Below are 115343 nucleotides of genomic sequence, written 5' to 3' on the forward strand. Positions count from 1 at the left end.
TGATGTTAGACATTGTTAAATCACGCAATCGTTTGAAAATGGACATTATGTTATTCCTCCTAGTCGATAATACATCGTATATAAACATACATACGTAACAAGCTACAACTCGTTTCAATTTTAGCAAATAAAATCAAAACTTGCGATTGTTCTTCATGTTAGGAAGATCCTTTATCCTTGTTCAGATGATCCTCCATTAGCCTCTCTGCAGTCTGCACGATTTCGTCGATCTGCATCCGTGTAATGGAATCAAAATGGATACCCATGATCACCGTAACAGTTACTTTCAGCTGCAGGGCGGCCTTTCGGGCAAGCCGCTCACACAGCTCTTGTTCCTTATGACCCGGAATATGTACCGTCGTCCCGCTTACGCGCTCATGATCCACGTAGAACGTGGCTACAGCACCAATATGCGCCTTTCCTCCGGTAACGAGAAAAACCTTATCATCTCCTGCCTCAATCACTTGTAAACGTATCGATTTCAAATCATATGTACTCATAACCATCCACCTATCCTTCTCTATATGTTATATATGGAGGAATTATGGCTTTCACAAGATAAATCCGCAATGAAAATTCTCACACTACGCATATTTTATGGACACCTCGGACATACCAAGGAGAACATCATTTTCGGAAAAGGAGGCCGTTATTATGCGCGTACGCCTCATTATGCTGATGGTTATCGTTATTTTTTTTGGAGGATATCATGCTCCAGTTTCATCGGGGGATGCTTCAAGCCCGCCAAGTGAATCAGTATCAGTTTCAGATTCCGCGGAAGAAGAACAACTGACATTGGGACAATTACGTCAAAAATATGCGGATACGTTCAAAACGAATGGTCCTTCAACGAAGCAGGTTGCCCTGACTTTTGATGACGTGCCCGATCCACGATTTACTCCACAGGTATTAGATGTATTGAAGAAATATAAAGTCAGAGCTACATTCTTTATCGTTGGTAGTCGTGCTGAGAAACATCCGGATCTGGTGAAACGTATCGTTAAGGAAGGGCATATTGTTGGCAATCACAGCTACAATCATCCGGAATTCAGTAAGCTGTCGATGAATGCCTTTCGCAAACAAATTTTACATACTGGGGATATCATTCATCACCTAGCAGGATATACGCCCAAGATGATCCGACCACCTTACGGAGATATTAATGAAGAACAGCTGCAATGGGCTGCCAGACAACACTATAGCATTGTGAACTGGAACGTTGACTCACTGGACTGGAAAGGCCTCTCCAAGGAAGAGGTGAAGGATAACATCCTATCTGCCGTAAAACCCGGTTCCATCGTTCTGCAACATGCAGGGGGCGGTGTGGGTTCGAACCTGAATGGCACGATTGAGGCTTTACCTGAAATTATTGAGGAACTGCGTAATCGGGGGTATGAATTAGTCACCTTGGACGAGATGTTGGGGTTGCCAAAAGCCAAGGATTAGGATGTCCATGTAGGAAATGATGACGATGTTAAAAGGGTGCCTGTTCAATCGCAAAGTAGCGACTGGCAGACACCCTGTTTGAATTCGTTAGATGTAATTCACTTTCTACTTCAGAATATAGAGCTCGATATCCTGGAAACCAAATGTGCTTACGGACTGCTTGCTACCAGGGATAAAGATATCAATCCGGTGACCCTTGATTGCACCGCCCACATCACGTGCTGTAGCTACAAAAGCCTGTTTTGGCAATCCCGGATGGCTGTGACCGGTTACCAGTACTTTGGTTCCAAGTGGAATCACACTTGGATCAACTGCGATCGTACCCAGTTCAAGATCATTGCCGAAGTAATCCACAGCACCCCATCCTCCATTTTCGGACGGATCTGCAGAGTATGCCGTTGCTTTCACGTTCACTGCTTTACTGTAATCGAACGTTTTTCCCCAGGCTTGAACAACTTTGTTATCTGCGTTAACGTCCAAGCTTGCTGTAGTAACAGTCTTCGCTTGAGTCTTGCTCTCTGTAGCCGCAGCAGCTGCTACATTGTTTGCCTTACCGGGAATCGTAATTTTCAAACCACCATAAATATTGTAAGGCGAAATGTCGTTGTTTGCTTTAACCAACGTGTTGAGTGCTACTCCATACTGTTTCGATAAGGTGTAGAAGGTATCCCCTTCTTTGGCCACATGAACTGAATCTGCGTGAGCCGGAACGGCTTGAATAAGCATTGCTGTTGTCAATAATGCTACTGCTGTTTTGGCTATACGTTTCTTGTTAATCATGGTCTTCCTCCCTCATTATGCCTGCGAAGTTAGTTGTCGGATTCGGATGAGGAGCCACCCTATAGGTCCTTCGTTACATGTGAAACGTTATGTACCCCTAATTCACCCCAAGCAGTGTGCCATAGATCTTCCCCCTGCACGATCTGCATCGTTACATCCCCCGCACTCCCTGTCCGGAAGTTTCGGCAGAGTTCAATATATCACAATTTTGTAACCTGAACTTGTAGTAATTCTTACCAAAAGGTTTTGAACATGTCATCAACTGTAAGAATACTGGATAATTCAGAATAGTTGGGCAACCCGATTTCTTTATATAAGGTAACAGAAAAGTTACTTTTCAAATCTAGAAATGATTATTACGCACAAAAAAATAGCGTTACCGACTCGATGTCAGTAACGCTATTAAATCATTTCATTTAGAGTACTTTAGCAAGAAAATCACGTGTACGTGAATTTTTTGGTGCTCCAAACACCTCATCAGGTGTTCCTTCTTCTACAATGACCCCGCCATCCATGAACAGGATTCGGTCTCCCACTTCACGTGCAAAACCCATCTCATGTGTTACGATGACCATCGTCATCCCGCCTTCTGCAAGACGTTTCATGACATCCAGCACTTCACCGACCATCTCGGGGTCCAGTGCCGAAGTAGGCTCGTCAAACAGCATTACATGCGGCTGCATGGCCAATGCTCTTGCAATGGCGATCCGCTGCTTCTGTCCACCGGACAGCTGGTTCGGGAAAGTATCTTTTTTATCATACAAGCCCACAGTGTTTAGCAGATCAGCAGCGATTTTCTCCGCTTCCTGCGTGGATTGCTTCTTCACTTTAATCGGGGCAATCGTAATGTTTTGCTGTACCGTTTTGTGTGGGAACAGGTTGAAATGCTGGAACACCATACCCATCTTCTCACGAGTCGCATTGATGTTGTGCTTCGGATCGGTGATTGATACGCCTTCAAAATCAATCTCTCCCGAGGTAGGCTGTTCCAACAAGTTCAGACAACGCAAGAATGTACTTTTACCTGAACCGGAAGGACCGATAACCACGACAACCTCACCTTTGCCAATCGTCACGTTAATGCCTTTAAGTACATCGTTATTACCATAAGATTTGTGTAATTGTCTAACGTCTATCACTTGCACTCAACTTCCTTTCCAGTCGTCCCAGCAGCTTGGACAAAATGAACGTCATTACAAAGTAGATGGCTGCTGCAATCAAAAATGGACTCAAACCTTGGTACGTAATGTTTTTGACTACACTTGCCTGATACATAATATCCACCATACCGATAACGGAGATAATAGAGGATTCTTTGATAATAGTTATAAATTCATTACCGATCGCTGGTAATACAGCTTTGAAGGCTTGTGGCAATATAATGTAACGCATTGCTGCACCTCTGCCCATTCCGAGGGAACGCGCTGCCTCCAACTGACCACGATCCACACCTTGGATACCTGCACGGAAAATCTCCGCCAGATAGGCACCACTATTGATTGAAAGTGTAATGATACCTGCCTGAAGTGCAGTGAAGTTAATGCCAAAGCTCAGGGAAAAACCATAATAAATAATCATCAATTGTACCAGCATCGGTGTGCCACGGATCACTTCAACGTAAGCCGTACCGATCCAGCGCAAGATTGCAGCGTCATGTAGACGGAACAAACAGATGATCAATCCAATAATTACCCCGAAGATAACGCCAAGTGCAGACAACAGAAGTGTGTATCCTACACCTGTAGCATAGAAACTTTTGTACTCCCAGAATACTTGGAAAATATTTTGTGATTTGTTCACTTTATCCGCCATCAAGAGGCTGGCGTCCGTCACCATCTGATTGATTTTATCTTCACTTTTCAATCGTTCCAGTGTTCCATTTACTGCAGCTAGCAGCTCGGTATTTCCTTTACGAATCCCGATTGCCGCTTCTGCTTGCTCTTCGTCCGGAACAGCAGCAGCAAGTCCAATGATATCGTCCAGATAACCTGCAGCAACAGTATCTTCAACGATTGCCGCGTCAATGCGTTTTGTTTGCAGTTGAAGCACGATATCCGAGATTTTATCCAGCGCAGTAAGTTTCGCTCCTGGAATACTCTGTCCGATCGTTTCCTGAATGGAGCCTTTCTGAACGCCAATTTTCGCATTTTCAAGTTCTGCCATGGTTGGATATTTGTCTTTATCCGCATTGCGAACCATAATCACTTGTTTTGATTTATAATAGGTGTCGGAAAAATCGATACTTTTCTTCCGCTCATCCGTCGGCGTCATACCTGAAATTACCAGATCAACACGCCCGCTCTGCAATGAAGGCAGAAGACCGTCGAAGCCCATATCCTCAATCACAAGCTCAGCGCCAAGATCTTTGGCAATCTCTTTGGCGATCTCAATATCGAAACCGACGATTTCATCTTTGCCATTAATCACTTTATGGAATTCATATGGTGCAAAATCGGCACTTGTACCGAGCACCAGCTTTTTACTGCTTGAATTATCTGTAGTTCCACTTGCAAGTGCCACAGGAACGGCAGTCGTCAGCAGAACAACAAAGGTCAACAGCATCATGGTGTAACGACTTATCAATTTCAACCTTTTTCTCTCCCCTTACAATACATTGTATGCTTCTCATGTTGATGACTGAGTCATTATAAAGTACAATGCATGATTATGCAATGCATTTTGACATTACAAATCTTGACTTGTTTCTGAAAAAATGAAGCAAACGTGATATAATCAATGAATTATTTTCATTTTTGCATAAGGAGTTTACAAATGACATCTAACAAATCACAGATCCTGACGGTTATTGATCAATATGCTTCCCGTTTTAAAGCCATTTCATCATATATTGGCGCCAACCCCGAACTGGGAAATGAAGAGTATCTCGCTTCTGCCCGTTTGAAAGAAGAGCTGGTCTTCCACGGTTTCACGGTAGAGGCTCCCATTCTCGGACTGGACACAGCTTTTATCGGAACCTATTCGGCCGCCAAACCCGGCCCTACTATCGCATTACTGTGTGAGTATGACGCTTTGCCGGAGATCGGTCACGCCTGTGGTCACCATCTAATCTGCATGATGAGTCTTGGAGCTGCTGTTGGGCTGAAATCCATTCTGGATGAAGTAGGTGGAACCCTTAAAGTGTTCGGTACCCCCGCTGAAGAGACACGTGGTGCTAAAGTTCCGATGGCGGAAGCAGGTTTGTTCGATGACTGCGATGTCGCTCTCATGGCGCATCCGTATTATGCCTACGAAAAGTCCGGCAGCTCACTGGCTATTGATGCTGTTCAATTTGAATTCCATGGCCGCTCTTCACATGCTGCTGCAAGCCCGCACGAAGGCATTAATGCACTTGATGCTGTCATTCAAACATTCAACGGGATCAACGCATTCCGACAACAAGTGAAAAGCACCGTTCGTATTCATGGTGTGATTAACAACGGCGGTCAGGCGGCAAACATCATTCCTGACTACGCTTCAGCCCAATTTTATGTACGTGCAGCAACCCGAAAAGAACTGAATATCCTCACAGAGCGTGTGATTCAGATTGCTGAAGGATCTGCTCTACAGACAGGTTGCAAGCTGGTGACGTCCAACTATGAAACGTCTTACGACGAGATGGTGACCAATGAAGCATTTTCAGCTGCGTTTAGTCAAAATCTGATGGAACTCGGCATCCCGCAAGAAGAAATTGTGAGTGGTAACGATCATGGCTCGATGGACATCGGTAACGTTTCTCTAAAATGTCCTGCCATCCATCCCTACATCCGTGTTGTGGATGAGGTGCACACACTGCACTCCATAGCTTTCCGTGATCTTGCACTACAAGAACGTGCGCTGGACGGCATGATTCTGGGAGCCAAGGCACTCGCTACAACAGCCTACGACGTTCTGAGCCAGCCGGAGCTGCTTCAATCCATCCGTACAGAGTTTGAGCAAGCGATTCGCTAAGATTTGCTTTAACATGCTATATAGGGGTGCCTGGAACAAACTTGAAATCCAAGCTTGTTCCAGGCACCCTTTTCTTGATTTAGCAGTAAGTATATTCAGCAAGAAGCTGGAGATGCTGTGAAAGAAACCCTTGAAAATACTGAAAATAATACATTTTATTACAGGAATTGTGGTTCATTTGCTGGCTAACTTGGTTATTTATTGCTATAAGTGCATGTTCAAAAAGACCGATTTTCAGTACCGAGAAGATTGGATGAAGCTAGAAATGGAGTAGCGGAGCGTAGGCAAAACTACGTGAGCAACTACAATGTTTCCGTAGGAAACATACTTCGTAAGCATATGCTTATTTCGGCTGAATTCCATATTCGATGCCGATGATGCCGATAGGCATCCTTTGTAATCAAAAGTGGGCTTTTGAATAACCTCTATAACTTATCCTATATTCAGGAGGTGCTGTCATGCTACTCGAAGCCATGTATCATGTTCCTCGTGACAAGTGGGCCTATGCTTATGATTCGTCTACCATACATCTACGCGTTCGAACCAAGCGAAATGATGTTCAATACGTGACTGCACTGACCGGAGATAAGTACAATTGGAATGGAACTTACAAGGAAATTCAACTGGAGAAGGCTGCTGCCGATAGCATGTTTGATTATTGGGAGGCTGCGGTCAAACCTCAATTCAAACGTCTCACTTATATATTTCGGATAACCGCCGGTTCGGAAGATGTTTTCCTCGCGGATAACGGCATTCATTATGAGGCCCCCTATCCAACCGGAGGATATTATGAGTTCTCTTATATACATGAGATCGATGTGTTTAAGGTGCCCGAGTGGGCCAAAGAAGCTGTCTTTTATCAGATCATGACCGAACGGTTTGCCAATGGAGATCCCAAGCTGAATCCGCAAGGAACCCATGACTGGGGTGGCAAACCTGAGCTGGACAATTATTTTGGTGGAGATCTGCAAGGTGTGCTGGATCATCTGCATGACTTGACTGAACTTGGCGTGAACGCCATTTACTTTACCCCGTTATTTCAGGCCAATTCCTACCACAAGTACGACACCATTGACTATGAAAAAGTCGACCCCCATTTCGGTGATAACGCCATGCTCAAACAAGTGACAGAAGAATGCCATCGCCTGGGTATCCGTGTCATGTTGGACGCGGTGTTTAACCACTGCAGCGAAGACTTCCCTCCTTTTCAAGACGTACTCAGACATGGAAAAAACTCAACGTATGCCGATTGGTTCCACATCAATGAATATCCGGTTCAGATCAAGGACGGTATACCTACCTACGATACATTTGGTTTCTATGGCAACATGCCCAAGTTCAATACAGCCAACCCAGAGGTTAAGGCATATCTACTCGATGTGGCTGAGTATTGGATCAAGGAAATCAAGCTGGACGGCTGGCGGCTGGATGTAGCGAATGAAGTGGACAACCATTTCTGGCGTGATTTTCGCAAGGTTGTGAAGGCAGCGAATCCCGAAGCCTATATTGTTGGTGAAGTATGGAGCGATTCCTTGACCTGGCTTATGGGGGATCAATTTGATTCCGTCATGAATTATCCTTTTGCCGACAAAGTACTTCAGTTCTTCTGTGGATCAATGGATGGTTATCATTTTGCCAATGAGATGGGTTCATTGGTTATGCGATACCCACAACAAACGAATGAGGTCATCTTCAATATGCTGTGCAGCCATGATACCCCTCGCCTGCTCACCCGGTTAGGGGAAGACAAACGCCGATTAAAGTTATCGGTTGTATTTCTTTTCACCTATATCGGTACACCTTGTATCTTCTACGGCGACGAAGTTGGGATTAGTGGTGATGCTGACCCCGATTGTCGAAAATGCATGGAATGGGACCAGGACAAGCAAGACAGAGAACTTTATGATTTTTATCGTCTGATGATTGATTTACGCAAAAGCAATGAAGCCCTGCGCAAAGGACGCTTCCGTTTCCTCAAGGCTGATCACAATGACCCCTGTATCGTGTACGAGCGTGTGGATGACAACCTTCACTTTACCGTATGGATGAACAATACACCTCAAGATCGTACGCTCTCACATCCCATGGAAACGAAAGACTGGAAGGATGCATTAACTGAAGAGCCTGTATCCCCAACCAATGGATTAATGAATATTAAGCTCGACCCCTATGGGTACCGCATTTTGTACAGACAGCTTGATCCAGCAACGATCCATTTTAATCATTCAGTCCAAGCATAATCATGGCTAAAGAAAAACACTTCTACCACTTTCAGATAAACGGAGCACGTTCATTCTGAAGTATCGAAGTGTTCTTTGCGTAAAAGCCACAGCATCATATGCTGTGGCTCATTCACGACTGCATTAATTTATTAATTTATAGGTTCAAGTGTAATCCGGCGATAGATATCCATATATTCCTCAGCTGAGACGTTCCAGCTATATTCTCCGCCCATTGCATTCTTCACAATTTTCTTCCAGTGTTCTGGCTGTTTGTAGATTTCCTCCGCACGCCGAATGGTATTCATCATGTCATGTGCGTTAAAACTCGTGAATGAGAAGCCATTCCCTTCTCCGGTAAACTCGTTATAAGCCTGTACGGTATCATTCAGACCACCTGTTTCCCTTACGAGAGGCACACTGCCATAACGCAGAGCCAGTAGCTGACTAATACCACATGGCTCGAACCTGGATGGCATCAGGAAGATATCACTGCCTGCATAGAAACGGCGGGATAACCCATCGTTAAATTTAATCTGAGCAGACATTTTAAGCGGATAACGATTCGCAGCTTCACGGAACCAGTGTTCATATGCCTGCTCCCCTGTTCCCAGTACCGCAAATTGAATGTCATCATAGTACAACAATTCATCCAGGATGCGGCAGACCAGATCAAGCCCCTTGGAGTCCACAAGCCTTGTGACCATGACCATGAGAGGTACATCCGGTCGAACAGGAAGCCCAAGTTCTTTTTGCAGCTCAATTTTATTCTCCGTTTTCTTGGACAGACTTGTTCTGTATTTCACAGGGATTTTGGTGTCTGTCGCCGGGTTGTAGCTCTTGGTATCAATTCCGTTCACAATTCCGCTGAATCGATCTCCAAGAGAACTGAGCAGTCCGTCCAGGCCATATCCGTAATAAGACGTTTGCACTTCCTGTGCGTATGTTGGGCTCACCGTTGTCACATGATCAGCATACACAATACCAGCTTTCAGGAAATTGACATTACCATAATATTCGGCTCCATCCACGGTGAAATATCGATCGTCCAATTCAAGGATTTCACTGAATAACTCATGCGGGAATACCCCTTGGTACAACAAGTTATGTATGGTGAACACCGTACGAATATCACTGTAGAATGGATCGTGTCTGTAATGGGCTTCAAGCACCAAAGGAATCATTCCTGCATGCCAGTCATGACTGTGCAGCACGTCAGGCTTGAACTCAATCTGTGGTAATACTTCAAGAACTGCACGGTTGAAGAAGGCGAAGCGCTCGCCATCATCCATATACCCGTACACCCCGTCACGCCCAAAATAATACTCATTATCCACAAAATAAACTGGAATTCCATCATGAACCAGCATTTCTATCCCGCAATAAGGTCTGCGCCAGCCAAGGGGCACATCCGTTGTGATGACTGGCTGCAATGCGTCTTTATATTCATCGGGGATTCCCTTGTATTTAGGCATAATCACCCGCACATCTGCTCCGCTCTTCTTCAATGCGAAAGGGAGAGCACCGATTACGTCAGCGAGGCCTCCTGTTTTGATAAATGGATGTACTTCAGCAGCAGCAAATAGAATATTCATGCCTTCGTCCTCCTCTTCGGTTTCAGCGTGTTGTTTTCATTCTTATTTTTCGTTTTTGAACTGACGGAAGTAATACTCGCAGGCGATTCATCCGTTTTCCGGCGCGTGTTCTTTTTTAGTATCACGATGCTCAGTGGAGGCAAAATCAATTCGAGACTATGCGGATGCCCATGAAAAGGAATCTTTTCGGTAGGCAGTTGCATATCATTAATTATGCCTGAACCGCCGTAAACGGAATGGTCACTGTTCAGAACTTCGGTATACATACCGGGACGCATGACACCAATCCGGTAACGCTCCCGCTTGACCGGCTGAAAGTTAATGAGCACAAGGAGTGTATCCGCAGGTTTTTTTCCTTTGCGTACATATGAAATGACACTCTGGTCCTGATCATCCGGAGTGATCCATTCATAACCGTCCAAGGAATGATCAAGCTCCCACAAAGCTTTTTCGCTCAAGTACAGGTTAGACAGCTCACGCTCAAACTTATGCAAATTGCGGTGACTGTCATAATCCAGCAAGAACCAATCCAGTTGATCCTCATCTTTCCATTCGATGAACTGGCCAAAGTCTCCCCCCATAAACAACAGCTTTTTTCCTGGGAAAGTCATAAAATAGCCCAGAAAAGCACGCATGCCGGCAAATTTCTGCTCATAGGTTCCTGGCATCTTGTCGAGGAGCGACTTTTTGCCATGAACAACCTCGTCATGAGACAGAGGTAGCACATAATTTTCAGCAAAGGAGTATACGACCGGGAAAGTCAGCAAATGATGTTTGGAAGGACGCTCATGAAAATCAGATTCCATGTAATCAAGCGTATCGTTCATCCAGCCCATGTTCCATTTGTAGTTGAAACCCAGACCACCCTCATCTACAGGTAACGTCACCATTGGCCATGCACTGGATTCTTCAGCCATCATCAATGCATAAGGGAAATACTTGAATACCGTCTCATTCAGCTGCTGCAAAAAGGCTACAGCTTCCTTGTTCTCAAGACCCCCTTCATCATTGGTACGGTATTGTCCTGGTTGCTTTTCAAAATCAAGCCGAAGCATACTCGTAACCGCATCAACACGCAGTCCGTCAAAATGATACATCTCCATCCAATACAATGCATTGGAGATCAGAAAGGAACGAATCTCAGGTTTCGAGTAATCAAAGCTGAGTGTACCCCAGCCTGGTTTCTCCGCTAACATCGGGTCTGCATACTCATATAAAGGTGTTCCATCGAACATACGCAACCCATGAGCATCTTTGGCAAAATGTGCAGGCACCCAATCCAGGAGTACGCCTATTCCAGCCTGATGCAGTGTATCCACAAGATACATCAGATCTTTCGGTTGCCCGTAACGGCTCGTTGGCGCGTAGAATCCTGTGTTCTGGTATCCCCACGAAAGGTCATAGGGATGCTCACTGAGAGGCATCATCTCAACATGTGTATATTTCATTTCTAATAAGTAAGGAACGAGCAAGTCCGCCATCTCGCGATAACTGTAGAGGCTACCATCTTCTTTGCGCTTCCAGGTTCCCATATGCATTTCGTAAATATGTAGAGGTTTGTTATACATGGCACGTTGTTTACGTCTCCAGGCTCCATCATTCCATTTGTAACCTTCGATTGAACTGGTGACAGAGGCTGTCTGAGGTCTAACCTCCGCTTGAAACGCATAAGGGTCCGCTTTGAGCAATTCTGTTCCATCTTCCGTTAATATACGGAACTTGTATAAAGTTCCTTCACTGATTTCCGGAAAAAAACGACTCCAAAATCCTGATTCGGGTATCTTATATAAAGGTTCCTGTTCGCCTTTCCAATCATTACGGTCCAGAGCTAGTCCCACTTCTGCGGCATTTGGTGCCCATACGGTAAAGCGATACCCCTGATGGCCGTCGCAAGTCTCAGGCTGTGCGCCTAACATTCGATAACTGTGATGAAGGTTACCTTCATGAAATAAATAAATATGCTCCGGCAATATGTCCGGGTGTGCTAACGGTTGAATGGCCAAGAGATCACCTTCTTCTCAAGAAAATAGATATAACAGTAACCATTACCCCATTCTAGCCAAGTTGAAAAGAAAAATGCGGTGCATTAGAAAATGTTGTATTTTTTCTGAATTTTTACAGTAACAACAGTTTCATTTGCTCTACTTTGCGTTAATGATGTACTACATTGCACAATATTTTGGGAGGGAAACGATTATGTTTAATAAAGATTGCATCGCTATGCTGTTGGCGGGAGGAGAAGGGAAACGATTAGCCCCTTTAACCTCAAGTATCGCAAAACCCGCTGTACCGTTTGGCGGGCACTACCGAATCATCGATTTTCCTCTCAGTAACTGCGTTAACTCAGGGATCGACACTGTAGGTGTACTAACGCAGTATCAAGCGGAATCATTACATGATCATATCGGTGGAGGAGAACCATGGGGACATGGTCAGTCAAGTGAGGCAGGAATCTCCTTGCTTCCATCTTATCATACAGGAAATGACGAATACTTGGGAACGGCGGATGCTATTTATAAAAATATCGACTATATTGACCAACAAAACCCCGAAAATGTTCTAATTTTGTCGGGTGACCATATTTATCATATGAATTATCGCGAAATGTTGGAGGCTCATCAAGCCAATAATGCCGCAGCAACGATCTCGGTGATGGAAGTTCCATGGGATGAAGCACATCGCTTTGGGATCATGGCTGCGGATGCTGATCTGCGTGTAACCGAGTTTGCCGAAAAACCGGCAGAACCAAAAAGTAATCTGGCTTCAATGGGTATTTACATGTTCAAATGGGAGTATCTGAAGCGCCATCTCTTGGAAGATGCTGCTAATCCTGAATCCAGCCATGACTTCGGTAAAGATGTGATTCCTCAGATGTTGAACGAGAACAATCCCCTCTTTGTCTATAACTTTAATGGTTATTGGAAAGATGTAGGCACGGTTAAGAGCCTTTGGGATGCACATATGGATCTGTTGCACAACGATGAAGACTGGAGTCTTCAAAAAGAAAACTGGCCAATGTTTACTCGCGACTGGCGTTCCAAGCCAAGTGCCTACAAGGCAAGACATACGAAGATTGAACATGTGACTTCCATGATTCATGACTCTTGTGCCATTGAAGGTCATGCCGAACGTTCTGTAATCTTCTGCGGTGCTGAAGTGGGTAAAGGCTCTGAGGTTATAGACAGTGTCGTTATGCCTAACGCACGTGTAGGCCGTGGCGTTCACATCGAACGCGCCATCATTGGTGAAGGTGCGATTATCAAAGACGGTGCAATTGTGAAGGGTACAGCGGATGAAATTGTTGTCGTTGGGCCTAACGAGATTGTTTCTGCCAAGCCGGCTGTCCGCACACAACCTGTTCGTATCTTGAAAGAAGTATATGAAAAAAGTGGGCGCCTGCGTGCTGGTGAACTTTCTTCATAAATAAACATAAACATAACACACAAAAAAGGTGAGCCTTGGATGGCTCACCTTTTTTGTGTGGATTTTGTAAAAACCTTTTACAACCGAATCCGTTTCATAAGTCACTAAAAATGGATTTAGGTAATATGAAATGCATTCAATCTTAAGAATTTTTCAGATCATCTAATTTCACATCGCTTGCTATTCGCTCTTCTGTAACTTCAGCATCACCAGACTGTGTGACAGATTCCTCTGTCCCCATCTCCTCAGCCACAGCGGGTAACGTAACCGTAACGGTTGTCCCCGATCCGAGTTCACTTTGCATCGTGATGGTTCCCTCATGCAGTTCCACCAGTTCCTGCGTAATCGCAAGCCCCAGTCCCGTTCCCCCATTTTGATGATTGACCTGGAAGAAGCGGTCCCGCACTTTAATAAGGTGTTCCTCACTGATTCCGATGCCTGTGTCCTGAACAGCTGCAATAATCTGACCATTCTCCTCTTTGACGGACAAAAAGATCCAGGAATTTTCATGTGAAAATTTGATTGCATTATCCACAACGTTCAGGAAGACTTGTTTTAGTCTGTTGCCGTCTCCATGGACATTATAAGCACGAGTCTCATCCGTTTCCAACTTAAGATGAACCTGTTTTTGTTCCGCTTTGGCCCAGACATTCAACATCGTTTCCTGTACAATTTCACGAATGTTGACGGTTCCTTTGACCAGCTTCATCTGGTTCTGCTGCAATTTGGAGAAATCCAGCATCTCTTCAACAAGTCCAATCAGTCGTTCGGTTTCCTTGGAAATGATACCCATCCCAATTCGGGTTTCTTCCGGATCATAACCGCCTGAGTCAAGTGTCTCACTCCAGCCCTTAATACTGGTCAGGGGTGTTCTTAATTCATGTGAGATCGAAGAGATAAAATCATCCTTGATCTGATTACTGCGCACAATTTCATGTGCCATGAAGTTAAGCGTCGATGCCAGTTCGCCCAGTTCGTGCTTATAGTTTCCCTTAACCCTGACATCGAGCCGTCCCCTAGCCATTTGAGCGGATACTGCAGTGATGTTGTTGATTGGACGCACAATGGAATTCGCCATACCAATACTGATAATTAACACAATCGCAAGCACGGCAACACCGACCGCAGCGGCTAGCAATCCCATATTTAGCAGCTTGGAGTTTACATCCTCGAGTGATGTCAGATATCGAATTACATAAGTATTTTCGCCGCCCAGATCAAACTTGTGTGAAACGGCCATGACGGATTCCCCAGTACCTGGTTGTCTTCCAATCCAGCGTCCCATATCCCCGTTCAAAGCCTGCATAATATCACTGGTTTGCAACACAGCACGGTCAGATTCAAAAGCAGTCGAACTCGCCAATACGCGCCCGTTCAGATCCAAAATTTCCAATTCAGTATTGGACAATGCCAAATTCACAATCAGTCTGGACAGGTTATTTCCGTCCTCCGTGTTATTCTCACGAGCGATTGGCTCGAAAAAGTCCTTTGAATTGGAGATATGGGTACTAATCGTATTGTAGATACTTTCATAATAATACCTTTGTACTGCCAACATAAATACGAATTCGACCAACAGCAGAGCAAGAAAAACTACAAAGAAATAGTGTAGTACGATCTGCCGTGTAATGCCTTTTTTAATCATTGCTCCCGGCCCTTCCATTTGTACCCGTGACCCCATACAGTCTGCAGGTATTCGGGCTCGGAAGGATTGTTCTCAATTTTTTGACGGAGACGACGAATGTTCACATCCACAATTTTGGGATCACCCATGTACTCTTTGCCCCATACGTGATCTAACAACACATCGCGGCTGAGCGGTGTATTTTCTTTTTCCAGGAAAAACTGAATCAAGGAAAACTCCGTTGGAGTTAACTCAATGGCTTCATTCTGTTTTTTGAACTGTTTCGAGATCAGATCCAGTGAAAATGGTCCGGACTGGAACGTAACCTTAGCCGCAGTTTCCCGGTGCACGTTCACACGACGTAACAAAGACTGAATACGCGCAATCAGCTCTGTTGGGCTGAAAGGCTTGCTTACGTGATCATCTGCACCAACGGAGAGTGCATATACTTTATCCTGTTCCTGAACTTTCGCTGTTAAGAAAATAATACCCAGACGTTCATTGGTTTCACGGATTCGGCGACACACTTCGAATCCATCGATACCTGGTACCATGACATCCAGCAGAGCCAGATCAATATCCGGTACCGTTTGCAGTATACGAAGCGCTTCGTGGCCGTCACCCGCTTCAAGCACTTCGAATCCGTTTCTCTTTAGATTAATCACTATAAAACTGCGGATGGATTCTTCATCCTCAAGAATAAGTACTTTACTCATTAAGCTCTCCCTTTCTATTCAGCTGAGAAGTATTACTCAGTGCATCTTTACCCGCCTCTGATTGTGCTACTCGTGAAGCAATAACCCGATCTTTGGTTCGTGTAATTTCCTTCCAGCTTTTACCCTTCTCCTGTTCCCACTTGGAAAGGGTGAAATATTTGATCTCTGCCACGGTTTCGTCCGTATCAATCATTTTAAATCGAATATATTTTTCCTTTTCCGATTTGGTATCAATAGTGATTTTACCGTACCACTCTGGCTTGAGGTTTAGATGAAATAAATCGGCATCATCCCGGAATTGGAATGAGACAAATTTCTTGCCGTCTTTGCCATCCCATTGATAATAGGTATAGAACCACAACCGAGAGTCAAAAACGTAATGCTCCCAACCCTTTGGAGTCTCTTTGAGTCCAAACTCAATAATACCATCATTATCAACATCACCGCTTAAAATTTTGTCATCTCTATACGTTTGATCCGGTGATTTGAAAGCATTGACTAACTTGTTATCCTTAACATACATAATTTGTGAGAAAGAACTCCGATCATCAAGCTCTGCATCCAGTACAATGCCCATTTGTCCTTCTGCGATCTCTCCGCCTAGAGCATTATAAACTTCTTTAACGGTATAATCGGTCTGCACCCGATCAACTTCCTTGAAGCTTCCATCTTCGTACTGGTATAAAGCAATGGTTGCAAAGCCGCTGTTGTTCAGAGAAATGATAACAAAATCACTCTTGCCATCTCCACTCAAATCCAGCGTATTTCCCTGTGCATCATCAATAATATATTGATTATACGGAACTCCACCTAGAACCTGTTCCAGTGCCCCGCCCTTGTACGAATAGGCAGTCAAAGCTTTTTGCTCCTGTAAACTAACCCCAAGGATAATATCGGGATTACCATCATTCGTAATATCCAATACTTTAAAGGATTGCAGCTCATTTCCCGGCACATCAAATGTAAGCTTTTTAACCCATGTGCCCCCCTGCTCTTCCAAAATCATGCCATGGATTCGCACATTTTCATTCGGCGTCTCGTAAAAAACAATCGCTTCCCGAGTGCCATCCCCATTCAGGTCTTCAACTCGAATCATACTGGTATTATTCATGTCCTTGGGACGAATCAATGTGCTCTCTGGTGGCAGTTTTACCTGAACCACGTTGTACAGTTTTTCCTTATCTGTGGACATCATTGGTTTTCTCATCAAACCCTTGGGGTCACTTATGACTGTACATCCGCTTAGAACAGAACCAAGCACAATCGCCATCGTTCCTGCTGCAATGAAGCGTCCCCATCGTGAATTAAACAATCTCATCACTCTTTTCAATAGTTTAAATCTGGTTTTTTTCTTGCTGTGTCAGTCTACGTCCACGAATATCAAAAGCAATCTTGCCATCTGCCAATCCCCAGATCCGTGTGGCATGTTTCTCAGCAAGTTCAATAGGCAGTACTGCAATAACTGTTGCACGTTCTTCTTCACATAATTTACGCAGCGTTTCCAGCACGGAATCCGCTGTGTGAGGATCCAGACCAATCACAGGTTCATCAGCCAAAACCACTTTGGCACCATGAGCAAGCGCTCTTGCAATGGCAACACGTTGCTTCTCACCGCCACTCAGCTTCTCTGCAATCTGATGTGCTTTATCGAGTAATCCCAAGTTTTCGAGATAATCCATCGCACCCATATAATCATCGGAACGTACCATACCGGTTACCATTCTCCATACGGGAGTCTGACCTGATCGTCCGATTAATACATTTTTAAGAGCTGTACGTCTAGGAAATAATTCTGGATTTTGTTCCAAGTATGCCCATTCCCGTTTGATTTTCCGTTTTCCGGACCAGCCTTCTTTCAAAATCTCGGCACCATCCACCGTAAACCGGCCGGAATCCCATTTTTCCATCATGGCCAAACATTTGAGCAACATGCTTTTCCCACTACCGCTTGAGCCAACTACAGCAATCATCTCACCTTGTTGCATATCAAATCGAATATCCCGTAGAACGGGAACGCGGTCCACGCCAACGGATTTACTCAAGTTCTCTACTCTGATCATCGCGATGTCTCCTCTTGTCCATGTTTTTCCCTACCACTAGTGTACTCGGAAATGGACATCAATTTCCATGCGAACACCAGCTTCTATTTTAACACAGATTCGAACTCAGGTTTACGACGAAATAATATACCGGCCGCTCCGAAAAGAAGGTACATGATTCCCAGCAACGTGAACATGCTTCCGGGTGAAATCCAGTTGATCATCTGACCACCCAGATTCGGTCCAATAATGCTTCCAATCGTGAAATGAAAGGACGCCACGACGTTGGCTGCAGGCAGCAACACTTTAGGCAGGATATCTGCGGCATAAGCAAGCCCCAGTGAGAAAAATGAACCGACCAGGCCACCTGCGATCGTCAACAATACAAGCGTCCACCAAAAATGCGTACCTGCGACTGGAACCAGCATGAAGATAATTCCCCCGCTGATCCCCGCAAACATTAAAACTTTCTTTCGCCCATATCGGTCACTCAACATACCCAGAGGTAATTGAAGGAACAAACCTCCAATTCCGATAAAAGGAAGCAACGAGGAAATCTGATTGGTGTCGAATCCAATACGCAAGCCGTATACGGGGAAGTTACTATTCATACCGGCCTCCATATATCCGTATAAAAGTGCAGGTAACAGTGCATACCAAGCCCATGCCAGACTACGACGGAAGCGACGTTCGGGCAGATGGCCATGTTCTGCTTTTTCCGGCTTCGTATCCGGAAGCTTCATTAATACTAGTAAAAGAACTGCGGCAATACATACGAACAACACCCAGAAAGGCACAGCATCGCCGAATCCAAGCAGCTTGATGCCCAGTGGACCAATGCTGAATCCCAGACCATAAGACATGCCATATAGCGATATGTAGCGTCCACGCTTTTCAGGTGCAGTGACAAGCAGCACCCAGAGCTGAGCCGCATAATGAAGTGCGCTGTCTCCTATTCCAACGACCAGACGCAAAATGAACCATATTTTAATATCTGGTAAGTACGGAAACAATATTAAAGGGACCATGACCAATATCAGGCCACCCACAATTAGCTTTTTGAACCCTAGTGCTCCCAATAGTCGCTCCGCAACTAGAGTCATGGCAAAAGAGCCAATGTACAACGCGGCGGCGTTTAATCCGTTTAAACCTGGTGAAACCCCTTTTTGCTCCAAAAAAATCGAAAGCACAGGCAGCAGAAGCCCCTGACTAATTCCCGCTACCACAATAACCGTAATCAAAATAAGATAATTGGCTGTCGAGTGTGATAGTTTGGGACGAGTAATCGATGACACGAATTCATTCCTCCTGCGAGCACACAAAGAAAAATCGCCATCGCTGACGACTTTCGTATGGTATACATATAGTTTTAAACTGCTATTCATGGATCGGGGCTTTGCCCCGGACTTGAACATTATAGTGGACAACGCCCTGCAAAACAAGCCATAATAGTACTTAAGTCGCTGCGTACATTTAGATGTGACGGGAGGATTCTGCAACATTATGGCTTATCATGTTAAAATTGATGTTTCACCGATATATGAAATGCTCAACAGCTTTCTAGTTTATGTCACGAAAAAATGGATTCAGCATCTGGATATTGGTCCTGAATGGATTCTGGAAGTGGAAGGCAAACTAAGCTCCAATGTTCGAGCTGCGCTCGCACCTGCTGCCACTTGGCCTTTTGATGATTTTGATGTCTTGTTTGCATGGGCAGCCTATCAAAATGATACATCGGAGAATCGTGATTTTCTGGACATGCTTGCCGGAATGACAGCGGAAGACCTGTATGCAAGGGTCTCTCCCCTTTTGCCCGCTCTTACAATAGAAGAATCTACGCGCATTCGGAACAGTTATGTCCCATTATTGCGACTATGGGATGAACACTACTGTCAGAATATGAGTGAAGATCAGCGCGTATGGCTGGAAGAAGATGCCGAAGAAAAACGCATTTTGCTTGATAAAATGGGCCCTGAACTTCTTATTGAATACGCTACAGCCGGCGTTCTTGTTGAACCGATGCCTGGACTGAACGAAGTCATCCTCTTCCCAACGGTGCACAATCGTCCTATTAATATGTACTGCTTCTATGAGGGTATGATGATTATGCAGTATCCCGTAGATGCACCTGAAGAGAATGAAGACCAGCCGCCAACATGTCTTTTACGTTTCACCCATGCACTGGCTGATCCCGAAAGACTTCGCCTGCTTCGTTACGTATCGGATGAACCCAAATCCCTCGCTGAGATGTGTGAAGCATTGAGTAAAGACGAAGACACGGTCAAAGATCAGGTGATGGCGCTTCGTATCGCAGGCCTGCTACGCACTCATCTGCTCGGAAGTAACCGTAAAGAGAAATACAGTATTCGGCCAGATGGCGTATCTGAATTGAATATGTTCCTGGAATCCTATATTCGCATATAATTTAGTTGAACCATTGTGGAGTTGCTGGCTACAAGGAGTGAGTTAGAACATGAAAATAATGAAACAACATATTTTGTTTGACCTTGATGATACACTCGTATATTGCAACAAGTATTTCAACCTGATTTTGGGGGAATTCTTCGAAAATATGCAGGAGTGGTTTGATGGACATTCTCTGACAACGCAAGAGATCCGCGAAAAACAGCTGGAGATCGATGTCACAGGAGTGAACAAACTTGGCTTTGCAAGTCATCATTTCCCGCAATCCCTGATTGATACCTATCGGTATTTCTCAGGTAAGTTCTCCAGATTAACTTCTCCCAGAGAAGAGTCCTATCTGAGCAAGTTGGGCATGAGTGTGTACGATCAGGAGGTTGAACCCTACCCTCATATGGTTGAAACGCTTGAGAACCTCAAAGGTGCTGGACATTCCCTCTACTTATATACGGGCGGCGAAACCGTGATTCAACAGCGCAAGATTGATCAGATGAAACTCTCGGCTTATTTTGATGATCGGATCTATATCCGCCAACACAAAAACATCGAGGCACTGGAAGGCATTTTGTCTAACGGTCCATTTGATCGCCGTGCAACATGGATGATTGGCAACTCATTACGGACAGATATTATGCCTGCCGTAAAAGCCGGAATTCATAGCATATATATCAAACAGCCAAATGAATGGCAGTACAACATCGTAGAACTTCAACCTAATCCGGAAACGTCGATGTATACCATCACTGCACTGGAAGAGGTTCCGAAAGTTATACACGAAAATATACAACAGCAGCAACAGAAAAGGACCCTTGGTTAAGGGTCCTTTTCTGTATGTTAACTAAGTTCAAGCATCATGCTTCTCACCAGATAATTTGCCTGTTACTACGTCCTGCAAAATAATACGTGCTTTCACAGTACTCCCGTCTTTTCGTTTGAAAGACAGTACTTGGGTACTCCCCTTCTCAATCAGCGATTTTAACATCGTACTGGTGATTTTCTTGCCCGCATACTCTTTCCAGACCACAAATGAGCAGCCTTCCTTGAAACGTGAGCATCCATAGCCTTTCTTGCCCTCTATAATCTGGCCTGTACAGCCTGGAGAAGGACAAGGTGCAAGTAACTCTCTCACTCCGGATGCGCTCGAAGTTGAAGATGGCGCCTTGGTGGTCGTGCTTTTCCCACTACCAGCTCTGGAAGAAGATGCCGAAGCCTGACGGGACGTTTTAACAGCTGAACCGCCACTAGCTGTCTTGACAGATGTCCTCGTATTGCCAGCCTGGGCTCTGCCTCCTTTGCCTTTCCCCCTGCCTGCACGCGAATCTTCTCCAAAAGCATCTGCTGGAGCTGGAGCTTGAACACGCACTTTCTCAATGATAGACAAGGTGAATTTCTTGACGTTCTCCATGAACTTGTCCTGACCCGCCTCACCTTTGGAAATCTGATATAACCTTCTTTCCCATTGCCCGGTCATCTCAGGTGAAGTTAACAGATCTACGCCCGCCCGGCGAATCAATTCAATCGCCGTTCTGCCTTTGAGCGTCAACTGCATTTTCTTCCCTTGCAGCGTAATATAACCTACGTTTTTAAGCCGTTCAATCGTAGCCGCTCGTGTGGCCGGAGTACCCAGACCACTATCTTTCATCGCATCTCGTAGCTCTTCATTCTCGATCTGTTTGCCTGCACTTTCCATCGCTTTCAGCAATGTTCCCTCGGTATAACTTTTGGGAGGTTGCGTCGCCTTCTCCTTGAACTCACTCTTTGTACATTGAACAGGCAAGTCAGGTTGTACAGCAAAAGCCTTGTCCGTCCACTCCTCGGCTTCCTCTTCTTCATTGCCGTTTTTCTTAGTCTTCTTCTTGCCTGCGCCACCCTGTTCCTGATCTCCAGAACCGAGAACGACTTTCCATCCGAGTGACAGCAGCTCTTTGACAGATGTCTTAAACTGATGTTTCTCCACTTCGGTGAGCACTGTATGTTGCTTATACTCCGCCGGAGGATAAAAGTGAGACAAGAAACGCCTTACAATCAAATCATAGATGTTCTGTTCATCCTTGGATAAGGTACCTGGTCGCTTTAATGTAGGTAAGATCGCATGGTGATCTTCAACCCTGCTCGGATTACATACCCCTTTATTATTCTTATGAACAAGCTCTGGCTTGGCCCCTTGCGCAAGCTCACTATAGGTACCATTTTTAAGCAGGTTTAGCGTTTTGTGCATACCTTCAATATTCTGTTCTGTAACATAGTTGGAGTTCGTCCGCGGATACGAAATCACCTTGTGTTTTTCATACAAGGCCTGCGCGATATCCAGTGTTTTTTTGGCACCGTATCCGAACTTGGCATTAGCCTCACGCTGTAAAAGGGTCAGGTCGTACAAACGATACGGATACTCCTTCGTCTGCTTTGCTTCGTATTTGGTAATCCGCCCTGTCTTGCCCTTCACACTGGCTGCAATGGCCTCTGCTGCCTCGGCATCGGTCAGCTTATCGCCTTGACGCAGTCCCCGGTACTCGACACCTTCCTGCCGAAACCAGGCGGCCACTTCATAAAAGGTCTGCGACTGGAATGCTTCAATCTCGATTTCCCGATCATAAATTAGCGCCAGTACTGGCGTCTGCACACGGCCTACAGACAACAATGCATTATGACGGGTTGTAAACGCCCTTGAGGCATTCATGCCGATCAGCCAATCGGCTTCACTTCTGGCGCGAGCTGCATGGGTCAAATTTTCAAATTCAGAGGCATCCTTCAGACCATCAAAACCACGTCTAATGCTCTCTGCCGTCAAATCCGATATCCATAGACGCTTTACAGGCTGACGCAGCTTCAGTTGCTGTTGAATGAGGGCGAAGATGTACTGTCCTTCTCTCCCTGCATCGCAAGCATTAACGATCGCTGAAGCCCGTTTTGCCAATTCTCCAATCATTTTGAGCTGATCTTTCGTTCTCGGATTGGGTACAATCTTGAACTGGTCAGGTATAATCGGCAGGTCTGCTATATTCCAGCGCTTGTACTTCGTATCATAGGCATCCGGTTCAGCCAGTCCAAGCAAATGCCCAATCGCCCAAGTGATGATGTAATGCTCACCCTCCAGATACGTGCGATTGTTCTTGGCCTTTGGTTCTATGACGGCGGCAATGGTTCGACCCATGTCGGGTTTTTCCGCTATAACCAGTGTCTTCATCCGTCCATCTCTCCTCCTTCACCGTCCGCATGACGGCAAAAAGGGGCCTTCCGCCGACGGAAGCCCCTTGCTTCTGATACTCATTATATCAGATTTTGAATTCGGGAGCACCCTCCCGAGATGAATTATCCCGCTGCCTGTTCTTTCAGTACATGCTTTTGTCTGCATTCCTTGCACACACCCTGGAAATCCAAACGATGATCCGTAACAGCAAAGCCATACTGACGCTCAATTTGTTGTTCTAAACGTAAAAGACCATCTTCCATAATCTCTTCTACTTTGCCACATTCTGTACAGATCAAGTGATGATGATGATGGGAACCATCCGTACTCCGTAGATCGAAACGCGCAGCACCGTCGCCAAAGTTAATCTTTTCAACGACCTGAAGGTCACTCAGTAATTCGAGAGTTCGGTATACGGTAGCCAATCCAATCTCAGGGAACTGCTCTTTAACCAGCAGGAATACTTCCTCTGCGCTAAAATGATCCTTCTCATGTTCAAGCAATACACGTACAGTAACTTCCCGTTGTTGTGTTAACTTATATCCTTTTTCAACCAATTGATTTTTAATGTGAAAGATCTGTTCTGAAATGGACTTGTCCCGGTTACTTGCCATAGCAGGTCGCACCTCCGGTTTATATTCATTAGATTTTACTTTTATCGTAGGGATTCATGGTTTCAGTTCATTCTTATTTATAATCATTATAATATAATAATAAATCTTTATCACTCAAAAAGCAATGCTATTGCTCACACTTGCGTGAAATATGTAGTCTTTTCTATTTAAAAGACAACAAACAACCCCCGCTGAACGCGAGGGTTATCATTGATATCTAATCTATACTTTTACTTGTTTAGTATTCATGTAAATTCGTTCTTGTTGTAGAACGTTACACCAGAACCGTAGCACCCATCAAGTATTTGTCCACTTCACGAGCAGCCTCACGGCCTTCATTAATCGCCCATACAACCAAGCTTTGACCACGACGCATGTCACCTGCTGCAAATACTTTATCCACATTCGTGTTGTATTTGCCATAACGTGCCTTAACGTTCGTACGACGATCTGTTGCAAGTCCCAGTTGCTCTACCAACGTTTGTTCCGGTCCATCAAATCCAATCGCAATCATGGCCATTTGAGCCGGGAATACACGCTCTGTACCTGGAATTGGCTGATAAATCTTGCGACCTGTCTCATCCACAATACGCTCGATCTGCACCGTATGCAATTCTTTGAGGTTACCCTCATCGTCGCCGACAAACTTAGTTGTCATGATTGAGAATTCACGTGGATCTTGACCAAACAATGCTTTGGCTTCCTCTTGTGCATAATCAAGTGTATACACGTTCGGGAATTGCGGCCAAGGGTTGTTAATGCGATCACGCTCCATCGGCGCTTGTGTATGCGTACCGAATTGTGTAACAGTACGACAACCGTGACGCAGCGATGTAGCCACACAGTCAGATCCTGTATCTCCGCCACCAATGACGATAATGTCTTTTTCCTTAGCGGACAGATATTGGCCGTCTTCCAGATTGGAGTCCAGATAACTCTTAATGCTGCCATTCAGGAAATCCATGGCGTAATGAACGCCTTTCAAGTCGCTGCCTTCAATGTTAAATTCACGTGGTTTAGTTGCACCACCGCACAATACAACAGCGTCATAATCATCTACCAGTTGTTGTGCTGCAATATCTTTACCGATCTCCGTGTTCGTGATAAATTGGATGCCTTCGGCTTCAAGCAGATCAACACGACGTTGAACCACATTTTTATCCAGTTTCATCGTCGGGATACCATACATCAGCAATCCGCCGACACGGTCAGAACGCTCATACACTGTTACCAAGTGCCCTGCTTTATTCAACTGAGCCGCAGTGGCCAATCCCGCTGGACCAGAGCCTACGACAGCTACACGTTTACCCGTACGTTTTTCAGGAGGTTGGGGAACCACCCATCCTTCTTCGAAACCTTTTTCAATAATAGCTTCTTCAATGGTTTTGATGGTTACAGGCTGACCAATTAAGCCAACTGTACATGATCCTTCACAAGGAGCAGGACAGACGCGACCTGTAAATTCCGGGAAATTATTCGTTTTATGAAGGCGCTCAAGAGCTTCTCTCCACAGTCCGCGATATACAAGATTATTCCATTCTGGAATCAGGTTATGCACGGGGCAACCTGACGTGCCGCCAATCATATCTATACCTGTATGGCAATACGGGGTACCACAATCCATGCATCGTGCACCTTGTGTTCTGAGTTCTTCTTCTGCCATATGTTTATGAAACTCTTCCCAATCCTTAATCCGCTCCGCTGGCTCTCGATCCGCTGGCAGTTGACGTTTGTATTCCATAAATCCAGTAGGTGTAGACATCTTACGTTTTCCCCCATCCGTTCTTGTCTTAATCCCTTCATGTGCATGGTTCTATATGAAATGGATTACTCATTACTTGAGTTTTTGTCTATTGTATCACAAAATCTTCTCGAAGATATTTCAATTATAGTAGCATTTACAGAGCTGAATATTAAATGGATTATCCGCATAATTATTTGTATTTTATACATCATATCTTTCAAGTCTACCTATGGTCAATACCCTTATTTTGGTGTTGAATACGATTTTGGACTGCGAAATCAGGTGTTTGTTAAAGAGGTAAAATCTCGAAACGTTATGTAAATGTCATATAATTTGTCATCAAATTCAACATATTTTGCTAAAAATCGTTCTCATTTCAGAATCTCAGACCAATTTTAGGACTTCACAACGTTAAAACCTCAAAACTTTTACACTTTTTTACTTTTACATGCTAGGCCGTATGTATATTATACATAAGCATCAATTATCGATGTTATATTAATGTAATATGCGATCCACTCTAAACAAGTGACTCATTTTTTAAATAAAGAAAAGACGCTGTTCACGAATAATTCGTAATCAGCGCCTCTCATCATACAATTCCGAACGAAGTCAGGATATTTTCATACAACATTTACCGTTTACGTTCATAAAATTCGAATGTATACGCGTGAACATTTTTCTCATCCTGCTCGCCTTCAATCTGTTCAATCAGTTCCCATTCCGACCAGTCCACTTCAGGGAAAAAGGTATCTCCCTCAAAATTCTCATGAATTTTGGTCACCACAAGACGATCTGCAAGTGGCAAGAACTCGCGGTACACTTGGGAACCCCCAATTACGCAAAGTTCCTCACCTTTGGTTACGCTCAGACCCTCTTCAATCGTATGCACGATCTCAGCTTGTTGCACTTTGTAGTTCAGATCTCTTGTCACTACGATATTACGGCGCTGAGGAAGCGGCTTTCCGCCAAAAGATTCCCACGTGTTACGCCCCATGATAATCGTTTTGTTCAGCGTACGTTGTTTGAAAAAGGCCATATCTTTGGGTAGACGCCATGGAATCGAATTGTTCAATCCGATCACACCGTTCTCCCCCATTGCCCATACAAGTTCAATACTCAAGGGTAATACACTCCTTCAATCCAAGTATCTTATAGAGGTTGATCACGTAATTAAACTGCAATTGGAGCTTTAATGCCCGGATGATGCTGGTAGTTCTCAAACTCAAAGTCTTCAAACTTATAATTGAAAATAGAGTCCGGTTTACGCTTGATTACCAGCTTAGGTAAAGCATAGGGTTCACGCTCCAGCTGCGTTTTGACCTGGTCCACATGGTTAGAGTAGATGTGAACATCCCCTCCAGACCAGATGAATTCCCCCACCTCAAGATCACATTGCTGCGCAATCATATTCGTCAAGAGCGCATAACTCGCGATGTTAAACGGCAACCCGAGGAACGTATCCACGGACCGCATCGTTAGCATACAGGATAATTTACCCTCTGCAACGTAAAACTGAAACGCAAAATGACAAGGCGGAAGTTTCATATGATTGATCTCAGCCACATTCCATGCACTGACAAGGTGACGGCGAGAATCCGGATTATTTTTGATCGAATCAATTACTGCGGCGATCTGATCAATTTTTTCTCCGTTTGGTGCTTCCCATGTGCGCCACTGCGAGCCATATACTGGTCCGAGATCCCCATTTTCATCCGCCCAGTCGTCCCAGATCTTCACACCGTTTTCTTTCAAATAAGATATATTGGTATCGCCACTCAAAAACCATAACAGTTCATGAATAACCGATTTGAGATGAATTCGTTTGGTTGTTACCAGCGGAAATCCTTCGGAGAGATCATAACGGAGCTGTCTGCCGAATACGGATTGTGTTCCTGTTCCGGTACGATCTCCTTTATGCACGCCGTTGTTCAGAATATCCTGTAATAAATCGAGATAGTTTTTCATGTTGAAATCTCCTCACTGTTATACTACTCCAGAATAGAATTAGCTCGTATATCAATTGAACTAAAACCATTTACACTTGCCCACTCCGATGACCGAACAACCTTTCGATCGCTGTTATCCCCTGATTTTTTCGATTCCCTTTTCCAAAGGGAAAAATCCGGTGATAAAGGCGAACGCTTCGCTTCTTTAGGCTCTTTCCGTCCTCTGCGTTCTCATGTAAAAGTTTAATTCAACTAATACGGCCCTATACTACTCTAATCATTATTACAGTGTACCACAAATGAGGAATTCGTTGTATTGTAATCAGATATACAAATCAAGGTATAACCTTTTAAACTTTGCTCTTATTTCAATCAAAAAAAGAGACGAATAACGCGTTAGCGTCATTCGTCTCTTCTGATTTACGTATAATGCCGGACGGATCCGAAACTTAGATGATCTTAACGGGAGATGATGTGGATCGGGTGACCCATAACCAATTCCGCAGCTTCCATCACGATTTCGCCCAAAGTTGGGTGAGCGTGAATTGTGAGAGCCAGATCTTCCAATGTAGCACCCATCTCAATTGCCAAACCAAGCTCAGCAATCAGGTTGGAAGCTTCCAGACCTACGATTTGGCAACCCAATACGAGGCCGCTTTCTTCGTCAGCTACGATTTTCACGAAGCCTTCAGCGTGGTTCAAAGATACAGCACGGCCGTTACCCGCATAAGGGAATTTGCCTGCTTTTACTTTGTAACCTTTTTCTTTAGCTTCTTTTTCAGTGTAACCTACGCTGGAACACTCTGGATCTGTGAATACAACTGCTGGCATACATTTGTAGTCAACTACAGATGGTTGTCCTGCGATTGCTTCAGCAGCCACTTTACCTTCATAAGAAGCTTTGTGTGCCAGAGCCAGACCAGATACGATGTCACCGATAGCGAAGATGTGAGGAATGCTAGTACGACCTTGGTGGTCAACTTTGACAAATCCACGCTCGTCAACGTCAACACCAATCATGTCGAGACCCAGTTCTCCATCTGTGTTTGGACGACGTCCAACAGTTACCAGCAGGTAATCTGCAGTTACTTCTTTGGACTCACCATTTACAGAGTACTTCACAGTTACATCTTTATCCGTTTGCTCAGCACTTTCAGCTTTTGCACCCGTTACGATTTCGATGCCTGTTTTCTTCATGTTTTTAGCAACAAGGCTAGTCATGTCTTTATCGAAACCTGGCAGTACTGTATCCAAACCTTCAATGATTGTTACTTTCGCACCGAATTTGGAGTACATTTGGCCAAGCTCAGCACCAATATATCCACCACCGATAACGATCATGCTTTTTGGTACTTCTGGCAAGTTCAAAGCTTCTGTCGAAGACAGAATGCGTCCGCCAAACGGGAAAGGTTTCAGTTCGATTGGACGGGAACCTGTTGCGATAATAGCATTTTTAAATTTGTAACGTGGAGACTCGTGGTCATTGAATACACGAGCTTCGTTTTCGTTGATGAACATGCACTCACCGTTGAAAACTTCAACTTTGTTGCCTTTGAGCAAACCAGCTACGCCGCCAGTCATTTTCTTAACAACGCCGTTTTTGAACTCTTGAGTTTTGCTGAAGTCCACTTTTACGTTCTCAGCAGAGATACCAAAAGCTTCACCGTGAAGTGCAGACTCATATTGGTGTGCAGCAGAGATCAGGGCTTTGGATGGAATACATCCACGGTTTAAACAAACACCGCCCAGTTCGGATTTGTCTACGATCAATACGCTTTGGCCCAGTTGAGCAGCGCGGATGGCAGCTACATAGCCGCCAGGACCCGCACCAATTACTAATGTGTCGATATTGAGAGAAGCGTCGCCTACTACCATATCTTACACCTCCATAACAAGCAGCTCAGGGTTAGCGAGCAGCTGTTTAATGTAATTCATAAAGTTTTGTGCTGTTGCGCCATCGATGATACGGTGGTCAAAGCTCAGGGAAAGAGCCATTACAGGTGCTGCAACTACTTCGCCGTTTTTGATCACTGCTTTTTCGCTGATGCGTCCTGTTCCGAGAATAGCAACTTCAGGGAAGTTGATGATTGGAGTGAAGAACATACCGCCAGCAGAACCGATGTTACTGATGGAGATTGTGCTTCCTCTCATTTCATTCGCGCTCAATTTGCCCTCACGACCACGAGCAGCCAGATCACGGATAGAATCAGCAATCATCCAGATGGATTTACGATCAGCATCTTTGATAACAGGAACGATCAAGCCGTTGTCTGTATCTGTAGCGATACCAATGTTGTAATATTTTTTGTAAACAATTTCGTTAGCTTCTTCATCAATCATAGCGTTCAGAGCCGGGAATTGGCGGGAAGCCGCAACCAGTGCTTTAACGATGAATGGCAGATAAGTAACTTTTGTTCCTTTTTTCTCTGCAATTGGTTTCATACGAGTACGGAAAGCAACCAATTCAGTTACGTCCACTTCGTCCATGATTGTAACGTGAGGTGCTGTGTAAGCCGATTTAACCATTGCATTAGAGATCGCTTTACGGATACCTTTGAATGGTACGCGCTCTTCTTCAACGTGTTGATCAGCTGCAGCCGCTGCTGGTGCTGCGGATTTTTTCTCTTCTTGAGCCGGAGCTTCGGAAGATGCCGCTGCGGAAGAACCGCCACCGTTTTTGAAGGATTCAACATCTTCTTTGGTTACTTTACCGTTGTTGCCAGTGCCGTTAACCTGAGCGATGTCTACACCTTGTTCGCGAGCAAATTTACGCACGCTTGGTGTTGCCAGAACGTCTTTGGCAGGTACTGCCGGAACGCTGTTGTTGCCGCCTTCTTTAGCTGCATCCGAGCTGGAAGCTGCTGCAGAAGAACCGCTTGTGTCAGCTCCGCCTTGAGCTGCATCTTTCTCTTGCTCGCCTTGATCGCCAGCAGGAGCGTCGTCTTGCTCAGGAAGTTCGCCTTCTGCATCGATGATCGCTACAACTTCACCAACATGGCAGATTTGACCGTCTTTAGCGAATACTTCTGTAACTGTTCCGTTAACCGGACAAGGTACTTCTACAACCGCTTTGTCGTTCTGTACTTCCATGATGATATCGTCGTCAGTTACTTTGTCACCGACTTTGATGTGCATCTTGATGATTTCGCCTTCGTGTAGGCCTTCGCCCAATTCAGGGAATTTATATTCAAATTTAGCCAACTGAAAAACCTCCTTGATTATGTGCTCAATCCTGAAAACAACCCTTAACTCCAAGAAACAACTGTTACTGCTAATGCAAATAACTGTTACTCAAGGGGCTAATGGCTGTTTACAGTGCAGCTTGCGCTGCGGTGTGAATCACCATACTGCGCCTTGCGGCATGTCAGATGATTAAATTAGAAATTTACGACTTTGTTAACCGCAGCAACGATACGCGCTGGGTTAGGCAGCCAAGAATCTTCGATTTGTGCAAAAGGATATACAGTATCCGGACCAGCTACACGCAGAACCGGTGCTTCCAAGTGCAGGATTGCTTTTTCATTGATTTGCGCAATGACTTCAGCTGCAACACCTGCGCTCTTTTGAGCTTCCTGTACAACAATTGCACGATTTGTTTTCTTAATAGAAGCAACGATGGTATCGATGTCGATCGGGCTAACCGTACGAAGGTCGATAACTTCAACTTTGATTCCTTGTTTTTCGAGTTCATCAGCTGCTTTCACAGAAGTGTGAACCATCATACCGTAAGTAATGATCGTTACATCAGAACCTTCACGAACAACGTTCGCTTTGCCCAACTCAACAACGTAATCTTCTTCAGGCACTTCTGCACGGAAAGCATGGTACAAGTTCAAGTGCTCCATGAAGAATACAGGGTCGTTATCGCGAATAGAAGCGATCATCAGACCTTTTGCATCGTAAGGGTTAGAAGGAACTACTACTTTGATACCTGGTGTTTGCGTGAGCAGACCTTCCAGGGAATCTGTATGCAATTCTGCCGCTTTTACACCGCCACCGAATGGTGTACGGAATACGATTGGAGAATTGTATTTTCCACCGGAGCGGAAACGCATACGAGCAGCTTGCACTACCATTTGGTCAAGGGCTTCGAAGATAAAACCAACGAATTGGATCTCAGCAACCGGACGGAAGCCTTGTACACCCAGACCTACAGCCAGACCACCAATAGCGGACTCAGCCAGTGGTGTATCAAATACACGCTCTTCGCCAAACTCTTTTTGCAGACCTTCCGTTACACGGAAAACGCCGCCTACATTACCTACGTCTTCACCGAAAAGCAGAACGTTAGGATCACGTTTCAACTCCACGCGAAGCGCATCACGGATTGCTTCTTTCATGTTCATTTGTGCCATTTGCTTCATTTCCTCCTTAAACATTGACAGTTCACATTTGAATTCGTACATGTATACCGGGACATTAAAGTCGCGGATGTTTATGCTTTATCGGAAAAAACTTATTGGAAATCAGCTTTTTGCTCTTCCAAGTGCTTAGGCGTTTGTTCGAACATGCTGTCGATCAAGCCTGAAATCGTCATTTTCTCGGTTTTTTCCGCTTTTTTGATCTCTTCATTTACTTTAGCTTTTGCTTCTTCTTTCACACGTGCTGTATCTTCTTCAGTCCACAGACCTTTTTTCTCCAGATATTTAGCGAAACGTGCGATAGGATCTTTAGCAGACCATTCTGCCTCTTCTTCTTTTGTACGATACTTGGAAGCATCATCCGAAAGGGAGTGAGGACGGAAACGGTATGTTACTGCTTCGATCAATGTTGCGCCTTCTCCGTTACGTCCACGCTCAGCAGCTTCCTGAACAGCTTTGATAACAGCGAAGATGTCCATACCGTCAACTTTAACACCTTTGATACCTGCTGCTACCGCTTTGTGAGCGATGGACAGAGCTGCTGTTTGTTTAGCAAAAGGAGTTGTGATGGCATAACCATTGTTTTGTACGAAGAAGATAACAGGCAGTTTGTATACACCAGCGTAGTTCAGACCTTCATAGAAGTCACCTTCAGAAGAACCGCCATCACCTGTGTACGTGATAACAACTTGTTTTTGTTTCTTCAATTTGTAACCCATAGCGATACCCATTGCGTGCAGAATTTGTGCACCAATGATGATTTGTGGCATCAATACATTAACGCCATCTGGAATTTGTCCACCATGTTGGTGTCCACGGGAGTACAGGAATGCTTGATAAAGAGGAAGTCCATGCCATACGAGTTGCGGAATGTCACGATAGCCAGGACATACAAAGTCTTCTTTTTCAATTGCAAATTCACTACCAACCATTGTAGCTTCTTGACCAGATACTGGAGCATAGAAACCAAGACGACCTTGACGGCCCAGGTTTACTGCACGGTCATCCCAAGTACGGGTAAATACCATGCGGTACATAATTTCTTTTAATTGATCATCGGAAAGTGTAGGCATCATGTCTTTGTTAACAATTTCGCCGTCAGGAGACAGCACGGACAGAGCTTCTACATCCTCTGTATACACTTCATAAGGAACCTTGCTCATTTTTTTCTTCACCTCAACAAAAAATTTGAATATCAAGTTCCGCTGTTATAATATTATTATACACCTGTTTCACTCCATACGTCAAAGAAATCCGTAATTTTTTTATGTTTCCTGCCGGATTGTATGTATAACAGGGGTTTAATATTGGTATAACAGCATAATACATGATTGCGTGTTTGACCTAACCCCGCACAAGGGTAATCTTACCGTATTGCGCGGTCGAATGCAAAAAATTAACCGAGAAAGGTGACGTTTTATGACGGATTCCCGCTATTTGAAACGCACGATTGTGAAGGAAGAGATTGAAAGTCGCTATCTCGGAGAGAAACGAACACTCCGTATTTACCTTCCTCCGGGCTATAACGAATTGCTCAGCTACCCTGTCGTTTATTGTCAGGATGGCGAAGAATTTTTCAATTTCGGGCGAATTGCTACAACAGCTAACCGAATTATTCTGGACGAAGGAGCCGAACCTTTCATTATTGTAGGGGTTCAGGTGGATGTGTCTGTGAGAACACAGGAATATGCTCCATTTGGAGATCGATTCAAGGCATATACCGCTTGCTTCGCTGAAGAGATTATTCCCTATATAGAAGAGAAATATCCTGTACGTCGTTCCCCGCAGGAACGCATTCTTGCCGGAGACTCGCTTGGTGGTAGTGTTTCGCTTCACCTTGCTCTGTTATATCCGGACCTGTTTACACGTGTCATCAGCATGTCTGGCGCCTTCTACTCCGCTTCTCAGGAAATCTATGCCGCAGCCGAAGATCTCTCTTGGCTCTCAATATGGATGATCGTTGGTTTGCAGGAGACTGCCTTCGCAGCAGACACAGGTACGTATGATTTTGTCCAACTGAATCGCGATACCCGTGATTTGCTGGAAAAACGAGGTGCTCTCGTCTCCTACCAGGAGAAAGACGGGAATCACCAATGGGGTTTTTGGCAAAATGAATTGCCGGAAGCATTGCTTTATTTTCTACAAGAAAGATAAACTGGGATACAGCAACAGGCGGCTGAAATGCCGCTTTTGTTCCCCACTCTAATGATACCGCTTACAATTGTAACCTGAAAAAGAAGCAGGATATCCTGCTTGAGTACTCGCTCCTGCTTCTTTGTCCGGCTACAAGTTAAGTATGAGTTTGGGTTTATTACTAAGCTAATGAATGTTCCGCTTCAATTTTTCTCAACAAAACATCGCAGCCTGCATTAACCAACTCGTACACCTCTTCAAAATTGCCTGTATGATACGGGTCTGGTACTTCTCTAAGCTTCTCATTCGGAAGCATGTCCATGAACTTGATGATGTCCGCCTCAGCTCCGCCTGGAACGTTGCGCACATTATCTGCATTAGAATTGTCCATACATACAATATAATCAAACTGAGTAAAGTCTTCGCTGGCGAATTGTCTCGCTACCATGTTGGCATAAGAAATCTGGTATGAATCCAGCAATTTCCGAGTCCCTTCATGCGGAGGTTTACCAATGTGCCAGTCCCCTGTACCTGCTGAGTCCACACGAATCTGATGTTCAAGCCCCTTCTCCAGGACTTTGTTACGCAGGACTGCTTCAGCCATTGGTGATCTACATATATTACCTAGACATACAAACAAAACATGAATCATATTAATCCCCCTTACTTAGCGTACCTTGAAGTACCGACGGTGTTGGCTGTGTCACGATGCTCTCTGGCTGAGGATTGACGTTCCCTGTCTCCGATGGCACCAACGAACGACGTGGTAGCTTCCATTTATAATGTACAGAACACATCCGGAAGAACACCACAGCCGCGAAACAAAGTAATAGCCCAACATTCGTTGTTAACCAACCCATACCTATGACAAAGCCAGCTGTCATTGCCCATACAGCATAAATTTCATCACGCAATACAAGCGGTTTACGTCCAGCGAGCACATCACGAATAACGCCTCCACCAATACCGGTCATTACTGCTGCAACGATAACTGCGCTAATGGGATGTCCCATATTTGCCGCGTATAATGCCCCTTGAATTGCAAATGCTGCGAGTCCGATTGCATCGAACAAGGCCTCTGTTCGCTTCCAGTGACCAATCCACTTGAGTGGCAGCACAAACGCAATTGCTACAGATACCAAGGCCAACATGATAAGTGATCCCTGACTCCATAGTGTCGTTACAGGTATACCTATAAGTACATTCCGGATAATACCGCCTCCGAATGCAGTCACAAGTCCAAGTACAAGTACACCCAAAATGTCATATTCCTCTTCCATTGCTACGAAGGCACCGGACATTGCAAATGCGATGGTACCTATAATGCTGAATACTTCAAAAATGTGTAAGTCCAACCTGTTCAAACCTCACTTTTCAAGTCATCTCCGTGTCGCTCTACCCATTGTATCCGCGAGCACCGAAATTGTGCAACCACATTTTGTGGATTATACTGGTTTGGTGAAAGAATTAGGAAGGATGAAATAAAATGACGGTGAAACGGATTGTTATTTTTACAGGCGGGAATCTATCTGCTGAGTTACTTCAGGAAATAAGAGATGATGACATGATTATCGCAGCTGATCGCGGTGCATTATTTTTGATCGAACATGGCATTCAGCCTCATATTGCAGTCGGAGATTTTGATTCTATTACTGAAGAGGAACTAACGATTGTTAGCAACAATAGCGTTCAGTTTATTTCATGCGACCCTGTTCATAAGGATCTTACCGATACGGAAATGGCTTTTGAGACAGCGCTGGATCACGAACCTTCTCACATTCTGATGTTGGGGGCTACAGGTACTCGGATGGATCACACACTCGCTAATGTACATATTATGGTTCGCGCGATGCAGCATCATATTTCCTGTGTAATTCAGGACAAGCATAACTATATGACATTGACAACATCCAAAGCTGTGGTTGAACACCGGGACTATAAATATGTTTCTCTACTTCCTTTGACTCATGAAGTTACAGGAATAACTCTGGATGGTTTCATGTATCCGTTGGATCAAGCCACTATTCGCATGGGACAATCTTTGGGTGTGAGCAACCAGCTCTTAGGCACTTCAGGTACAGTCACCATTGATAGTGGTCTGCTACTGATTATTCAGAGTAAAGATTGAATCATCCGCATGTTTCAATCTTATTTATTACGTTTTTGTAACCAGTCATTTCGCTAAGAAAATAGGTTCACACACAACAAAGACCCTTGCTGATCAAGGGTCTTTTCTATTTCATCTTTGTTTATCATTCGTCAATGATTAATTTTTTGACATTTTTAATTATATTTTAATAAACATACCCAAACCACTGTGGCGCAAGGGATTACACGTACCTATCCAATTTCTAGGCTGTTACAAAGCTGTTATACTCGCTCTAGCAACTTAACGAAAACGAATTTTGGAGGTACTAACTAATATGAAAACAAACATCTTTGTCCAAAAGGCCGTAACCGTCGGGTTGTGCGCTACACTAGGTTTTGGAGCTGTACTAATGACTAACGCACCTGTTGCACAGGCAGCAACTGCATCTGTGTCCACAGGCCAACAGATTGTTAACTATGGTAAACAATTTACTGGAACTCCATATAAATTTGGTGCTTCAACATCAACTACCAAAGTTTTTGACTGCTCTTCTTTTATGAAATATATTTTCAAAAAGTATGGTGTAGACTTGCCGCGCACTTCCGTGAAACAATCCAAAGAAGGCAAAGCTGTGTCCAAAGCTAATCTGCGTGTAGGCGATCTGGTATTCTTCTCCAGCGGTAGCCGTTCTACTGGCTCCAACATCACTCATGTAGGCGTGTACGCAGGGAACGGAAAGATTCTGCATACGTATGGATCTCCAGGCGTAACCCTTTCGGATCTGAATTCCGGTACTTGGGAAAGAACGTATATTAAAGCTCGTCGTGTACTGTAGAGTTATATATTATTAAATAAGTAAAGGCCGGACGATATGTTCCGGTCTTTTTATTTACCCTTTTTTCGCCACAGTCTAAACTGGAGTTTCATGGAATTCGGTGATACATCTAATTTTTATCATGCAGCATGTAACCGATCCCACGCACCGTATGAATCAGTTTCACACTTCTTCCCTTGTCCACCTTAACCCTCAGATGTTTGATATACACGTCCACGACGTTGGTATCCATGGCATGCTCATATCCCCATACTTCCCGCAAAATATCACTCCGTGTACATGCTTCATTCACATGCAGGGCCAGGAATTCCAGTAACTCGTACTCTTTAGGCGTTAATGTCAGGTATTCACCCGCACGATTTACCCGCCTTGAACGCAAGTTCACTTTAAGATCATGGACTACAATAACTTCTTCACCCTCTGGTGTTGCATTCGCGAAAAGACGCAATAAATTTCGTATTCTAGCCAGCATCACGTTCAAGTGAATGGGTTCCTCCATTACGTCATTAGCTCCGTAATCCAGCCATTCCACGATGATTTGAGGAGATGCGTTCGACGTGATAACCAGCAGAGGTACAATCTGACCTTTATCTATCCATTGTTTCAACCCTGCCTTCTCCTCTTGATTTCGAAGCGCCTCCCCCTCATCCTGGTCTAGCAGGATGATAAGGTTGAAGTGTGATAACGAATTATCGACGGATTGGTTTAGTTCAGACCCTTCCTTTCGTTGCACCTCATACCCTTCGGCACACAATACGTCCTGAATAAGGTTGACCTGCTCTCCTGCTGCTCCAATCAGCAAAATGGCTGTTTTCACTATTTTCACCCGGCCTGTCTCTGTCCCGCTGCTCGCAGCAATGGTTGGTACAGTTAGCATGCCGTAAAATGAAAAAGTCCATTCCCTTCAGGGAACAGACTTTACTTCTTCCTTGCTTCAGCCAAAGTAGCGGTGAACGAGCGTGCGTGCTTCAGCTGTATCTTTTGTTCCGTGAACGAGGACACGTCCATCCTGGAAAATGACCATTCTATGGACTCCTGTTGTAAAAGAAACCAGAAAAGGATTGGATTCCACTTTACCTTCTTGAAGTCTATCCAGGCGATTCGCCGTATGTTGAAGATCCAGATTCATGCGCCGTGCAGGTCGGATCTGAACCGTATCCCTACCACATAGCACATCAGTTTTCTCCAGATTGGACGCAGAAAGATATGGATACGTTGCCGAATCGCTGCAGGAAGGGCAGTCTTGCTTTTTCGCACCATCCACATTGATGGATATGTATTCGTTCCTCCACACGTCAAATGACAACAACTTGCGTCTCAAAGCATTCGCATTGCCGCTAAGCAACTTCATCGCCTCAGCTGTCTGATTCGCCGTTACCATCTGTACCGCTTGAGGTATGATGCCAGACGTATCACAAGTGTCTCCCCCCAGAGGGACTTCACCTAACAAACAATTTAAACAGGGCGTATCTCCAGGCATAAACGTATAGGTAATGCCATAACTGCCCACACATCCACCATAGATCCAGGGAATACGGTACTTCTGTGCCATATCATTAATGAGTAGCCGGGTATCAAAATTATCGGTTGCATCCATAATCAAGTCTGCATGCTGAACGAGTTCTTCCAATTCATCTACTCTGACATCCAATACTTTCCCTTCCACATGAACCGTGGAATTAATGTCAGATAAACGTTTCTCCGCCGCCATCGCCTTGGGCATCCGTTCAATTGCGTCCTGTTCTACATATAATTGCTGTCGCTGCAGGTTACTCCACTCCACATAATCACGATCAACGATCGTTATGTGCCCAACTCCTGAGCGAACTAACGTTTCTGCAATTCCTGTTCCCAATGCGCCAGCACCAACGATTAAAACTCTGCTGCCCTTTAATCTGGCCTGGCCTTCCTTGCCTAGCGGCGCGTATCGTTCCTGTCTGGAATACCGATCGGACTGCTCGGAAGATGTTGATTGTTGATCTATCATGTATGAATCATTCCTTCCACCGGACTGCTGGCTGCTGCATAACGCTTCACAGGAATCATGCCTGCCTCATATGCCAGTCTACCTGCCTCTACCCCCATTCGCATCGCTTTAGCCATGTTCACCGGATCTCTTGATCCAGATACGGCTGTATTTAACAATACGCCATCTGCACCAAGTTCCATCGCATAAGCAGCATCTTTGGGGGAGCGCAACCCCGCGTCCACAATTACAGGTACAACGGCCTGTTCAATGATAATCTCAAGGTTATAGGGATTAATGATGCCTCTGCCAGCTCCGATGGGAGAAGCACCAGGCATTACTGCATGTACGCCAAGCAGTTGCAGCCTTTTGGCCAGAATGACATCATCCGAAATATAAGGCAACACAGTGAAGCCCTTTTCAAGCAAAATTTCGCAAGCCTTGTATGTTTCAATCGGATCTGGGAGCAACGTAATTCCATCTCCGATGACTTCGACTTTTATCATATCACAAAGTCCCGAAGCCCGCGCAAGCTCGGCAATCCGCACCGCCTCTTCCGCATTGGAAGCCCCAGCCGTATTCGGAAGAAGGGTGTATTTGTCCAGATCCAACGTATCCAGGAAATGCTTCTGGTTACGTTCCTCCAAATTCAGGCGACGAACAGCAAAAGTTAAAACTTCCGTTTCAGATGCTTCTACAGCCTGACTTTGCACTTCCAGATCCGAAAACTTGCCCGTTCCGAGCAATAGTCTGGACTCAAACGTATATTTCCCAATGTTCAACATCATCAACCGCCTCCTACAAAATGTACAATCTCGATTCGATCGCCTTCTCTTAATTCCGTCGTCTCATGATACTCACGCGTTAAGATATGCCTGTTCAGCTCGACAACTACAGTCTTGACTTGCAGGTCAAAAGATTGAAGCAGTTTGTCCACACGATTTAATCTGTCTTCTATCTCCATCTGTTGACCATTAACAATGATATTCACTGCACCACTCCCTTTCTGTTCAATCTCTCAGGGCTCAGCGCCTCAATTCCGAGCTCTTCTGAGCTTTTGCCCGCGAGCAATTCAGCGATTAGTCTGCCTGTTATCGCACTGAGCAAAATACCGTTACGATAATGCCCAAAGGCGGTGAATAGCCCTGATATACTTTTGCAAGCGCCTATATAAGGCAGCCCATCCGGAGTTGTCGGCCTTACGCCTGCCCACGCTCGCAAAAATTGTGCCTCTTTCATCCCAGGCACCCAGTGGGTAGCCGCTGTTAACAGCTTCTGAACACCCTGTACAGAAACATTCAGATCCGTTCTGCCTGGCAAACTGGTTGCCCCAAGCCAAACCTCTCCATTGGCTTTGGGAACAATATAGATGTCCTCTGCGTACACCGTCCTGTCAGGTCTGTACCCTGCATGTTCAGCTGAGAACTGAACGGCGGCTATTTCTCCTTTTACCGACCACACAGGCAAGCTCAAATCCAAATGTCTCAACAATTCTTCGCTCTGTAATCCAGCAGCTATAACGACATGTCTGCATGTCATCTCACCGATCGATGTGGTGATTCCCTGCACCCCGTATTCATTTGCTTGCACACGTATATCCTGTATGCCCTCCATCACCCGCGCTCCCATTGCTTGAGCGCATTCAGCATATGCCTTTGTGAGATGGACTGGAAGAACCTCACTCTCGTAAGGCCTGTAGTAGGCTCCATACGTATCTCTGTTAAGCCACGATGCCTCCTGTTGCACAGCGTAACGATCCCACCACACCTCATCAGAAGACAACGTGGACTTCCGATTGTCCTTATAATTACTTAATTCACTGTATGAACGAAAAGGAGTTAGGAATCCCTGACGTTGCAGTCCAACCTCTACCTTGCTGAGTGTAGCCATTAGCATCTGTTGCTCATGAAGTAACTGTCTGCTCTGCTTGGCAAGCTTAGCCATCAAAGGATGGGAAAAATCCTCACTGTCTGCCGCTAGCATTCCAGCCGCTGCGCAAGAAGTCCCTCCTGCAATCGCCGAACGCTCTACTAACAGTACATCCTGTCCACGGGAAGCAAGCTCATATGCGATGGAGCACCCAACGACGCCTCCGCCTATAATAATCGTTTCTGCATGAATCTTATCCGGTCTATCAGTAACGATGTCATTCATCATCTCATCTCCTTGTTTCTGCGGCTCAGACTTTCTGTACCAACGATAGTCTGCCTTAAAGATGCGGCGGCCCGATCCGGTGAATCACTCGCCCATACATTCGAGATCACGGCGGCTCCCTGTGCCCCTGCCGAGCGAATCGCGTGAATGTTTCCCGGTTCAATGCCCCCGATCGCAATCACAGGAATGGAGACACCCCTGCACACTTCAGCAAGAGCATTTAATCCTCTTGGTTCAAGATCCGGCTTACTGTTGGTTGCGTAGACATGCCCGAAGAAAAGGTAATCAGCTCCACGTTCTTCAGCGATTTTTGCCTCATCGATTGAATGAACAGATACACCCAGACGAAGTCGCTGCACATTGCTTAGGTCATCATTGTTGTAGTTACGTATAGCCTCTTGCCCCCAATGGACACCGCCGTAGTTTTCATTCTGCGAGTTCAGCTCTGAACCATTGATGACGATCCGGCAAGAGGGAACTCCACCACCACGCAGACTTTCAGCCCAATCGACCTTTTCTTGCCATGTGAGTTGTTTCTCTCGTATGTGAATATAGTCCACCCATGGCCAGACGTCTTTTGCAACTTTTACAAATGTTGCTTGATCTCCAGCCCCCGTAGATACAACATGCAGTTCAAATGATCCGTGTACATGTTCATGAGAAATTGCCGTACCGTTCATCTCCTTCCATGCATCAATGCTATGAAAAACACAAAAAAGCCACTCCCGTAGGGGAGTGGCTGCGTATTAATTATTGGATCAGATGACTGACTGATGCATACAGTTCATTTCGTGCAAAACAGCTATGGAATTTGTAACCATAACGTTATACACGGAACTGCATGTTTCAATTCGCTAAGCAGACGATTGACATTCTATCGAATTCCCGTTTGCTCACGTCATTCACTGAAACGCGCGCGCCACTTCCCTACGCTGGTATGATCCAGATCAGGTGCAAAGGGTCCGGAATCGCATTCTTCCATCTCAGCCGCATCGTGCGGCCCCCCTAGTGTTCATATGAAGTTGTAGCCTATGTTACCATAGACGGATTTTTTTGTCACCGTTCATTTCTGTTTAATGTTGCTTGAATTGTCTAGTTTTTCTCAGACCATTCTTCGACATTCCATGTTTTCGTGACCCAACCCTCGTAGAAATCAGGTTCATGAGATACCAGCAACACCGTTCCCTTGAATTCTTGCAAGGCACGCTGCAACTCCGCTTTGGCTGTGACATCCAGATGGTTTGTCGGCTCATCGAATAAAATCCAGTTGCTTTCACGCATCAAGAGCTTGCATAAACGAACCTTGGCTTGCTCTCCACCACTCAGCATGTTAAGCGGACGGGTAATATGCTCATTTTTCAACCCACAGCGAGCGAGATGCCCCCGGACTTCGTTCTGGGTCAAATGTGAAAACTCATTCCAGACATCCTCAATCGGTGTGATATTTCCAGCACGGACTTCCTGCTCAAAATATGCCGTTTCGAGATAATCTCCCAAGAAAGTCTTACCACTCAGTGGAGATATTTTTCCCAGGATGGTTTTCAGCAGTGTCGATTTACCCACACCATTACAACCTACAATGGCAATTTTCTCACCACGTTCAATTGTCATTGTCATCTTAGGCAGCAAAGGATACGTATATCCGATTTCAAAATCAATGCCTTCAAAGACCGTTTTGCTACTCGCCCGGGCATCCTTGAATTTGAACGTTGGTTTAGCCGCTTCATCTGGACGATCAATACGTTCAATCTTGTCCAGCTGCTTCTCCCGGCTCTTCGCTCGACCTGAAGTTGAAGCACGTGCCTTGTTACGCTGAATGAAATCTTCCTGCTTCTTGATATACTCTTGCTGCTTCTCGTATGCATCAATATGCTGGGCTTTATTCATATCAGCCATCTCAAGGAACTTGTTATAGTTCGCTGCATATCGCGTTAATTTGGCAAATTCCAAATGATAAATAACATTTACGACTTCATTCATGAATTCCGTGTCATGGGAAATTAGAAGAAACGCGTGTGGGTAATCTTTCAGGTAACGTGACAGCCATTCAATGTGCTCTACATCCAGATAGTTGGTAGGCTCATCCAGCAAAAGGGCTGTAGGCTTCTCTAGTAGAAGCTTGGCAAGAAGCACCTTGGTACGTTGTCCACCACTTAGAGCTGCGACATCTCGATCAAGACCAATTGCGGTCAAACCAAGACCATTGGCCATCTCTTCGACTTTTACGTCAATCAGATAAAAATCGCCCTGCTCCAGTTGTTCCTGAATATCGCCCATCTCTTCCAGCAACTGCTCCAGCTTATCTGGATCTGCATCTGCCATCTGGTCCGTAATATTCATCATTTCTTTTTCCAATTCAAGCAACGGAAGGAATGCGTCCTTAAGTACGTCACGAATGGTTTTGCCTGGCGTAAGCTTCGTATGCTGATCCAGATATCCATAACGGACCTTAGGTGTCCATTCCACTTTTCCACTGTCTTTAAGTAATTTACCGGTAAGGATGTTCATTAGTGTGGATTTACCTACACCATTGGCACCAACAAGTCCTACTCGCTCTCCGGCAAGTAAGCGAAACGATACATTTTTAAATAACGTGCGATCTCCAAAATTGTGACTCACGTTCTCTACTGACAATAAACTCATAAGATGAGGTTGCTCCTATCTATTAGACATTACTTTTGTTATTGTTCCGAAACCCTATTCTAGCACAGGTTCTGTCTTTTCTGAAAGTAATGTAAACAGTTCAGGAACCTCTTCCATGATTTTGTTGTACAAGCTCCCCTAACGATTAGAGCAGTTATATTCGAAATAGCCTTGTGCAGCTGCTTCTCTTGCGTCTGTGAACACTTCTTCGGCACGGTAACCATTACCACATGTGGAGGGATAGTAGTACTTGATACCCGTTAAAGGATCTACCCCACCTACGATGGCCGTTTTCTTCACAAGTCTGCCTCCACCAATTGCGTAGTTGTTGATCTTCTGGTCACCCACACCTATACCCTGGATAAATGCCATAATCCCTGTATCATTTATGGAGTTGTACCAATCTTCCTGCGCAATCAGAGGCATCGTAAATGTATAGGAAATACCGTTCTTTCTGGCAAACTCATTATGGCGGTTAATCACATCGGCCAGATTATTCTGCACAGTAGCTACAATCCGACTTCGTCTAACTTGTTCAAATACGTTGGTATCCTGAAGCAAAGGAATCTGTGTGGTTGTAGCCAGTTCTTTTTGAAATCCCTCAATCCATTTCCCTGCGCTTGCATCGTAGGCATATACGTAGTCGTCCAATGTAAAGTTAATACTGCTCCCATTTGAATCTGAATATGTATAAGGTCTCTTGGGGCTCCACACTTGCCTGAAAGAATCTTCACGGTTACCTGTCAACTCTGTTTCTGTGGACAACATATAATAGCCGTCATAATCCAGAATAACTACGACAGGAATGTAATTAAACATGTTTCGAATAGCTGCGGGATCATCCTGAATCCCCATATTCAAAGCCATTGTCTGAGTGAATGTAATCAAGGCAAGCTCCTTGTCCGCTTTGACAAACTTGGTTGAATCATAACCCGCTTCATCATTTTGTTTCTCATTCTGATGCATCACTGCACCTGCATCCATAACTGCGGTTTGAAGTGCAGATCTGTATCGATGTCCAAGATAGTTAGCCTCTTCGGCATCTTGGGTATGGAGTGAGATGATCCAGAAGAGCGGGAAGAAGATCAGCACGAATACAATGGAAAGCTCAGTAATCTTCATTGAGAACCATACCTCCGTATGTGACAAATACAGCTGAAGCCTGCGCCGTACCACTCAACCATTCACGAATAAGCATGGAAGGTGTACGATTTGTATTTTGGAGCGTCACGGTGAAAAAATCCCCTGTTGTCAATGTATATCTTCGAGTAGGATCATCAGCCGGTATCACACCTGAAGATGGGAATAGCCTATCTCGAATCTGAGCTGCATAATATCCATCCTGCACTACCTCATAGGTCCCGGTAAAACTGTTATTGTCCATCGGGTCTGTATAATGAGGTACATATTTCTTATGTAAATGTTCCATCGACAACTCATACACATTGCCCGTCTGGGCCAGTTGCTCCTCAAACTCAGTTAACATTCGAGGTGAAATATATCCTTTCGTTCGGACAGCATCAACAAAACGTGTTACATTCTGAACAGCCATCATACGTGCTATATCATCCTGCCGATCGGCTGTTTCAGCAGCCGGGTACACATAGAGTAGAAGGACTGCGAGCAATACGGCAAGCAGCTTGGATGCGGCATTAATCAATTCACACTGGCCTCCTTCCAAAAAACAATCTTGAGCAGTTCTCCAGTTTCATTTCGTATAAACTCAGGTCTGTAGGTAGCATCGAGCCCGACAGGAATCGTCGCTGTTTTGCTGACAAGTGGATCGATCACATAAGAAGTTCCGTCTACCTCTACAGGAATGCCTGTGCCTGTCATCTGTCTCACGGTATGCAACACTTCCGCACCACTATACTGATCGGGATTAGTGGTGTGCAGTGTTGTTGTCAGTCGACCTTCCATACCTGCTATTGTCTGTACTCTGTCGTTCAAAGCCGCTGATAAAATCTTAACATTCTGTTGCCCGTACAGGCAGGCTGTCACAAACAGGACAACCGCCGTACAAAACAACATAAGATGCTGGGTATTCTGGGACATGTTAAACCAACTCCTGTCAGGATTGCTGGAAGATCAGCCCTCTTACCACGTTGGAACGGTCTTTTACAATAATTGCTTTGAATTTACCACTTGGATTGACGTATTGATTGTCTTTTTCACTCATGGTCTGGTTAATAATCCCCACTTTATCGTCAGGTGCAATAACCGAGCCGTAGTCCGCATTATTGAGATCCTGTGAAATATTTAATTGGTTGCCGTACCATTGACCCGCTTTATTTTTACCTGTAATAACTTGAATACCGAACTGATCCTTGTCCGCATATTTACGCAGCGCATTCGTTACCTGTGATCCACTGATGGTTGTTCCGTCATATACCGTAAATGCAGCCTGGGACAATTCGGTCTGGATATCAGCAAAATTGTTTTGGGCCGTCTTAGTTGCCTCCTGAGCCGAAATAAATAACAGAACTACAATTGTAATCAGAGCGATCGTTAAAAATATCCCTGCTGCCACCTTCAAAGCGCTTGATGCATTGTTCATGATAAATCCTCCCAAGTTATAAGTGATTAAACTATTTCAGACTGTTACACAGATGAATTGTGCTACAGTTTCTGAATTTGTTCATAATAAATGTTCATCTGCAAGAAGCTCATACCGACCAATGGAATGACCAGATACAAAAAGATAAGGGCATACATAGGTGTAAATCCGATGGTTCTACCCCATGATGCTTTTACATCAATCATTTTGCTGTATTCCTGCTTGCGTTGTTCAAAATAGAATGCCATCATGCTTTCAAGATCATCGAAGGCTTCACGTATTGAGATTTTGCCAAGGGCAAGCTGCAATTTATCCACCAGTCGCTGGAACTCGGGCAAACCCGCCTCTTCCTTTAATTGTTCAAGTGCAAGCTCTGGCCCATGTTCGAAATGCAACAAACATTTTTGCAGCGGACGCTTGAAAATGACGGCAAATCGATTAAGCCACTCCAATATCTCCTCCACAGACATCCGGTCCATCTCACGCAAAATGGAAATCACCGTCTGAAATTGATAGATTTCATGCCGCATATCCAACCTTCGCATTTTCCGCTGAAATAACATGAGCCATACGGGCATGTAGTACCCTGCTACACCCATGACAATCGCTATAATCATTTCCCACCAGCGTACATATTGCTTGTTATACACCTCTAGTTTTTGCATAATGCGCGCGATCGTCTCAGCCTGGGTATCATGGTCCAGCTGAACGGGAGAGAGCTGTTGTAACGCTTTGGAGATGTCTTCGTATGTAGCTCCTCGGTTCATTTCTACACTTTCCAGCACGGATTGATCCAAAGCTGTTTTTTCCTCGGCCTTCCTGAGGTCCGCTTCAGCCATTGCGCCAAACATTCGGTCATCCCGGATTGGATCATGCAAGATGTGGTTACGTTCAACCTGGTGCAACAGTAAGATACAGCCCATCGTAAGGACCAAACAACCTGCGAATAACATCACTCGACGAATGGCAAGCCATTCATATTTCAGCTCCGAGCTGCTCTCCCTCATCAGTCGTATCGTTTGGCTGTATTGTGTACTCCTAGGTTTCGCCGCAAACAACATCGCCATTTTCCGTATGAAGGTCTGCTTGTACAGAAACTGATCCAACCGTGAGTGCTTATGGCCTGACCGATAACGGGTCTCATCGTATTGTTGGAGCCTTTGCAAAAGCAAATAGGCAAGGATGATGATGACATAGATCGATATTTTAGTAACAAAACCGATTTTGCTGCGATAAAATTCATCCATCGTTGGAAAACTGACTCTTGCCCAGCGTTCGATCGGAGCGGTGAACAATACCGGAGCGAGTGCGATGATATTAAGTCCTTTGAGCAAGTAATCCAATTTATCACGCCGCAATATCTCCAAATGAATCTCCTGAGTTAGGTTACCAAGTCCTTTAAGATAAATAGAACCTTGTTCTCTGTCCTTATCCCCGAACTCCATGACCATATAGGAAACGCCTGCGAACCCTTTGAGAAAACGATTGGGAGCCACTTCATAATAACGCTCAAGAGCTTCATTCGGATCTGGAGAAGTTAGAGCTTCGTAGATCAGTCTTACTTGTTCCGCGGCTTCTCCTGTTCCTGCTTCAGCGGCTTCATAGAGCGCTTCTTCAACCATGCCATGCTGATGATACCGATGCCTTACATCTGCAAAGAGATCCAGCATCTGCACCAGCAACCTTTTCTCCATACGACTGAGGCACATATCCAGCACCAGGCTGTTTAGCACCACAGCACAGAGCACGGACAGTATTACAAAAGCGATACCCGGCTGCAGAAGAAACAGAATGACACTTATGCTTCCATATCCTCCCAGAATAATCAGAACCACTGTCATCGTCAGTCTGCGAAGTGAGGGCTCATCCCCAACGTGGCGGAATGAAATCCGCTTCTGCACTTGTAGAATATAGGCTGATAGCAGTGGGACTTTCATTCCGAAGCGGTAGGACTGTAACAAGAGTGCTCCCAGTCCTTTAAATCCCTTCCCTCCGGGAGTTAGAATAACGCCGGATTGGCTTGTTGGACCACCTCCTCTGCGACGTATCACACCTAAAACCAGAAGCGTGATCAGCAACCCTCCTGCACAAATACTTAATACGAGGAGCAGAATCCATTTAATTGTCATGCTGATCACCCCAGTGTTGCTTCATAAACTGTTCAAATCTCTCAGCATCCTGTAATGTCATCTGTTCTCGCATATCCATCATGCATCCCGAAGAGATTGGAGCTGTCGCAACGTATTCTCCATCTCTGTACTCCACAACATTACGAAATGAAAAACCTGCTCTCTCTTCCACGCTGTCACCTTGATTCGCACGAGGAAGACACTCCGTAATACGCTCAATATATCTTCGTCCCTCAGCGTCTTTCTTCATATGAACATCGAAATTGATCACACTTACAACCTGCTCCTCAGCAATATGTTCATGTTGGAACATGCCTGTTTTAAGTAGGGAATTACGCAGGGAGAAGACCAGATCACGAAATGTTTTGGCATGGTGGGTAAACAGAGTGAACAGACTGGCAACCTGGGACATTTGAATCATCCATGCAGCTACTTCATCGCTCGCAACCTCACCGAGAATATTGACGGTACCATCCGTCTTTTTCTGCAAATCAAGCCCTTGTTGACCTGAAATGTGTTCGGTCTCTCGGAAACTCAAAATATTACGTCGGCTATAGATCCGTCTTAATTGAAGTTCGAACGCCATCTCCTGCACCCGAAGGGTATACGATGCATAGATGTGTTTGACCATAGCCATAAGCAACGTTGTTTTACCAGATCCCTGTGCCCCGGTTACAGCTGTAATCCGGCTTCCTTTCATCAGGTATTGAAGCAATGTAATTGGCAGATCTGCGTTGTTACCCGTAACCAATTGTTCAAGTGAAGCATTCGGAATATCGAACTTCCGGACGAAGAACGCCCATGATTCTGCAAAAGGAGGACGAACCACAACGACACGGGAACCGTCTTTCATCTCATTCACTTTGTATCCACTTGCTTCCGACAACTGTCCCGGATAATTGTATTTGTATATATTCTGGCATACCCGTTTCAGTTCACGGATGCTGCCGAATGATAGAAAGGACAGATGAATGGACTTACCTTTATAGAAAACCCATACACTTTCCATCCCGCTCAGCGGTTCTTCATGTGCATCATCATCCAGTCCCTGATCCAGCAAATCATTCCATGATGCCGGTTTTCGAAATCCCATATTATGAACAGTATCCAGCATACCGCTGACACCACCACTGACGCCGTCAATACGTTGGTCTCTTATCTCATCAACAACCGAGAACCCTTTGTAGTGTTGGTAGATACGTTGCACGATGATATCCGTCTTTTCTCTGAATCCAAGCTCTCGATATTCGCATTCGAACACATACTGAATATCCTCCTCAGAGATATAATAACTCCCTCCGTCCTCCGAACCTTCCTCGATTCTCAGCCTGCCAAGATCGTAGGTATCAATCATTCGGGAAAGAGCATCCACACCGAATTGCTGTCGGTACAAATAGAACACGATTTCGAATCGGTCCTGAATCGTCAACAAATCTGGTTCTGCAAACAAAATAACTTCATCTACATTCGATTTGTTCAGGCCTATACTTCGGGTCAGCAGATCCCCTATCAGGTTTTTGACATATGTTTTGTCGCTGATACTGCCTGAAACACAACCTTTCAGGGCTTTTCTCATCTCAGCACGTTGATTGATTCTTCGACGATATTCTTCTTCGTGCAGACCCGCATCCGCGAGTTGACTATGACTAAGCTCATGAAGTGAGTTCTTCACCTTCTCAATCAACATATCAATTGTGAACGATTCCTGTTCAGGAATACGAGCATTCTTTTCACGAAGAAACGTTCTATACTTGAACCAGAGATAGGTCAGACACAGAATCAAAATTAAACTTATCCATATGGTATTCCAGAGCATTGGAGGTTCAGGCTCCCCTTTCCAGCCTCTTCAGAACCGTGCGCATTCCTGCGCCGTCCATAATCAGGCGAGCGAGTTCGCTCATGCTAGCAGCAAAGCTCCCTTTACGAGTATCCTTATTCTCGCTTAAACTTTCCAACTGCAAGTACTTAGCGACATCTCGCCGATTCATTGCATCCAGGTATCCGGTTGTGTACGGGATTGCAGATATCGAACCTTTGTATCTGAACCGGCGCCGAATATTGGAAAGCGTTGCGCGGGATTGCGGATCGTATTTGTTAATGACAACATGCATATTCTGTTTGTTCATTCGTTCTGGCAGGATTTCTTCAAAGAACAACTCCAGATTTCGCATATTTTGATCGAGATTAATGACAACATAGTCCGCTTGTTGCAGCTTGAGTTGCGAATCCACACCAGCATGATCCGCATCCAGAAGAACCAGATCATAATACTCGTTAGCTACATTCAGCAGCTTTTTTACAGTCTCACCATGTTCTTGCGGAGAACGTTCCATCTCATTCATTCTTCCGGTCAGGAAATCAAGTCTTTCCTTCAGAAGTGGCTTGGTATAATCCTTGAGATTGTGCTTGTTCAGGCTCCCGCTCGAATGCAGCCGTTCAACCGCATCCCATCCACCCTCTTCGAAGGAGAACACGGAATCTGTGGAATCCGCCTCATTGGACGGCAGAGCAGCTTCTGTACCAGTTCCGACAAGGCCTGTATTAACAAGTAACACTCTTGTCCTATAGTGAAGTGCCATGGCATAAGCACTAATTAATGTGCTTGAGGTACAACCTGTCCCTGCAAAAGGGCTCCAAAAGGTAATGGTGCTCATGCTCTCATCCTCTCTGCTTCTTTCATCGCACGACGACTGCGAACACTTTCCCAACCTGTTAACTGCTCGACCACGCGACACAACGATTTTTTGTAATTTCGTGACAAAGGTCCAAGATGAACTCTGCGATGATGCTCGTTCTCAAGCTTAACCGCCGCTGTTAACTCATCCCATGGAAGCACTAAGGATTCTCCTGTCCATACAAACGGGCTGCCCTCCAGATACGCCAACAGATAACGAGCTTCAAGCTTACAGTCGACCCCGTTAATGAAGAGCCGCTGAAATGACAACTCACCAGGCAATGACTGTTCTTCAAGCAACCGCTTCAACCAGCCCTTGCCACGTTCCAGATTGAACCGCTCATAATCACTCACCCAGACTCTTACATCAGCGTTCAGCCAAAGATTACGCGAAGCAAAGTGTGAGGTCTCCATGTCATATAACACATAGTCATAGCTGTCCAACCGCGCTCCATTTACTTCAAGATGATTCTCTACAGCTGCTGAAGTTACAAAATGACAAGCGATATCAAAACCTTCAAATTCCGTAATTCGCAAAGACTGCTGACTGTCCCCTACGCCGTATCCATACTTCTGTTGTAACGTTCCATCTACAAGCAAGACCCTGTTACCTGTCGAAGCCAGTATCTTGCAGAGATACTGCATCAGATCGTTCTTCTCACATAAACCTGCAAAGATCCATGTATGCATACATATCACGACTCCCTTCTATTTCTTTAATCCTTTGTTATCTGAATATATTAATGTGAAAACAAAACCTCAGATTCATCTCTACTCTCCACCCGTTAGCAGGCTCTGCTGTTCTGTTAGTGAAGCTTCAGCAGCATCATTTATGCTACCTGAATTAGCTCCTCCTCCGTTACCTGAACCATCATTCCACATTACGCCATCCGATGTTGCCGAATTATTCGCTGATGGGCGACTGTTATAGGTAACTGAGGATTGTGCCACATCCTGCTCAACCCCTTTTGACGGTGCTGTCATGGAAGCGGCCAGGGAACTTTCAAGCGAACTTCGCACTTGTCTGGATAACTCTTGTTCCGCTCGTCGAACAATATTCGGATCACTCTCCAACAGTTTTAACACTTCTGAATTGGCAGGATACGTTGCAATTGCAGGTGTCTGAAACTGTGGTTCTACATAGGTTAAGGCATAGATTGAAGCTTTATGTAAATAGGCATCTACAATTGCACTTGAGAGTGACAGAATCTCTTCCTCCGTCATCGTAATCCATAAGGTAGCTGCATTTAGTCGTTCCACTTTCTTTTTCGATAAGAGAACATAATCCTGTCCTGTGGGGAACTGGATACGAACATCAATAATATCTCCCTTTACGAGTGAGGACGGCAGTAGTACAACTTGCAGCTCTCGATTTCTTAAATCGGGCGGAGCCGGTGTATCCTCGTACACCATTTCGGTGGTAATCGCTGTTCCTTTTTTCAACTCTATTTTGGCCACTTGACCGTCCATCTGCTTGGTACTGGACCAGAGATTTCGGGGCGCCTGTGCATCCGGGACTGCAACGAGCTTCAGATCCTCAGGCAATATCGGTTCACCTGCTTCTATATCCCGAATGGTAACCCAGCCTTGTGCCCCCGAATTCCATTGTTGCTTTAATTCAGCTTCCTTTTCCTCATATGCCGATAAATAACGGGCTTCTACAGCTGATCTGACATCACCCATCGTTTTGACATTGTAAATAACATATCCTCCGAACACCAACCCTACAGCCCCTGCTCCGATAAGCCCGGCATAGATTAGTTGACGGCTTTGTTTTCTTAATTTAGACAAAAGAGGCTCTCCTTTCGTAATCTCCTCTAATCATGTACTTTCCTTCGTGAAAAGAACGAACGTTTCTTCGGTTGCTGTGCCATCATATGCGTTAAAATATGAGAAAACACTTTATCCATCTGTGCGTCCTTGTCAAAAGGGTCAATATGTAACGGCAGCCCATATACACTCGAAGTATCCAGAGCTTTACGAATGCGCTGAACTGCTTCACTTGCTGCCAGGGGCAAACAATAAATCCATTTCTCTTGAGGATACCGATGATGTGATCGAACAAAAGCCCCAATCTCCGCCTGTCTCCATTCGGCACCTGAGCCTATCACAATAGGCAGATCTGCACGCAAGAATTCTTCCAGCCGGTTCTGGTCCTGACCACTACCGAGATCCATCACGATGAATTGATAACTCCCCCCAAGCAAAGACAAAATATCCGCTCGCCCGGATTGTTTCCAATAATGAACACCATCCACTGCAAACTGTCTGCCTGTGGGCACCGGTTTACCTGCTTGAGCGATTTGTTGAATTCTTGCAAAGGATTGGGAGCGAGGTGACATTTCAATCACAGCTACTTTGAAGTTTTGCCTTTCGAGATAATGACTGATAGCTATAGCCGTGTGGGTAACCCCTACACCAGATGAAGCTCCCGTCAAGGCAATAACTCTTGTTCCACCATTCAGGGTCATCGTCCCGTCTCCACCCGGAGTTATTCCTCCAGGTATTCGGAGTAGTTCCTTCCGTACCTCATCTGCAGATTGGAATCGCTCTTCGGCGTTATACCTTAACAGTCTTCTCGCCACAGGAATATAGGTACGCGGTACATCACTTCGAATTGAGCTTTCCACTCCCTGAATCCATTCTGTATACGCACCACTTGTCATGAGATACAACAGTAATGCTCCGAGTCCATATAGATCGGAACGGGCATCGGTCTGTCCTGAGCCATATTGTTCAGGTGCAGCGAAACCAGCTGTTCCCAACTTGACCGTATCTTCGGCACTTTGCGCTTTGTAGCTTCTGGCGATGCCAAAATCAATTAATCTTACTTCATGTTCCGGCGTGATCATGATGTTTGATGGTTTCAGATCCCTATAGATGACAGGTGGATTCAGATTATGCAGATAACTCAACACATCCAGCAATTGAAGCATCAACTCCGTCAACTGCTCCATCGGGATCTTCCCACGACACTGCTTGAAATACTCACTAAGCGTTAACCCCTCGATGTATTCCATCACCAAGTACGTGTACCCATCTTCATCCGGGACAAAAAAATCAACGATTTGCGGCAATCTTGGATGGCGAAGGGATGTCAGCAGAGCAGCCTCCGTCTCCATACTGCCTTCATATGGCATAGCCGTTACACTTTCTTTTATTGCCCAGATCTTGCCCGGCAACTTCAGATCCTCCGCCTCGTATACATGGCTCATTCCACCTGTACCCAGAATGGATACGATACGATATCTACCTCCCAGCAGGCTTCCGCGTTCCAGCCTGGCCGGATGTCTCATATCAATTCCTCCTTCATTACACAACAAAAAAGGGAAAGCTTCACCGAAGAAGAACAGACCGGATATCCGGTTTCGTTCACTTCGGGATGCTTTCCCTCAGGTTTGTTATGGTTAATATTGGTATCATTATAGTACAGGCAGGAATAGATTGTAAAGCACAATATTTAATGGGCTTAATCGAATCAATTTCATAATACCTTTAGCTGCTTTAATCAAAGCTAGATCCCTTAATATTTGACCATATAGAGTGTAATCTCTTCCCGGTTATGGAACAACTGCTTGGAACGTTGAATTTGCATCCGTGAACGCTCAAACGTGTCAATCACATCTTTAATGAGCGCGAGCGGTTTTTTATGCAATAACTTCACAGTAACGATCGCTGTTCCCCCGGGTTGAAGGCTATAAAGAAGATCCGATACAAGTCGGCTCATCAGCTTCGGACTCCAACTCATGTCACATACGAGCAGATCGAATTCTCCTTCACGGAAACGAACATCCCCTGCATTTTTCTTCAAGAAAGTAAGTTTTGGTGATGCCAGTAGCGTCGCATCCATCTTCGCTGGATCTACCGCCGTTACTTCTAGCCCGCGTTCAAGCAGGAACGAGGTCCATCCACCTGGTGCAGCGCCGATATCAAGTGCTTTATGAAATGAAGTAAAGTCAATGCCAAACGTTTGCTCGGCTTCAAGCAATTTGAATTTGGCCCGTGAGATTTGTCCGTCTTCTTTTTGAAAACGTACGGCTCCCCCGCTCCAGTCTGACAGATTCTGTTCAGGTCTGGATACGCCAGCATACAACATATCATTCGCAGCAAATACGGAAATGACATATTCAGCATCACGTACAACCCATTCACAACCTAGATCATTCAGTTTATCTGTCAGCAATTGTTTCAATGAGGCCGCATTTTCTTGCCAAAAGGACCCTTCTGTCTTCCGTACCTGCAGCACGACAGGGGTGCCGGTCAGTTCCTTATGATTCATCACGAATGCAATCAATTTCTCGATAGACTGTTCCGAATCTTCTGTATTCTCCTGAAACTGAACAGGCTGAATATGACGTAAAAACGTTGGATACTCTGCCCAAAGCTTACCTGCAACTTCTTCCTCCGCTACAGGCAGACCCGCAAGCAAGATTTCTCCTGGTACAAGTACCGTGCTCTTGACCGCACCAAACGTACGGCGCAACTCTTCCTGAGCATAAGGGGCAAAGCCATGATTGGCTGTGCAGATAAAACGGGAGAAGTTGCCTTCTTCCCAAGACGATTGTGTACTCAAATTGTGTTACCCTCCAGAACGTACGCGTATCCACGGGCGACCGTCATCCCACTGGATATCGACCGGGACATCGTACGTATGCTTAATTGTATCTTGTGTCAAAACTTCATGCTTGGGGCCAGCCGCCGCAATACGTCCATCGCGGATCAAGGCCACATGCGTAAATAAAGGTACGATCTCTTCAACATGATGCGTTACGTAAACAACTGTAATGTTACGCTGGCGCAGACGAACAATCTCGGCCAGCATTTTCTCACGTTCATATAAGTCTAGCCCGGCACAAGGCTCGTCCATAATCAGCAATTTGGGCTCAGCCATTAATGAACGAGCAAGCATGACTTTTTTGCGCTCGCCTTGGGATAACGTTCCAAGGGGGTTGTTGGCCAGGTTGGCAAAGCCCATGTCATCTAGCAAACTCATTGCCTTTGCTTTGACTTCATCAGGAATTGTCTGATAAAAACGCAAAAAAGCATAAGCTCCTGTAGCGACAACCTCCCATACCGGATCTCTGGGTGTTAATTTCTCAATCAACGTTTGGCTAATATAGCCGATTTCCTTACGTACTTCCCTGACGTCACATTGTCCATACAGATTACCGAGTACTTCAATGCGTCCCTGGGTTGGAAACATATATCCGTTCATCATTTCCAGCAGCGTTGTTTTGCCAGAACCATTTCGACCCAGAATAACCCAATGTTCGCCTTGTTCAATACGCAAATGTACGTTATCCAAAATCTGATTTTCTTCTCGTCGAAGTGAGACATGTTCCATCGAAATTATACTCATTTCAGCACCGCCTTCCGGATCTCCGAGAGTAAATGCTCCACAGAGCTCATCCGATAAACCATTTTTGGAACATCTTGCTGGCCGTCAAATAGCATCACTGCTGGTACGCTTGAAATTTGAAATTGTTGTACAAGTTCAGGAATGTCATGAATGTTCATTTCGGATAAAATACCTTCCGGCAGCATGTGCTCAACGACCTCCAGCATACGCCGGGCTGCCGCACACGTCCCACATAAAGGGGTATATATAAATACAGCCTGTGGCATGCCTTCCCATACGCCGCGCATTAACATTTTAGATGTAATTGGCTTCATTAACTTTCTTCTCCCGCAGCAACACGCAGCATGACCTCACCCGTCATTGGACCATTATGAATGGTTACCGAATCCGGTTTATTGCTATATAACATCTCGTACATCTGGCGTTTCCCAAACATACTGGACGTATGCAAAAAGATTTCACGCGGAAATAAACCTTCTCGTACAATGGATGCCGCAACCTCACCGCCATTGGGTGAATCAGGACCAAGCTCATAATCCAAAGACAAAATGTCTACGTCACCTTCTCTTAGCAGCATCAGGCACTCTTCTGCATTCGTTGCCAGAACAAATCCTTTCGGACACGCCCGATAGTCATCCAAAAAAACATGCATACAATCGCTCCTCTCCCCATTATAACCAGGAACGCATGAGCGCTATATCATCATGGTGCGTTCCATCTTCGCCTGTTTCTGTCTCGAGCACAATAACCGATTTTTGGAACTCAGGCGCATTTAACAATGCTTTCATTGATTCATTTCCGATATAACCCTGTCCGATCCTCGCATGTCTATCCTTACACGAACCGGACGCATACTTGGAATCATTAAAATGTACAGCAACAACATGATCCCAGTATCCGAGCATCCTGCCCTTATCGAGCATCGACTCTTCGTTGCCTGACGACCACAAACCTGAAGCAAAAGCATGGCATGTGTCAAAACAAAAAGCAATATGCTCCGGATATCGGCTTAATTTGCGAATCTGTATCAGTTCTTCCATTGTCGTGCCCATCGGGCCATGATCACCTGCCTGATTTTCAAGCAAAACTTTCGAATGACCATCCCAATCCTCTAAGGCGGTATCCAGACAATGAATGAGGTTTTGATAGCCCTCCAGCGGATCATTCGTTTTGATATGTCCAAAATGGACTACCGTCCCGACAGAACCGCAAGCATTCGAAATTTCAAGGTCATTGCGAATAGAAGCTATCGTAGCATGAAAACCCGCCTCTCCACGGGTCATGCCCAACGCCGGATTCGTGGGATAGGGTGAATGTGCAATCGAAGCAAGACCCTGCTGTTCACACCAATCCCTGCACTGCTCAGCATCCTTGAGATCCAGAATTTTCAGACCAAGGCTACGCGGGTTCTTCGGAAAATACTGAAATGCCGTTGCCCCCATCTCGTAAGCTCTCTTGGCTGCCTGGAGAAATCCGCCTCTGGTGCTGACATGTGCCCCGATTCCGGTTTTAGGCCTCATGCTGGCATTTCGGACAGAAGAACGCCTTCTTGCCCGTAATTTCCACTCGTTCAATCGTTCCCCCGCAGCGCGGACAAGTCTCGCCTTCCCGATCGTACACCCGACATTGCTCGTCAAAGCTTCCTGTCTTGGTGTCCCCTTGCATTAGTGGCATTTCCATATAACCACCCTCAGAAGCTGCTTCGCGCAACACGGACTGCATCGAATGGAACAAGCGTTCCGTCAGCTCTGGTGAAGTCGCGATGTTCTGCGTTTTGGAGCTTGGTCTCAGACCGGCAGCAAAGGCAATTTCATCCGAATAACAGTTGCCGATCCCCGCAATAATATGCTGGTTTACCAACGTTGTCTTGAGCGTACCGCGACGCCCTTTCAACAGAGAAGCAAAACGTTCTAGGTTCATCCGTCGATCCAAAGGTTCAGGTCCAAGATCAGACATCGCCTCTTCCGTTTCTTTCGAAGTAAGCAGGTGTAAATAACCCAAGCGCAGCCCGATAAAGAATAAAATGTGATCGCCAAACTGGATTTCCACCTGTGTGGAACGATCAGGGCGCTCCTCTTCCGTGCCCCAGAAAATCATACCACCCAACATGAGGTGCAGCACCAGACGTTTGCCATTAGCCAAGTGGAAAATCAGATGCTTCGCTCGGCGCTCAACAAATATGATGCGATTGCCTGTAAGTTCACTGATGAACAGATCAGGCTCCGTGTTTATCGTTTTATCGCGATTAATCACAACACCTGTAATTGGTAGATCAAGTATTTTCTCGGACAGCAAGGTCCGGTAGTTTTCCATTTCCGGCAGTTCCGGCATCATACATTACCCCTTTTTGGAAGCTTAGTCTGTCTGTTGCGACAGCCACTCCATCAATTTATGCAAATCTTCAAACACATGATCAGGTCGAGCCTTGGCTGCTTGAATGTGTCCATCCATATTATCTCGTGTTGTCACACCAGTAAGTACCAACAGCGTCTCACATCCTGCTGCCACTCCAGCTGCAATATCGGTACGCATATTGTCTCCGATCACTGCTACTTCATGAGACGCCAGGTTCAGCCGGCTAATGGCTGACTTCATTATAACACTCGATGGCTTGCCAATAACGGTAGGATGAACTCCGGTTGCCGCTTCAATCGCTGCTCCAATAGTTCCGGCTCCAGGCGTCAATCCGTCATCCGAAGGGAGCTGCAGATCAGGGTTGGTCATGATGAATTTTGATCCCGCATTAATCCACCTTAGCGCCTTGGTCAGTTTCTGATAGGAAAATTCACGATCAATCCCCTGTATCACGTAATCTGGTGCATCTTCAGTCAGCTGTAGTCCTGCTTCTTCTATGGCTTGCAACAATCCTGCTTCGCCAATACATGCCACTCTTGCACCCGGTGACTCTTTAGCAACGTATTCAGCAGCTGCCACAGCAGAAGTACATACCTGAGACGCGTCGGCAGGTATACCCATCCCGTTCAGATGATCTGCCACACCTTGTGGAGTGCGAGAAGAATTATTGGTTACGAATAAATACGGCTTTCCTAGCTCTTGCAGTGTTCGAATAAGCTGATCGGCTCCTTCGATACGATGTCTGCCATGATAGAGCGTACCATCCAAATCAATCAGATAGGCCTTAATCACACACAGCACTTCCTTTCTTTATTCCATTAACGTTTCATGTCCTTAATCATTTACCTCGAACTTGACCGCTAACCTATGTATTCAGGCAAAAAATAATGGCTTGCTGACATGTGCACGCAACAAGTCGAACCGGATCGAACACCGACGGTTTAGCTCGCGCGTCTTCTGTACAAGCTTGTCATTTCCTGCGCTTTCCCGGAAAATAATTTGAATCATTTCCCTCTTCATATTGCCCATCCTACACGCTTTCTGACCAGATTGCAAAAGGGACCGCGGGAGTTCTTCTCCCTCAGTCCCGTGCAAATACCCGGTTCTTCATATGACGTGTTTAGCCGTGCACTGGTTCGCATTCATGGTTAAGTTTCTTGCTTGCGATGCACGACAGGAATAAGCTGGTGTTCGTTTGCAAGTCTGGTATTGGGGAATACGGACTGTGCTTCTTCCAAAAGTGGCTGCAGTTGATCTTCATCTTTATAACGAGAGCTGAAGTGAGTCATGATCAATTGCCCGACATTCGCTGCTCTAGCCGCTTCTGCCGCTTGTTTTGAAGTACTATGATAGTACTCATGCGCTGTATCGGCCAGATCATGCATGAATGTAGCTTCATGTACAAGTACATCTGCATTGATGGACAGAGGCTGTACATTGTCACATGGACGAGTATCACCCAATATGGTGATCACCATGCCGCGTTTTGGCGCTCCCAATACATCTTCTGGACGAAGCGACTGACCGTTATCCAGCGTAATGGTTTCTCCACGTTTCAGTCGGCCGAACAATGGGCCTGGTTTCAAACCATATTCCGCCAATTTGGCTGGGTCCAGGCTGCCTGGACGATCTTTTTCCGTGATCCGGTATCCATAGCTGTCAATCCGATGCTCAAGCAAAGCAGCTTCCACGATAAAACTGTCATCTTCAAAGAGTACGCCGCCCGTATGTTCCACGATATTCAACTCATAGTTAACCCGGGATTGGCTAAGCTCCATTGTTGTACTAATCATTCGATCCGTACCTGGCGGACCATATACCGTTAATGGTGTGGTGCCACCTTGATAGGCTCTGCTTGAAAGCAGTCCTGGAAGTCCAAATACATGATCACCATGCAGGTGAGTAATGAATATTTTCTCCAATTTGCTTAGTTTAAGCGGAGAACTTAAAATCTGGTGCTGTGTTCCTTCCCCGCAGTCAAACAACCACAAAGCTCTGCGTTCATCCAACATGCGTAGCCCAATGGAAGTTACATTCCGTTGAAGCGTAGGTACACCAGCATTAGTTCCCAGGAAATATAGTTCCATTCTGGATCGCACCTCTTTCTGTTGCCAGCAAAAAACCTCCGACAATGCGGAGGGCTTTGCCTGACACTCTACTGATTTATGCCTTTTCTACGTTAAAATACTTGGCTTGCGGATGGCTGAACACCATCGCTGATACAGATGCTTCAGGTTCCATCATGAAACCTTCCGTCAATTCCACACCGATATCCTCAGGCTGTAGCAACTTGAACAACGGCCCTTGATCTTCCAGATCCGGACAAGCCGGATATCCAAAGGATACCCTGATCCCCTGATAACGTGCACCATGACGTTGCTTCATGGTCATCTGAGCAGAATCAGGGAATCCCCAGATATCTCTCATCATATGATGCACACGCTCAGCTAATCCCTCTGCTACCTCGAGTGCTACGGATTGCAGAGCATGCGAGCGAAGGTAATCCCCTTGATCTTTCCACGCTGTGGATAGTTCACGCACACCATGTCCGGCAGTAACAACCATGAAACCAACGTAATCCATCTGACCGGATTCAACAGGCTTCAGGAAGTCGGACAGGCATAGGAACGGCTCGACTTTTTGACGTGGGAACGTAAAGGTATGCAAAATATTACTTGTATCCTTTGGATCATAGATAATGACGCTGTTTCCACTGGACTGAGCTGGGAAGAAACGATACATGGCATGCGCCTGAATAATCCCGTCACGAACAGCCTCTTGCATGATATCATCCACGACTGCTTTCAGATCGGTAGCCTTCTTATCACCTGAAGCAAGCAGTTGTTCTACTGAACCGCGCAACCCCAGATGGTGTCCAAGCAACATCTGCATGTTCACGTATGGCAGGATATGTGATAACGGATAGTTGCGCATCGTATGACGCTCCAGATCAGGCGGTACAAGAACCGGATTATCTACAGCAATATCCGAACGCTCCACTCGCGTAAGCTCTGGAAGAGCCTGAACAGCTACAGCACCTGAAGCATCAGCTTCTTTTTCAGCTTCCATCTCCAGTTGCATCGCTTCACGTGTAACGGGATTCATCAATTTGTTCGCCAGATCCAGACCATCCATCGCATCTTTAGCATATACAACCATTCCGTTATATTCAGGACGGATACGATTTTTGGTGAATTTACGTGTCAACGCCGCTCCGCCAACCATAATAGGTACATCAATACCTGCTGTTCGCAAATCCTGAGCGGTAAGAATCATCTGTTGCGCTGATTTTACCAATAGACCCGAGAGGCCGATCGCATCGACTTTTTCTTCTCGGTACGCCTCAATGATACGTTCTGGTGGTACTTTTATACCCAAATTAATGATACGGTAACCGTTATTGGACAGGATGATCTCTACCAGGTTCTTGCCGATGTCATGCACATCACCCTTGACCGTGGCCAGAATGATTTTGCCTTTAACCGAAGTTTCGTTCTTCTCCATGAACTGCTCCAGATATGCTACAGAAGCCTTCATCACTTCCGCACTCTGCAACACCTCAGCTACAATCAACTCATTGTTGTTAAAGAGACGACCTACTTCCTCCATACCCCGCATCAGTGGACCGTTAATCACTTGAAGTGCTGTGTATTTGGCAAGTGCCTGTTCAAGATCCGGCAGCAATCCTTCTTTGCTTCCTTCCACAACATATGAAGCAAGACGCTCTTCTAATGAAAGGTTCGAGATTTTTTCCTTCTTCTCAACCTTCTTATTACGGAACGCCGCTACAAACGCCGCAAGTGTTTCATCATTCGTGTTATATAAAAGCTCTTCCGAGAGCCTACGTTCTTCTTCAGGAATGGATGCATAACGCTCCAATTTCTCTGTGTTTACGATGGCATAGTCGAGACCTGCTTTGGTACATTCATACAAAAATACAGAGTTCAGCACTTCACGGCCTGCTTCTGGCAGTCCGAATGAAATGTTACTGATCCCGAGTATCGTATGACATTCTGGCATCGCTTCCTTAATCACTCTTATACCTTCAATGGTTTCTTTGGCTGAACCGATGTACTGTTCATCTCCCGTACCTACCGGGAACACCAACGTATCGAAAATGAGGTCTTCTGGTTTCAGTCCATACTTGTTCACCAGCAGATCGTAAGAGCGTTTGGCTACGTCCAGTTTGTCCTCCCGACTAATCGCCTGACCCCGTTCATCAATCGTTCCGACGACAACCGCACCACCGTACTTATGAAGCAACGGCGTGATCAGCTCAAATTTCTCTTCGCCATCCTCAAGGTTAATGGAGTTAATTATCGCTTTACCTTGAGAGTACTGGAGGGCCAGATCGATTACGGAAGCATCTGTTGTATCGATCATGAGAGGTACTTTTACTTTTTTCACAACCAGTTCAAGGAACTTCACCATGTCTTCAGACTCTTCGCGGTCCGGGTCTTGTACACACACGTCGACAATATGCGCTCCATTTTTCACTTGAGCACGAGCAATTTCTGAAGCTTCTTCATATTTTCCTTCTACAATAAGTCGTTTAAATTTCCGTGAACCCAATACATTCGTACGCTCACCAACCATGTATGGACGATTGTCCTGCTCGATATAGATCGGTTCTATACCGGACAACGCAGGTGGATGTGTTCCGTTCATTTCTCTTGGGGGGTACTGGGCAAGTGTATCGCGCATAGCCCGAATATGTGCAGGGGTTGTCCCGCAACATCCACCAGCGATATTCAACCAGCCCTGTTCGGCAAAAGCACCAATCTTCTGAGCAAGCGAGTCTGGTGACTCATGGTAATTACCGTTCTCATCAGGAAGTCCTGCGTTCGGGTAACAACTAACGGCAACCGATGCCATTCCGGAAAGCGAACGAATGTGATCACGCATGAACTCCGGACCTGTAGCACAGTTTAGTCCTACCGAAATTGGGTTAAGGTGTTCTAAGGATATATAAAAGGATTCGATGTTCTGACCCGCAAGGGTCGTTCCCATCGGTTCTATCGTTCCTGATATCATCAGGGGCAGTGTAACACCACTCTGTTCGAAGGCCTGCTGAATTCCAATGCTGCCTGCTTTTACATTGAGGGTATCCTGTGAGGTTTCAAGCAGTAGCGCATCAACGCCTCCCTCTATTAAAGCAAGCGCTTGCTCCAAATAACTGTCGATAAGTTCCTGGAACGTTACGCCTCCAGTTACAGACAGTGTTTTGGTTGTTGGTCCCATCGCACCTACCACATAACGTGGAGATTCCGGTGTAGAGAAACGATCAACTGCAGCTTTCGCAATTCTAGCTGCTTCCAGGTTAATCTCGCGTGCCCGATCCTGAATATCGTATTCAGCAAGCACGACAGATGTCGCACCAAATGTATTGGTTTCAATTAAATCGGCGCCGGCCTCCAGATACTCTTCATGAATGCGCTGGATCAGCTCTGGACGAGTAAGCACCAACATTTCATTACATCCATCCAAATCTTCGCCACCAAAATCTTCGCCAGTCAGATCAACTTGTTGAATCATGGTCCCCATTGCACCGTCGAGGATTAATATTCGTTGTTTTAATGCTTCGTGTAGACTAATCTTATCCAATATCTTCACCCCCGCAAAACGTTAAATCTTAGTTTAACAGAAACTAACTTAATGTGAAAGATCGGGTTTTCTCCCGAAAGATGGCGGGTTTGCTCGAATATGAACGGAATTTGAGAATCGACAAAAACAGAGCAATCCGATATAATTCAATTAAACCAAGTGGAAAAGAGGGAAAGAACATGGCTGAAATTGTAATCCGAAATACGAACGAACGCATCACTGGTGACGAAAACGTTCGAAATTTCTTGAACAAATACGAAGTATTATATGAGAAGTGGGACGCATCCAAACTGAACACGGATCTGCAAAATAACTTTGGATTGACTGATGATCAGAAAGCCGAAGTTTTGGAAACTTACGATTATGAAATCAGAGATTTGGCTGCACGTCGCGGATACCAAATCTGGGATGTCATCACGCTGTCTGAACAAACACCAGATATCGAAGAAAAGCTGGCCAAGTTCGAAGAGATCCACACCCACGCTGAAGATGAAATCCGGGCGATTGTCGCTGGTAAAGGAATCTTTGTTATCAAAGCTACAGATGATGTGGGCTACTTTAATGTAGAACTGTCTCCTGGAGACGTCATCTCTGTACCTGAGAATACACCGCACTTCTTCACTTTAATGGAGAACAAACAAATTATTGCTGTACGTCTGTTCATCGAAAAAGATGGCTGGATTGCAGATCCATACCCTGATCCTACATTTATCAAACAAGCATAACACTCTCGTGTGACGACCTGCTTAACCGAAAACCCCTGTTCAATTGAACAGGGGTTTTCGCATATGCATATGGAGAGTATTATACAACATCGGTGCATTATATAAAATAATGCGGGTATTTCGCTTTTATCGATTCCTGTTCAATAACAACCAGTCTGAGATGAGCTTCCATCACCTGAACCGCTTGCTCCGTCTTGCGCTCTGTGATAAGGCGATAAATCTCTTTGTGTTGAGAGATAATGACCTCCAGGTTGGAGTCTTCCGCTAGACGTAATAAACGCAACCGATTAAACGGAATATTCAGCTGTTGCAACATTTTCCACGTTCTCAGCTTACCCGTACCCTGGAACAAAATCTGATGAAACTCTTCATCCAGTTCGAACAGTCGATAGAAATTGTTTTTCCCTATACATACTTCCTGCATAGCAATGTTGGTTTCGAGTCTAAATCTAAACTCTTCAGGAAAAGAAGCGCAAGCCAACGTCACGATTTCCTTCTCCATCTTTTCCCGCATAAACCTGCCTTCTTCCACATGCTCGAGATTAATATGAGAGACGATCGTTCCACTCTGTGGAATAATGTCCAGCAGTTCTTCTTCAGCAAGCTTCATGAATGCTTCTCGCACAGGTGTTCTGCTCACCTGCAGTTCATCTGCAATCTCTTTCTCTGAAATCTTGGTACCCGGCTTAAGTTCCAGATGAAGAATTCGTTCTTTTAACAGGTTATATGAATATGCCCGGGTCGAGCCTCTAATTTTTTGATTAAGTGACATGCCTAGACCTCTTTCTCTCAGCCGTATTCATTTATCTTAGCACAAATTACCGTTCCACTTAAATATCGGCGTGAAACGGTAATCCGGCCAGCATCAACTATATTATTGCTTGTTTTCTTTATAGGCTTGGTACGTGTCATTGGCCAGCTTCAGATAATTGGTTAGCCCCTGACTGTCCAGCTCTTTGGCAAACGTATCGAATTCAGACAAGTTCCGTTCACCCAAAATAAATTTAAGTGTATTCTGGTCAGAGTAGTCTTTCAGTGGTGTACTCAGAAGTGTCACCCGTTCACGGTCCTCGGAAGAGTATGGAATTGGTGGTTCTGCCGGGATAACTTCCTTGGTATCCTTCATGTCTTGCTGGAACTTCAACTCTTCTTCACTAAACATCGATTGCAGCAGATCTGTGGTTCCTCCGTAGGCAAATACACCACCAGAGAAGCCAAAGTCAATACGCAGATCCTTCGTACCTTTTGGATTCAAACCATTGTAATTCACGTCTTCTACCAATTTACGTGTTCCGCCCTCTTTGGTGAATGTTTCGCCTTCTACGCCCCACTTGGCAAACTCTTGACCTTCATCACTGTAATATAGCCAATCAACAAATTGCATAATGGCTTTGAAATTTTCACTCTTTTGTATTTTCCCAGATATCATGACACCGTTTTCAAGTCTGGACCCTGACATCAGCTGGCCTTTTGGCCCACCTGGTACTGTAATCTTCGCAACCGAGAATTTACCCTCTCCGAGCGTTTTGTTCATATCATTTCGGTGCAATACAACGGTCTGGGAATTACCATTAATCATGAATGATTTGCCGGATACAAATTTCTGTACAGCCTGATCATCATCCTGTGTAAAACTTTCCTTATCGAGCAGCCCTTCGGATACCAACTTGTTAAAATACGTTAGCATCTCTTTGTATTCTGGTGTTGTAGCCGTGTACACAAATTGATCTTGATCTTCCTTATACGTCAATCCGTTACCAAAACCCCATCCACCCTTGGTACCAAAGCCAGTAGCAGCGATGTTCAACGTACTATTGAATTGGAATCGGTCCGAAAATGGAATGGAATCGGGATAGATCTCTTTCAGTTTTTTGGCTGCATCATACAATTCGTCCCATGTGGTCGGGATAGCGATGTTATTTTCCTCAAAGACATCCGTTCTTACAAGCAGCGTATAATCCGGCCATACTTCTTCATGCAGACCTGGAAGTACATAGTACTTTCCATCTTCCTGTCGAAGTCCTTCGAGTTCATCTTCCAAACCCCATTTCTCCACTTTATCCTTGAAGTTCGGCATCAAATCAATATAATCGCTAATCGGCAAGATCGCACCGGAAGATACAAATGCAGACTCTTCACCTGGATAGGTTTTAGGAATAACCAGTGGTGCATCACCAGAGCTAATCAACAGAGATCTCTTCTGAGAATAATCGCTCATCGGTACAATCGTTGGCTCAAGCGTAACACCCGTCAGTTCGGTAATTTTATCAAAAAGCAACCAGTCTTTTTTATATGGATAACTAGGTTGATCACTATAAAGTATGGAGAGATTAAACGGCTCAGTCGCCTTGAATGTATCTCCTACATTGTACGTCTCCATTGCAGCGTTGGTCTGAACTTCTGTGACGTCACCTCCAGCACCAGTACCGCTACTACATGCAGCCAGAACGACGGTCATCATTGTTGCCAAAACCATTTTACCGACAAACTTACGTGGCTTTTGATTCATTTAGGTTATCCCCCTGAATTTGGTTTAGGTTGACCTTGCCTTAGAACTTTCTAAGCTACCTTTAAAAGTTAATCATGTGAATCATTCTGTCTGCTAAGCATTACTGTTTAACAGACCCCAACATGATACCGGTTACAAAGTATCTTTGCACAAATGGATAGATGGTGAGTATCGGCAAGATGGTTAATACCATCGTTACTGACTTAATATTGGCAGCAATCTGTGTCAGGTTATCAGCTGAGGTTGCACCGGCAGAAGCCCCGCTGGTCGCTCCAGCAATCATGTTGCGCAAATAAATGGTGACCGGGAACAGTTCTTTTTTATCCAAATACAGAAAGGCTGGGAACCAGGAGTTCCAATGACCTACTGCGTAGAACAGTACCATGGTTGCCATAACGGCTTTACTCAGCGGCAAGATAATGCGTAACAAGATTCCGTAGGTATTTAACCCATCAATGGAGGCAGCTTCCTCCAGTTCTTCAGGCATATTTTCAAAAAATGACTTCATGATCAACATGTTGTATATGCTAATTGCGCCAGGAACAACAAGCGCCCACATGGTGTTATTGAATCCAAGGGAATTAATCAAGACATAGTTTGGAATCAATCCACCACTGAAGAACATCGTGAACACGGCGAACATTGTCAAAAACTTGCGGCCCATCAACCTCTTTTTGGATAAGGCATAGGCGAAGATAGTTGTCATGAACATCGAAATCAACGTACCTACCACGGTGTAAATAATCGTATTTTTATAATTGGTCCAGAACATACTGTCACGTGAGATGGTCTTGTATGTCTCCACATTGAATCCTCTTGGGAACAAACTTACTTTGCCTGAGTTAATATAGGACTCACTACTGAAGGATTGTGCTACGACATTCAAGAATGGATAGAGCGTTATAAATACCACGAACAGCAGAAAGATGACATTAAATACTTTAAATACCTTGTAAGATCTGGATTCCTGCATGGTGCTCCTCCTTTACCATAAGCTTCTTTGTGTCAGTCTGCGTGAAATGGCATTTACGGAGAACACCAGAATCAGACCGATCAGCGATTCGAACAAGCCAATTGCGGTAGCATAACTGAAGTTACTGGATTCCAGTCCGACCCGATACAGGTAAGTGGAGATCACATCAGATGTCTCGTAGATCAGCGGATTGTACAAGAGTAAGATTTTTTCAAATCCAACAGCCAGGAAATTACCCATGTTCAAGATCAACAACGTCACAATCGTTGGCAAGATTCCTGGAATCGTTACGTGAATCGTTTGCTTCCAGCGGTTGGCACCATCAATACGTGCAGCTTCATACAAAGAATCATCAATGGTTGTCAGTGCGGCGAGATACAGTATCGCTCCCCAACCCATACCCTGCCATACCTCTGACGTGATGTAGATTGTTCTGAACCACTCAGCCCGCTGCATAAAAGGTATATTGTCTCCGGTGAAAAAAGCCACCAGTCCATTAATGGAACCATTCACTGCTGTCAACTGCAGGATCATACCTGCAACGATAACGATGGACAGAAAGTGAGGCAGATAAGACGCGGTCTGTACAAACTTTTTGAATCGTTTACTCTTCACTTCGTTAAGCATCAAGGCAAAAATGATGGGAACCGGGAATGTAAAGAGCAACGCGAGTCCGCCCAACATCAGCGTATTACCGAATACTCTCCAGAAGGTAGGGTCTTCAATAAACATTTTGAAGTATCTTAACCCAACCCATGTTTCTCCAAATATACTGCCCCCCGGAACAAAACGTCTGAAGGCAATCACATTACCAATCATCGGTCCATATTTAAAAATAATGAGGTAGATGATGGGAAGGATTAATAGTGAATACAGCTGCCAGTCTTTGCGGAACAAGGTTCCTGCGGTTTGTAATCTGCTCTCTTTACGTAAAGATGTCATGGTTAGTGTTGTTTTAGCGGTTTCCGACTCCATGTTTTTTCACTCCGATCCAGGACTTGATAGGTAAAAACGAATTCATGTACAACTCCCATCGCTTCTTCTTTTTGTAGAAGACAACCAATCCCTCAACTTCACCCCCACTGCGAAATAGATAGTAGCTAAATGTAAGCGATGTCATTTTAATGTGTTATGTAGAATCACACAATCCAAAGTGCTTCACATCATTCATTAGCACTTAATAGGTGGTGTGATCTCCAAATCAAAAGAAGGTGTTCATAATAGGTGAAGCGCTTACAATATGTCTAAAATAATAATAAGCAACAACTCCTGCTTTCATTCAAATGAAGTAAGTCAAAAGAAATTGCTCTAGGACAATCTAAATACTAGTCATACTAGTATGTTAGTTATATTCTAATCCAGCTTCCTCCTAATTTCAATAACTTTTAGCAAATATAATTGTTATCTCATTTAACAAGGTCAATTAGCCAACCTGCCCAAATAAAAAAACATTGGTAACTTCACGAACGACATCATCGTTCATTGAAGCTTCCAATGTTTCAGGGTGCTGAGGAAAGATGTTATAGCTGATCTGCTCAGAAATTAGCTATAAGCTGATCCAGTTCAGATAAATGCGTTATTTCATGGTCAGGCGCATACGTTTCATTGTTGGTCTTATGCTCACGGTTAATCCATACGGATTGGATGCCAGATGATAAAGCACCACGAATATCAGTCGTCAACTTGTCTCCAACCATCATGCTCTCTTCAGGTTTAACACCCAGTTTACTCAAAGCATGTTCAAATATGGATGGATCCGGTTTTCCTTTTCCAAAGTTACCCGAGATAATAATCTCATCAAAGAAAGGAGTCAATTCAGGCACACCGTCCAACTTCTCTTGTTGCAAAGCAGGACAACCGTTCGTTAACAACAAAAGTTTGTAATCTCCTTGCAACTTACGCAAGGTATCCATCGTTTCTTCGTACACATGGGGTCTGGATCTCCGTTCTACTCCAAACTGTGAGGCAAGCTGTTCAGCAAGATCTTCCCGATCTACACCTAACTTCAACAAGCCACGACGCCAGGATTCTTTACGGTAAACAGGAGCAAGCTGTTCCAACTGACGGAACTCAGGTTGATCCCCACCAGTAAAGTTAGCCCATAGTCCTTCAAACGGATTGATTCCAATCATTTTGGTAAAAGGAAAGGTCTCATATGATTCATACAGTCCACGTGCCTCGTTACGAACGGCTTCTTCAAGTTCTTCCGGTTTAACCCCAGTCTCTTGCGCTGCGATTAGACAAGTCTCATGAAAAGCTTCTCGAACACTACGCTCATCCCATAATAAAGTATCATCTAGGTCGAACAAAATCGCTTTTAACGCCATTCCGATCATCTACCCCTTTATGCAATAATTACTTTTCGACGGTTTCCACGGTGATCTGGTGTGCTTTTGCAAACTTCAACAAACGTTCTGCAATCGCATCTGTATCGTAGCGGTTCAATAACTTGGTAAACACCCATCTTTTACCGCGACTGTTATGTTCAATAACGATTGTACCTGGTTCAATTCTGAATTTTACGATATCGTCAACGCCGATTGAACGTTCACGGTTACCCTTCGTCGTAATAATCCGATTACTGCTAATCTTGATGTACGGACGACGAAGCATGAAGATGACAGCTAAAAATACGTAAAGCAGCATGGTCACCCAGTCCCAAGTTGTCATTGGAGCTTGTACAAGGAATGTGCTCATAAACAGATACAAAAAGGCGAGACCGATCAAAAATATAGGGAACAACAGGCTGCGTCCTTTAAAGACTTCTTCACCTGGTGTACCTGTAATTGGTTGACCACTTTTTTTGCGTTGCTGATTTAACTGCTTGGAATTTTTCTTAACCGTTCTCTCGAACGAACGCGACATGAGAATCCCCCTTATGTGTCTTTGTATCGGCTTACATAACTGTAAACCAACATTTCCCCCTATAGATTGCACACTCAAAATAACAGGAAGAAACCTAAATATCATAAATGATATCATAGGTTTCGTTAGTGTTTGAGTTTGCCTTGGTGGCCTTTGTCATTCTCATCATCAACAATCTCAATGGTATCCAGTTGCTGTCTGAAATTGCTGCGAATATTACTCAAATAAATCTCTCTTAGTTCGGCACGTTCAGCAAGTTCTTCCTCTGACAAACCAGTGGACTTTTGCTTACGAGCCAATTCATTAATGCGTGCTACCAGACTATCTATATCCAAGCTTGTCCCCTCCAAAAATACAAAGTCATATTAACTTTGCCATGATAAAGGCAGCTTGTCAAGCTGACACGCACTAACACTCATTCATGTGCATTTTATTCTGCAAATTGCGGTAGAGCTAAAACTTGTCCCACTTGGATCGAAGTCGTCTGAAGTTGATTCACTTTCTTAATTGCTTCTATATAAATACGTGTATCCATATTCATCGGTTTATGTTCCAAAGAAATACTCCATAATGTTTCCCCTTGTGAAACGGCTATCTTTCCTCCAGGCAGAACATCATTCTCATTGCCAGCAAATACAGTTAAAACAGTGCTGCATCCAATAAATATAATCAAAGAAGTAATGGCTACCTTTAACATCCATGAAGAAATCTTGAAACGTGCTAAAACCTTCTTGTAGTTCCCTATGTTAGACTTCACCAGTTCCGAATTCATCGGTTCATAAATGCTTTGATAAGTAGAATATCTCATTAAATAGCCGCCTCCAAACGTTTGTTCCTATCTGTTGGAATCAATATAACACGAACACTTGTTTTGTTCAATAGGTTTTTAGAACAATTGTTCGCTTATTTTTCGAAGGAGAAATATCTGAATTGAAGTCATGTATAAAGCATTTGCAGTATTTTGCTCCGACTTTTGGACAAATTCTGTTCTAATAGTTAAAAAACACTGATTTAATGGCATTTTATTTAGAACTTATGTTTGTACGAACGGAGGTTCTATGTTATAATTTTCCCAAACGTTACTAAAATGGGGTTGATACGGTATGTCGAAGATATCCAGCAGGCAGCAGGCTATTCTGGAGTTTATACGAAATGAAGTCCGGTTGAAGGGGTATCCTCCTTCCGTACGAGAAATTGGTGAAGCGGTTGGACTGGCTTCCAGCTCAACAGTACATGGACATTTGGATCGTTTGGAGAAAAAAGGTTTGATCCGACGCGACCCTACCAAGCCAAGAGCTATTGAGCTTTTGAGCCAGGAAGAATCGGAGCACTCTCATCAATTTGCTCATAGCGTTGCACGTATTCCTGTCGTTGGTAAGGTTACAGCGGGTGTTCCGATTACTGCAACCGAGAACATTGAAGACTACTTCCCTCTTCCTACGCATTATGTAGGCGAACAGAAAGTATTTATGCTTTCGGTAGTCGGAGATAGTATGGTGGAAGCTGGAATCGTTAACGGAGATTATGTTATTGTCCGTCAACAGCAAACTGCTGATAACGGTGATATTGTAGTCGCAATGACTGAAGATGATGAAGCTACAGTGAAAACGTTCTATAAAGAGAAAGATCATATTCGCCTTCAACCGGAGAATGCGACCTTTGAACCTTTACGTTTGAAACATGTTAGTATTCTGGGTAAAGTCATCGGCCTTTTCCGAGATATTCATTAATATTTAACTTGAGTAACAAAATTAGATGCAATGCATGAAATACGAAAAGAGGTTGTCCTGATGAACAGGACAACCTCTTTTTTTCATGTTTATGTTATTTTATTGGCTAATTATTCACTGCGTTTCAGAACACTTTTGTGATGGGAAAATACATCAAAGCTCTGTTGTCCGTGATATGAGCCCATACCACTCTCTCCTACACCACCAAACGGGAGATAATGTGATGTCATATGAGAAAGTGTGTCATTAATACATCCCCCACCGAAGGATACTTGATTAAGAACCTGTTCCTGCAGTTGCTCATTCTGTGTGAAGAGATATAGCGCCAATGGTTTTGGCCGGCGTACAATCTCATCCAGCATCGGGTTGAGGTCATTGTACGTAAATACAGGAAGAATCGGACCGAATATCTCTTCTTGCATGACAGGTGATTCCCAGTTCACATTTCCAAGCACAGTCGGCTCAATAAGCAATTGCTCACGTACAGAACGTCCACCTAAGAGCGTTGTACCATCTGTGAGGAATTTCGATAACCGATCGAAGTTACGTGCGTTGACAATATGCGGGAAATCAGCGTTCTGGAGCACATCATCTCCAAATTTATCTTTGATCTCTGCGCCAATCAGATTGATCAATTCGTCATGAACTTGTTCATGTACAAGCAAATAATCTGGAGCAACGCAAGTTTGCCCAGCATTCAGGAACTTACCACGAACAATACGTTGGGCTACCAGCTTCAGATCTGCATCACTATGGACAATAGCAGGACTTTTACCGCCCAACTCAAGAGTTACAGGAGTCAGGTGCTCTGCAGCTGCCTTCATAACAATGCGGCCTATACCTGTACTGCCTGTGAAGAAAATATAATCAAACTTCTCTTTCAACAATGCTGTGCTAGCCTCAACTTCCCCTTCCATAACGGCAATATACTCCTGTGGGAAGATCTCCTGAATCAGATCAAACGTCAGACGAGACACGGCTGGTGTTAATTCAGATGGCTTGATAACTGCACAGTTACCGGCTGCAATTGCTCCAATCAGTGGACCGAAGGCCAGTTGGAAAGGATAGTTCCAAGGTGCAATAATAAGCGCCACTCCGTATGGTTCAGGGTAAATGGTGCTCACCCCATCCGGCATAGCCGAATTCGTTGGGACTTGTTTTGGTGCAGCCCATTCCTGCAGGTGTTCTAATGCGAAATCCAGCTCTCCCAGCACAATGCGAATCTCGGAACCGTAAGCTTCCGCCTCAGATTTGTTCAAATCTGCCCGAAGTGCATCTTGAATCCGTTGCTGATACTTTTCAATTCCCTTTCTAAGCTGTTGAAGCGCATTAATCCGATATTCGATATTTTTAGTTTGACCTGTATAAAAAAATGTACGTTGTTCTGTCACCAGTTGTTTTGCTTGATCCATATTAACATCTCCAATTAATTATTTAAAATTAAATTGCTCAAAATTTAATTAAAGTATACCTCTTTTATATGAAACTTTCAACATACAAATGAAACATTAATTTGAAAGTACTTGAAAGTTGGTGGAGTTCTGAGAGTGTGATTGTTAGTATGACTTTTATTATGATGGTTATCAGGTTCTCTTAATAGACTGCTATGTAAGTCTTTCGCTTTCGATTCTCGATAAAGTTTACTCCCCTTTAGAAAGAAATCTAACGATAGCCTCCCTTTGATAGGAAACAACAAGATAGGTGACACTCGTATTGCGCTATAACAAACATGCAGTGATACAATTCATTAAATACATAGCTTAAGTAACATATATAAAAAAACTCCCTTTATATTTAATGAAAAGAGAGTTTTTACGGTTTACGTTTAACTAAATCTACCTACTAGTCTACTATGTTATTTTGTTATACAAATGTAATACTTTGTTATGCACAGATAATTTATATTGGTTGCTGAAGAATGAATCGGGGGACATTTTGGGGGGATTTTGTGGGCACTTTGATTTTTCTTTAAATATATAGGTACTTGCCCACAAAAAGAAAAACCCCTCAGCGCTAGAGCGCCAAGGGATTGAGCTATTAGTACAAAGTAATATATTGATCGCGTTCCCATTGGTGGACTTGTGTGCGGTTTATGTGCGATAGCGTCATATGATTGTTTTCTTCAATATATACGCGCTAAATACGGAATATATTAAAAACATACGTTCGTAGATAATCATACCTTTTCACGATCTGGGGGACGTTTGGGGGATGATTTGGGGGACGCCCCCCAAGCTTCAAATGAGCTGTCAGTACAGTACTTTCGAAGCATTCTGGAACAATACTATATAATAGAAGAAAAAAACTGAGCCCTTGGGATAATCCCTTGGGCTCGATCAATTATAAACTTGCCTCAGCGATCTCTTCAATCTTGATCCAACTGTAATCCTCTTCACCTCTGACAAGCTTAATTCTTCTATTTGGCCTATCAATTGATGCAACAACACCTCTTATCTCCTCATCGTCAAAAGGATTAAACACCGTCAACGTAACCGACCTGCATTCCTTGTAAGACTCCATGATCAACTCTTCGATGAGCTGTACTTCCTGATCGTCCAGAATAGGCTTGCCACGTCTCTCTTGCACATTCATTTCATTGAGATATGCCTCCCGATGCTCAGGAAGGATTATGCGAGATCCTTCATAAATACCGTTACCCGACAATTTACTCGCCATAGTTCATTCCTCCTCAATATTCAGTCCAGTATTTAATGTTGCTTGCTCCGTTTAATGGCAGCGCTTCTTTAAACATTAGCTTTTCAGCTTCACGTTCCCAACCTTCGAGGATAACGATATTCGACGTGTCAGACCTATCTTCCCAATGTATGTATTCCGCAGCAACAAGAGCGTCCAGAGCAAGCATAACGTCTGGTTTATGCTTGCCTGTTTTGACAGTCAATTCATGGATTGTAGGAAACCTACGCCGTCCACCTTTGTAGTTATATAAGATCCGAAGGACCTTCCTTTGATAATCCGTTAACATGCAGCTCACCTCTTCAACATTATATGCGAACACACGTTCTTTTATCAACAACAAAAATACCTGGCCCTTAGACCAGGTATATCTAGTTTGTACTCAATCGGAGAGAGTTATACTATTGTCTTCATCTGTTCTGGTTTTCACTCTACCGAAAACGGTAAGCAGAAATACATTCTATTTCTTTCTCAAAATTGCAATCTTTGTTTCACCTTTACCGGCAAGAATGATTTCAAAATGTTTAAAAACCCATTCTGATTTATTCAGTTTTTTATTAATTTTGGAAAAAGTCGAATTTTCTCGATACCCATAGATTCTTGGATTCATTCTGAATAGATATTTAAGGGAAAATCCATAAGCATCAAATACTATATTCCCTCCTTTGTTAAGGATAAAATAGTATTCTTTAAGTAGTCTTTCTAAATCATTATCAGAATACCAAAGAGCACCTTTAATATCGAAAATTATATCTACTTTATCAATATTATTACCCTTGAGAAAATTCCGAGCATCCATAGCATTGTTATTCCCCAACAGATATGTAAAGTTATTTTCAGTTGTTAGATGATCATTAGGCGCAGTGATATCAGTTGCAACAACTATTGAATTCGGGTATCTTTTTGAAATGTCATATTCATATTTTCCTATGTTGGCTGAAGGACTAAAAATGATGCTCTTTTGAAAACTTACTCCCTTGGTTTGTAGATTATTGAGAATAGTATCTAACCAATGGATGCTTTTATTATAAAGATACGTGGGTTCATACCAGTCGCTCAATTCTCCTCCAAAAGAATATTTTAATTGAGTTTGTTTCCTACCTAAAAGCAAAATAATTAAAGCTAATATATAGGCGATCAGGTTAAATCCTGCTGCAGGAAATAAGATATATAATGGATACGTGGAGATCTGATAGTCCATTTTATACAAGCCATAAAATGATATTAATAATGATAATATCATCAGCGCCCATGCTATTTTTTTTAGAGAAACTATTCTTTTTTGTAACTTAGTACAAAACAAATACACATTAGTCAAATTAATTTTTGAAATGATAGATGCACCCCTTTTTTTGTTTATTAAGCTTCCATAGGATTATCTCAGAACTTCCCTATATAGTAAATAAGTATTATAATTATATAGATAAATAGACTCATATATGGAGGTTAAAATGATTAAGGACCTACTCATCGCTGAAAAAAAAGGTTACTCTGTTTGCTTAGTTTTTGAAGATAATACGAAGTACATAGGAAATGTTACAATGTCATCCGATAAAAAAAGAGTGAAAGTGAAGCACCAACAAGGTGTTGAATGGATTCCACTGAATGAAATATCCAGCTGCTCTCTCTCGATTCCGATAAACCCACCTACACAATGAGAGTAATTTAAAGCCACTCTTTTTTTCAGAGTGGCTTTAAATATCAAATACTTTCTGTCTTTTTCCCCTCTATGCTAGCTTTAATTTTATCATTTCCTATTTTTAATATAGAAATTACTAGATTAGTATTATACCCTAACAAAAATATAATTGACTGACTACCGGAGAAAGCAAGATTCCCATTCTCAAGTTTAAAAATTACTCCGATAAGTAAGATTGGAATAAAACAAGCCACTAAAAGTCTTGTCAAAATCTCACTAAACTTAACAAGATAATTTGTTATATAATAAAAAAGAACTCCCATAACACTCAATGTAAGATACTTAGCGTATAAAATTATGTTTTGTTCCATCGCATTAATTTCAACCCCGCCTAAGAAGTAAATACTATCTATACTGATATATAAAAATGAATATATCATCACTATAAATAAAAAACTATAGTAAATAAAATTATAAGTAACAGGCGAAACGAGCTTGCCATGTGCATTGCTTATCTTTAGCTTGTGATGTTTTAAAGACAACTCTATTTCATCCAACTCAAATTTCATCTTAATTAATTTATTTTGTTTTTTGGTATCATCAATTGAATTTATTTTCAAATAAAGTTTTTTACATTTTTTTATCAGTAAGACACCTATATCCTCATATTCATGTGCAGACTTACTGAAATCTATAACTCGCTTCAATAATTCTTCTTTGTTAACCAAATTACTTATCCTCTCTATTTCATATTTTTGGGTCTATATCGTTTTAATAATTCATCAGGTATCAAACCCTCTTTCTGTTAAAACCCCATAAAATAAGCTATTTTATCTAGAATAAAAGTCCTAGGTCTGATAGACTATGTTTTGTTGTTAATTATTACTATAACAGGAGGAAGAAGATTGAAAAAGCCTATTCAGAAAAAATGGTGGTTTTGGGTTATCGTTGTAATTATTGTGGGAGGTATCTTTGGCAACAAAGATGAGGAGAAAACTGAGAAAGAGGCAGTTGCGACAACCGAAGTATCCACTCCGGCTGAAACCAATCCAGAAACTGTAGTTGCTGAAAAATCTGCTACTAAGACCGAGGGAGTTAAGGTAGTAAAAGAGAACGTAAAGCAACAAGAGGAAAAGAAAGTAGAAATACCAGGAAGTTTAGGTATGACTCCAGAAGAGTTTCGAAAGTCATTCAACAAACGTGCCACGGAAATCGGTAACTCAAAATTGAAAATAGGAAAGAAACTTGAAGTGCAAACCGGAGCTGTTCAAGATGTATTTCAATACATGATTACCGACTACATAGGTATCACTGGATCGATTAACAAAGCCGATGGTTCTGTGCGAGATGTCACGATGATCGGTCAAGGCGACGGAACCGTGACATCTGGAGCAGACATTGTACTAGCTATGGGGTTGGTTATTCTTTCTGTTAATCCCGACCTTCCAGCAAGTTCTGTAGCGAATGTGCTTTCGGATATGAATATTTTGGACGAAGGCGTTGACTGGTCTACAGTTGATGAATCAACAGAAATAGATGGAATACGTTACAGTGTACTCGGTTCGGAAACGATCGGAATCATGTTTAGTGCTAGTGACGTAAATGATAAGTAATCTACAAAGGAGACTATTATGAAAAGAGTACTAGCTTTACTCTGTGCCGTAGCAATGTTTGGATTCATTTTTAATCCATCTTACGTTGATGCTGCTACAGTAAATCCAAAGACATTGTTAGAGAAGAAATTCCCTAGGGAGCGTGTAACAGTAAGTAAATCAGTAGACCTAAACGGAGACAATAAGAAAGAACACTTATTGATCACTAACTCAGGAAATTTTTATCTCATTAACTCTAAAGGAGTTATCGTACTTATAGATACAAATTATTACAATGAAGAAGAACCTACATTCCATATACTTAATATCTCATCAAAAGAGAAACATGTTGCTATAACATTAGACTACCTACCTTCTAATACTCAACTATTTGTTTTTAAATACCAGGATGGAACGCTAAAAAAGAAACTATCTATTATTGGAGATGTAAGTATTAGCATATCTAAATCAGGTGAGATTAGACAAGCGTGGAAGAATTATTTCCCTGAAGGAGGATGGGACACTGCTGTTGCTTATTTTAAGTGGAATAGCAAAAAGAATATATATGTAGGCTCAGGTGAATTATCACGTTAAAATCAGTCCTACTTAGAAGACCGGTCCCAGTTGGCTAGGCAGGCAAACAGGACAACTCAGGATTGCCCTCACACCTGTGTTTCACCCTCTATCATATGATGATAAGAAATAACACAAAAAGGCTACCACTAATGAATTGCGGAGCCTTTTTTGTGTTATTTAATATTCGCTTACTTCAAAAGTCAGAACACGATCAAATAGGATGTAGTCCTTGCGGCTCTTGAACGGACCTTTGTTATTGTCATGCTTATCAATCGCGTATGATGCTTTTCCGCTTCCTGCTTGTTTTGTTTCGTACCAATCAATGAAGCTGTTAACTTCTTGCATGCTCAAATCAAACTCCTTCTCAAGACCTGTAGTCATTGCAACTACTAAGATAGCTCGATTGACAGATGGCTGTTCTGGCTCGATTGGTTCTTCCGGTTCAACTGGATCTTTACCTTGAAACGAAAGCTTCTCTACTGTTTTCAGAGTGGTACTCCCATTATTTCCACCAATAATAAAAATCTCTCCGTTAACACTCGCTGCAGTACTTTGACTTCTTACAAATGTTAAAGCTGTAAATGACCTGACTTCATTGGTTTCAGGATTGTATACTTCTACTCGTGATTGAGGGGTAGTATTTTGAAGAGAGGTAGTATTTGCAAGTCCCCCTAGTACATAAATTTCCCCATTGTAGACGGTTGAGGCTGAACCGGCGGTAGCTGTTTGAAAGTTATTCTTTCGTGTCCAAGCGTCGTTAGCTACGTTGTATTCATAAATCGCTCCTGATATTCCGCTCGTAAAACTTGTTCCTCCACCATATGCATAAATTTTTCCGTTTACTGTAGTAGCACTCATGCCATTTACTGCTATAGGGAAATTTTTTAGAGTAGTCCACTTATCATTATTAATATCATAACGTTCCACTGTGGATACAATTTTCCCACTGTTATCTGCTCCACCCATAACATATATTATGCCATCTAAAACTGCTGCACCAGACCAAGATCTAGCTACCGTTAAACCTGAAACTGTTTCCCAACTATCCGTAAGTGTATCGTAAACTTCAACCTTATTCGTTCTATACGTAGCTTTGTTACTATCATAATATCCACCAATTACATAAACTTTTTTCTCATACACAACAGTAGACGCGGCGGCACGAGTTGTAGGCATATTAACTTTTTGAACCCATTTATTTGTTACAGGATCATATGCAAAGGTTGTGTTCTGCTTCGCTCCAGTAGCTGCTTGATCACTTGATGCTGAACCACCAAATACGTATATTATTCCATCCACTTCTGCCGTCGCTGCTCCAGTTCTTGCATCTGGTAAATCATTTACACTTACCCACTCATTTGTTTCTGCAGCCTTTGCATGGCCTGGAAATAAAATAATTAGGAAAATAGATAATGCTAACAAACTTTGTATTGCCCTCTTCATTTTCAACTCTCTCCTCTGTATGTAATATCAGAAGCTTATACTTTGGAATAGTTTATGTCTAAACATAAACTTGCTGATCTATAAAAATCATCTAATTTATTGCATTTTTATTTTATATTGGATGCCCATCTCCACAAATTACCCGTTTCTATTCTTAAATATTTGAGTAAAATTACTTAGTATAGAGTCTCAAAGGAGGCATTATCATGTGCGGAAGATTTACAATCACTGATCCCATAGAAGCTATAATGGACAGGTACTATGCATCTATTGCTGATGGTTTTGAGTACAAACCTAATTACAACGCAGCACCCATGCAGTACATTCCTACAATTATCAGCAGCAAAGAAGGTAATCGATTGGGTGCGCTCCGATGGGGACTCATTCCTTCATGGGCCAAGGATGACAAAATCGGTACCAAGATGATTAATGCCCGTGCTGAAACGTTAACTGAGAAGGCTTCCTTCAAGCGGCTGATCAGCTCCAAACGCTGTATCATCCCCACGAATGGATTTTATGAGTGGCGTAAGGAAGGAACGGAAAAGCAACCATTGCGAATTCTGATGAAGGATGACCGTTTATTCTCGCTTGCTGGCCTGTACGATACCTGGACAGATCCGGATGGAAACAAATTGAGTACGTGCACCATTATTACAACGCCACCAAATAGTCTTATGGAGGATATCCATAATCGTATGCCGGTCATCTTGCGACCTGAGGATGAGGCTGAGTGGCTTGGAAGAGATAATGATGATGTTCAGTCCCTGATTGGATTGCTTAAGCCATATCAAGCATCAGAAATGCGAGCTTACGAGGTGCCAAAGGAAGTCGGTAATGTGCGGAATAACAATGAGGAATTAATTAAAGAAGTAGGTTGAAAAACAAAAGAGCAGTGAGGTTATCCCTCCTGCTCTTTTGTATGTGCTCTGAATTCATACTGCTTTCGAAAGTATCTGCCACCCATAATCTTAATAGATGAATCACTGTATCCTTCAATCGGTCCGCCATAGTCAATGAGTTGTTCACGTTCTGAATGGATCTTCCAGAAGGATACACGTATCTGCGTTAAGGTACTATGAGAAAAGCCATATCTGTGGATAGTACTTTATATGTATGGTCCATGTTATAGTCACCGCATAACGAAGAAAAACTCTGCTTATCACAGAGCTTCTCTTTCAAAGTCATTTTTCACTTTTCTTGATATTTGAATTTTTCAGAATGTTCTTTATTGATTTATTCGCAATTATTTTGGCTAATTGCTTAGGATCAGTACCAATAACGTTTTTATCATTCCCTTTTTTATCAAAGTAACTGCTCTTTCTCCAAGAGGGAGAATTAGTTTGATTTCTTTCATTAGTCATTAAGATCGTCATTTAAATTCCTCCTAAAATAGTTGCTGAAGAAGTGTTGATTTAATGATGGATCAAAGTAGTGTTTTCTCTTTATCCATATAAATCCGTCACCTTTTGTTATCAGAGCAACATCCACTGGTCCTCCTACGGTTTCTGCAGCGGCACTAATTTTCCTTTTAAAAGAAGTTATATTCACCAAAGTTTCAGCAATGGAAGCAAGTTCTTCTTTGGGTAATATCTCAATTGTATTATATATCGGATAAACGTGATTGTTAAATAAATATTTTTGAGTTTCATTTTTATGTGCTTCAAACAGTTGATTGCTTATTTCCGTAAAACTATCTAATAATTTATCACTTACTTCTGAATCTAGTTGTAAATTATCCTTCAATATACTAATCAACTCTCTAGGATACTGATCAAACACCTGTGCAAGAAATTTTTTTGAAAAACGATCATACTCAAGATCGACACCACTTAAAATTGTGTACACCATGTCATCTTGAGCAAAAGGTATAACAGCCCCCTGATTTTCATTAGATATTTCCACGTTTTTTTCTTTGTCGTATCTGTATTTTAGTTTCTTTTCAACCATACCTTCAACAAGATAAGAATACATTGAAGGGAAAGTTTCTAATTCACCAAAGCCAGCTATTACGATTCCCGAATAATCTTGAATAAAAATATCTTTGCACAAGTACAAAGCAGTCATCATTTTCAAAGTATCTTTATTCCCGTTATTTAAAGGTAAATTTAAGAATAAACCTTCAACGATATCATCCAGTAGCTGCTCCTTTTGATGAAGAATCTCAGCTACATCATCATGATCAAAATTATTCAAATAATCTTGTGCAGATATCTCCTCATACTTCTCCATTACAAATTCATCAGTAAACCTGAGAACATCCTCAGGATCAACCTCTTCCTCACCTTCAAAATTCACATCTAAACCTTGAGCTAATTCTAAACTAATTTGTCTTAAGAAGTTTAAAATCACATTTTCCATCCCAGCATTAACAGTATTCTCTCCAAATAAATAATTATCCTCTTCCTGAAGAAAATTAAATAGGTCTTCAGCGTATTCCTCTGTTGTATCAAACACCTTACCATCTAACACTTTTCTATATACTTTAATAATTGTTTCCCAAGGAACTCCAGATAGTTCGGCATTACCGTATACCATTATTCCAATCGGATGATACTTAGAAAGATAAAAGAGCTTATTAGCATAGTTATAGATTTTTTCTCCTCTACGGTTTGTTATCGTAACTGCGCTGTCTGCCGCCAAAGCAACTGCTGTTTTGTTTAAGATTCCTATCTCCGCGGTCATAATCCTAAAGCCCCTTTTCGTTAAATATTTCGTAGTTCTTGAGGATCATAATACGACAACGTTCAACCATATTCCTTCTTGTAATGGTTAAATTTGTTTTTATTGTACAGTATCTATTTGGTTATATAGTATAGTACATATATAATAGTGAGCTGTTTCACGTCTTTTATCTGTAAGTCTTATTCATTTTGTTTTTCTGAATTGTAATGATCACAGCCCCACCTATGTTGTTAGAGGCTGTGATCATACAACTGAGTTTTTAAGAGTGAATCTTAATTCCATTCTCTTTTCGGTAAATAATCACAAGTTGGCGCCAAAACTCATAACTACCAGTCTTGTCAGCTATATATTGGCTATAGTAATCATAAGCTTCTTCTGCCCATTTAGGACATTCCATGTTCTCCTTTGCCTTCTGAGCTGCGATCCACTTAGCCTGAGATTCAACAGTTGCCTTCAGTTCATCCATTTGTTTCTTTTCTTCTGGTGTCATTGGATCACCGTCCCCTTCTGTAATTCTCTTTAGTTCAGCTTTGAGAGCTGGAATGAATCCTCGCTCAGCAGCAGACCGCGTATTCCCATCACCAAAGAAATTAGTTCCCGGACAAGTCTTGCTGGACTCACCTCGTTCATAGTCTCCTAACCATGCTCCGGATGAGGTATACCAGGCATGATACACGATATGTGATGTATCGATAGGTATGTTTAGCTTGAGCGCAAGACAGGCGTATAGGTGGACTACAGCTTGTTTCTGAATTGCTGCCATCGTGTCTCCACCTTGATCAAAGTTTCCGATAATCTCTATACACAAAGCGCCTGTGTTCGCTCCCTTGATTCCAGCAGGCGTTTTATTGAGATCCCGATCTAAACTGATTGCGATACGTCCATCCTCAAGTACAGTTATGTTCTGCCCTGTACCGGCCCATCCCTGAGATAAATGGAAAGTCCTCATTCCCTCAAGACATTTCCATACATCTTGTTTCGCTACTCCATTGACCACCTGACGAGTAGTGTAGTTGGGTGCAGCAGTATGATGGACCTGGAGCTTGTTTATGCTTCTTTTTATCTTCTGTTTGTCGAGCCACCCTTTTAATTCGGATGGCTCTAGCAGCAAGAAACTCCCCTTTGAGATCATGACTGTTCAGTTCCTTTCTTCGCTTGCTTAATCACCTGGTTACCGAACACCGCAAACGCTCCAACCAATATTCCCTGGATAAGCGATTCAGGAGACCAGCCAAGAGTCCAACTGGTAATAACAATGGCGAATGCAGTGACGATGAAAACAATAGTCCAGTCCGGAATCTTTGGGATACGTTTTATGCCAATACCAAGGACCCAGCATGCAGCCAATACAATAAATAACTTAGGATCAATAAGTGAAAATACAGTACTCCAGTCCATATCCTATACGCCTCCAATATCTTCTTTTCGGTCAATCCGCTTATGGGCCTGCTTGGCCGACTCTTCGACCCGCGTCACCCGCTCTGACAGTGCATCTACACGCTGGGCCTGAACCCTTTGCTCAAGTCGAATATCATCCACTCCGCGCTTTATGTAATCTACATCTGCGCGTTGCAAGGCATCAGCTCCTGCTTCTTGGATAATGTCTTGCCTAAAAGATCTAGTGCGTCCCGACCACCCCAAGATAAGACCACTAATTGCTGCGACTACACTGATTAATACAGTCCATTCCATCCCGCTCCCCCGTCTCTCTGTTCAGGAAATGTTTCCTGCCCTATTCAACAACTGATTTATCCTTTTGTTCTTGAATCTCAATTGCTGCCAGTACATTCCCAATCTCCAAATCTAAAGCAGTCAAAATCTCTTTTTGATTAAGTGGATGCGAGCTAAGAACCGCAGAGATTACCTGGGTCAATTCTTCAACCGGTTTATTCAAATCCAGTTCAACTTGGAGTGTATGTGTCATCTTTGCCAAGACCTTTCCTCCTCTCTATACGAAAATAAGCCCCTTCCAATTAAGGAATAGGGCTTCATGGATTTATTATCTTTTATCTTTGTTTCGGAGTGGCTACGGATTTACAAGTTCCCAAATAAAAAAAGAGTCCGTAAATAACGGACCCTCAGAGACTTATTCTATTTAGCAGTAAGTAATGCTTCATCAATTAGTTTTAGTTCTGCTTCATACTTAGCTATTTCAGCATCATATTCAGCAACTCTTTTCTCAGCTTGTTCAATAATTGATGGATCTCCTGTCTTTTTAGCCTCTTCTAATCCTTTTGCTAATTGTTCTCTACCCGCTATAGTTGGCGTGAGAATGTTATCCACTGTACTTTTCCTTAAATCTTGCAAACTTGATCTAGAATAGCCGATATACTTGTTACTTGAGGGTGAAGTATCAATGGTCGTAGTACCTGAACCAGACACTTTCGAATCTTCACCTTCAGATGTAATGGTTATAGTCTTTCCGCTCACTGAAACATCAGCTCCTAATGCTTCAGACAGGGCACGCGCTGGAACGTTCGCTTTGCTGTCAATGACAGCTCCCTTGTCCGATAATTTTTTGCCATCAACTACAATTGTATATTCACCAGTTACCTTTTTGCCGACCATACTTTTAACCGCATCAGCAAACGATCCTGCCGGTGTCGAAAAAACTATGCCGATAATGATACCACCAGCAATATATGCAACTTTGTGTGCAAACTTCTTCATGTCTATACCTCCGCAATTGGTTCTATTTTCCTATTATGATACATTACGGAGTCGATGTTGTGAAGGTTCCACCACCAGTATTTGGATTGTTTGCATTATTACCATGATTGTGATGAGCAGTAGTTACACTGTGTCTGTGGTTGTTGTAGGCCGCCTGCAAAGAATCAATCTTTGTTTGAAGAGAATTCAGCATTGTTTGAAGGCCGGAAATATCTGTGATGTTTAAACCATAAACTGCTCCACTTCTTAAATAAGCCGCACCACCAAATGTAGTCGCTCCCTGCAAACGAATAGGATTTCCTGTATTGTTTGATCCGAGCCAAAGATCATTACTGAAGATGGTTAACTGGCCTGAGTTCTGATATGAATTGATCTCCCCGGCGAACGCTCCTCCTGATCCAAAGAAAGACATCGCTGCTATACCATTATCAGAATCAGTGTTAATTCGAATTCGGTTGTTGTTGTTGGAATCGTAGGTTCGGAATCCGTTGTTATCAAGCTCTACTCTACGACCTGTTGCTGCCGTACGTATTAATGACCCCGTAATCGTTCCACCAGTTATACTTGTTCCTGAAATTGCAGAGGCGGTTATTGATCCCGAGAAGTTTGCTCCTACAGCCGACATGATTCCTCCAGATGTAACGGTAAACATTCCGTTCCCCACATTTATAGATGAACCAACGATGGCTCCATTTTTAAAGTTGGAGTATTCAATGTTTGCGTAATTCGCTGTTAAGCTATTTGCAATTAAATCACCCTTCATATTTAAACGGAAAGGTGCACTATTAAATGAGGAAGCTCCTGCTGCAATACCGTTTGTATTGATTTGTACAATGTCCTCACCATTACCAATCAGCATGGAGACAAAGTTACCAAGTTGTCCTATAACTTGCTCTGCTACTACACCTCTGGCTGTAATGGCAGCGCGTATTGATTGCCAACCATCTGTAGATATCCCAATCCCTTTTGACGTCAGTCTGACTTGTTCCAGTGGATTCGTTTTTTCTTGAGCCAGTATCCCGCCTTCCGGTGGATAGATCAGCTCGGTTTTACTGTTATTAATATCAATGACCGCTTGCTTGGCGAATGATTCAAAAACATCCGTCCGGATCTTTCCGTTTGAAAATAGGTTGTTGGTGATATTTTTGTTTCGCTCCAAATCGCTGATAATATCATCGTAATCTCTTAGATTGATATTGGAGATCGTCGGTTCAGCATGCTTGTCTAAACTGTATGGGTACTCAGTGAGTTCGGTGATGCGAGCTTTCAATCGGTTCATGCCCATATCTGGATCGATACACATGACATCATCACCCAAATGAGGCTTGGGTTCTGTGTGGTCGATTTTAAACAAGTCTGCGGTGGAAATGGTAGCCTCCAAAGAAACGACTTCCTGCTCAAGCAGCGCCTTACGTGTAGCCTTCAGCAAGTCCTCTGCTTCCTCAATATCCTGCTCAATGATTTCACCATCATAAAATGGAACCGAATCACTCGCCCAGTACTGTGCAAAAGGAGATATGAGATAATTGACCGCCAGCTTTCCATTCACAATTGTTCCAGGTACGCTTGCTAGTAAACTGCTCTCCAAGTCAGTCAATAAGGAAGCATCCATACCGATAAACGTCCGACCATCTTTCATCTGAGCAAACATCCGGGTAACAAGGGATTCGCCTTTGTCTTTGAAGGAGCTGGATACGATATTCTTTTTAAGCCGGTACTGCAAGCCATGGTCAGATCCGATTCTCTTCTTGAGATTAATAACGAAATTATCCGGCTCTACCTCGCATTCATACATCTCTATGATTCGGTTTAGGGCTTCAAGACATGTTCCTCTTCCAAAATCCTTAACGTCATGAAGATCAAACGTATCGTGGATAACAAATGTGAATCTCCCACCAGTGGCTTTTGTAATCAATTCTGTCAGTTCGTTGAGATGTACGCCATAAGCTTCATCAATATATGACGAGTACGGGAATTTGAAATCATTCAGCTTGAACATAACATGGTTGCAATAGATTGAAGCCATAAGCTTACGACCTTCACGGGACCGACTCCGGGACTGAATTACATAAAATTGGCCACGCTCATCTTGAACGTGGCCTTTAATTGCTATTTTCTCGCGGTAATCATCTGAGGTCATGGGAACCATAAATGTTACCTCGTAATCACTGTTAATACGTCTTCTTCGTTGTATATCTGAACTATCAACCAACGTACCTACGCGCCGGATGTTCTTGTCAAATACTTTCATTGTTGGATTAGGCATATCACACCTCGATTAATAAAGGAATTTGTCTCTATGTGTAACACGGATCAGAACGTTTCTACCTGTTTCAGGGTCTGTCCATGTGAGATTGTTTTCTCCAAGGTTTAAATCAAAGAAATCACCTTCGAGCAAGTGCGAAGCATTCACTCCATTTTGCGTGATCTTATACGTATTGGCATCAATGATAACTTGATCACCTGGTTTGAATGGCCCGGTGAATTCAAGAAACTCCACATGGTACCGACTGCCTTTGGCGACTGCCCCAAAACCAACATCCATTACAGCCCGTTTGGTAATCTCACGGACAAAATCCGTCTTAGTTCCGGCAGCTACATTCATAACGGCCGCAAATGAGATTTCACGAACGAACGTTGCCTCAGCTCCCGCACTGACATCCATAACCGCCGAACCCGTCATTTCCATCGTTGCAGCAGCTACAGCAGATCCTGATAAGTCAGCAACTGCCCGGCCAAAGACGAATACGGATATTTGGCGGTTAAAGGCCATACGGTTGAATGCTCCTCGATTAAACACAGTCTTACCTCCTTCCATCCCCCAACCATACGGGAACAAATCAATATAAACTATTATGAAACTCCATCCTGTTGCCATCATGCTATAAACTTTTTCCAGTGTTTACCGAAATAAAGTGTATAGCCCATTGATAAAGGAGAATTACACTTTGAAAAAATCATTAGTTAAAACTGCTGTCACGCTTGGCATTGGCATGATGATCGGATCAGCGACTCTTGCCGCAGCTGCTCCATCTACGGTTCAAGCCGTGTTGACCAAATTTTCATTTGCCATTGATGGCAAGGTACAGAATTTACAATCAGATACACTAGTTTATAACGGAAAAACATACTTACCTATTCGTGAAGTTGCAGAAATGACTGGGTACAAACTATTCTATGACAAAGAGAAAAAGAAAATTGAGTTCGAAACTAAAGGGGAATCGTTTTTGAACAATTCAAACACTTCACCTAGCACTACAAACCAAACACAAAATAAGATTTACAATGTAGGTGATGTTATCAAAACAGCCAACTTCGACATCAAAGTCACAGGAGTTAGATATGACAATAAATTAAATAACTTCCCTGCCAATGAAGGTACTACATACGCAATTGTAGAATTTGATGTGTTAGTAAAAAAAGAACCGGCAACTTATCCGAAATGGAATTCTATCGATTTTATTGATATCTATACTTTGGATACTGGAGCCGAGTATATGGGTGGAACAATGTCTTCAGGAAATATTACCGTAAATGAATGGTCAAGTGTCGCCGTTGGTAAGATGATTAAGCCAGGCGTAAAAGTTTCTGATGTTAAAATTGCTGATCCAATACTACGCGACAGAAACTACTACACTGTGAAATTCTGATGATCTCAGCGCCTTTTACTTAGCAAAAATTGTGCACATATAAGAACAACACCCCAGTTATAATACTGGGGTTTTTGTAATTTTTGAGAACTACCCTGACCACTCCAGAGGGCATAATAAAAGCTCAATCAATTTGATTCGGTTTCTTCTGTAATGTCTTCGTATTTCTTTATAAATTCATCAACTTGTTATACTGAACACGTCCAGTATATTCTCGGAATAAAAGAACCTCCACTAAGATCAACAGCACCGCCCGATAAGCTTCCCTTAATTTTGTATGTGACCCTGTATATACTACCCGTCTTGCTAATCGTTCCTGTTACTGAAACATCTCTGTTTGTACCAGAACAATATAAATATGGTGTTAAGTTTTTCGCCGATTTCATATCATGTGATGTATAGTACATTTGACCGCTCGGATATTGACGGAACACTGCTGCCCCAGACCAAGCAATAGGAGTGTAGCCCGCAGGAAGGTCAATGATTCGAGTATACTCAGCATCTGACTGGTCAACGCCTATCATATGTTCCACTATTACAACATTTGCAGCATTTTTTATTGTCTTCTGTTTCAGAAATATTGTATCCCAACTATCTGATGTGGACGCCGATACTCCTAAGGCAATGAGAGCGTCCACCGCTTGTTGCTTTCGCTCATTGCCAGCCTGAAAAGCCTGTTCAGCTTTTAAGTTTGCAGCATTAGCGACTACGGATATTGCTTTTACTGCCTTTGGTGTTGCTGCCTCCGTTTCGCTGTCCGATCCAGTAGCATTGGAGAGCTGCACAATCCCCTTTTCTGTAAGGGATGCATCTGGAACATCAATCTCGTCAACCAATTGACGAAGTTCTTCTAAATCTTCCCGCGTTGCAACTCCTTCATCAATCTTCTCAATGATGGCATTAATACCAACTCTGCTTACACCTTCATTTCCCAATGGTAAGGGAAGCTTCAAGCGATTCGTTTCAATAGGCATGTTTAACTCCTCCATTTCGTTGTTAGTAGGTCTATACGATATGGTTCAAATGAAGTTAAATAGTCTGAAAAAGATATAAAAATAGCGTGCCACTTGGGTACGCTGGTTAAGCTACTGTTCCGTTGACCACATCAGTTACGACAGTTTTCAAGTTAAACAATGTCGGCACCTGGTTAAGCTCATAAGATCCAGTCATCACAAGACTGACCCACACTTTAACCAAACCACTATCCTTTGTAAATGTCATAGTTACTCACCTCCCCCCATGACTGCTGCAAGAACTAAACTCAATTCCGAAACAGCCTGTCTCAGTTCGGCATTCTCTTGGGCAAGCTGGCTTTGTGCCGCTGTAAGCCGTTGTTCCAACTCCACGTAATCAGCCGGACGACTGGCCTTGTCTGCTTCATCCTTGAGGACCTGATCCAGAACCGGCACGCCATCTTGTAAACGGTAATAGCCTGCGTTAATGCCAGTAGGCAAAAATGTTTTCTCAAGTTCTACCTCCGTGTATCCTTTATGAGGATAGGTGATTACATCACGTATAATGTCACCGTCCAACTGCAAATAAAATTTAGGCATATTATTTACCTCCAAATTATGATTACGTCTTTGGTATCTCCAGCAACTCCGCTCTCCAATGCGTATCCTATTCCAGTCCTATAAGTTAATAGGTCAGTTCCGAGATTGCTGCTTTTATAAACTTGGTCGTACTGAACGTTGTAAATAAGCAATCGATTTCCGCCTTGATGGGCTATTGCCAGATTAGAACCATCTGGTGTATAAGCTGCGCTGAAAGTCGTTTGAGCTGGAACGAATTGTGGATTGGGCAGACCACTAAATATGTCGTTAGCTAATTTGTAATTTATAAGAGAGGCAAAGCAAACTGTAAGATATTCACTTGTTGGATTAAACCTCACTGCACGTCCTTGATTAGTTGGTAATACTAAAGGATTGGGTAGCTTTTCAAACACATCTCCATTTCGTTTGTATAGCGTTAAAAATGGAGCGGTAAAATGAGCCGCAGCCAGATATACCCCATTTGGACTGAAATCCAATCCGCATACTCCTCCAGTTGGTGGGATGGATGGGTCTGGTAACTTAGTAAACACATCCCCCGTCCGCTTATAGATAGCTATGAAAGGTGCAGTTAAATATCCGATTGTAAGATAGTCGTCATCCACTCCAAAAGCAACGCTGTAAACCAATGCATTTGTAGGCAGGCCTGTAGTAATAGCAAGCCGAGTGAAACTATCTCCATTTCTTTTGTACAAGTTAAATGTCGAAGTATTAAGACCTCCGACTGCCAAGTAAAGACCATTAGCGCTGAATGAAACTGCTTTAGTCTCATCGGTAGGTAAGGGACTCAGGTTGGGTAGCTTAGTAAATACATCACCTGTCCGTTTGTACAAGGTGACAAAAGGAGATGTTGCATGCCCCACAGCTAAATACACGCCATCAGGCGTAAAGGATACTGCCCTTGCCACATTTGTTGGCATTGAAGTTGGATTGGGAAGCTTAATGTAATCCTCGCCCACACGTTTATACAAAGATAAATAGGGCGAGCTAGCCTGTGCAAAAGCAAGATATACACCATCACCGCTGTATGCTACACCTTGACCATCCCCGGTAGGAGCTTCGGCAATAGGAATGGACGTATAATCTGTTGACGTGTAAATAGGATCATTCGCAGCGATTGTCTCTGCATAAGTGCGTGCCACCTGTTGCTGGCCGTTAATAACTGTTGATGTCTCAATGGTATCGATCCCGTCAGCCAACTCTTCAAATGAATGCGGGGAAGTCCCTGCTACCGTTCCCCCTTTGACGATGACGGCGGTTTTGACAAGCTCTTTCCCCTCATCGACATGCGTAAAAACCTCGTTGAGCGCATCAACCAGGTTGTCCTTGTCAATTGTCTGTAGTTCGGCCAGATCCCCGATTTGAGATGCAACCAACTGCCGAACAGTGTTCACAGCTTTAGGTGTAGCGGCCTCGCCATCCTCATCTGATTCGATAGCATTGGAGAGTTGCGTAATCCCTTTCTGTGTTAGGGATGCATCTTCCGGTTCAGGGATATTGTTCAATCGCCGGTCAAGGTCTGTAATGTTGTCTCGGAATGTATCGTGATCGTAAGCCGTGAAGTATCTCGCCAATTTAGTTCCGGCAACCCACGATTTAGCCACGCCCTCAAACCCTCTGGTTACGCCTGTAACCTCGTTTCCGCTCTTTCCGGTGTAAAGTATCGTTTCAGCAGATTCATCTGTGCCTAGCGTCAGTTGGTTCGGCCCAGGAGGTAAAACAGATCCATCCAATACTGTAAAGCTGGTTTGTGTGTCATTGATTGCAGCAGCCAATTCGGTTTGCCTGCTATTGGCCGCTGCTGGGTACATGGTTTCAAGCAAAGGTCATTCCTCCTTAGTTCAAACGGATTTCAACTTGGCTTGCCAAGAATTTAAATATGTCGTTACTCAGAATACTGCGCGGCGACTCCAGCTCACCGAAGTAATATAAATTTCCGCCAGTAGCTGCATCCCTCAAAGCGAAGTGTGTAATCACACCCCAGTTGCCTGAAGCCACATCAAAGGCAACATCCACAGAAGACTTAATGACCATCTTCTGAATATCGCTCAGGGCTCCGGTTTTGGGATGGTATTCTCTCACAGTCGCCTGAGCCGGTGCGTCAAACAAAATATCCTTCCGCGCATATGCGCCTCCGCTCACTTCCTGCCCTGTGTCATTCCATGTCGGGTTAGATGTATACAAAGCCACGTACAGCTTCTCGGGAAACACGAATTGCTCTCCGCGAGCTGTGGCATTAAGGATTTTGGTTGCTAAATACTTGCCGATATTCGCCAAGATGTTCACCCCTCTAATAAATATTCATTCTGAAGCCTGAAACTTTGAATCGTATTGGAGCCTGTGTTAGTTAGAACAATTTCAGGACTGGCACATTCGTCCCCCACTGACAAAACTTTTATAGTCTCAGGTGAATTAACGATCGTCTCCTCCAGCATGTTTTCATCACTTTCCGGAAAAGGATGTTCTCCCATCTTGATCGGGATTGTCAGTTCTCCATCAAAAAGAATCTTCTCAATATCAAGCGTTCCGGCATACCGACCGATGTATCTCCTTCCTGGTAAATCATCGAAAGTGAATACGATATCCCCTTTTTTCACATTAAAAAGAGCCGCCACTTGGGCGACTCTTCTATGATAGTCAAGGGTAGTATCATCAGCCATGACGATACACTCCAGGTTAATTAATCTTGGACCATAGGTGCTACCAAAATCGATCTCTCCATCCCGTCCTGCAATTTCGAGACTGTAGTCCCTCGTTGGCGGCAAGACCGGGATGTTGTGTTTTTTTAAACCAAGTCCAATTGATCGGAATGACTTACCGTTCGCTGTAGCGTCAATCATCAGCCTTTACCTCCCTTTGCCTGCATCCTCCGCATCAAATTATCGCGTTCACTCCAGAAGACCTTCGCAGCCGATTCATCCGCGATATAAGTATCTCCTGATTTAATTACGAATTGATTACTGGTTCTCTCCGGATTTACTCCGTTTGAACCTTGAGGAACTGAGAATTCAGGCATTGTGAAGTCTAGTCTATGCATCCGAAGGTTTAAAAGATTAAATAACGAATCCTGTTGACGGTCATTAAGGATAGCTTCTCCAGCGTGCGCAATAACTGGTACAGCCGCACCGCGAGGACCTTTGACTACTCCCCCTTCACTAAAATGCTGGAGTTTCCCTGTATCTTTATCGATTCCATATTTCTTACGAATGGCATCGTTTTGTTCTTGAAGGAGTCGCATGGTTTCAGCATCACCACGGGCTTTAGCTGCATCCCAAGCATCCTTGTTGGCGTTATAGGTGTACAGATCAATTTCCTTTTGATATGCAGAGTCCTTCGAAGCGGTTCCTGGAGCCAAAGCTCCCCCAGAGACATCGGTCATTCCAAGTGAAGCACTTGCCGCAGCAATCTGATCAAGACGGCTCTGATATTCCAAAACAAATGCATCAAGCATTCCGAGTATCGTTTCGTTCTTCTCGCTCTCCTTCAAAATCTGAATATTTTTCAGATTCTCGGCAGACAGCTCAGTATTCGAAGAGAATTCATCAAAAGCGGAAGAGAGATTATCATAATGCGTTTTAGCATCTTGAATTTTATCGTCAAAATCTTTTTCACGAGTTGTTTTTTCCTCTTGTAACGCCGTTTTCTGATCTTCGAGCGCCTGTTTCGCAAGTTTACGACCATGTTCACGATCCAGATCCTCAATATCCTTTTGGACTTGCTTCCGCTCAGCAATACCCTCTGGACCAACGGCAGACTGGAGCTTTTCAAGACGAGCAACTTTCTCTGCTCGCTGTCTCTCATAGTCATCCTGATCATTACTTCTCTCCATGGCTTGAATCAGATCGTCAATAGCTTTGATTTTGGCTTCTTGTGCTGAGGTGAATGCGTCCTTCTCCGCTTGGATACGTTTAATTTCCTCATCTCTCGCGCTGTCCAATAGCTTTTTCTGTTTCGTTACCAATTCAGATACTGCCTTGGTCATTTCGTCCATCAGTTTTTTCTTTAGATCGTAGACCTTCTCATCCGCATCCATTCGTTGATCGCTTCCTACAAGGTAAGCTGCCTGAAGCTTCATATACTCTGCAAGTTCCTGCTGAGTAGTCATTTCGCCGATGGCCTTCAAGTGGTTGATCCGTTTTTCAGCAGCAGAGTAGTATTCTTTATCTAGATCCAGTCTCTGCTTATATATTTTTTGTTCAATATCCCATTGTTGTTCAGCAGATAGGGTTTTATCAGCCTGCATTTTCAGGTACTCTTGCAGCTCCCATTTCATGATGTCTACTTTTTGAGCACCGGACATTTCCATTTTCAAAGCTTCTTTAGTCATCCACTTTTCAGAAAATTCATAACGAGATGCAATCAATTTCTTGGAAGTATCTTGATACATTTTCTCTGCTTCGGCTCGTTGCTCTGCTTTTAGTGTGGTATCGTTGCGCATACGATTGTATGCTTCAGCTTGCATTTGGTAAATTTCAACCTCGGACTTACCTTGACGTTCCATCTGATCGGTTTGTTTATCGATCCAATTCGTAGAATTTTTAAATTTCAGATCCGTAACCTTGTTCGTCAAGTCATACACTTGTTTAGCTGATTCAACACGCTGTTCCTCAGTGAGGGCCGTATTCTTGAGTTGCCCCTGATAAAACTGAAGTTGCGTCTTGGTCATTTCCATTTCGGAACGGCCTTGTTGACGCATGCGTTCAACACGAGCTTCCATATTGGCCTGTGCGGTATCGAATTGGTCGCTGGCATACTGATCCTTCATGTCTTCTTTCTCAGACTGCACATCCCCGATTTTCTCAGTCAGGCTTCGCCGCTTATTAGTCAATTCATCCGATTTTAGCCCGGACTGTTCGATCATCTGACGCTGCTCCTGCATCAGTTTCTGTATTTCTGTTTTAAGTTTCAATTGAAGTTCATATTCGGCTTTGTACTCTTGGGAGTCTTTCTTCATGTTCTTCTGCCGCGTTTCAGATTGTTTTAAAGACAACTCTTTGTCGGAGATTTTCATATCCTTAATGCCAAGTTTACTTTCAAGTTCCGAGACATCAATGTTATAAAGTTCATCACTAATACGAAGCAGCTCACTATCAGCAGTGTTTTTTGCATCCTTCAATTGCTTCTGTGTAGGTTGTGTAGTTGTACTGGTCTTTTGAGGAGAATAATCAGCTAAAACTTTATCTACATAACCAACATCTCCGTACACCTTACTCTTATAGACTTTTTTGTATTTTTCAGAATAAGCAACCATGTCAGATTGATTGTACCCGCCCGACTTTTTAAACCAATCGATGATTCCAGATCCCATGTTGTATCCGCCCAGAGCCATGGCGACATCTCCGCCAGATTTCTTCAGTAACTCGGAGAGCATCTTAGTTCCTGCATCAATACTCTGTTTTACTGTCGCATTGTTCATGCCGTTAACTTGCATGACATTGGTTACGCCCTTAGCTCCAAAAGTTGATTCGCGTTGGATCACAGCAGCGACAAGGTATGGGTCAACATTGAATTGATTAGCAGCAGCATTAATCTCAGAAGCGTATTTGCCTGCATATGCCACTCCGCTAGAGGTCGTTTGCGTACTAGTGGATGTAGGGTAAGCAGCATCTGTCGAAAGCCCAGGAATACGAGTTGCTCCGTTGTATTTCGGTGCCCAATAGCTATTATTTAAATCGGAGACCTTTAACCCCGATTCCCCCATTTGAATAAACTTACTGTCTCCCATATAAATTCCGACATGTGAGTTGTCCTTACCATTCGTATTAAAGAAGACAAGGTCTCCAACTTGTAGGTTTTTCTTCGATACCGCAGTTCCCGCTTTAGCTTGTTGAGCTGCTGTACGCGGTACCTGTACTCCGATCGTTTCAAACATCTCCTGCACAAACTGAGAACAGTCTGAATAGGCTCGTTGTTTGAAGTCATCAAACGAACCGGTAAATTCACCGCCTATTTGCTTGTATCTCATCACACCCGAGTTAGCCAGGTCGACAGCAGTGGATAGCATTCTAGTAATATCTGAAGACGGTGACCCGCTTGTTGTTACTTCTGCTTGTGATGATACGAGTTGTGATGGATCGTTGTATCCTTGCTCGTAAAGCTTTTGTTCCTCCAGCAATGCCTTACGTTTCTCTGCAAGTATATCAAGATATTCTTTGGATGACTTCGCAACTCTTTTCTGTTGTGAATCCAATTTTTCCAAGGACTTATTGTAGCCTTCAATCGCCTTCTGTAAGTCCGTCATAATTTCTACGGTTTCTTTTTTGGCCTTGTTATTTTCTTCTACCCCGTAAGTGTCATCTTCCAGAAGCTTAGTCATGGCTTCGATCTGGTCATTGCTCAACTGTAGTTGACCAGCATATTTTTTAACGACATCGTTTAACTCATTAAGTTTTTGTTTTTTAGCTTCAAGTTGCTCATTAGCCTTTTGTTGAAGAAAATTAGCTATGCCTTGATTCATAAGCTGCGTGCTATTCAATTCAGAAGCATTCTTCTTCTGCTCCTCGGTAATTTCTTTTTCAATATCTTTAATTTTCTCGCGTGCTTCAGCAAAAGTTGAGATAGACTCAAACTCTTGCCCATAGAATTGAATTCGTTTTAAACTTTCCATCGCAACGCTTCGTGTTGAATCCCTCTCAGCCTTCAGATCATCAATAGCTTTCTTGATCTTCACTTGCCTTAATTTTTCTAGAATTTGACTTTCAAATATCCATCCATCCGTTGTTTTCCGGATCTGAGAAGCCAATTCAGGATATTTTAGAATCAAGTCTGCTACATTAGATGCACTTAATGACTGTCCTTTGGAGAGGGCGTCCGCAACTTGGTTCAGCTCAGAAACGGAAGAAACACTGGCTTGAACGGACTCTCTCAGAGCCTTAGTCTGCTCAACCAGTTTTTCAGTCAGTTCTTCAATCGTATCGGATGCCTTCCCATTTATCCCCGCCAAAGCATCTATTTCTTTTTGAGCTTCGACTGATTCTACGGTCATTTGTTGCATTTGGACATTCGCATCACTTAATGATGCTTCAAGTTCGCGATTTTTGGTCTCTAAAGAGTCCATTTTCAATCGTAAATTCTCCAGTTGGTTGGATGATTCGTCCACGCTTTTGAAACTGAAGATGTTCTTCATAAACTCCATGCCGCCAGCGATCAAACTATTTTCAAGAGACTCTATCTTCTCCTTCGTTTTTTCAATAGCTGCGATGTTTTCATTCATTTGGTTCTGTAAACCGTTTTTCTGATCTTCTAATACAGCTTTTCTGGCTTCCCTTTGCTTATCAATGAGTGAATTAAGCGCAGCAATTTGTGTTTGAGTTGCCTCATCCGTGAACCCCGCAGCTTCAAGCTGTGCCAATCCTTCTTTACCTATAGTCATCGCCAGAGCCTTAGATATCTCTTCCAGTTGACGTTTCGCCTGTTCCTGTTTACTTGTGGATAGCGTTCCGCCATCAATCATCGCTTTTAAAGAATTGTGAGCATTGACCATCTTCGGCAACAAATCAATCTGACGTTGATACTGACTTATCATTTGTTGACTCGCCGAATCGTTGTCCTTCATCATCTGAATCCGATCACGTTCTGCTTTTTCGGCTTCCCCACTTTTCATAGCAAAAATAGCGATAGCTCCGACAAGTAGAGATAGTCCCGCAGTTGCCGCCGCCATAGTAACCGTAGCAGCAGCCTGCGCCCTGCTCAATGCACCGGTTGCCACTGTTGCCGTGGTGGTCGCTACAGCTTGTGCTTCCCGTGCGGCTGTCTGCTGAACTGTGGAGATAGTTACACCTTCACTGGAAACGATATTAACTGTATTCGCAGCAGAATTCGCTGCTGTTGCAGTTGTACTGGCAACTGTTGTAACAGTCTCTTGCGCTTTTGCGGCATTCAGAACTTGAATTGCAGCTATTACAGACGCAATAGGACCGCTAAGAGCCTTATACGCCAACAGTAGTCCACTTAGTCCAGCAGCAGCGGCGTAGACGCCTGTCGGTATTTTCGTCAAACCGATCAATAACTGATCAATGCCATCTAGTACGTCTTTAATCATCTGACGCAATCCATCTTCGCCGGCAGTGTTAAAGATTTCAAGAAGTGACGTTCTGGTCTGAGCAGCCTTTCGCTGGATAGTATCCATTTGTACGGTCAAATACTGCATCGTAGATCCGGAAGAACCAACAGAAGCAGCAGTACCCAGCAAGATATCCCCTACGTTTAATGAAGCGGCCAGTTTTGCATATTGGTAAACACCACGAGAAATATCTGCATATGACTGAGTTAGATCATAGTTCTTGTCTGTTACCTGAATGGAGAGGTCCAAGAGAATATCTTCCGCTTTACGCCATTGTTCAACCCCGTCTACAACCTCCTTGGTTTTAACACCAAGACGCTCAATCTCATCCACTGCTTTATCCGTCCGAATCGTACCTAGAACTGTTTTCCACATGTTACCGAGGTTTTCCCCGGACAACGCCGTATTACGAACACCGGCAGAGATCAATCCGTTCATCACGTCAAATGACACACCTGTTTCCGCAGCAATTTTACCAGTACGTTGAAAAGCGGCTCCAAGGTCACGCGCCGGAGCCATAGTGTCATGGGCAACTTTTGACCAGGAATCCAGGACCCTGTTACCAATAACCATAGCTTCGTTGGCATTGGTGATATGGACTCCATATTGAGACATTACAGATTCCATGGACTTGGTAGCGTCCTCAAGCTCAACCATGTCCACCGTGGACAGCTTAGTAGATTGACGCACAAGCTCTTGAACAACGTTAACATCTTTGTACATACGGCCCCAGAGACGTGCTGATTCCGTGACGTCCAAAATGTTGGAACCGAGTTCGTGAGCAGTTTGGATAAAGGCTTTTGTCTCGCGGTTTAGCTTTTGAGTATCCATAACCATTTTGTTTGTGCCGTCTTCAAAATGAACAAAATAGTGTTCATTCGTCTGCACGTATCCGGCCATGTTTGACTCGATGTCTACTAAGCCCTCATGCATTGCCTGCGTGACTTCATGCATTGCTTTATACATTGTGTGGAACACAACGGCATGTGTAGCCATGTCACCTAATCTACCGATCCAGCTTTTAGAAACAGCATCCATTGTGGACCCCATCCGTTTGGTTTGCTGTTCAGTTTGAGACAAAGCTTGTCGAATCCGCTGTTCCTCTTGCAACACTTTTTCCCGGAGAGCTTCTTCTTTTCTCTGGCGTTCTGTCAGAGCAACACGTATCTTCTGTTCCTCTTGCAGTACACGCTCTCTGGTTCGGTCATCCGTTCCTGTACCTGTTGCTTTTGCAGCCTCCTGCCCGGTCTTGACAGAACGATTCTGAAGAATCTGCATCTTTTGTTGATGTTCACGTTCAGATTGCTCAATCTGCTGATTCCTTCTTTTGATCAATGCTTGTTGTGCCTGCATCTTAGCATCAATCAAACGATTGGTTTGTTCCAACTGTTGAGCCTTGGCACCAAGTAAGGCTGTTTGAGCGAGTTTTTGCTTATGTTGAGCTTCAGCTTCAGCGAGTATCTTTTGGCGGCGTTGATCCGCAGTTAAGGCCATCTTATCCATTGCTGAAGATATATTCTTGTATGACTTCTCAGCGGATGATAACTCAACATTCAGCGCCTTGAACGCATCAGCATTACCTTTAGCACCCGTATCAATGTTTTTAAATGATTGTAGCACTGTACCGGTGTCTAATTTTATCCGCGCAGCAACGACATCTCTATTTGTACCCTCTGCCATATTGTCTCCTTCCTACCTTGGCTGGAAGAAACCAAGATCGGATAAGTATTTTGCTTTCTTCGGCTTTTTGTTTTCAACCGAACCGCCATGAAGAGTGATTTCGAATTCACGAGAACGCTGTTTTTCATTCATCAGTGCTCGTATTTTAGGTATGGTCATATTAGGCCACTCTGTATCTGAAATTCCATTGCTGATACAGAGCGCCCACAGACCCATCCAGTCCGTTCCTGGTTGGTCTACTTCACCTTCATCCGAACCCTCATCATCACCGGAATCAGGATCTGGAGGAAAAGACTCCTTATAGAAATCGGTCCAAAACATCATCCAATGCCTGGATGCCCTCCATGTCCACTTGTTCACACTCTTCATCCGTTAGGCCATCAACAAAGATCATGTCAAATGCTTTCAAATACGCCTGCTCAATAGCTGGGCAATCAATGGCCGGAATAACTTGTTCTTCTACTTGTGTTGCTTCAATTGGGTCGCGCCCGATGACGTAACTAAACCGAATTCCTTTGAGATTCTTAGCATGCTGCCTTACTTCCCGGATCAACTTTATTGTCCCGACCTTGATAGTCTTATGGATACCTTCAGCCAAACGTACTGTGCTTCCAATATTCAAAGTCTGATCCAATGTTTTCTCTTCTTGTTCAACTTCACTCATGTTCATTCTCCTTTGAATTGAAATATAGTTTTTACCAAAAAAAGAACCCCACCGATTACCGGCAGGGTTGTGTGTGATAGTTTAAATTCCGAACTTGATAGTCATTGCATGACCATTCGGGTTATCTGGTGTGCGTTCAGGCTCCATGACTTGCAAATCCATGGTGGAAGTATTAGCTTTTTTACGTTCTTGGGATACGTCAAGCGTACCACCGCCGAGTGCTTTGTAAATAGTGAGTTGGCATTGAATCTCATCGTTCGTTTTGTCATCGATCAGCTTGAATCTGTGCGTGAACTTGAACGCTGTTGGGCGACGAGTCCCATCGAATGAAGTTTCCGTGCCCTGGTTAGACCACTTGTAGGTAACAAGAAGCTCTTTATCATTATTTGCCGTGGTAGATTCGATCACTCCCTCAGCAGTAATCGTGTATTGTTGATCGGTCGGCGTTGATGCCACGCGAGTAAGTTGAGTTAATGCATCAGTATCCGGGTCCTTGAGATAGACTTCGTCACTGTCGGCTACCAAGGTTTCTCCGAAGGCTAGTTTGTATTCGCCATTCTTCAGAAAAGCTGTTTCTGTTTCGTCAAACACAATTTCTTTCTTCTCTGTTTTACCGCCTTGAGACATATCAGCGATAGCTGCGGAGTAACGCGGCACTTCGATACTTACTTTGTCTTGTAGATCCCCTGCTGTGTAGTGGAATGCATATCCACTGTCGCCACCCATGACTGCCTGCCAGTCAAATTGCAGTTGTAAAGTAACCTTTGTTACCTTGTCCTCAACGTACTTAATTGTGTTATCCAAATTACGGGCTACGATTGTTCCTACGCCATCAAAAACGAGTGGTCTCATATTTATCCTCCTTGGGTATAGAGTTGATTAGACAAGCTCCCAGAGCCGCATATCAATCTCTTCAATTCGTTTGTAATCTTCGGTTTCTTTGTATCCCTCAATAGGCTTCTGACCGTCTATCAGCCCAAGTTTCTTTGCCAGTCGAATTTTTTCTTGAGTCAGCTTCTTAAGCTCAGGAATTTTTTCCTTAGCTTCAGGTTTTCCCTCTACTTCCTCGTGCTGTTGTTCAGACATATTTTCACCTCAATTCATACGGAGATAGTCCACATCAAAAATGGCCTTATATCCTTTGACACCTTGTATTCCAGTTGCAAAATCAGCATCATACGTTAATAGGCATAGGTATGTCGCCCAACCTGGCATTGTAATACGTTTATTGTGTAGCACTCGAAAGGCTCTTTCAAAAAGCTCTTTCGCTGAATAACCTGTCCCTGCATAAAAGTCCAGACAGAATTTACCCTCGAAAACCAACTGATTGGGTGAAAACCGTCCTGGCATAACATATTGGCAAATATGAGGAACCGTTTCGTTACTTACCGTGATTTCAGGTTCCATTCCCTTTGTCAATCTCTTCACTACCTCTTTGGAAGGTGAAGATGAGTCAAGCTCAAGTAACTCCATGAGTTCAGCATCACCTTTAAGCGCATGCTGAACTGCATCCAACAATTGAAGACTCAATCTCTCACCTCCCTGAAGTAACGATGATATGGAAACTCAGTAATGACACGACTAATCCCGTTTAATATCCGATCACGATTGGATTCAAGAGCTATACGCATGAAATAAGTAGGAGGAGTGGCTTTGAACGATGGATCAAGGTCACCACGTTCTGCCAACTCCTCCAAATCTACACCTGCGTATCCGCCTTTGGACTTTTTAATTGTGCCGTCGATAGCTCGGTAAGTACCTCTACCCCGGCCTACGACTACCCGGCTACCCTTTGACCTCAGCTTGTTCCATGCCTCACTGTTCATGTAGCTGACTAAGCCTGGGTTTTGACTCGGTCCAGCCATAAGTGATCCTTTACCGAATTGCTCAAGCCACGCTTGCCAGTAATCAGCGGTGATGTCACCTGAAATCATTTGGTTCGCCAGCACAATCATTTGCATTTCCAAACTCTCTCGGACAGCAGGGTAATATCTGATACCAGTCTTAGCAGTAAGCATAACGATTTTCGTCAGACCTGTGATTTCAACCGCCAACTTGTTTTCCAAGTCCTTCGCTGCACGTTCAGCATCATAACCGGTAATCATCGCCGGTCCTCGCATAATTGGATGTAAAGCAGATTCGGATACTTGATCCGATCAACCACATCCACTTGATACTTCTTACCAGCAATCACGATGCGGTCTGGACTTAACAATGCAGGATCACTCGGCTCCTTGACATCAAAACTGGTCTGCAAAAGAAGCACTAGCGAAGTTGTGGATAGAAGACCAGGTTCTTCTTGTTTGAGCTGAGCAGAGACATGTTGAGCGAAACCAATGATATCCCCGGCTACGAGTGTAAACTCAGGTTTGCCCTTTGGATTGTCATTCGTATCGAACTCCTGCATGTACCGCTGGACTTCCGCGGTAACGTTCGTCTTAATCAAGGAGCAGTATTTATCTTTGGTTGCGGTGAAACGGAGAGTTTGGACCAAGAATGTCATATCACTCTGCACGACATCCCCAGGTAATACAGGAGACTTAGGAGCAAAAAGGCCGTTGTACATGTACTCTTTACCGAGAACCGTAGTCGCCTTTGTTTCTCTGGACAGAATGACTTTATCCTGTTCCCCATTTACAGTGCAGGGAGAATGTCTATGAACGAAATCTTTATACATCAGAAACGCCGCCTTTCCTTCTCCCTAGTGGGACCAGACAACATAAATAATGGAGCATCCATGGTCTCTTGAAAACTAGAGATCAAGCCGATGAATTCATTTGCCTCTTCAACGAGTTGTGAGGCACGTCTATCCCAATTAACTGCCTGATTTTCGAAAGAGAAATCGAAATCTTTCATCGTTTTTTTGATTCTCGCAGCCATAGATGGAGCCAGTATAGCAGCAACCATACAAATAGCTGCTGCATATACATAGGCTTGATCATCACCAATCAAATCAGCGTAATCTGGAACTTGCTTTACAATCCTCGCTTCAGCGATTGGTAAAACAGAAATAGCGTCTATGTCGGATTCAGATATTACATCCTCACCAACGCCTAGACGCCCTCTTATTTCTTCGTGATATGTTTCTGTCGTAAGTATCTTATTCGCCACCAGCGTCACCGCCAGTTGCGGCAATCGCCTCTTTCAGCTCATCAATACCCATTTTTGTATAGCCAGGGATTTTCATTTCCTTCGCAACAGATTTCAATTCTTTCAGTTCATCATCCGAATCACTATTTTGGATGTCAGATTGCAGTTCATCAATCTGCGCCAAAAGTTCAGCCTCGCGCTTCTTTGATTCGTCCAACTCTTCCTGAAGCATTAATTCTCGTTCCGATGGGGTGTGCGTAGAAATTGAATCGACTTCAACGATCTCTGCCAGTAACTCACCAGTTGCTGCATTGCGAACTTGCTTCTTAGCAATCTCAACAAGTCCATCAGGGGCATCTTTTACGATGTCCCCTGCGTTGTATTCACCAACAGCATCAACCAAAATTTTCACAGTAGTCATAGGTTATTCCTCCCTCACGCCACTGTAGCAAAAATGTGCCAGTTGACGTATTTCAAACGTGGCAGCACAGTTGCCCCGTTAATTACTTGCCATTGGTCAGGGTCGCCTTGAATCAGTTTAGCGAGTGCGAATTTTCCGGTGTGACCAGTAAAGATGTCTTCGTAGTTGTTCGGGCTCGTCACTAGGTCCATGATAGAACCTGTCATGCCTTGACCAATGATGATTACAGCGTTGTCAGGGATAAACGGGTAGAACGTTCCTGTATCGTCAATGTATCCACCATCATACACTTCGTATTGAAGACCATTCAGGTTTTGGCTGACGATTTCTGAAAGCGAACCATCTGTTACAATATCTTTGCCGTAGGTGAATTTGATCAGATCGCGAATTTTTTCGTTTTGCTTCAAGTAACTGTCCACTTTTTTATTAGCTACAACTTTAACACCTCTTGCGCCACTCCCCCTGAATCTAAGAAGCCATTCATCAAGATTTTTCAAAGGATCAGCAGTTGCGATATTGTTCCAAAGGACATCAGCTGTAGGCTTGTTATTTGCCGGAACGCCGTAGTCGATTGTCCGAGAAGGTTTATTCGCAGTTGCTGGAACAACAAGGCTGCCTGTAAGTGATTGCCAACGCATCCACTCGAATCGAGTTTCAAGACGTTGGTTGAGATTCACCATTTTTTCAATCATGTATTCTTCGCCCCAAGTTTGCTCAAGGCTCGTGCCCGGCTTACGAAGAGTAGCAATCTTTTCTCGATCAATGATTGCCTTCTCACGCCATTCCTGGTTGGTGAATTCCATTTGTTTCACAACAGGAGCGGCATGGATCGGTGAGGGATCATTGAGTCCAGTAGGTGGGGTCATGCCGGTATCGTCGTAGGTAACATCATATTTAATGGTCAGCCCGAGTTCTGGTTTGAAATCCACACCATTTGTCAGGATTTGAGCACCTCGAAAACTGTTAATATCTGTCCGAATGTTCTGAACGACTTCCGTAAGGAAGTACGGGTCGAGTACGTTTGCCATTTATGTTGTTCCCCCTTATACAAAGTAGCAAAGCTTCAGCGCTGTTTTAGCCGCTGCATCAATGCCGGTCAATTTTGATTCAGTGAAAATACCAGCAATCCACGCTGAAGCTCCAATATCGGTGAGTGTAGTATCGTGATCATTGTCCAAAATGCAAACAGCGACTTGCGAACCGTCAGAAGCTGAGGAGAGATAAGGAACAAATTTATTGGAAGCAGTAACCCTCCCAAGAATAGTCCCCTTTTTAATCACTCCATTTCCTTTTACAAGCAACACGCCGCCAGGAATCCGAGCTTGCAAGTCCGTGGAAGCAAGAACTTCAACAAATTCCTGTGTGTTAATCTGACCAGGTCCCGGAGCACCGTTGTATTGAGATCCAATCATATTACTTATCCTCCTTCAGCAGATTACTTCTGCCGGTATTTTTGAGGGCGGCTATAGCATCAGCTCTAGCCATTTCCTTCGCCTCTGTTTGGAGTTGTTCTGGTGTCTTTTGACCAGCAGCCTGCGCGTTAGTTGGCGCTGTTCCATTAGCAGCTCCTGCAGGAAGATCAGGGTTATCACCCTCGGTATGACGACCACCGCCACCCAATGCGGCTTGAGCCTGAGCTTCGTAAGTCGCACCAATTTTTTCAATCTCAGATACTGGCAAGTGGGACAGCATAGCTTTCATAGTTTCCGTATTAAACGCTTCTCCCAACGCACGTACACCAGCTCCGCAAGCTTGCTCTGTAACCTTTGTCTTGTAGACTGCACCATCAGCAGCCTGAGCGCTAAGTGTAGCCAACTTCGAGGTAATATCCGCATCATTTTCAACGCCCAGCGCAGCCCGGACTTGTCCGAGCACACTATTCGCAGCAGTCAGCGCGATTGTTTGAGTTTGTGATGCTGCCAAAGCAGCCTTTTGTTCTTCTGTCACAGTGTCATCTCCTTCGGCCTGCGTTTTGGCCACATTGTTTTTTTCTTGCTTGATTACGAATCCATCAAGACCGGATTTTCCGCTAAAAGAATAAAAGACACGTCCGTCGCTAGGAAGCGACTTCGCATCTTCTGATAAAGCTTCCCATTTCACAGTTGCTTGTTGCTCAGTGACGTTGCTCATCCCCACTACTCCAGCACCCGGATAAGCTCCGTCAAAGACGAGTGAGTTCTCCATAAGATCACCGTCATTAATATCAACCGTACAGAGTTTTGTATCATACTCTCTGCCGCGTATGTGAGGGCAATTCCCGCCGAAATATTCCTGACCACAGATGGAACACGTTTGGCTACTTACCGTGAAGCCGATTGAGGTATCAAAGATCGTTCCGGCATCAATACCTTCCGCTATCTGATCTATCTTGATGTCACCGACCTCTTGTCCCAGCTTCATGTAATGGTCGGCATATAATGCCAGTTCATCGCCATCCATCTGTAATCGGCTGTCAAAGGTTCTTCCAAGTGGAATTGTCATGATGCCTAAGTTGGACCATGAGTGATCCAGAAGCAGCGACACACCTTCTCTGGCTTGGAAAGCCATCTTTCGAAGGAAGTTAGGTGTTAATCGGTAAAATCGACGTGGGATAATCTGATCCCCCACAAGCTTTGCTGGAAACACATAGGTTTCTTCTTCCGTGAGTGGAACACGTGCAAGTTGATTAATTCTCGCCAATTGCTCAGTTGTTGGCTTTGCCATTTACTTCTTTTCACCTCCTTCATGTAATAAACGACTCTTCTTTCTCAACTCGGTGAATTATGATCGTTATCATCAGACCCATACTTCTTCTCAAGACCGGCAAGCAACTCAGACGGTATATTAGGATCAAGCCCCATAATCCACCGTGCTTCTGTCGCCGCTTCTTTGGCAGTGATGTAGCGTTCTTTCTCCGCCAGTACATAGTTGTTAAGCTTCGCTCTCAGATCACGCTCTCTCTCCATTTCAGAACGTAGATCAATCGGAGCGTAGTCTGTCTCTACCAGGGTTTGAACGCCACGCACTCTTGCAGCAATAGAAAAAGCCCGCTTCCAGAAACGCTTGGTTACGTTTCGAGCGGACTCTACTGACTTGATATATATTTGAGTATCCACGGAGCTGTAAGTCTCAGTAGAACCTTGATGCCTGGATAGTAATGTGAGCAACGTTTTCAATCCAGTTGCCATCTGCGTATCGATAATATCAATCAATTTCTTAATATCAATCATTGGGCCTGCATTCCCACCCTTGAGATATTCAACCTTCACACTGTCCCAGTGAATCATAGCATCGTCTGGATTAAGCGAATTAAAATGTCCCATAATTTCACTCATACGTTCAGTCAACCACTTTTGCTGACCAGCAGGATTATTCTTATATTGATTAGGCATGTTTTTTAATAAAACTTCCTCAACCACGGATATATCCAACCTTGGGTATCCCTGATTGTGAACAACTGCCTTCAAGTCCTGCAAAACCTGTAAATGAAAAAACACCGCTTGAAGAACTGGTAATATCGGTGTTCGCCCATACGGATCATCAATCATTGGATCGAACTCTTCATAAATGAATGTCGGCGTATCGATCTTCTTATACTGACCAAACCAATCTTCGCCCACACGAGGACGTGGATTCTTGATGTATTGCCAAGGCACAAGTCGATTCGTCCCCTCTTCTCTCCTAAACCAAATCGTCGCAGGGTCAACAGGTATGATATCAATCACATCGTTACAACGATCGTTAAGAACTACTTCACCAGCACAAGCTCCACGCACCATGATCATCATCCGCTGAATCGTATCAAGCTTGTCCAGAGACCTTCCATGCTGATAACCAGTTGAGGGAAGTGGAGAATCCAGTAAGTTCTTGATTGCATCTAACATTCGCTGCCCGTTCTTGTCGTCACTACCACTCTGCTTCTTTGCTGTAAATGTAAGTGGAGTGTCACCCATACGCAAAAAATTGTAGAGCGCATGCGAAATATCGGGATGAACAGACACAAGAATCTCAAGCAATTCCTCAGCTGTATGGTTTTGGAGTTTAGTCAGATCAATATTATGAGCGCTCTGGTACTTTTTCGGGAGCCAATTGAATATATCCCATCCGTTTGATGACCCGGGCGAGGTCATTCTACCAATCCCCATCATCTGCCGCTTTACGGCAGCCGGAAGAACTGAATTCGCAAATGAATAAATGGCTTTATGATACCATTTCAATGCTTCACCTCCAGACATAAAAAAAGAAAGCAGGAAAAGTTTCCTTACCTTCTAAAGTTCTTCATACTTCTATGAATTTATAATATCATCGAGTTACTATATTGTTACTACGGATTTTAAAAAAACTCATAATATTATTTAACACCTTCAATAGTAACAATTGTATAATTAAGAAACATCCAAAATTGAGAGGAATTAGCATATGAAAAATACATATTTCCCACCAGAACTTTATTCGAAAAAATTCAGTTGTCCACACTGCGAAGTTTACACAACTCAAAGTTGGAGTAGCATGTGGTATGGACAACCTGGAAATATAGATGAAGTTAGTTCAATGTACCACTGCATGTGTGACCATTGTCAGAAAATATCATTTTGGTTTCAAGGAAAAATGATTCTTCCCTCCCTTTCTTACGCTCCAATGCCTCATGAAGATATGCCAAACTATCTACTTGATGATTACAATGAAGCGAGAGATATCCTAAACACCTCTCCTAGAGGAGCAGCGGCTTTGCTAAGATTGGTTTTAGAAAAACTATTAAAAGAGATTTTAAAAAAATACGATAAAACCAGCCAAAATATAAATAGTGACATAAAATTCCTTGTTTCAGAAGGCCTTCCTTTAAAAATCCAGAAATCACTAGATATTGTTAGGGTTGTCGGGAATAACGCTGTTCATCCCGGACGAATTGATTTGAAAGATGACATCAATACAGCACTCACATTATTCAAACTAATAAATATCATCATTCAAAACCAAATTACGGAACCTGCGGAGATAGAAAGCATATACAATGAAACAATCTCGGAAAACCAACGTCAAAGCATAGAAGAACGTGACTCTAAAGGAATTCTTACAACAGATCATCCTGCTGAAGCTTGATATCTAACACGTGAGATATTCCAGATCTCGAACCATCTGCATATTTATATGTCCAGCCTGTAGGTCATGAACCCCTAGGCTGGATAACATGATTCTGATATTCAAAACTTTCCCTTGAACAAAAATAGACCATCTAATCAGATGGTCACCGCAATGAATAACTTAACTACAATTTAACGTCAACCCTTCTATCAAAATTGAATTTCTTCAATAAAGCTAGTTTATGTTGATCATTGTTAAAATGATTATATATCAGGTGCAGCTCGTAATCAGAAGTATCTATATCCAATAACTTAGCTAGAACATTCTTTTGTTTTTCTGTTAAATCAGCATCTACAATGTACTGCAATATATAAAAAAAAGGATTAAACATAAACTCAAATGTAAAATTGATTTCTTTTTGAGGTCTGACACCTCTTCTACATTCATTAAAAATTAATCCCAAGGCATCTATTCCGCGATTATTTTCCTCGCCGTATACATAACTGTAAGTTTCAATTCTCTTATTTTTACTTGCAATTAATTCGTTAATTGTTGTGGTTGCTATCTGTAAATTTAGCAACTGCCTTTGACCCTCCAGTTGATCGGCTGATCTGGCAGTTTCCTCTCTCTGAATCTTTAACTCCTCAGTCTGCATCTCAATTGCTTCTCGTTGTAGTGACAACTCTTGTCGTTGAACCGTTATCGTATAAATGAGGCCAGCGAATGCTAGACCTGAAAACAGAGCATTAACCGCTCCGAACATATCTCCAAATGTCCCAGCTTCTAAAGCTGTTTTATCATACCACTGCGGAATGAAGTACCAAGAAGCACCCCACAATAAAATGATTGCCGCTACTACAATTCCAAAGATAACTTGCCTTCTCATCTTTCCACTCCTCGTCTATTTCTGACTCAATACCTTCCACTATCATCTAAAGAGTGAATGTGGTCAAGAAAAAGATGAGGAGGTTACAAACACCAGATGGCACTAGAAAAACTTCATTTAGCTTCACGAATGATACTAATATAACGATTTTTCTTACTGTGATCTATGATGTATATATTAAACTCACCGGCCTTAACTAAATAATTCTTGTAATCTTCAATTTTTTCATTTGGGCCAATATATACTTCTTTTGGCTTTTGCTTTTCGACCCACTCTCTGCTTACTTTTGTACAATTGTCAATGGAACGTGACTTAGTACGTATGGTAATCACATCATATTTATCCCAACCAAGGTCATAGATATCTTGTAGTTGATCAACCTCCTCTAGATCACTCGGTAATTCGTAATCTTCTAGAACTTTCAATAATTCAATTAACAATGAATCCTTCTGTTCAAATTGTTCAGATACCATAGAAATAAAATCTAGATTTGTTTCTTCGTGTACTTTTTTCAACACAACTACCACTCCAATTCCATTTAGTATTTCCAGTATCATACAATAGAAAGAAAAGAGTCAAGAGTCTTATTTATGTTGAGTTGGTTTCAACGCATCGATGACCACCATATGCATGCGTAGGCTCACTCAGCGCCTGTTCTCCGCTCTTCAAATGGCTGACCCCTGCAAACGACCGTCTCATGCGGAAAAGCTTAAAACGGCTTTATGAAGGCAAAAGAAAAAGCACCACGATGGGTGCCTTCCTTTTATCGCACTTTGTACCAAATCAGAACTGAGTGACCCGTACTTCCTGTTTGATATTGGATAGATACGATTTCATAATGCGCTCCCTCTCCATTAAGAAAACCATTGACCTTATGCTCAAGGGAACTTAAATTTGAATCCAAATATGTCTGAACATTACTTTTCATAACCTCACCTCCCCTAACAATATGAGAACGTGCTAGATATGATATACGACCTTGGAAGGTCTTGGTTGCAAAATTACAAATATTCGTTTGATAGCAAAAGAAAAAGCACCCGTTAAGGTGCCTCCTTATCAATGGTCAATTGCATCAATCCGCTCTCATGTCTAACTTTAATCAGCTCTTGATTGCTATCGACTCTCACGATTTCATGATCTTTTCTGACAACACAAACCCAATGACCGTCATTATAGGTTCGTTCTTCATACTTTAGATCCCCATCTTCATAAGGTTCTGAGGTATAGCTCCCATTTCTTACAAAAACGAAATTTTCACCTATATCAACTTTATTGTACTCAAAAAATGCCATAGACCTACCCCCTTGTTAACACCATTATCATTCGACAACTAAGAGGGGTTTACCTTCTTCACACAACAATCAGGAGGTTTGGGACAAAATTGTTTCACTCCATCCCATCTACCCCACACACAACCTTTGCATTTCTCTGGCTGCTTGTTCGGGCGAATGCGTATCTTCTTCCGTCTTCTGCTGATCACTTCAATTCCTCCAATAAAAAAAGCCGATCCAGTGAAGGAACGACTTTGGCTGTGATATGTACAATAATGGCTATTTGAATTACGTTTTCTGGCTATAAAATGACGCTATTGGCGAATGGTGTGACGCTTTTACAAGAATGGCGTCCGTACCGTCCGCAGCAAATGCACTTTGCTCTTTGCTTTTAAATGCATACGTACTATGTAACTATAGAGGAAGAACAAGGCCATTTTACTTATCATTCCAAACAGTAGTCAACTTCAAAACTTACACTCATTGCACTAATTCTTAACGTTTTCTACCCCATCCTCTGTTTTACTCATTAATTTCAGTTAGAAGGGAAAACAAATAACTGAGCAACTGCAAGAAGTGCAAATCCTATAATCAAAAGTTTAAATCCGCGTTGTGAGAACTTCTGACGATTACTAAAATCTTTGAACATTTCTCCTGCTTCTTCCCTGGTATGTGGAAATGAATAATTATTCTCTAATCCAATTGTATCTCTCGGTGCTCCCTTGTATGCATACCAGGAACCTATCCCTGAAATCACTATTCCCACCATATTAATTATCCAACTCACCAGCATCATGTGACCATCTCCTTTGTATTAAATATAGCTTAAACCGGGAGAAGGTTAAATAGAAAAGGCGAGAAGAGGAACGCCCCAGTCATATGCTGCTGTTGCAGCTGTGCGTTTCATTCTCGCTCGATTTCAACAATACAAATATATCACGTCTAAAGTCCAGCGAACGATCACTATTCATTCAAAATAAGGTCATTAATCAGTCAACAATTTCAAGAGAACACTTTGTAAACTTAATGTAAAATTTAAGGTTATATTCCTATAATTTGTGTTTGATAGATTGCTAGTGCTATAATATTCCTGTAACAACTAAATTTTATGAAAAGAGGTCTGAATCTATGAAAAAAATTAAGCAACTGGGAATCGCATCACTTTCCGCACTCTTACTGTCATCATTTACACTACCCGCTTTTGCCAGCGCTCAAGTTGCTAATGGCACTTTACCTGTCAACACAGGGACACAAATTGAATTGCCCACTGGTCCTATTAACAAAGATGCCAGAACTGAATTAGAATTAAGACAAGTTGATTACAACGCTCTTTTTAGAACTGTTGGTTCTGAACTAGGAATGACTACTGCTGCTGGAGAAGTAGGTACGCTTGGTTGGAAAACAAAACTGGCAAAAGAAGTAGCACAAGAATTAATCAAAAAACTCAAAAACGTTGGGTCACGTGCTTGGAATGAACAGATTAAAGTGTACGTAGATAAATTACCATTGACAGCTGGTGCAAAAACTACTTTGAAAACATACCTCAGCTATCAAGTACTGATGCAAGCTTTGGATATCATGGTAGATTTCTCAGGTACTGCAGAAGATGGTCTTTCTAATGCCTTACAGTCCATTGGAGTTCCGGGATGGTTAAGTGATCCAGCTGCAAGAGCGATTGTCTTCTTCCTGCTATAAAATCGAACTTAGGGAGGACTAAACGTGTACATACTCGCACTGTTTATACTCATATCTACAGGTTTGGTATCCATAATCGATATTCTATTTGGTATAAAAGATTCCGGTGAAGGAATCAGATTACTGGTAACTATCTCACAGGCTCTATTCTTCTTATCTTTGTTGTTCTTTGTGATTAAGATGCCTACTAAAAAGAAGTAACAACGATACTCTAAAAAAAGCAGGGTAGACTGGTTAATACATCAGTCCTACCCTGCTTTTAATATAAATCAACAAACGCCTTCCTTTGCTTGCTCTTGTATGACTTCTAAGCCCAGCGCACTTGCAAGTACACTCACCGCTTCAAGCTTAATTCTTCTAAATGTGCTTTCACTTATTCCCATCTCTCCGCAACTAATATAATCGAACTCCCCCTCATTATCCAGGTAACTGCGCTGAATAACTTCACGTTATGAACTTGAGAGTCTATTCATTACAATTTCAAGCGCTTCATCCATCCGAATAAATTCCGCTTCCTTGTCTGCGTTGTAAACAGTATAACAATCGAAGGAACATAGGCAGAAACTTCCCTTTGCTCTTTGCTGAATATAGAAAAGGAGAGGAGAGGAGCGACCCCTGGTCATGTACCACATTGTGCAGCCGTACGCTTCA

At 43.5% G+C, this 115343-nt stretch carries 113 protein-coding genes and 2 riboswitches (1 of these 115 running past the window's edge); of the genes, 17 read left to right on the forward strand and 96 right to left on the reverse strand.

Translation table 11 applies throughout. From position 1 onward, the window contains the following. Window positions 1-46, reverse strand: the start of a protein-coding gene (locus MKX75_RS16425) for a PspA/IM30 family protein (protein WP_076331579.1). It extends 626 nt beyond the left edge of the window; 46 of the gene's 672 nt are visible here — the first part of the coding sequence; it begins with the start codon at window positions 44-46; its stop codon lies beyond the left edge, outside the window. 112 nt (window positions 47-158) lie between these two features. Continuing rightward, a complete protein-coding gene (locus tag MKX75_RS16430; protein WP_169481009.1) occupies window positions 159-500 on the reverse strand; it encodes a hypothetical protein in 342 nt (113 codons plus the stop codon). Window positions 501-654: 154 nt separating this feature from the next. Between MKX75_RS16430 and MKX75_RS16435 the strand changes: the two genes are divergently transcribed. Beyond that, a complete protein-coding gene (locus MKX75_RS16435) occupies window positions 655-1446 on the forward strand; it encodes a polysaccharide deacetylase family protein (protein ID WP_339166034.1) in 792 nt (263 codons plus the stop codon). 105 nt (window positions 1447-1551) lie between these two features. On the opposite strand, the gene MKX75_RS16440 is transcribed toward MKX75_RS16435, so the two are convergent. The 3 genes from MKX75_RS16440 to MKX75_RS16450 all read right to left on the reverse strand — a co-directional run bounded on the left by MKX75_RS16440 (window position 1552) and on the right by MKX75_RS16450 (window position 4815). Beyond that, window positions 1552-2226 (reverse strand): 3D domain-containing protein, encoded by a 675-nt coding sequence (locus MKX75_RS16440; RefSeq protein ID WP_062834860.1) that lies wholly within the window; start codon window positions 2224-2226, stop codon window positions 1552-1554. Between the two features lie 2 nt (window positions 2227-2228). Next, window positions 2229-2424: riboswitch (cyclic di-AMP (ydaO/yuaA leader) on the reverse strand. 218 nt (window positions 2425-2642) lie between these two features. Continuing rightward, window positions 2643-3365: an amino acid ABC transporter ATP-binding protein gene (locus tag MKX75_RS16445; RefSeq protein ID WP_017688094.1), complete on the reverse strand. Its 723-nt coding sequence runs from the start codon at window positions 3363-3365 to the stop codon at window positions 2643-2645. Further along, entirely contained in the window at window positions 3352-4815 is a 1464-nt protein-coding gene (locus tag MKX75_RS16450; RefSeq protein WP_082762785.1) for an ABC transporter permease subunit, read from the reverse strand. Before MKX75_RS16450 ends, MKX75_RS16445 begins: the two co-directional genes overlap by 14 nt. A 183-nt stretch (window positions 4816-4998) precedes the next feature. Between MKX75_RS16450 and MKX75_RS16455 the strand changes: the two genes are divergently transcribed. Then, complete coding sequence (locus tag MKX75_RS16455; RefSeq protein WP_062834861.1) at window positions 4999-6174, forward strand: M20 family metallopeptidase; 1176 nt, start codon at window positions 4999-5001, stop codon at window positions 6172-6174. A gap of 458 nt (window positions 6175-6632) precedes the next feature. Then, window positions 6633-8414, forward strand: a complete 1782-nt coding sequence (locus MKX75_RS16460; protein WP_076331577.1) for an alpha-glycosidase — start codon at window positions 6633-6635, stop codon at window positions 8412-8414. A gap of 131 nt (window positions 8415-8545) precedes the next feature. On the opposite strand, the gene glgA is transcribed toward MKX75_RS16460, so the two are convergent. Both glgA and glgB read right to left on the reverse strand, forming a co-directional pair. After that, window positions 8546-9988 (reverse strand): glycogen synthase GlgA, encoded by a 1443-nt coding sequence (glgA, locus tag MKX75_RS16465; RefSeq protein ID WP_076331576.1) that lies wholly within the window; start codon window positions 9986-9988, stop codon window positions 8546-8548. Then, window positions 9985-11991 (reverse strand): 1,4-alpha-glucan branching protein GlgB, encoded by a 2007-nt coding sequence (gene glgB / locus MKX75_RS16470; RefSeq protein WP_145148363.1) that lies wholly within the window; start codon window positions 11989-11991, stop codon window positions 9985-9987. The genes glgA and glgB overlap by 4 nt, the downstream gene beginning before the upstream one ends. Before the next feature lie 193 nt (window positions 11992-12184). Here glgB and MKX75_RS16475 point away from each other — a divergent pair, with 193 nt between their 5' ends. After that, window positions 12185-13411 carry a glucose-1-phosphate adenylyltransferase gene (locus tag MKX75_RS16475; RefSeq protein WP_076331574.1) on the forward strand — a complete coding sequence of 409 codons (1227 nt, stop codon included), beginning with the start codon at window positions 12185-12187 and terminating at the stop codon, window positions 13409-13411. A gap of 142 nt (window positions 13412-13553) precedes the next feature. On the opposite strand, the gene MKX75_RS16480 is transcribed toward MKX75_RS16475, so the two are convergent. From MKX75_RS16480 to MKX75_RS16500, 5 genes are all read right to left on the reverse strand, one after another. Next, window positions 13554-15056: a HAMP domain-containing sensor histidine kinase gene (locus MKX75_RS16480; protein ID WP_339166037.1), complete on the reverse strand. Its 1503-nt coding sequence runs from the start codon at window positions 15054-15056 to the stop codon at window positions 13554-13556. Then, entirely contained in the window at window positions 15053-15751 is a 699-nt protein-coding gene (locus tag MKX75_RS16485) for a response regulator transcription factor (RefSeq protein WP_017688086.1), read from the reverse strand. Before MKX75_RS16485 ends, MKX75_RS16480 begins: the two co-directional genes overlap by 4 nt. Further along, window positions 15744-17063, reverse strand: coding sequence for a hypothetical protein (locus MKX75_RS16490; RefSeq protein WP_076331572.1), 1320 nt, complete (start codon window positions 17061-17063; stop codon window positions 15744-15746). The genes MKX75_RS16485 and MKX75_RS16490 overlap by 8 nt, the downstream gene beginning before the upstream one ends. Before the next feature lie 22 nt (window positions 17064-17085). Continuing rightward, window positions 17086-17811, reverse strand: coding sequence for an ATP-binding cassette domain-containing protein (locus MKX75_RS16495; protein ID WP_062834868.1), 726 nt, complete (start codon window positions 17809-17811; stop codon window positions 17086-17088). A gap of 83 nt (window positions 17812-17894) precedes the next feature. Continuing rightward, entirely contained in the window at window positions 17895-19085 is a 1191-nt protein-coding gene (locus MKX75_RS16500; protein WP_076331571.1) for an MFS transporter, read from the reverse strand. A gap of 208 nt (window positions 19086-19293) precedes the next feature. Here MKX75_RS16500 and MKX75_RS16505 point away from each other — a divergent pair, with 208 nt between their 5' ends. Together MKX75_RS16505 and MKX75_RS16510 are read left to right on the forward strand one after the other, a co-directional pair. After that, on the forward strand, window positions 19294-20214 hold the full coding sequence (locus tag MKX75_RS16505; protein WP_076331570.1) for a helix-turn-helix domain-containing protein: 921 nt from the start codon (window positions 19294-19296) through the stop codon (window positions 20212-20214). 49 nt (window positions 20215-20263) lie between these two features. Next, window positions 20264-21028 carry an HAD family hydrolase gene (locus tag MKX75_RS16510; RefSeq protein ID WP_076331569.1) on the forward strand — a complete coding sequence of 255 codons (765 nt, stop codon included), beginning with the start codon at window positions 20264-20266 and terminating at the stop codon, window positions 21026-21028. A gap of 27 nt (window positions 21029-21055) precedes the next feature. Here MKX75_RS16510 and MKX75_RS16515 read toward each other — a convergent pair whose 3' ends face one another. The 9 genes from MKX75_RS16515 to pdhA all read right to left on the reverse strand — a co-directional run bounded on the left by MKX75_RS16515 (window position 21056) and on the right by pdhA (window position 33229). Further along, window positions 21056-23395 (reverse strand): DNA topoisomerase 3, encoded by a 2340-nt coding sequence (locus MKX75_RS16515; RefSeq protein WP_339166040.1) that lies wholly within the window; start codon window positions 23393-23395, stop codon window positions 21056-21058. 125 nt (window positions 23396-23520) lie between these two features. Beyond that, a complete protein-coding gene (locus MKX75_RS16520) occupies window positions 23521-24012 on the reverse strand; it encodes a Fur family transcriptional regulator (protein WP_036613667.1) in 492 nt (163 codons plus the stop codon). A 274-nt stretch (window positions 24013-24286) separates the two neighbouring features. Continuing rightward, entirely contained in the window at window positions 24287-25774 is a 1488-nt protein-coding gene (locus MKX75_RS16525) for a glutamate synthase subunit beta (protein ID WP_062834873.1), read from the reverse strand. Window positions 25775-26390: 616 nt separating this feature from the next. Further along, window positions 26391-26879, reverse strand: a complete 489-nt coding sequence (locus MKX75_RS16530) for a dihydrofolate reductase (RefSeq protein WP_062834874.1) — start codon at window positions 26877-26879, stop codon at window positions 26391-26393. A 50-nt stretch (window positions 26880-26929) separates the two neighbouring features. Continuing rightward, on the reverse strand, window positions 26930-27724 hold the full coding sequence (gene thyA, locus MKX75_RS16535) for a thymidylate synthase (RefSeq protein WP_076331567.1): 795 nt from the start codon (window positions 27722-27724) through the stop codon (window positions 26930-26932). Between the two features lie 440 nt (window positions 27725-28164). Continuing rightward, window positions 28165-29580, reverse strand: a complete 1416-nt coding sequence (gene lpdA, locus MKX75_RS16540) for a dihydrolipoyl dehydrogenase (protein WP_036613658.1) — start codon at window positions 29578-29580, stop codon at window positions 28165-28167. A 3-nt stretch (window positions 29581-29583) separates the two neighbouring features. After that, complete coding sequence (locus tag MKX75_RS16545) at window positions 29584-30906, reverse strand: dihydrolipoamide acetyltransferase family protein (RefSeq protein WP_145148381.1); 1323 nt, start codon at window positions 30904-30906, stop codon at window positions 29584-29586. A 176-nt stretch (window positions 30907-31082) separates the two neighbouring features. Further along, a complete protein-coding gene (locus MKX75_RS16550) occupies window positions 31083-32060 on the reverse strand; it encodes an alpha-ketoacid dehydrogenase subunit beta (protein ID WP_017688073.1) in 978 nt (325 codons plus the stop codon). 101 nt (window positions 32061-32161) lie between these two features. Further along, on the reverse strand, window positions 32162-33229 hold the full coding sequence (pdhA, locus tag MKX75_RS16555) for a pyruvate dehydrogenase (acetyl-transferring) E1 component subunit alpha (RefSeq protein WP_017688072.1): 1068 nt from the start codon (window positions 33227-33229) through the stop codon (window positions 32162-32164). A 256-nt stretch (window positions 33230-33485) separates the two neighbouring features. Between pdhA and MKX75_RS16560 the strand changes: the two genes are divergently transcribed. Further along, a complete protein-coding gene (locus MKX75_RS16560; RefSeq protein ID WP_062834877.1) occupies window positions 33486-34220 on the forward strand; it encodes an alpha/beta hydrolase-fold protein in 735 nt (244 codons plus the stop codon). A gap of 160 nt (window positions 34221-34380) precedes the next feature. Here MKX75_RS16560 and MKX75_RS16565 read toward each other — a convergent pair whose 3' ends face one another. Together MKX75_RS16565 and MKX75_RS16570 are read right to left on the reverse strand one after the other, a co-directional pair. Then, window positions 34381-34851 (reverse strand): low molecular weight protein-tyrosine-phosphatase, encoded by a 471-nt coding sequence (locus tag MKX75_RS16565; protein WP_339166043.1) that lies wholly within the window; start codon window positions 34849-34851, stop codon window positions 34381-34383. 1 nt (window position 34852) lies between these two features. Continuing rightward, window positions 34853-35554, reverse strand: coding sequence for a trimeric intracellular cation channel family protein (locus MKX75_RS16570; protein ID WP_082762786.1), 702 nt, complete (start codon window positions 35552-35554; stop codon window positions 34853-34855). A gap of 131 nt (window positions 35555-35685) precedes the next feature. Here MKX75_RS16570 and MKX75_RS16575 point away from each other — a divergent pair, with 131 nt between their 5' ends. Beyond that, complete coding sequence (locus tag MKX75_RS16575) at window positions 35686-36327, forward strand: thiamine diphosphokinase (RefSeq protein WP_339166045.1); 642 nt, start codon at window positions 35686-35688, stop codon at window positions 36325-36327. 295 nt (window positions 36328-36622) lie between these two features. Next, complete coding sequence (locus MKX75_RS16580; protein ID WP_062834880.1) at window positions 36623-37123, forward strand: C40 family peptidase; 501 nt, start codon at window positions 36623-36625, stop codon at window positions 37121-37123. A 109-nt stretch (window positions 37124-37232) separates the two neighbouring features. Here MKX75_RS16580 and MKX75_RS16585 read toward each other — a convergent pair whose 3' ends face one another. From MKX75_RS16585 to metH, 26 genes are all read right to left on the reverse strand, one after another. After that, entirely contained in the window at window positions 37233-38000 is a 768-nt protein-coding gene (locus tag MKX75_RS16585; RefSeq protein WP_083679503.1) for a response regulator transcription factor, read from the reverse strand. A gap of 57 nt (window positions 38001-38057) precedes the next feature. Then, on the reverse strand, window positions 38058-39110 hold the full coding sequence (locus MKX75_RS16590) for a ThiF family adenylyltransferase (protein WP_076331562.1): 1053 nt from the start codon (window positions 39108-39110) through the stop codon (window positions 38058-38060). Next, complete coding sequence (locus MKX75_RS16595; protein WP_076331561.1) at window positions 39107-39874, reverse strand: thiazole synthase; 768 nt, start codon at window positions 39872-39874, stop codon at window positions 39107-39109. The genes MKX75_RS16590 and MKX75_RS16595 overlap by 4 nt, the downstream gene beginning before the upstream one ends. 2 nt (window positions 39875-39876) lie before the next feature. Further along, the gene (thiS, locus tag MKX75_RS16600; RefSeq protein WP_076331560.1) at window positions 39877-40080 is read right to left on the reverse strand and encodes a sulfur carrier protein ThiS; all 204 of its coding nucleotides are present in this window, start codon (window positions 40078-40080) and stop codon (window positions 39877-39879) included. After that, window positions 40077-41246, reverse strand: a complete 1170-nt coding sequence (gene thiO, locus MKX75_RS16605; protein WP_339166049.1) for a glycine oxidase ThiO — start codon at window positions 41244-41246, stop codon at window positions 40077-40079. The genes thiS and thiO overlap by 4 nt, the downstream gene beginning before the upstream one ends. Beyond that, window positions 41243-41923: a thiamine phosphate synthase gene (locus MKX75_RS16610; protein WP_339166051.1), complete on the reverse strand. Its 681-nt coding sequence runs from the start codon at window positions 41921-41923 to the stop codon at window positions 41243-41245. The genes thiO and MKX75_RS16610 overlap by 4 nt, the downstream gene beginning before the upstream one ends. A gap of 227 nt (window positions 41924-42150) precedes the next feature. Then, window positions 42151-42260, reverse strand: a riboswitch (TPP riboswitch). A 75-nt stretch (window positions 42261-42335) separates the two neighbouring features. Further along, the gene (locus tag MKX75_RS16615) at window positions 42336-43886 is read right to left on the reverse strand and encodes an ABC-F family ATP-binding cassette domain-containing protein (protein ID WP_076331557.1); all 1551 of its coding nucleotides are present in this window, start codon (window positions 43884-43886) and stop codon (window positions 42336-42338) included. Between the two features lie 138 nt (window positions 43887-44024). Further along, on the reverse strand, window positions 44025-45008 hold the full coding sequence (locus MKX75_RS16620; RefSeq protein ID WP_339166053.1) for a hypothetical protein: 984 nt from the start codon (window positions 45006-45008) through the stop codon (window positions 44025-44027). Then, on the reverse strand, window positions 44995-45546 hold the full coding sequence (locus tag MKX75_RS16625) for a hypothetical protein (protein WP_339166055.1): 552 nt from the start codon (window positions 45544-45546) through the stop codon (window positions 44995-44997). The genes MKX75_RS16620 and MKX75_RS16625 overlap by 14 nt, the downstream gene beginning before the upstream one ends. Then, a complete protein-coding gene (locus tag MKX75_RS16630; protein WP_076331554.1) occupies window positions 45543-45941 on the reverse strand; it encodes a hypothetical protein in 399 nt (132 codons plus the stop codon). The genes MKX75_RS16625 and MKX75_RS16630 overlap by 4 nt, the downstream gene beginning before the upstream one ends. Window positions 45942-45957: 16 nt before the next feature. After that, window positions 45958-46443, reverse strand: coding sequence for a hypothetical protein (locus tag MKX75_RS16635; RefSeq protein ID WP_062834890.1), 486 nt, complete (start codon window positions 46441-46443; stop codon window positions 45958-45960). A 62-nt stretch (window positions 46444-46505) separates the two neighbouring features. Beyond that, the gene (locus MKX75_RS16640; RefSeq protein WP_339166057.1) at window positions 46506-48572 is read right to left on the reverse strand and encodes a hypothetical protein; all 2067 of its coding nucleotides are present in this window, start codon (window positions 48570-48572) and stop codon (window positions 46506-46508) included. Beyond that, on the reverse strand, window positions 48562-50388 hold the full coding sequence (locus tag MKX75_RS16645) for an ATPase, T2SS/T4P/T4SS family (protein WP_339166058.1): 1827 nt from the start codon (window positions 50386-50388) through the stop codon (window positions 48562-48564). Before MKX75_RS16645 ends, MKX75_RS16640 begins: the two co-directional genes overlap by 11 nt. Before the next feature lie 7 nt (window positions 50389-50395). Next, window positions 50396-51226 (reverse strand): hypothetical protein, encoded by an 831-nt coding sequence (locus MKX75_RS16650; RefSeq protein ID WP_339166059.1) that lies wholly within the window; start codon window positions 51224-51226, stop codon window positions 50396-50398. Beyond that, window positions 51223-51936, reverse strand: a complete 714-nt coding sequence (locus MKX75_RS16655; RefSeq protein ID WP_339166061.1) for a hypothetical protein — start codon at window positions 51934-51936, stop codon at window positions 51223-51225. Before MKX75_RS16655 ends, MKX75_RS16650 begins: the two co-directional genes overlap by 4 nt. Window positions 51937-52017: 81 nt before the next feature. Further along, window positions 52018-53037, reverse strand: a complete 1020-nt coding sequence (locus MKX75_RS16660; protein WP_339166062.1) for an SAF domain-containing protein — start codon at window positions 53035-53037, stop codon at window positions 52018-52020. A 26-nt stretch (window positions 53038-53063) separates the two neighbouring features. Further along, window positions 53064-54542 (reverse strand): serine/threonine protein kinase, encoded by a 1479-nt coding sequence (locus tag MKX75_RS16665; RefSeq protein ID WP_076331548.1) that lies wholly within the window; start codon window positions 54540-54542, stop codon window positions 53064-53066. Window positions 54543-54769: 227 nt separating this feature from the next. After that, window positions 54770-55819 carry an SAM-dependent methyltransferase gene (locus MKX75_RS16670; RefSeq protein ID WP_339166063.1) on the reverse strand — a complete coding sequence of 350 codons (1050 nt, stop codon included), beginning with the start codon at window positions 55817-55819 and terminating at the stop codon, window positions 54770-54772. 6 nt (window positions 55820-55825) lie between these two features. Then, complete coding sequence (locus tag MKX75_RS16675; RefSeq protein WP_339170497.1) at window positions 55826-56599, reverse strand: ATP-binding cassette domain-containing protein; 774 nt, start codon at window positions 56597-56599, stop codon at window positions 55826-55828. A 2-nt stretch (window positions 56600-56601) separates the two neighbouring features. Further along, window positions 56602-56919, reverse strand: coding sequence for a thioredoxin family protein (locus MKX75_RS16680; RefSeq protein ID WP_062834898.1), 318 nt, complete (start codon window positions 56917-56919; stop codon window positions 56602-56604). After that, the gene (locus MKX75_RS16685; RefSeq protein ID WP_145148415.1) at window positions 56919-57257 is read right to left on the reverse strand and encodes a cyclic-phosphate processing receiver domain-containing protein; all 339 of its coding nucleotides are present in this window, start codon (window positions 57255-57257) and stop codon (window positions 56919-56921) included. The genes MKX75_RS16680 and MKX75_RS16685 overlap by 1 nt, the downstream gene beginning before the upstream one ends. A 19-nt stretch (window positions 57258-57276) precedes the next feature. Continuing rightward, on the reverse strand, window positions 57277-58125 hold the full coding sequence (locus MKX75_RS16690) for a deoxyribonuclease IV (protein WP_339166064.1): 849 nt from the start codon (window positions 58123-58125) through the stop codon (window positions 57277-57279). Next, window positions 58115-58936, reverse strand: a complete 822-nt coding sequence (locus MKX75_RS16695) for a DNA-formamidopyrimidine glycosylase family protein (RefSeq protein ID WP_062834901.1) — start codon at window positions 58934-58936, stop codon at window positions 58115-58117. The genes MKX75_RS16690 and MKX75_RS16695 overlap by 11 nt, the downstream gene beginning before the upstream one ends. Before the next feature lie 24 nt (window positions 58937-58960). Beyond that, entirely contained in the window at window positions 58961-59752 is a 792-nt protein-coding gene (locus MKX75_RS16700) for a TIGR01457 family HAD-type hydrolase (protein ID WP_339166065.1), read from the reverse strand. A gap of 356 nt (window positions 59753-60108) precedes the next feature. Then, window positions 60109-61047, reverse strand: coding sequence for a ribonuclease Z (gene rnz / locus MKX75_RS16705; protein WP_076331544.1), 939 nt, complete (start codon window positions 61045-61047; stop codon window positions 60109-60111). Window positions 61048-61123: 76 nt separating this feature from the next. Next, window positions 61124-64564: a methionine synthase gene (gene metH, locus MKX75_RS16710; protein ID WP_145148421.1), complete on the reverse strand. Its 3441-nt coding sequence runs from the start codon at window positions 64562-64564 to the stop codon at window positions 61124-61126. 179 nt (window positions 64565-64743) lie between these two features. Between metH and MKX75_RS16715 the strand changes: the two genes are divergently transcribed. Further along, window positions 64744-65289 (forward strand): cupin domain-containing protein, encoded by a 546-nt coding sequence (locus MKX75_RS16715; protein ID WP_062834905.1) that lies wholly within the window; start codon window positions 64744-64746, stop codon window positions 65287-65289. A 97-nt stretch (window positions 65290-65386) separates the two neighbouring features. Here MKX75_RS16715 and MKX75_RS16720 read toward each other — a convergent pair whose 3' ends face one another. The 8 genes from MKX75_RS16720 to MKX75_RS16755 form a co-directional block, all read right to left on the reverse strand. Next, window positions 65387-66061, reverse strand: a complete 675-nt coding sequence (locus tag MKX75_RS16720; RefSeq protein WP_076331542.1) for a GntR family transcriptional regulator — start codon at window positions 66059-66061, stop codon at window positions 65387-65389. Between the two features lie 102 nt (window positions 66062-66163). Further along, window positions 66164-67798 (reverse strand): extracellular solute-binding protein, encoded by a 1635-nt coding sequence (locus tag MKX75_RS16725; protein WP_339166068.1) that lies wholly within the window; start codon window positions 67796-67798, stop codon window positions 66164-66166. 100 nt (window positions 67799-67898) lie between these two features. Further along, the gene (locus MKX75_RS16730) at window positions 67899-68771 is read right to left on the reverse strand and encodes a carbohydrate ABC transporter permease (protein WP_036613592.1); all 873 of its coding nucleotides are present in this window, start codon (window positions 68769-68771) and stop codon (window positions 67899-67901) included. Between the two features lie 12 nt (window positions 68772-68783). Then, a complete protein-coding gene (locus MKX75_RS16735) occupies window positions 68784-69746 on the reverse strand; it encodes an ABC transporter permease subunit (RefSeq protein ID WP_339166069.1) in 963 nt (320 codons plus the stop codon). Window positions 69747-70306: 560 nt separating this feature from the next. Next, window positions 70307-71098, reverse strand: coding sequence for an HAD family hydrolase (locus MKX75_RS16740; RefSeq protein WP_339166071.1), 792 nt, complete (start codon window positions 71096-71098; stop codon window positions 70307-70309). 28 nt (window positions 71099-71126) lie between these two features. Beyond that, window positions 71127-71636 carry a hypothetical protein gene (locus MKX75_RS16745; protein WP_062834910.1) on the reverse strand — a complete coding sequence of 170 codons (510 nt, stop codon included), beginning with the start codon at window positions 71634-71636 and terminating at the stop codon, window positions 71127-71129. Between the two features lie 125 nt (window positions 71637-71761). Next, window positions 71762-71971 (reverse strand): DUF896 domain-containing protein, encoded by a 210-nt coding sequence (locus MKX75_RS16750; protein ID WP_017688036.1) that lies wholly within the window; start codon window positions 71969-71971, stop codon window positions 71762-71764. Between the two features lie 95 nt (window positions 71972-72066). Continuing rightward, entirely contained in the window at window positions 72067-72444 is a 378-nt protein-coding gene (locus tag MKX75_RS16755) for a LysM peptidoglycan-binding domain-containing protein (RefSeq protein WP_145148427.1), read from the reverse strand. A gap of 295 nt (window positions 72445-72739) precedes the next feature. On the opposite strand from MKX75_RS16755, the gene lexA reads away from it, so the two are divergent. Then, window positions 72740-73366, forward strand: a complete 627-nt coding sequence (gene lexA, locus MKX75_RS16760) for a transcriptional repressor LexA (RefSeq protein WP_017688034.1) — start codon at window positions 72740-72742, stop codon at window positions 73364-73366. 110 nt (window positions 73367-73476) lie between these two features. Here lexA and MKX75_RS16765 read toward each other — a convergent pair whose 3' ends face one another. From MKX75_RS16765 to MKX75_RS16785, 5 genes are all read right to left on the reverse strand, one after another. After that, on the reverse strand, window positions 73477-74778 hold the full coding sequence (locus MKX75_RS16765) for an aldehyde dehydrogenase (protein WP_339166073.1): 1302 nt from the start codon (window positions 74776-74778) through the stop codon (window positions 73477-73479). A 928-nt stretch (window positions 74779-75706) separates the two neighbouring features. Further along, the gene (locus MKX75_RS16770; RefSeq protein WP_339166074.1) at window positions 75707-76042 is read right to left on the reverse strand and encodes a YolD-like family protein; all 336 of its coding nucleotides are present in this window, start codon (window positions 76040-76042) and stop codon (window positions 75707-75709) included. A gap of 13 nt (window positions 76043-76055) precedes the next feature. After that, on the reverse strand, window positions 76056-76349 hold the full coding sequence (locus MKX75_RS16775) for a hypothetical protein (RefSeq protein ID WP_339166075.1): 294 nt from the start codon (window positions 76347-76349) through the stop codon (window positions 76056-76058). A gap of 171 nt (window positions 76350-76520) precedes the next feature. Next, complete coding sequence (locus MKX75_RS16780; protein WP_339166077.1) at window positions 76521-77378, reverse strand: hypothetical protein; 858 nt, start codon at window positions 77376-77378, stop codon at window positions 76521-76523. Window positions 77379-77761: 383 nt separating this feature from the next. Beyond that, window positions 77762-78427, reverse strand: coding sequence for a hypothetical protein (locus tag MKX75_RS16785; RefSeq protein ID WP_339166079.1), 666 nt, complete (start codon window positions 78425-78427; stop codon window positions 77762-77764). A 177-nt stretch (window positions 78428-78604) separates the two neighbouring features. On the opposite strand from MKX75_RS16785, the gene MKX75_RS16790 reads away from it, so the two are divergent. Together MKX75_RS16790 and MKX75_RS16795 are read left to right on the forward strand one after the other, a co-directional pair. Further along, entirely contained in the window at window positions 78605-79312 is a 708-nt protein-coding gene (locus MKX75_RS16790) for a hypothetical protein (protein ID WP_339166080.1), read from the forward strand. 18 nt (window positions 79313-79330) lie between these two features. Continuing rightward, a complete protein-coding gene (locus MKX75_RS16795) occupies window positions 79331-79885 on the forward strand; it encodes a hypothetical protein (protein ID WP_339166081.1) in 555 nt (184 codons plus the stop codon). Window positions 79886-80044: 159 nt separating this feature from the next. On the opposite strand, the gene MKX75_RS16800 is transcribed toward MKX75_RS16795, so the two are convergent. Beyond that, window positions 80045-81310 carry a kelch repeat-containing protein gene (locus MKX75_RS16800; RefSeq protein WP_339166083.1) on the reverse strand — a complete coding sequence of 422 codons (1266 nt, stop codon included), beginning with the start codon at window positions 81308-81310 and terminating at the stop codon, window positions 80045-80047. A 206-nt stretch (window positions 81311-81516) separates the two neighbouring features. Between MKX75_RS16800 and MKX75_RS16805 the strand changes: the two genes are divergently transcribed. Continuing rightward, window positions 81517-82188: an SOS response-associated peptidase gene (locus MKX75_RS16805; RefSeq protein WP_339166084.1), complete on the forward strand. Its 672-nt coding sequence runs from the start codon at window positions 81517-81519 to the stop codon at window positions 82186-82188. Between the two features lie 303 nt (window positions 82189-82491). On the opposite strand, the gene MKX75_RS16810 is transcribed toward MKX75_RS16805, so the two are convergent. The 9 genes from MKX75_RS16810 to MKX75_RS16850 all read right to left on the reverse strand — a co-directional run bounded on the left by MKX75_RS16810 (window position 82492) and on the right by MKX75_RS16850 (window position 89462). After that, on the reverse strand, window positions 82492-82683 hold the full coding sequence (locus MKX75_RS16810; RefSeq protein ID WP_339166085.1) for a hypothetical protein: 192 nt from the start codon (window positions 82681-82683) through the stop codon (window positions 82492-82494). After that, entirely contained in the window at window positions 82664-83992 is a 1329-nt protein-coding gene (locus MKX75_RS16815; RefSeq protein WP_339166087.1) for a hypothetical protein, read from the reverse strand. The genes MKX75_RS16810 and MKX75_RS16815 overlap by 20 nt, the downstream gene beginning before the upstream one ends. Window positions 83993-84251: 259 nt before the next feature. After that, the gene (locus MKX75_RS16820) at window positions 84252-85103 is read right to left on the reverse strand and encodes a peptidoglycan recognition family protein (protein WP_339166088.1); all 852 of its coding nucleotides are present in this window, start codon (window positions 85101-85103) and stop codon (window positions 84252-84254) included. Between the two features lie 17 nt (window positions 85104-85120). Continuing rightward, window positions 85121-85390: a phage holin family protein gene (locus MKX75_RS16825; RefSeq protein WP_017688007.1), complete on the reverse strand. Its 270-nt coding sequence runs from the start codon at window positions 85388-85390 to the stop codon at window positions 85121-85123. Window positions 85391-85393: 3 nt separating this feature from the next. Further along, window positions 85394-85684: a hypothetical protein gene (locus MKX75_RS16830; RefSeq protein WP_124113795.1), complete on the reverse strand. Its 291-nt coding sequence runs from the start codon at window positions 85682-85684 to the stop codon at window positions 85394-85396. 40 nt (window positions 85685-85724) lie between these two features. Beyond that, on the reverse strand, window positions 85725-85916 hold the full coding sequence (locus MKX75_RS16835) for a hypothetical protein (RefSeq protein ID WP_339170502.1): 192 nt from the start codon (window positions 85914-85916) through the stop codon (window positions 85725-85727). 167 nt (window positions 85917-86083) lie between these two features. Next, window positions 86084-86662 (reverse strand): stalk domain-containing protein, encoded by a 579-nt coding sequence (locus MKX75_RS16840; protein WP_339166089.1) that lies wholly within the window; start codon window positions 86660-86662, stop codon window positions 86084-86086. A gap of 43 nt (window positions 86663-86705) precedes the next feature. After that, complete coding sequence (locus tag MKX75_RS16845) at window positions 86706-88928, reverse strand: phage tail protein (RefSeq protein WP_339166091.1); 2223 nt, start codon at window positions 88926-88928, stop codon at window positions 86706-86708. 12 nt (window positions 88929-88940) lie between these two features. Beyond that, window positions 88941-89462, reverse strand: a complete 522-nt coding sequence (locus MKX75_RS16850) for a hypothetical protein (protein WP_339166092.1) — start codon at window positions 89460-89462, stop codon at window positions 88941-88943. Between the two features lie 148 nt (window positions 89463-89610). On the opposite strand from MKX75_RS16850, the gene MKX75_RS16855 reads away from it, so the two are divergent. Then, window positions 89611-90312, forward strand: coding sequence for a stalk domain-containing protein (locus MKX75_RS16855; RefSeq protein ID WP_339166094.1), 702 nt, complete (start codon window positions 89611-89613; stop codon window positions 90310-90312). A gap of 188 nt (window positions 90313-90500) precedes the next feature. On the opposite strand, the gene MKX75_RS16860 is transcribed toward MKX75_RS16855, so the two are convergent. From MKX75_RS16860 to MKX75_RS16955, 20 genes are all read right to left on the reverse strand, one after another. Beyond that, window positions 90501-91286: a phage tail protein gene (locus tag MKX75_RS16860; RefSeq protein ID WP_339166096.1), complete on the reverse strand. Its 786-nt coding sequence runs from the start codon at window positions 91284-91286 to the stop codon at window positions 90501-90503. Window positions 91287-91392: 106 nt separating this feature from the next. Beyond that, window positions 91393-91533 (reverse strand): hypothetical protein, encoded by a 141-nt coding sequence (locus MKX75_RS16865; protein WP_339166098.1) that lies wholly within the window; start codon window positions 91531-91533, stop codon window positions 91393-91395. Between the two features lie 2 nt (window positions 91534-91535). Next, window positions 91536-91865, reverse strand: coding sequence for a hypothetical protein (locus tag MKX75_RS16870; protein ID WP_339166099.1), 330 nt, complete (start codon window positions 91863-91865; stop codon window positions 91536-91538). 5 nt (window positions 91866-91870) lie between these two features. Then, window positions 91871-93685, reverse strand: a complete 1815-nt coding sequence (locus tag MKX75_RS16875) for a tail fiber protein (protein ID WP_339166101.1) — start codon at window positions 93683-93685, stop codon at window positions 91871-91873. Window positions 93686-93698: 13 nt separating this feature from the next. Continuing rightward, complete coding sequence (locus MKX75_RS16880) at window positions 93699-94139, reverse strand: hypothetical protein (RefSeq protein WP_339166102.1); 441 nt, start codon at window positions 94137-94139, stop codon at window positions 93699-93701. 5 nt (window positions 94140-94144) lie between these two features. After that, window positions 94145-94702: a phage tail domain-containing protein gene (locus MKX75_RS16885; protein ID WP_339166103.1), complete on the reverse strand. Its 558-nt coding sequence runs from the start codon at window positions 94700-94702 to the stop codon at window positions 94145-94147. Then, entirely contained in the window at window positions 94702-101604 is a 6903-nt protein-coding gene (locus tag MKX75_RS16890) for an NlpC/P60 family protein (RefSeq protein ID WP_339166104.1), read from the reverse strand. Before MKX75_RS16890 ends, MKX75_RS16885 begins: the two co-directional genes overlap by 1 nt. Window positions 101605-101616: 12 nt before the next feature. Further along, window positions 101617-101928 carry a hypothetical protein gene (locus tag MKX75_RS16895; RefSeq protein WP_339166105.1) on the reverse strand — a complete coding sequence of 104 codons (312 nt, stop codon included), beginning with the start codon at window positions 101926-101928 and terminating at the stop codon, window positions 101617-101619. Beyond that, window positions 101903-102268, reverse strand: coding sequence for a hypothetical protein (locus MKX75_RS16900; protein ID WP_339166106.1), 366 nt, complete (start codon window positions 102266-102268; stop codon window positions 101903-101905). Before MKX75_RS16900 ends, MKX75_RS16895 begins: the two co-directional genes overlap by 26 nt. Before the next feature lie 81 nt (window positions 102269-102349). After that, window positions 102350-103120 (reverse strand): hypothetical protein, encoded by a 771-nt coding sequence (locus MKX75_RS16905; RefSeq protein WP_339166107.1) that lies wholly within the window; start codon window positions 103118-103120, stop codon window positions 102350-102352. A gap of 27 nt (window positions 103121-103147) precedes the next feature. Next, complete coding sequence (locus MKX75_RS16910; protein ID WP_339166108.1) at window positions 103148-103354, reverse strand: hypothetical protein; 207 nt, start codon at window positions 103352-103354, stop codon at window positions 103148-103150. Window positions 103355-103363: 9 nt separating this feature from the next. Continuing rightward, window positions 103364-103798 carry a hypothetical protein gene (locus MKX75_RS16915; protein WP_339166110.1) on the reverse strand — a complete coding sequence of 145 codons (435 nt, stop codon included), beginning with the start codon at window positions 103796-103798 and terminating at the stop codon, window positions 103364-103366. Then, on the reverse strand, window positions 103795-104373 hold the full coding sequence (locus tag MKX75_RS16920; protein ID WP_339166111.1) for a hypothetical protein: 579 nt from the start codon (window positions 104371-104373) through the stop codon (window positions 103795-103797). The genes MKX75_RS16915 and MKX75_RS16920 overlap by 4 nt, the downstream gene beginning before the upstream one ends. After that, entirely contained in the window at window positions 104370-104945 is a 576-nt protein-coding gene (locus MKX75_RS16925) for a hypothetical protein (protein ID WP_339166112.1), read from the reverse strand. The genes MKX75_RS16920 and MKX75_RS16925 overlap by 4 nt, the downstream gene beginning before the upstream one ends. After that, the gene (locus tag MKX75_RS16930; protein ID WP_339166114.1) at window positions 104945-105388 is read right to left on the reverse strand and encodes a hypothetical protein; all 444 of its coding nucleotides are present in this window, start codon (window positions 105386-105388) and stop codon (window positions 104945-104947) included. The genes MKX75_RS16925 and MKX75_RS16930 overlap by 1 nt, the downstream gene beginning before the upstream one ends. Then, window positions 105369-105779, reverse strand: a complete 411-nt coding sequence (locus MKX75_RS16935) for a hypothetical protein (protein WP_311280524.1) — start codon at window positions 105777-105779, stop codon at window positions 105369-105371. Before MKX75_RS16935 ends, MKX75_RS16930 begins: the two co-directional genes overlap by 20 nt. A 14-nt stretch (window positions 105780-105793) precedes the next feature. Continuing rightward, on the reverse strand, window positions 105794-106807 hold the full coding sequence (locus MKX75_RS16940; protein WP_017687986.1) for a major capsid protein: 1014 nt from the start codon (window positions 106805-106807) through the stop codon (window positions 105794-105796). A 15-nt stretch (window positions 106808-106822) separates the two neighbouring features. After that, window positions 106823-107191, reverse strand: coding sequence for a head decoration protein (locus tag MKX75_RS16945; protein ID WP_339166116.1), 369 nt, complete (start codon window positions 107189-107191; stop codon window positions 106823-106825). Window position 107192: 1 nt separating this feature from the next. Continuing rightward, window positions 107193-108482: a hypothetical protein gene (locus MKX75_RS16950; protein ID WP_339166118.1), complete on the reverse strand. Its 1290-nt coding sequence runs from the start codon at window positions 108480-108482 to the stop codon at window positions 107193-107195. 44 nt (window positions 108483-108526) lie between these two features. Further along, entirely contained in the window at window positions 108527-109975 is a 1449-nt protein-coding gene (locus tag MKX75_RS16955; protein ID WP_339166119.1) for a hypothetical protein, read from the reverse strand. A 202-nt stretch (window positions 109976-110177) separates the two neighbouring features. Between MKX75_RS16955 and MKX75_RS16960 the strand changes: the two genes are divergently transcribed. After that, entirely contained in the window at window positions 110178-110858 is a 681-nt protein-coding gene (locus MKX75_RS16960; protein ID WP_339166120.1) for a DUF4145 domain-containing protein, read from the forward strand. A gap of 166 nt (window positions 110859-111024) precedes the next feature. Here the strand turns inward: MKX75_RS16960 and MKX75_RS16965 are convergent, their stop codons facing one another. From MKX75_RS16965 to MKX75_RS16980, 4 genes are all read right to left on the reverse strand, one after another. Then, on the reverse strand, window positions 111025-111726 hold the full coding sequence (locus MKX75_RS16965) for a hypothetical protein (RefSeq protein ID WP_339166121.1): 702 nt from the start codon (window positions 111724-111726) through the stop codon (window positions 111025-111027). Between the two features lie 113 nt (window positions 111727-111839). Further along, entirely contained in the window at window positions 111840-112244 is a 405-nt protein-coding gene (locus MKX75_RS16970) for a hypothetical protein (protein ID WP_339166122.1), read from the reverse strand. Window positions 112245-112766: 522 nt separating this feature from the next. Beyond that, entirely contained in the window at window positions 112767-113018 is a 252-nt protein-coding gene (locus MKX75_RS16975) for a hypothetical protein (protein ID WP_339166123.1), read from the reverse strand. Between the two features lie 514 nt (window positions 113019-113532). After that, window positions 113533-113793, reverse strand: coding sequence for a hypothetical protein (locus MKX75_RS16980; protein WP_339166124.1), 261 nt, complete (start codon window positions 113791-113793; stop codon window positions 113533-113535). 332 nt (window positions 113794-114125) lie between these two features. Here MKX75_RS16980 and MKX75_RS16985 point away from each other — a divergent pair, with 332 nt between their 5' ends. Further along, the gene (locus MKX75_RS16985) at window positions 114126-114692 is read left to right on the forward strand and encodes a hypothetical protein (protein ID WP_062834963.1); all 567 of its coding nucleotides are present in this window, start codon (window positions 114126-114128) and stop codon (window positions 114690-114692) included. The last annotated feature ends 651 nt before the right edge of the window (window positions 114693-115343 follow it).

The sequence above is a fragment of the Paenibacillus sp. FSL R5-0341 genome, assembly GCF_037975235.1.
GTDB classification, from domain to species: Bacteria; Bacillota; Bacilli; order Paenibacillales; family Paenibacillaceae; genus Paenibacillus; species Paenibacillus amylolyticus_A.

Excerpts from the sequence above, each read along its gene's own strand:
- MKX75_RS16965 (WP_339166121.1), bottom strand. The coding sequence starts at position 111,726 with ATGAGAAGGCAAGTTATCTTTGGAATTGTAGTAGCGGCAATCATTTTA.
- MKX75_RS16590 (WP_076331562.1), bottom strand. The coding sequence starts at position 39,110 with ATGATAGATCAACAATCAACATCTTCCGAGCAGTCCGATCGGTATTCC.
- MKX75_RS16515 (WP_339166040.1), bottom strand. The coding sequence starts at position 23,395 with ATGAAGACACTGGTTATAGCGGAAAAACCCGACATGGGTCGAACCATT.
- MKX75_RS16485 (WP_017688086.1), bottom strand. The coding sequence starts at position 15,751 with ATGAGTAAAGTACTTATTCTTGAGGATGAAGAATCCATCCGCAGTTTT.
- MKX75_RS16755 (WP_145148427.1), bottom strand. The coding sequence starts at position 72,444 with ATGAGATATTCTACTTATCAAAGCATTTATGAACCGATGAATTCGGAA.
- MKX75_RS16975 (WP_339166123.1), bottom strand. The coding sequence starts at position 113,018 with ATGGCATTTTTTGAGTACAATAAAGTTGATATAGGTGAAAATTTCGTT.
- MKX75_RS16510 (WP_076331569.1), top strand. The coding sequence starts at position 20,264 with ATGAAAATAATGAAACAACATATTTTGTTTGACCTTGATGATACACTC.
- MKX75_RS16815 (WP_339166087.1), bottom strand. The coding sequence starts at position 83,992 with ATGACCGCGGAGATAGGAATCTTAAACAAAACAGCAGTTGCTTTGGCG.
- MKX75_RS16895 (WP_339166105.1), bottom strand. The coding sequence starts at position 101,928 with ATGATGTTTTGGACCGATTTCTATAAGGAGTCTTTTCCTCCAGATCCT.
- MKX75_RS16865 (WP_339166098.1), bottom strand. The coding sequence starts at position 91,533 with ATGACATTTACAAAGGATAGTGGTTTGGTTAAAGTGTGGGTCAGTCTT.
- MKX75_RS16610 (WP_339166051.1), bottom strand. The coding sequence starts at position 41,923 with ATGAACGGTACGGCAATTTCTCATGAACATGTACACGGATCATTTGAA.
- MKX75_RS16950 (WP_339166118.1), bottom strand. The coding sequence starts at position 108,482 with ATGGCAAAGCCAACAACTGAGCAATTGGCGAGAATTAATCAACTTGCA.
- MKX75_RS16475 (WP_076331574.1), top strand. The coding sequence starts at position 12,185 with ATGTTTAATAAAGATTGCATCGCTATGCTGTTGGCGGGAGGAGAAGGG.
- MKX75_RS16910 (WP_339166108.1), bottom strand. The coding sequence starts at position 103,354 with ATGTCTGAACAACAGCACGAGGAAGTAGAGGGAAAACCTGAAGCTAAG.
- MKX75_RS16565 (WP_339166043.1), bottom strand. The coding sequence starts at position 34,851 with ATGATTCATGTTTTGTTTGTATGTCTAGGTAATATATGTAGATCACCA.
- MKX75_RS16800 (WP_339166083.1), bottom strand. The coding sequence starts at position 81,310 with ATGAAGAGGGCAATACAAAGTTTGTTAGCATTATCTATTTTCCTAATT.
- MKX75_RS16945 (WP_339166116.1), bottom strand. The coding sequence starts at position 107,191 with ATGATTGGATCTCAATACAACGGTGCTCCGGGACCTGGTCAGATTAAC.
- MKX75_RS16665 (WP_076331548.1), bottom strand. The coding sequence starts at position 54,542 with ATGAGACATCCGGCCAGGCTGGAACGCGGAAGCCTGCTGGGAGGTAGA.
- MKX75_RS16810 (WP_339166085.1), bottom strand. The coding sequence starts at position 82,683 with ATGACGATCTTAATGACTAATGAAAGAAATCAAACTAATTCTCCCTCT.
- MKX75_RS16960 (WP_339166120.1), top strand. The coding sequence starts at position 110,178 with ATGAAAAATACATATTTCCCACCAGAACTTTATTCGAAAAAATTCAGT.
- MKX75_RS16690 (WP_339166064.1), bottom strand. The coding sequence starts at position 58,125 with ATGAGGCCTAAAACCGGAATCGGGGCACATGTCAGCACCAGAGGCGGA.
- MKX75_RS16985 (WP_062834963.1), top strand. The coding sequence starts at position 114,126 with ATGAAAAAAATTAAGCAACTGGGAATCGCATCACTTTCCGCACTCTTA.
- rnz (WP_076331544.1), bottom strand. The coding sequence starts at position 61,047 with ATGGAACTATATTTCCTGGGAACTAATGCTGGTGTACCTACGCTTCAA.
- MKX75_RS16740 (WP_339166071.1), bottom strand. The coding sequence starts at position 71,098 with ATGGCGTTAAAAGCGATTTTGTTCGACCTAGATGATACTTTATTATGG.
- MKX75_RS16890 (WP_339166104.1), bottom strand. The coding sequence starts at position 101,604 with ATGGCAGAGGGTACAAATAGAGATGTCGTTGCTGCGCGGATAAAATTA.
- MKX75_RS16620 (WP_339166053.1), bottom strand. The coding sequence starts at position 45,008 with ATGAAGATTACTGAGCTTTCCATTGTATTCGTGCTGATCTTCTTCCCG.
- MKX75_RS16735 (WP_339166069.1), bottom strand. The coding sequence starts at position 69,746 with ATGGAGTCGGAAACCGCTAAAACAACACTAACCATGACATCTTTACGT.
- MKX75_RS16870 (WP_339166099.1), bottom strand. The coding sequence starts at position 91,865 with ATGCCTAAATTTTATTTGCAGTTGGACGGTGACATTATACGTGATGTA.
- MKX75_RS16695 (WP_062834901.1), bottom strand. The coding sequence starts at position 58,936 with ATGCCGGAACTGCCGGAAATGGAAAACTACCGGACCTTGCTGTCCGAG.
- MKX75_RS16550 (WP_017688073.1), bottom strand. The coding sequence starts at position 32,060 with ATGGCACAAATGAACATGAAAGAAGCAATCCGTGATGCGCTTCGCGTG.
- MKX75_RS16840 (WP_339166089.1), bottom strand. The coding sequence starts at position 86,662 with ATGAAGAAGTTTGCACACAAAGTTGCATATATTGCTGGTGGTATCATT.
- MKX75_RS16650 (WP_339166059.1), bottom strand. The coding sequence starts at position 51,226 with ATGAGCACCATTACCTTTTGGAGCCCTTTTGCAGGGACAGGTTGTACC.
- MKX75_RS16645 (WP_339166058.1), bottom strand. The coding sequence starts at position 50,388 with ATGCTCTGGAATACCATATGGATAAGTTTAATTTTGATTCTGTGTCTG.
- MKX75_RS16680 (WP_062834898.1), bottom strand. The coding sequence starts at position 56,919 with ATGAAGCCAATTACATCTAAAATGTTAATGCGCGGCGTATGGGAAGGC.
- MKX75_RS16430 (WP_169481009.1), bottom strand. The coding sequence starts at position 500 with ATGAGTACATATGATTTGAAATCGATACGTTTACAAGTGATTGAGGCA.
- MKX75_RS16730 (WP_036613592.1), bottom strand. The coding sequence starts at position 68,771 with ATGCAGGAATCCAGATCTTACAAGGTATTTAAAGTATTTAATGTCATC.
- MKX75_RS16830 (WP_124113795.1), bottom strand. The coding sequence starts at position 85,684 with ATGGAATGGACTGTATTAATCAGTGTAGTCGCAGCAATTAGTGGTCTT.
- MKX75_RS16935 (WP_311280524.1), bottom strand. The coding sequence starts at position 105,779 with ATGACTACTGTGAAAATTTTGGTTGATGCTGTTGGTGAATACAACGCA.
- MKX75_RS16940 (WP_017687986.1), bottom strand. The coding sequence starts at position 106,807 with ATGGCAAACGTACTCGACCCGTACTTCCTTACGGAAGTCGTTCAGAAC.
- MKX75_RS16505 (WP_076331570.1), top strand. The coding sequence starts at position 19,294 with ATGGCTTATCATGTTAAAATTGATGTTTCACCGATATATGAAATGCTC.
- MKX75_RS16925 (WP_339166112.1), bottom strand. The coding sequence starts at position 104,945 with ATGTATAAAGATTTCGTTCATAGACATTCTCCCTGCACTGTAAATGGG.
- MKX75_RS16455 (WP_062834861.1), top strand. The coding sequence starts at position 4,999 with ATGACATCTAACAAATCACAGATCCTGACGGTTATTGATCAATATGCT.
- MKX75_RS16900 (WP_339166106.1), bottom strand. The coding sequence starts at position 102,268 with ATGAGTGAAGTTGAACAAGAAGAGAAAACATTGGATCAGACTTTGAAT.
- MKX75_RS16585 (WP_083679503.1), bottom strand. The coding sequence starts at position 38,000 with ATGCTAACTGTACCAACCATTGCTGCGAGCAGCGGGACAGAGACAGGC.
- MKX75_RS16655 (WP_339166061.1), bottom strand. The coding sequence starts at position 51,936 with ATGCATACATGGATCTTTGCAGGTTTATGTGAGAAGAACGATCTGATG.
- MKX75_RS16845 (WP_339166091.1), bottom strand. The coding sequence starts at position 88,928 with ATGCCTAATCCAACAATGAAAGTATTTGACAAGAACATCCGGCGCGTA.
- thyA (WP_076331567.1), bottom strand. The coding sequence starts at position 27,724 with ATGAAAAACTATCTCGATTTATTACAGGATATTCTGAACAACGGCGTG.
- MKX75_RS16775 (WP_339166075.1), bottom strand. The coding sequence starts at position 76,349 with ATGTTAACGGATTATCAAAGGAAGGTCCTTCGGATCTTATATAACTAC.
- MKX75_RS16720 (WP_076331542.1), bottom strand. The coding sequence starts at position 66,061 with ATGTCACTTAATCAAAAAATTAGAGGCTCGACCCGGGCATATTCATAT.
- MKX75_RS16495 (WP_062834868.1), bottom strand. The coding sequence starts at position 17,811 with ATGATCAGAGTAGAGAACTTGAGTAAATCCGTTGGCGTGGACCGCGTT.
- MKX75_RS16560 (WP_062834877.1), top strand. The coding sequence starts at position 33,486 with ATGACGGATTCCCGCTATTTGAAACGCACGATTGTGAAGGAAGAGATT.
- MKX75_RS16920 (WP_339166111.1), bottom strand. The coding sequence starts at position 104,373 with ATGATTACCGGTTATGATGCTGAACGTGCAGCGAAGGACTTGGAAAAC.
- MKX75_RS16795 (WP_339166081.1), top strand. The coding sequence starts at position 79,331 with ATGAAAAGAGTACTAGCTTTACTCTGTGCCGTAGCAATGTTTGGATTC.
- MKX75_RS16575 (WP_339166045.1), top strand. The coding sequence starts at position 35,686 with ATGACGGTGAAACGGATTGTTATTTTTACAGGCGGGAATCTATCTGCT.
- MKX75_RS16635 (WP_062834890.1), bottom strand. The coding sequence starts at position 46,443 with ATGAACAATGCATCAAGCGCTTTGAAGGTGGCAGCAGGGATATTTTTA.
- MKX75_RS16615 (WP_076331557.1), bottom strand. The coding sequence starts at position 43,886 with ATGAGTTTATTGTCAGTAGAGAACGTGAGTCACAATTTTGGAGATCGC.
- MKX75_RS16825 (WP_017688007.1), bottom strand. The coding sequence starts at position 85,390 with ATGGACTGGAGTACTGTATTTTCACTTATTGATCCTAAGTTATTTATT.
- MKX75_RS16580 (WP_062834880.1), top strand. The coding sequence starts at position 36,623 with ATGAAAACAAACATCTTTGTCCAAAAGGCCGTAACCGTCGGGTTGTGC.
- MKX75_RS16765 (WP_339166073.1), bottom strand. The coding sequence starts at position 74,778 with ATGGATCAAGCAAAACAACTGGTGACAGAACAACGTACATTTTTTTAT.
- MKX75_RS16440 (WP_062834860.1), bottom strand. The coding sequence starts at position 2,226 with ATGATTAACAAGAAACGTATAGCCAAAACAGCAGTAGCATTATTGACA.
- pdhA (WP_017688072.1), bottom strand. The coding sequence starts at position 33,229 with ATGAGCAAGGTTCCTTATGAAGTGTATACAGAGGATGTAGAAGCTCTG.
- MKX75_RS16860 (WP_339166096.1), bottom strand. The coding sequence starts at position 91,286 with ATGCCTATTGAAACGAATCGCTTGAAGCTTCCCTTACCATTGGGAAAT.
- MKX75_RS16435 (WP_339166034.1), top strand. The coding sequence starts at position 655 with ATGCGCGTACGCCTCATTATGCTGATGGTTATCGTTATTTTTTTTGGA.
- MKX75_RS16685 (WP_145148415.1), bottom strand. The coding sequence starts at position 57,257 with ATGCATGTTTTTTTGGATGACTATCGGGCGTGTCCGAAAGGATTTGTT.
- MKX75_RS16725 (WP_339166068.1), bottom strand. The coding sequence starts at position 67,798 with ATGAATCAAAAGCCACGTAAGTTTGTCGGTAAAATGGTTTTGGCAACA.
- MKX75_RS16885 (WP_339166103.1), bottom strand. The coding sequence starts at position 94,702 with ATGATTGACGCTACAGCGAACGGTAAGTCATTCCGATCAATTGGACTT.
- MKX75_RS16980 (WP_339166124.1), bottom strand. The coding sequence starts at position 113,793 with ATGATGCTGGTGAGTTGGATAATTAATATGGTGGGAATAGTGATTTCA.
- thiO (WP_339166049.1), bottom strand. The coding sequence starts at position 41,246 with ATGATGAATGACATCGTTACTGATAGACCGGATAAGATTCATGCAGAA.
- MKX75_RS16835 (WP_339170502.1), bottom strand. The coding sequence starts at position 85,916 with ATGACACATACACTCCAAGTTGAACTGGATTTGAATAAACCGGTTGAA.
- lexA (WP_017688034.1), top strand. The coding sequence starts at position 72,740 with ATGTCGAAGATATCCAGCAGGCAGCAGGCTATTCTGGAGTTTATACGA.
- glgA (WP_076331576.1), bottom strand. The coding sequence starts at position 9,988 with ATGAATATTCTATTTGCTGCTGCTGAAGTACATCCATTTATCAAAACA.
- MKX75_RS16595 (WP_076331561.1), bottom strand. The coding sequence starts at position 39,874 with ATGTTGAACATTGGGAAATATACGTTTGAGTCCAGACTATTGCTCGGA.
- MKX75_RS16525 (WP_062834873.1), bottom strand. The coding sequence starts at position 25,774 with ATGTCTACACCTACTGGATTTATGGAATACAAACGTCAACTGCCAGCG.
- MKX75_RS16480 (WP_339166037.1), bottom strand. The coding sequence starts at position 15,056 with ATGATTAAAAAAGGCATTACACGGCAGATCGTACTACACTATTTCTTT.
- MKX75_RS16905 (WP_339166107.1), bottom strand. The coding sequence starts at position 103,120 with ATGAGACCACTCGTTTTTGATGGCGTAGGAACAATCGTAGCCCGTAAT.
- MKX75_RS16520 (WP_036613667.1), bottom strand. The coding sequence starts at position 24,012 with ATGGCAAGTAACCGGGACAAGTCCATTTCAGAACAGATCTTTCACATT.
- MKX75_RS16640 (WP_339166057.1), bottom strand. The coding sequence starts at position 48,572 with ATGACAATTAAATGGATTCTGCTCCTCGTATTAAGTATTTGTGCAGGA.
- lpdA (WP_036613658.1), bottom strand. The coding sequence starts at position 29,580 with ATGGTAGTAGGCGACGCTTCTCTCAATATCGACACATTAGTAATTGGT.
- MKX75_RS16770 (WP_339166074.1), bottom strand. The coding sequence starts at position 76,042 with ATGGCGAGTAAATTGTCGGGTAACGGTATTTATGAAGGATCTCGCATA.
- MKX75_RS16715 (WP_062834905.1), top strand. The coding sequence starts at position 64,744 with ATGGCTGAAATTGTAATCCGAAATACGAACGAACGCATCACTGGTGAC.
- MKX75_RS16805 (WP_339166084.1), top strand. The coding sequence starts at position 81,517 with ATGTGCGGAAGATTTACAATCACTGATCCCATAGAAGCTATAATGGAC.
- MKX75_RS16460 (WP_076331577.1), top strand. The coding sequence starts at position 6,633 with ATGCTACTCGAAGCCATGTATCATGTTCCTCGTGACAAGTGGGCCTAT.
- MKX75_RS16745 (WP_062834910.1), bottom strand. The coding sequence starts at position 71,636 with ATGTCGCGTTCGTTCGAGAGAACGGTTAAGAAAAATTCCAAGCAGTTA.
- MKX75_RS16630 (WP_076331554.1), bottom strand. The coding sequence starts at position 45,941 with ATGTCCCAGAATACCCAGCATCTTATGTTGTTTTGTACGGCGGTTGTC.